Source organism: Kitasatospora sp. NPDC094016 (assembly GCF_040304045.1).
GTDB lineage: Bacteria > Actinomycetota > Actinomycetes > Streptomycetales > Streptomycetaceae > Kitasatospora.
Window position 1 is genome coordinate 114,609 of the sequence record NZ_JBEOUK010000001.1, and the last position, 111,868, is coordinate 226,476.

100 protein-coding genes (1 of these 100 running past the window's edge) are annotated in these 111,868 nt (G+C 73.8%); 57 read left to right on the top strand and 43 right to left on the bottom strand.

The features are described 5' to 3' along the window. On the bottom strand, positions 1–577 hold the 5' portion of the coding sequence (locus ABT015_RS00465; protein ID WP_350875103.1) for a class I SAM-dependent methyltransferase. It extends 239 nt beyond the left edge of the window; only the first 577 of its 816 coding nucleotides appear in the window; the start codon lies at positions 575–577; its stop codon lies off the left edge, out of view. Positions 578–775: 198 nt separating this feature from the next. Here ABT015_RS00465 and ABT015_RS00470 point away from each other — a divergent pair, with 198 nt between their 5' ends. The 8 genes from ABT015_RS00470 (at position 776) to paaE (ending at position 9,323) form a co-directional block, all read left to right on the top strand. Next, positions 776–2,137, top strand: a complete 1,362-nt coding sequence (locus ABT015_RS00470) for a sensor histidine kinase (protein ID WP_350875106.1) — start codon at positions 776–778, stop codon at positions 2,135–2,137. Continuing rightward, positions 2,134–2,793, top strand: a complete 660-nt coding sequence (locus ABT015_RS00475) for a response regulator (RefSeq protein WP_350875108.1) — start codon at positions 2,134–2,136, stop codon at positions 2,791–2,793. The genes ABT015_RS00470 and ABT015_RS00475 overlap by 4 nt, the downstream gene beginning before the upstream one ends. Before the next feature lie 1,060 nt (positions 2,794–3,853). Continuing rightward, positions 3,854–4,918 carry a M20/M25/M40 family metallo-hydrolase gene (locus ABT015_RS00480; RefSeq protein ID WP_350875110.1) on the top strand — a complete coding sequence of 355 codons (1,065 nt, stop codon included), beginning with the start codon at positions 3,854–3,856 and terminating at the stop codon, positions 4,916–4,918. A gap of 320 nt (positions 4,919–5,238) precedes the next feature. Further along, the gene (gene paaA / locus ABT015_RS00485) at positions 5,239–6,294 is read left to right on the top strand and encodes a 1,2-phenylacetyl-CoA epoxidase subunit PaaA (protein ID WP_502897245.1); all 1,056 of its coding nucleotides are present in this window, start codon (positions 5,239–5,241) and stop codon (positions 6,292–6,294) included. Next, entirely contained in the window at positions 6,291–6,584 is a 294-nt protein-coding gene (gene paaB / locus ABT015_RS00490; protein ID WP_030056311.1) for a 1,2-phenylacetyl-CoA epoxidase subunit PaaB, read from the top strand. The genes paaA and paaB overlap by 4 nt, the downstream gene beginning before the upstream one ends. A 13-nt stretch (positions 6,585–6,597) precedes the next feature. Beyond that, positions 6,598–7,521 carry a 1,2-phenylacetyl-CoA epoxidase subunit PaaC gene (paaC, locus tag ABT015_RS00495; RefSeq protein WP_350875115.1) on the top strand — a complete coding sequence of 308 codons (924 nt, stop codon included), beginning with the start codon at positions 6,598–6,600 and terminating at the stop codon, positions 7,519–7,521. Next, positions 7,515–8,105 (top strand): 1,2-phenylacetyl-CoA epoxidase subunit PaaD, encoded by a 591-nt coding sequence (paaD, locus tag ABT015_RS00500; protein ID WP_350875117.1) that lies wholly within the window; start codon positions 7,515–7,517, stop codon positions 8,103–8,105. Before paaC ends, paaD begins: the two co-directional genes overlap by 7 nt. Then, entirely contained in the window at positions 8,106–9,323 is a 1,218-nt protein-coding gene (paaE, locus tag ABT015_RS00505) for a 1,2-phenylacetyl-CoA epoxidase subunit PaaE (protein WP_350875119.1), read from the top strand. A gap of 37 nt (positions 9,324–9,360) precedes the next feature. Here the strand turns inward: paaE and ABT015_RS00510 are convergent, their stop codons facing one another. Then, positions 9,361–10,449: an NAD(P)-binding domain-containing protein gene (locus ABT015_RS00510; protein ID WP_350875663.1), complete on the bottom strand. Its 1,089-nt coding sequence runs from the start codon at positions 10,447–10,449 to the stop codon at positions 9,361–9,363. Between the two features lie 156 nt (positions 10,450–10,605). Next, on the bottom strand, positions 10,606–10,977 hold the full coding sequence (locus ABT015_RS00515) for a YbjQ family protein (protein WP_350875121.1): 372 nt from the start codon (positions 10,975–10,977) through the stop codon (positions 10,606–10,608). A gap of 122 nt (positions 10,978–11,099) precedes the next feature. Between ABT015_RS00515 and ABT015_RS00520 the strand changes: the two genes are divergently transcribed. From ABT015_RS00520 to ABT015_RS00530, 3 genes are all read left to right on the top strand, one after another. Then, positions 11,100–12,032, top strand: coding sequence for a hypothetical protein (locus tag ABT015_RS00520; RefSeq protein WP_350875123.1), 933 nt, complete (start codon positions 11,100–11,102; stop codon positions 12,030–12,032). Positions 12,033–12,144: 112 nt separating this feature from the next. Further along, positions 12,145–12,639 (top strand): hypothetical protein, encoded by a 495-nt coding sequence (locus ABT015_RS00525; RefSeq protein WP_350875125.1) that lies wholly within the window; start codon positions 12,145–12,147, stop codon positions 12,637–12,639. A 111-nt stretch (positions 12,640–12,750) separates the two neighbouring features. Then, positions 12,751–13,533: a peptidyl-tRNA hydrolase gene (locus tag ABT015_RS00530; RefSeq protein WP_350875127.1), complete on the top strand. Its 783-nt coding sequence runs from the start codon at positions 12,751–12,753 to the stop codon at positions 13,531–13,533. A 349-nt stretch (positions 13,534–13,882) separates the two neighbouring features. On the opposite strand, the gene ABT015_RS00535 is transcribed toward ABT015_RS00530, so the two are convergent. After that, the gene (locus tag ABT015_RS00535) at positions 13,883–14,878 is read right to left on the bottom strand and encodes a LysR family transcriptional regulator (RefSeq protein ID WP_350875129.1); all 996 of its coding nucleotides are present in this window, start codon (positions 14,876–14,878) and stop codon (positions 13,883–13,885) included. 187 nt (positions 14,879–15,065) lie between these two features. On the opposite strand from ABT015_RS00535, the gene ABT015_RS00540 reads away from it, so the two are divergent. Both ABT015_RS00540 and ABT015_RS00545 read left to right on the top strand, forming a co-directional pair. Next, entirely contained in the window at positions 15,066–15,779 is a 714-nt protein-coding gene (locus ABT015_RS00540; protein WP_350875131.1) for a class II aldolase/adducin family protein, read from the top strand. Positions 15,780–15,817: 38 nt separating this feature from the next. Continuing rightward, positions 15,818–17,083, top strand: a complete 1,266-nt coding sequence (locus tag ABT015_RS00545; RefSeq protein WP_350875133.1) for an MFS transporter — start codon at positions 15,818–15,820, stop codon at positions 17,081–17,083. Positions 17,084–17,509: 426 nt separating this feature from the next. On the opposite strand, the gene ABT015_RS00550 is transcribed toward ABT015_RS00545, so the two are convergent. Both ABT015_RS00550 and ABT015_RS00555 read right to left on the bottom strand, forming a co-directional pair. Beyond that, a complete protein-coding gene (locus tag ABT015_RS00550; protein WP_350875135.1) occupies positions 17,510–18,091 on the bottom strand; it encodes a DUF2269 domain-containing protein in 582 nt (193 codons plus the stop codon). A 98-nt stretch (positions 18,092–18,189) separates the two neighbouring features. Next, positions 18,190–18,963, bottom strand: a complete 774-nt coding sequence (locus tag ABT015_RS00555; protein WP_350875137.1) for an SDR family NAD(P)-dependent oxidoreductase — start codon at positions 18,961–18,963, stop codon at positions 18,190–18,192. Between the two features lie 187 nt (positions 18,964–19,150). On the opposite strand from ABT015_RS00555, the gene ABT015_RS00560 reads away from it, so the two are divergent. From ABT015_RS00560 to ABT015_RS00570, 3 genes are read left to right on the top strand one after another with little or no spacing between them, the layout of a single operon-like run. Next, positions 19,151–19,390, top strand: coding sequence for a hypothetical protein (locus tag ABT015_RS00560; protein ID WP_350875139.1), 240 nt, complete (start codon positions 19,151–19,153; stop codon positions 19,388–19,390). Positions 19,391–19,399: 9 nt separating this feature from the next. Then, positions 19,400–20,578: a sensor histidine kinase gene (locus ABT015_RS00565; RefSeq protein ID WP_350875142.1), complete on the top strand. Its 1,179-nt coding sequence runs from the start codon at positions 19,400–19,402 to the stop codon at positions 20,576–20,578. Continuing rightward, positions 20,575–21,237 (top strand): response regulator, encoded by a 663-nt coding sequence (locus ABT015_RS00570; protein WP_350875144.1) that lies wholly within the window; start codon positions 20,575–20,577, stop codon positions 21,235–21,237. Before ABT015_RS00565 ends, ABT015_RS00570 begins: the two co-directional genes overlap by 4 nt. A 156-nt stretch (positions 21,238–21,393) precedes the next feature. Here the strand turns inward: ABT015_RS00570 and ABT015_RS00575 are convergent, their stop codons facing one another. The 3 genes from ABT015_RS00575 to ABT015_RS00585 are packed head-to-tail and all read right to left on the bottom strand — an operon-like array spanning position 21,394 to position 23,854. Next, entirely contained in the window at positions 21,394–22,140 is a 747-nt protein-coding gene (locus ABT015_RS00575) for a hypothetical protein (protein ID WP_350875147.1), read from the bottom strand. A 23-nt stretch (positions 22,141–22,163) separates the two neighbouring features. Next, complete coding sequence (locus ABT015_RS00580; protein ID WP_350875150.1) at positions 22,164–22,919, bottom strand: ABC transporter permease; 756 nt, start codon at positions 22,917–22,919, stop codon at positions 22,164–22,166. Beyond that, a complete protein-coding gene (locus tag ABT015_RS00585) occupies positions 22,916–23,854 on the bottom strand; it encodes an ABC transporter ATP-binding protein (protein ID WP_350875153.1) in 939 nt (312 codons plus the stop codon). The genes ABT015_RS00580 and ABT015_RS00585 overlap by 4 nt, the downstream gene beginning before the upstream one ends. 179 nt (positions 23,855–24,033) lie before the next feature. On the opposite strand from ABT015_RS00585, the gene ABT015_RS00590 reads away from it, so the two are divergent. Then, positions 24,034–25,236 carry a sensor histidine kinase gene (locus tag ABT015_RS00590; RefSeq protein ID WP_350875156.1) on the top strand — a complete coding sequence of 401 codons (1,203 nt, stop codon included), beginning with the start codon at positions 24,034–24,036 and terminating at the stop codon, positions 25,234–25,236. 44 nt (positions 25,237–25,280) lie between these two features. After that, the gene (locus tag ABT015_RS00595) at positions 25,281–25,940 is read left to right on the top strand and encodes a response regulator transcription factor (protein ID WP_350875158.1); all 660 of its coding nucleotides are present in this window, start codon (positions 25,281–25,283) and stop codon (positions 25,938–25,940) included. A 113-nt stretch (positions 25,941–26,053) separates the two neighbouring features. Here the strand turns inward: ABT015_RS00595 and ABT015_RS00600 are convergent, their stop codons facing one another. The 3 genes from ABT015_RS00600 to modA all read right to left on the bottom strand — a co-directional run bounded on the left by ABT015_RS00600 (position 26,054) and on the right by modA (position 29,005). Further along, a complete protein-coding gene (locus ABT015_RS00600; protein WP_350875160.1) occupies positions 26,054–27,190 on the bottom strand; it encodes an ABC transporter ATP-binding protein in 1,137 nt (378 codons plus the stop codon). A 64-nt stretch (positions 27,191–27,254) separates the two neighbouring features. Then, a complete protein-coding gene (locus tag ABT015_RS00605) occupies positions 27,255–28,076 on the bottom strand; it encodes an ABC transporter permease (protein WP_350875665.1) in 822 nt (273 codons plus the stop codon). Between the two features lie 74 nt (positions 28,077–28,150). After that, positions 28,151–29,005: a molybdate ABC transporter substrate-binding protein gene (gene modA / locus ABT015_RS00610; RefSeq protein WP_350875162.1), complete on the bottom strand. Its 855-nt coding sequence runs from the start codon at positions 29,003–29,005 to the stop codon at positions 28,151–28,153. A 383-nt stretch (positions 29,006–29,388) separates the two neighbouring features. Between modA and ABT015_RS00615 the strand changes: the two genes are divergently transcribed. Beyond that, positions 29,389–30,774, top strand: a complete 1,386-nt coding sequence (locus ABT015_RS00615) for a cytochrome P450 (protein ID WP_350875164.1) — start codon at positions 29,389–29,391, stop codon at positions 30,772–30,774. Between the two features lie 161 nt (positions 30,775–30,935). On the opposite strand, the gene ABT015_RS00620 is transcribed toward ABT015_RS00615, so the two are convergent. Further along, entirely contained in the window at positions 30,936–31,316 is a 381-nt protein-coding gene (locus tag ABT015_RS00620) for a hypothetical protein (RefSeq protein ID WP_350875166.1), read from the bottom strand. Between the two features lie 154 nt (positions 31,317–31,470). Between ABT015_RS00620 and ABT015_RS00625 the strand changes: the two genes are divergently transcribed. Next, the gene (locus ABT015_RS00625) at positions 31,471–32,289 is read left to right on the top strand and encodes an RNA polymerase sigma factor (protein ID WP_350875168.1); all 819 of its coding nucleotides are present in this window, start codon (positions 31,471–31,473) and stop codon (positions 32,287–32,289) included. A 45-nt stretch (positions 32,290–32,334) separates the two neighbouring features. Next, positions 32,335–33,300 carry a hypothetical protein gene (locus ABT015_RS00630; protein WP_350875170.1) on the top strand — a complete coding sequence of 322 codons (966 nt, stop codon included), beginning with the start codon at positions 32,335–32,337 and terminating at the stop codon, positions 33,298–33,300. A gap of 157 nt (positions 33,301–33,457) precedes the next feature. On the opposite strand, the gene ABT015_RS00635 is transcribed toward ABT015_RS00630, so the two are convergent. Beyond that, positions 33,458–34,861: a cation:dicarboxylate symporter family transporter gene (locus ABT015_RS00635; RefSeq protein ID WP_350875172.1), complete on the bottom strand. Its 1,404-nt coding sequence runs from the start codon at positions 34,859–34,861 to the stop codon at positions 33,458–33,460. A gap of 241 nt (positions 34,862–35,102) precedes the next feature. Between ABT015_RS00635 and ABT015_RS00640 the strand changes: the two genes are divergently transcribed. The 4 genes from ABT015_RS00640 to ABT015_RS00655 all read left to right on the top strand — a co-directional run bounded on the left by ABT015_RS00640 (position 35,103) and on the right by ABT015_RS00655 (position 40,962). Then, positions 35,103–36,947, top strand: coding sequence for an ATP-binding protein (locus ABT015_RS00640; RefSeq protein WP_350875174.1), 1,845 nt, complete (start codon positions 35,103–35,105; stop codon positions 36,945–36,947). Beyond that, positions 36,944–37,684: a response regulator gene (locus ABT015_RS00645; protein WP_350875178.1), complete on the top strand. Its 741-nt coding sequence runs from the start codon at positions 36,944–36,946 to the stop codon at positions 37,682–37,684. The genes ABT015_RS00640 and ABT015_RS00645 overlap by 4 nt, the downstream gene beginning before the upstream one ends. 282 nt (positions 37,685–37,966) lie before the next feature. Continuing rightward, positions 37,967–39,331, top strand: coding sequence for a diaminobutyrate--2-oxoglutarate transaminase (locus ABT015_RS00650; protein ID WP_350875667.1), 1,365 nt, complete (start codon positions 37,967–37,969; stop codon positions 39,329–39,331). A 167-nt stretch (positions 39,332–39,498) separates the two neighbouring features. After that, complete coding sequence (locus tag ABT015_RS00655; RefSeq protein ID WP_350875180.1) at positions 39,499–40,962, top strand: pyridoxal phosphate-dependent decarboxylase family protein; 1,464 nt, start codon at positions 39,499–39,501, stop codon at positions 40,960–40,962. A gap of 22 nt (positions 40,963–40,984) precedes the next feature. On the opposite strand, the gene ABT015_RS00660 is transcribed toward ABT015_RS00655, so the two are convergent. The 10 genes from ABT015_RS00660 to ABT015_RS00705 all read right to left on the bottom strand — a co-directional run bounded on the left by ABT015_RS00660 (position 40,985) and on the right by ABT015_RS00705 (position 53,203). Further along, complete coding sequence (locus ABT015_RS00660) at positions 40,985–41,782, bottom strand: inositol monophosphatase family protein (RefSeq protein ID WP_350875669.1); 798 nt, start codon at positions 41,780–41,782, stop codon at positions 40,985–40,987. 249 nt (positions 41,783–42,031) lie between these two features. Beyond that, a complete protein-coding gene (locus ABT015_RS00665; RefSeq protein WP_350875182.1) occupies positions 42,032–43,252 on the bottom strand; it encodes a type III PLP-dependent enzyme in 1,221 nt (406 codons plus the stop codon). Then, complete coding sequence (locus ABT015_RS00670; RefSeq protein WP_350875671.1) at positions 43,249–45,003, bottom strand: IucA/IucC family protein; 1,755 nt, start codon at positions 45,001–45,003, stop codon at positions 43,249–43,251. Before ABT015_RS00670 ends, ABT015_RS00665 begins: the two co-directional genes overlap by 4 nt. Before the next feature lie 11 nt (positions 45,004–45,014). Beyond that, the gene (locus tag ABT015_RS00675) at positions 45,015–46,235 is read right to left on the bottom strand and encodes an MFS transporter (protein ID WP_350875184.1); all 1,221 of its coding nucleotides are present in this window, start codon (positions 46,233–46,235) and stop codon (positions 45,015–45,017) included. After that, positions 46,232–47,944: an IucA/IucC family protein gene (locus ABT015_RS00680; protein WP_350875186.1), complete on the bottom strand. Its 1,713-nt coding sequence runs from the start codon at positions 47,942–47,944 to the stop codon at positions 46,232–46,234. The genes ABT015_RS00675 and ABT015_RS00680 overlap by 4 nt, the downstream gene beginning before the upstream one ends. After that, a complete protein-coding gene (locus tag ABT015_RS00685) occupies positions 47,941–49,149 on the bottom strand; it encodes an ATP-grasp domain-containing protein (protein WP_350875188.1) in 1,209 nt (402 codons plus the stop codon). Before ABT015_RS00685 ends, ABT015_RS00680 begins: the two co-directional genes overlap by 4 nt. A gap of 134 nt (positions 49,150–49,283) precedes the next feature. Beyond that, positions 49,284–50,273: an ABC transporter substrate-binding protein gene (locus tag ABT015_RS00690; RefSeq protein ID WP_350875190.1), complete on the bottom strand. Its 990-nt coding sequence runs from the start codon at positions 50,271–50,273 to the stop codon at positions 49,284–49,286. 91 nt (positions 50,274–50,364) lie between these two features. After that, positions 50,365–51,207 carry an ABC transporter ATP-binding protein gene (locus tag ABT015_RS00695; protein WP_350875192.1) on the bottom strand — a complete coding sequence of 281 codons (843 nt, stop codon included), beginning with the start codon at positions 51,205–51,207 and terminating at the stop codon, positions 50,365–50,367. Continuing rightward, complete coding sequence (locus tag ABT015_RS00700) at positions 51,207–52,241, bottom strand: FecCD family ABC transporter permease (RefSeq protein ID WP_502897247.1); 1,035 nt, start codon at positions 52,239–52,241, stop codon at positions 51,207–51,209. Before ABT015_RS00700 ends, ABT015_RS00695 begins: the two co-directional genes overlap by 1 nt. Continuing rightward, positions 52,238–53,203 carry a FecCD family ABC transporter permease gene (locus tag ABT015_RS00705; RefSeq protein ID WP_350875675.1) on the bottom strand — a complete coding sequence of 322 codons (966 nt, stop codon included), beginning with the start codon at positions 53,201–53,203 and terminating at the stop codon, positions 52,238–52,240. The genes ABT015_RS00700 and ABT015_RS00705 overlap by 4 nt, the downstream gene beginning before the upstream one ends. A 268-nt stretch (positions 53,204–53,471) precedes the next feature. Between ABT015_RS00705 and ABT015_RS00710 the strand changes: the two genes are divergently transcribed. Both ABT015_RS00710 and ABT015_RS00715 read left to right on the top strand, forming a co-directional pair. Beyond that, positions 53,472–54,272, top strand: a complete 801-nt coding sequence (locus tag ABT015_RS00710) for a (2Fe-2S)-binding protein (RefSeq protein ID WP_350875194.1) — start codon at positions 53,472–53,474, stop codon at positions 54,270–54,272. A gap of 118 nt (positions 54,273–54,390) precedes the next feature. Further along, positions 54,391–54,792, top strand: a complete 402-nt coding sequence (locus ABT015_RS00715) for a VOC family protein (RefSeq protein WP_350875196.1) — start codon at positions 54,391–54,393, stop codon at positions 54,790–54,792. Here ABT015_RS00715 and ABT015_RS00720 read toward each other — a convergent pair. Next, a complete protein-coding gene (locus ABT015_RS00720; protein ID WP_350875198.1) occupies positions 54,753–55,127 on the bottom strand; it encodes a DUF6191 domain-containing protein in 375 nt (124 codons plus the stop codon). The two genes, ABT015_RS00715 and ABT015_RS00720, sit on opposite strands and share 40 nt — an antisense overlap. 105 nt (positions 55,128–55,232) lie before the next feature. Between ABT015_RS00720 and ABT015_RS00725 the strand changes: the two genes are divergently transcribed. The 5 genes from ABT015_RS00725 (at position 55,233) to ABT015_RS00745 (ending at position 61,075) form a co-directional block, all read left to right on the top strand. Continuing rightward, complete coding sequence (locus ABT015_RS00725; RefSeq protein WP_350875200.1) at positions 55,233–55,991, top strand: dienelactone hydrolase family protein; 759 nt, start codon at positions 55,233–55,235, stop codon at positions 55,989–55,991. 451 nt (positions 55,992–56,442) lie between these two features. After that, positions 56,443–57,321 (top strand): alpha/beta fold hydrolase, encoded by an 879-nt coding sequence (locus ABT015_RS00730; protein ID WP_350875202.1) that lies wholly within the window; start codon positions 56,443–56,445, stop codon positions 57,319–57,321. 114 nt (positions 57,322–57,435) lie between these two features. Beyond that, a complete protein-coding gene (locus ABT015_RS00735) occupies positions 57,436–58,314 on the top strand; it encodes a protein kinase family protein (RefSeq protein ID WP_350875204.1) in 879 nt (292 codons plus the stop codon). Continuing rightward, positions 58,311–58,613, top strand: a complete 303-nt coding sequence (locus ABT015_RS00740; protein ID WP_350875206.1) for a glutaredoxin domain-containing protein — start codon at positions 58,311–58,313, stop codon at positions 58,611–58,613. Before ABT015_RS00735 ends, ABT015_RS00740 begins: the two co-directional genes overlap by 4 nt. Before the next feature lie 824 nt (positions 58,614–59,437). Continuing rightward, entirely contained in the window at positions 59,438–61,075 is a 1,638-nt protein-coding gene (locus ABT015_RS00745) for a M4 family metallopeptidase (RefSeq protein ID WP_350875208.1), read from the top strand. Between the two features lie 94 nt (positions 61,076–61,169). Here ABT015_RS00745 and ABT015_RS00750 read toward each other — a convergent pair whose 3' ends face one another. The 3 genes from ABT015_RS00750 to ABT015_RS00760 all read right to left on the bottom strand — a co-directional run bounded on the left by ABT015_RS00750 (position 61,170) and on the right by ABT015_RS00760 (position 64,593). Further along, a complete protein-coding gene (locus tag ABT015_RS00750) occupies positions 61,170–62,483 on the bottom strand; it encodes an MFS transporter (protein ID WP_350875210.1) in 1,314 nt (437 codons plus the stop codon). Positions 62,484–62,758: 275 nt separating this feature from the next. Continuing rightward, a complete protein-coding gene (locus tag ABT015_RS00755; protein ID WP_350875212.1) occupies positions 62,759–63,745 on the bottom strand; it encodes an ABC transporter substrate-binding protein in 987 nt (328 codons plus the stop codon). A 59-nt stretch (positions 63,746–63,804) separates the two neighbouring features. Next, complete coding sequence (locus tag ABT015_RS00760) at positions 63,805–64,593, bottom strand: MerR family transcriptional regulator (protein WP_350875214.1); 789 nt, start codon at positions 64,591–64,593, stop codon at positions 63,805–63,807. Positions 64,594–65,024: 431 nt separating this feature from the next. Here ABT015_RS00760 and ABT015_RS00765 point away from each other — a divergent pair, with 431 nt between their 5' ends. The 3 genes from ABT015_RS00765 to ABT015_RS00775 are packed head-to-tail and all read left to right on the top strand — an operon-like array spanning position 65,025 to position 68,514. Continuing rightward, positions 65,025–66,587, top strand: a complete 1,563-nt coding sequence (locus ABT015_RS00765; protein ID WP_350875216.1) for a flavin-containing monooxygenase — start codon at positions 65,025–65,027, stop codon at positions 66,585–66,587. After that, on the top strand, positions 66,584–67,612 hold the full coding sequence (locus tag ABT015_RS00770) for an alpha/beta fold hydrolase (RefSeq protein ID WP_350875218.1): 1,029 nt from the start codon (positions 66,584–66,586) through the stop codon (positions 67,610–67,612). The genes ABT015_RS00765 and ABT015_RS00770 overlap by 4 nt, the downstream gene beginning before the upstream one ends. Continuing rightward, positions 67,609–68,514, top strand: a complete 906-nt coding sequence (locus tag ABT015_RS00775) for an SDR family oxidoreductase (RefSeq protein WP_350875220.1) — start codon at positions 67,609–67,611, stop codon at positions 68,512–68,514. The genes ABT015_RS00770 and ABT015_RS00775 overlap by 4 nt, the downstream gene beginning before the upstream one ends. A gap of 123 nt (positions 68,515–68,637) precedes the next feature. Here the strand turns inward: ABT015_RS00775 and ABT015_RS00780 are convergent, their stop codons facing one another. Further along, positions 68,638–70,077, bottom strand: a complete 1,440-nt coding sequence (locus ABT015_RS00780) for an aminotransferase-like domain-containing protein (protein WP_350875222.1) — start codon at positions 70,075–70,077, stop codon at positions 68,638–68,640. A gap of 203 nt (positions 70,078–70,280) precedes the next feature. Between ABT015_RS00780 and ABT015_RS00785 the strand changes: the two genes are divergently transcribed. Continuing rightward, positions 70,281–70,877, top strand: a complete 597-nt coding sequence (locus tag ABT015_RS00785) for a LysE family translocator (RefSeq protein WP_350875677.1) — start codon at positions 70,281–70,283, stop codon at positions 70,875–70,877. 75 nt (positions 70,878–70,952) lie between these two features. Here the strand turns inward: ABT015_RS00785 and ABT015_RS00790 are convergent, their stop codons facing one another. From ABT015_RS00790 to ABT015_RS00805, 4 genes are all read right to left on the bottom strand, one after another. Further along, positions 70,953–71,972 carry a serine hydrolase domain-containing protein gene (locus ABT015_RS00790; RefSeq protein WP_350875224.1) on the bottom strand — a complete coding sequence of 340 codons (1,020 nt, stop codon included), beginning with the start codon at positions 71,970–71,972 and terminating at the stop codon, positions 70,953–70,955. Beyond that, on the bottom strand, positions 71,969–72,901 hold the full coding sequence (locus tag ABT015_RS00795; protein ID WP_350875226.1) for a DUF6895 family protein: 933 nt from the start codon (positions 72,899–72,901) through the stop codon (positions 71,969–71,971). Before ABT015_RS00795 ends, ABT015_RS00790 begins: the two co-directional genes overlap by 4 nt. Continuing rightward, positions 72,898–73,698, bottom strand: a complete 801-nt coding sequence (locus tag ABT015_RS00800; RefSeq protein WP_350875228.1) for a hypothetical protein — start codon at positions 73,696–73,698, stop codon at positions 72,898–72,900. The genes ABT015_RS00795 and ABT015_RS00800 overlap by 4 nt, the downstream gene beginning before the upstream one ends. Before the next feature lie 182 nt (positions 73,699–73,880). Then, complete coding sequence (locus tag ABT015_RS00805; RefSeq protein WP_350875230.1) at positions 73,881–74,081, bottom strand: hypothetical protein; 201 nt, start codon at positions 74,079–74,081, stop codon at positions 73,881–73,883. Between the two features lie 156 nt (positions 74,082–74,237). Between ABT015_RS00805 and ABT015_RS00810 the strand changes: the two genes are divergently transcribed. Together ABT015_RS00810 and ABT015_RS00815 are read left to right on the top strand one after the other, a co-directional pair. Continuing rightward, a complete protein-coding gene (locus tag ABT015_RS00810; protein WP_350875232.1) occupies positions 74,238–75,011 on the top strand; it encodes an SDR family NAD(P)-dependent oxidoreductase in 774 nt (257 codons plus the stop codon). A gap of 154 nt (positions 75,012–75,165) precedes the next feature. Beyond that, complete coding sequence (locus ABT015_RS00815) at positions 75,166–77,007, top strand: ABC transporter ATP-binding protein (protein ID WP_350875234.1); 1,842 nt, start codon at positions 75,166–75,168, stop codon at positions 77,005–77,007. 106 nt (positions 77,008–77,113) lie between these two features. Here the strand turns inward: ABT015_RS00815 and ABT015_RS00820 are convergent, their stop codons facing one another. Continuing rightward, positions 77,114–77,782 (bottom strand): lysophospholipid acyltransferase family protein, encoded by a 669-nt coding sequence (locus ABT015_RS00820; protein ID WP_350875236.1) that lies wholly within the window; start codon positions 77,780–77,782, stop codon positions 77,114–77,116. A 174-nt stretch (positions 77,783–77,956) separates the two neighbouring features. Between ABT015_RS00820 and ABT015_RS00825 the strand changes: the two genes are divergently transcribed. Continuing rightward, positions 77,957–78,169 (top strand): EF-hand domain-containing protein, encoded by a 213-nt coding sequence (locus ABT015_RS00825; RefSeq protein ID WP_063349969.1) that lies wholly within the window; start codon positions 77,957–77,959, stop codon positions 78,167–78,169. A gap of 127 nt (positions 78,170–78,296) precedes the next feature. On the opposite strand, the gene ABT015_RS00830 is transcribed toward ABT015_RS00825, so the two are convergent. Further along, positions 78,297–80,501: a bifunctional glycosyltransferase/CDP-glycerol:glycerophosphate glycerophosphotransferase gene (locus tag ABT015_RS00830; protein ID WP_350875239.1), complete on the bottom strand. Its 2,205-nt coding sequence runs from the start codon at positions 80,499–80,501 to the stop codon at positions 78,297–78,299. A 797-nt stretch (positions 80,502–81,298) separates the two neighbouring features. Here ABT015_RS00830 and ABT015_RS00835 point away from each other — a divergent pair. Both ABT015_RS00835 and ABT015_RS00840 read left to right on the top strand, forming a co-directional pair. Further along, positions 81,299–81,565 carry a hypothetical protein gene (locus ABT015_RS00835; RefSeq protein WP_063349971.1) on the top strand — a complete coding sequence of 89 codons (267 nt, stop codon included), beginning with the start codon at positions 81,299–81,301 and terminating at the stop codon, positions 81,563–81,565. A 241-nt stretch (positions 81,566–81,806) separates the two neighbouring features. Next, entirely contained in the window at positions 81,807–82,253 is a 447-nt protein-coding gene (locus ABT015_RS00840; RefSeq protein ID WP_350875241.1) for a YjbQ family protein, read from the top strand. 102 nt (positions 82,254–82,355) lie between these two features. Here ABT015_RS00840 and ABT015_RS00845 read toward each other — a convergent pair whose 3' ends face one another. Next, positions 82,356–82,961, bottom strand: coding sequence for a DUF1990 domain-containing protein (locus ABT015_RS00845; protein ID WP_350875243.1), 606 nt, complete (start codon positions 82,959–82,961; stop codon positions 82,356–82,358). A 133-nt stretch (positions 82,962–83,094) separates the two neighbouring features. On the opposite strand from ABT015_RS00845, the gene ABT015_RS00850 reads away from it, so the two are divergent. Then, entirely contained in the window at positions 83,095–83,313 is a 219-nt protein-coding gene (locus ABT015_RS00850; protein ID WP_350875245.1) for a hypothetical protein, read from the top strand. A gap of 132 nt (positions 83,314–83,445) precedes the next feature. On the opposite strand, the gene ABT015_RS00855 is transcribed toward ABT015_RS00850, so the two are convergent. Next, on the bottom strand, positions 83,446–86,499 hold the full coding sequence (locus tag ABT015_RS00855) for an AAA family ATPase (protein ID WP_350875247.1): 3,054 nt from the start codon (positions 86,497–86,499) through the stop codon (positions 83,446–83,448). Further along, complete coding sequence (locus tag ABT015_RS00860) at positions 86,496–87,665, bottom strand: exonuclease SbcCD subunit D (RefSeq protein ID WP_350875249.1); 1,170 nt, start codon at positions 87,663–87,665, stop codon at positions 86,496–86,498. Before ABT015_RS00860 ends, ABT015_RS00855 begins: the two co-directional genes overlap by 4 nt. A 188-nt stretch (positions 87,666–87,853) precedes the next feature. Between ABT015_RS00860 and ABT015_RS00865 the strand changes: the two genes are divergently transcribed. The 3 genes from ABT015_RS00865 (at position 87,854) to ABT015_RS00875 (ending at position 91,195) form a co-directional block, all read left to right on the top strand. Next, positions 87,854–89,044, top strand: coding sequence for a DUF8829 domain-containing protein (locus ABT015_RS00865; RefSeq protein ID WP_502897248.1), 1,191 nt, complete (start codon positions 87,854–87,856; stop codon positions 89,042–89,044). A gap of 206 nt (positions 89,045–89,250) precedes the next feature. Beyond that, the gene (locus ABT015_RS00870; protein ID WP_350875253.1) at positions 89,251–89,949 is read left to right on the top strand and encodes a hypothetical protein; all 699 of its coding nucleotides are present in this window, start codon (positions 89,251–89,253) and stop codon (positions 89,947–89,949) included. Between the two features lie 448 nt (positions 89,950–90,397). Further along, positions 90,398–91,195, top strand: a complete 798-nt coding sequence (locus tag ABT015_RS00875; protein WP_402446953.1) for an SGNH/GDSL hydrolase family protein — start codon at positions 90,398–90,400, stop codon at positions 91,193–91,195. A gap of 179 nt (positions 91,196–91,374) precedes the next feature. On the opposite strand, the gene ABT015_RS00880 is transcribed toward ABT015_RS00875, so the two are convergent. Then, a complete protein-coding gene (locus tag ABT015_RS00880) occupies positions 91,375–92,265 on the bottom strand; it encodes a nitroreductase/quinone reductase family protein (protein WP_350875255.1) in 891 nt (296 codons plus the stop codon). Between the two features lie 342 nt (positions 92,266–92,607). Between ABT015_RS00880 and ABT015_RS00885 the strand changes: the two genes are divergently transcribed. Then, entirely contained in the window at positions 92,608–92,982 is a 375-nt protein-coding gene (locus tag ABT015_RS00885) for a hypothetical protein (protein WP_350875257.1), read from the top strand. Between the two features lie 81 nt (positions 92,983–93,063). Here ABT015_RS00885 and ABT015_RS00890 read toward each other — a convergent pair whose 3' ends face one another. Next, complete coding sequence (locus tag ABT015_RS00890; RefSeq protein WP_350875681.1) at positions 93,064–94,257, bottom strand: polysaccharide deacetylase family protein; 1,194 nt, start codon at positions 94,255–94,257, stop codon at positions 93,064–93,066. A gap of 258 nt (positions 94,258–94,515) precedes the next feature. Further along, positions 94,516–96,381 (bottom strand): AMP-dependent synthetase/ligase, encoded by a 1,866-nt coding sequence (locus ABT015_RS00895; RefSeq protein ID WP_350875259.1) that lies wholly within the window; start codon positions 96,379–96,381, stop codon positions 94,516–94,518. A 559-nt stretch (positions 96,382–96,940) separates the two neighbouring features. On the opposite strand from ABT015_RS00895, the gene ABT015_RS00900 reads away from it, so the two are divergent. From ABT015_RS00900 to ABT015_RS00920, 5 genes are all read left to right on the top strand, one after another. Next, positions 96,941–99,847, top strand: coding sequence for a sensor histidine kinase (locus tag ABT015_RS00900; RefSeq protein ID WP_350875261.1), 2,907 nt, complete (start codon positions 96,941–96,943; stop codon positions 99,845–99,847). Next, positions 99,844–100,263, top strand: coding sequence for a roadblock/LC7 domain-containing protein (locus ABT015_RS00905; protein ID WP_063349983.1), 420 nt, complete (start codon positions 99,844–99,846; stop codon positions 100,261–100,263). The genes ABT015_RS00900 and ABT015_RS00905 overlap by 4 nt, the downstream gene beginning before the upstream one ends. A gap of 134 nt (positions 100,264–100,397) precedes the next feature. After that, positions 100,398–100,829 carry a DUF742 domain-containing protein gene (locus ABT015_RS00910; RefSeq protein WP_350875264.1) on the top strand — a complete coding sequence of 144 codons (432 nt, stop codon included), beginning with the start codon at positions 100,398–100,400 and terminating at the stop codon, positions 100,827–100,829. Between the two features lie 139 nt (positions 100,830–100,968). After that, positions 100,969–101,517 carry a GTP-binding protein gene (locus ABT015_RS00915; protein ID WP_350875683.1) on the top strand — a complete coding sequence of 183 codons (549 nt, stop codon included), beginning with the start codon at positions 100,969–100,971 and terminating at the stop codon, positions 101,515–101,517. Positions 101,518–102,447: 930 nt separating this feature from the next. Further along, positions 102,448–103,281, top strand: a complete 834-nt coding sequence (locus ABT015_RS00920; protein WP_350875266.1) for a winged helix-turn-helix domain-containing protein — start codon at positions 102,448–102,450, stop codon at positions 103,279–103,281. Positions 103,282–103,362: 81 nt separating this feature from the next. Here ABT015_RS00920 and ABT015_RS00925 read toward each other — a convergent pair whose 3' ends face one another. After that, a complete protein-coding gene (locus tag ABT015_RS00925) occupies positions 103,363–104,145 on the bottom strand; it encodes an IclR family transcriptional regulator (RefSeq protein ID WP_350875268.1) in 783 nt (260 codons plus the stop codon). Between the two features lie 494 nt (positions 104,146–104,639). Here ABT015_RS00925 and ABT015_RS00930 point away from each other — a divergent pair, with 494 nt between their 5' ends. The 6 genes from ABT015_RS00930 (at position 104,640) to ABT015_RS00955 (ending at position 110,473) form a co-directional block, all read left to right on the top strand. Continuing rightward, a complete protein-coding gene (locus ABT015_RS00930; protein WP_350875271.1) occupies positions 104,640–105,662 on the top strand; it encodes an ABC transporter substrate-binding protein in 1,023 nt (340 codons plus the stop codon). Positions 105,663–105,774: 112 nt separating this feature from the next. Beyond that, on the top strand, positions 105,775–106,803 hold the full coding sequence (locus ABT015_RS00935; protein WP_350875273.1) for an NrtA/SsuA/CpmA family ABC transporter substrate-binding protein: 1,029 nt from the start codon (positions 105,775–105,777) through the stop codon (positions 106,801–106,803). After that, positions 106,800–107,666: an ABC transporter permease gene (locus ABT015_RS00940; RefSeq protein ID WP_350875275.1), complete on the top strand. Its 867-nt coding sequence runs from the start codon at positions 106,800–106,802 to the stop codon at positions 107,664–107,666. The genes ABT015_RS00935 and ABT015_RS00940 overlap by 4 nt, the downstream gene beginning before the upstream one ends. Then, positions 107,663–108,427 carry an ABC transporter ATP-binding protein gene (locus ABT015_RS00945; RefSeq protein ID WP_350875277.1) on the top strand — a complete coding sequence of 255 codons (765 nt, stop codon included), beginning with the start codon at positions 107,663–107,665 and terminating at the stop codon, positions 108,425–108,427. The genes ABT015_RS00940 and ABT015_RS00945 overlap by 4 nt, the downstream gene beginning before the upstream one ends. A gap of 63 nt (positions 108,428–108,490) precedes the next feature. Next, a complete protein-coding gene (locus ABT015_RS00950; protein ID WP_350875279.1) occupies positions 108,491–109,396 on the top strand; it encodes an ABC transporter substrate-binding protein in 906 nt (301 codons plus the stop codon). A gap of 3 nt (positions 109,397–109,399) precedes the next feature. Then, the gene (locus ABT015_RS00955) at positions 109,400–110,473 is read left to right on the top strand and encodes an LLM class flavin-dependent oxidoreductase (protein WP_350875281.1); all 1,074 of its coding nucleotides are present in this window, start codon (positions 109,400–109,402) and stop codon (positions 110,471–110,473) included. A gap of 109 nt (positions 110,474–110,582) precedes the next feature. On the opposite strand, the gene ABT015_RS00960 is transcribed toward ABT015_RS00955, so the two are convergent. After that, entirely contained in the window at positions 110,583–111,572 is a 990-nt protein-coding gene (locus tag ABT015_RS00960; RefSeq protein ID WP_350875283.1) for an aldo/keto reductase, read from the bottom strand. Between the last annotated feature and the right edge of the window lie 296 nt (positions 111,573–111,868).

Consider the following 111,868-nt stretch of genomic DNA (forward strand, 5'->3'; position numbering starts at 1 on the left):
TCTGCCGGGGCCCCGAGGACAGGGTGCGGGCCGTCGTCGTACCGAGGTAGCCGAAGTACGTCAGCTCGCCCCCGGGCAGCAACAGCCGCAGGTAGAGGTCGAGGAGGTGGCGCACCTGGGCCGGCTCGAAGTTGGTGAAGGGCAGGCCCGATACGATCACGTCGTACCGCTCGTCCTTCTGGTCCTGGGTCAGTTCCTCCACCCGGCAGGCCGACAGCCGCAGGGCGACTCCCGGGCGTCGTGCGGCCAGCACCGGGTCCTCGCGCAGCTGGTCGGCGAAGCGCGGGTTCGCCTCGACGACGTGCAGCCGGTCGCCCGGGAGCAGTACTTGGGCCAGCCGGCGGGTCACCACGCCCGTCCCGGCGCCGACTTCCAGCACCGAGATCGGCCGATTCGGGCGGCTGGTGGCCGGAACCACCAGGGCGTTCACCAGGTCCTCGCCGCTCGGGGCCAGCGCTCCGGTGTCGTGGAAGGTGCGCAGGGCCTCGGCGAGGAACAGCAGGTGGTCCCCGGCGGACCGCGAACTGCGCTGCGGGGCGGAGAAGTCGGGGCGCGGGCTGAGCTGTTCGGTGGTCATGCCGTCGACGCTAGGCAGCCCCGCCGCACCCCGAATCGGCCGACGAGCGACCCGCACCCCCGACGAAAGTCGAGGGTGCGGGTACCCGGGAGAAGGGGGCACCCGCCCGCCGCCCGCCCGTAGCATCGAGCCGGACGGACGGACGGACGGACAGGCAGACGGACGACGGGCGGACGGAGCGAGCACGGAGGGAGCCCGATGCGAGAGGACGGGAGCGGCCCGATGCGCGCGGGCCTGTTGGGCTGGTACGGCCCGGGCCGCCGGCTGTGGGGCGAAACCCTGCTACTGCTCGGCATCCTCGCGCTGACCGCCGAGGAGGGCCTCTCCCAGTGGGTCCACGCCGACGAGCCGTTGCGGCTGCCCCGGACCGTCGTGGCTTCCCTCGCCCCGCTCTCCCTGCTGTTCGCCCGCCGCTACCCGATGGCCTCCGCCGTCCTGCCGGTGCTCACCGGCGGTCTGTTCAACCGCGCCTTTCCCGGGCTGTTCAGCGTCTACTACCTCGCCTCCCTCGGCCGGACCGGCCCTGCGGCGGCCGGCGGCGCCCTCATCGCGGGGGTGAGCGCGACCCGAGCCGACTCGCTGGTCGGCTGGGCGGGCACCACCGGATCCCAACTCCTCGTCCAGGCGGCGGCCTTGTCCTTCGGCCTGTGGCTGCACGGCCGCCGGGTGCTGATCCGCACCCTGCACGAGCAGGTGGACACGCTGCGCCGGGAGCGCGAGTTGCGCGCCGAACGGGCCCGGGCCGCCGAACGGGCCCGGATCGCCCGGGAGATGCACGACGTGCTCGCCCACCGGCTCAGCCTGCTGGTGCTGCACGCCGGGGTGCTGCGCGACCAGGCCCTCGCCGGCACCGTCGCCGCCGACCCGGACCGGCTCACCCACCGCCTCGAACTGCTGCGCACCACCGCCGCCCACTCGCTCGACGACCTGCGCGACGTCCTCGGCGCCCTGCGGGCCGACCCGCCGACAGCACCGGCCGCCGAGGAGGTGCCGGCCGCAGCGTCCCGGGCGGTGTGCGTCCCGGTGCCTGCTCCGGCGCCCGTCCCGGCGCCCGCGTTGCGCGACCTCACCGAACTCGTCGGCGAGGCCACGTCGGCCGGGCAGCAGGTCGAACTGGCCCTCTCCGGCGACCCGGAGACCGTCCCCACCACCCACCGACTGGCCGTGCACCGCCTGGTCCAGGAGGCGCTGACCAACGCCCGCAAGTACGCGCACGCCGCGCCCGTCACCGTCCGGGTCCGCTACGGCGCCCCGGCCACCACCGTCGAGGTCCGCAACGGCCCAGGGGAGGCGTCGCCGAACGGGCCGGGCACCGGCGGCGGGTACGGTCTGGTGGGGCTCACCGAACGGGTCGACGCGCTCGGCGGCCACCTCGACGCGGGACCGGACGGCGGTGGCGGCTTCCGGCTCGCAGCCCGCCTGCCCGCACCGGAGCGCCCGCCGCAGACCGTGTCAGGGTCCGTGCCAGGACCGGGTCCAGGACCGGGACACGGCCTCGGATCCGGGCCTTCCCCGACCCTCGCCCCCTCCCCGACCCCGCAGCCGAAGGACGCCTCATGATCCGCACGATGGTGGTCGACGACGACGCGCTGGTGCGGCTCGGCCTCGTCGACCTGCTGGCCCAGGACCCGGCCCTCACCGTGGTCGCTGAGGCCATCGACGGGCTGCAGGCCGTCGAACTGGCCCGCAGCCGGCGGATCGACGTGGCGCTCATGGACATCCGGATGCCCCGGCTCGACGGCATCGCCGCCACCAGGCGCCTGCGCGAACTGCCCGAGGCCCCGCGGGTGATCGCGCTCACCACCTTCGACCTCGACGAGTACGTGTACCAGGCGCTCGCCGCCGGGGCCGACGGCTTCCTGCTCAAGGACACCCCGCCCGCCGAGATCGCCCGGGCCGTCCACGTCGTCGCCGGCGGCCAGGGGATGCTGCACCCGGCGGCTGCGAGGCGACTGATCGACCGCTACCACCGCACCGGTGCGCCCCGGTCGGTCGCCGCCCGCAACCGGGTCGCCGGGCTGACCCCGCGCGAGACCGACGTGCTGCGCGAACTCGCCGACGGGCTCTCCAACGCGGAGATCGCGGGCGTCCTCGGGATGCGCGAGAGCACTGTGAAGGCGCACGTCAGCCGGATCCTGACCGGGCTGGGCGTCGGCAACCGGGTCCAGGCCGCGTTGCTCGCGCGCGATGCCGGGCTGGTCGGAGACGGCGCCTGAGCCGGCGCCGGGCGTTGTGGGACGCTGCGGGGCGGTGCGGGGCGTGCCGTCGTGGCTCGCGTGGTCGCTGGTCCTGCCGATGCCCGACGCTCGGTGGTGCGCACGGTGGTGGGTGGGGCGTCGTGTCGTCCGGTGTTCACGCGAGTGTTCCCGGGGCGTCGGACCGGGCTCCCCCTGAGCCGGTGGCGTGCTCCCGGTTCGTACCGCGCGCTGAGCCGTTGTCACCCATCCGGCGTGGAAATCCCGCGCCTTGGCGGTTTGCGCTGCCGAACCCGGGCGGCGGGTCCATGGTGGAGATGGGCGCGATCCGGCGACCGCGCCCGCGCGCCGATCCAGGCCCGCGCGCCGCGCGCCCGCCGCTGTTCTCCGACGGGTGTCCGAGGCTGAGGGCCCGGTCCCGGCACGCTGGGAGCAGGGCCACCTCGCAGGAAGCCGAACGGTTCTTCTAGGCTCACATCTCGGCTTCCCTGCGGCGGTCCGGCCCGTTGCGCCCGCCGTCAGGAAGCCGCCGTCCACGGGGCCCCGGGCGGACCGGGGCCACCGGATCGAGCGAGGAGGACGCAATGCCAAGCACGCCGCCCAGCCGTTCCACCGCACTTGGGCCAGACGGTCCGTTCCGAAGGGCCGGGCACCATCCCGGTCGATCGGCACGGTCCGGCCGGGCCTGGCAGCCGGGTTGGGGTGGTCGGCCGGTCCGGCCGCTGAATACCGGCAGCGGCCGCGGAGGCGAACGTTGAGTCCCCAGATCGTCGGGTCGCCCGCCGCGCCGAGTGCCGCCGCCCCCGACGGTGACTCCGCCCCCGCGCCCGCCCCTGCCTCGGACCGCGCCCCCGTCGCCCTCCCGGCTGCTGCTGACGGCGCGGCCCTCACCGCTACCGCTACCGCTACCACTACCGCTCATGCCACGGCCACGGTCACTGTCACGGCCTCGGCCGCCGCTGCCGCGACCGCCGCGCTCCCCGGTCTGCCGCAGGCCCTCAGTACCCGCGCCCGTACGCTGGCCGGGGCCGTCCGGCGCCGGTGCACAGACCTGGCCCGGATCGAGTCGCCCAGCGGAGACATGCCCCGACTCGACGCTCTCGCCGAGGAGTTGAGCGCCGGGTTCAGAGCCACCGGTGCCACCGCGCGGCGCGAGCCCGGGCCGGCCGGCGACCACCTGGTCCTGGAGTGGGAGGGGCAGGACGAGACCCTGCCGCACCTGTTGATCGTCGGCCACCACGACACCGTCTGGCCGGTCGGCACCCTCGCCGACTGGCCGGTCACCGAGCAGGACGGTCTGCTCAGCGGCCCCGGCGTCGTCGACATGAAGGGCGGACTCGCCATCCTGGAAGGCGCGTTCGCCCTGCTCGCCGACCTCGGGCAGCGGCCGCACCGCGCCGTCCGACTGGTCGTCGTCTCCGACGAGGAGGTCGGCAGTCCGGACGGACGGCGCCTGGTCGAGCGCCAGTTGCGCGGCGCGGCCGCAGTCATAGGGCTCGAACCTCCGCACCCCGACGGCCGGTTGAAGACAGCCCGGCGCGGCAGCACCCGGGTCCGGCTCACCGTCACCGGGCGTGAGGCCCACGCGGGCAACGACGCCCACGACGGGGTGTCGGCGGTCGACGAACTCGTCGATCAGCTCGTCGTCGTCCGCGGCCTCGCGGGGCAGCCGGGGACGGAGCTCAACGCCGGTCGGATCAGCGGCGGTTCGCGGGCCAACGTGGTCGCGGGCCGGGCCGAGGCCGAGCTCGGCCTGCGGTTCTCCACCGTCGAGGCGCAGCGCCGTACGCTCGACAACCTGGCTCGGCTCACCGCGCTGCGCCCGGGGGCCAGGGTCCGGACCGAGGTGCTGTCCAGCCGTCCGGCGTGGCCTGAGCGCACCGGCAACCCGCTGCTGCGGCACGTTCGTTCACTCGCCGCGGTGCTCGGGCAGCAGTTGGACGGCGGTCCGGCGGGTGGCGCGGGGGACACCAACCTGCCGGGCTCGCGCGGGCTGCCGACGCTGGACGGCTTCGGCGCGGTCGGTGCCGGCGCTCATGCCCGGCACGAGCACATCCGGCTCGACCAGCTGGCACCCCGGATCGCCCTGCTGGCCGCGCTCCTCGCCGTACCGCTGCCGAGGCTGCGCGACCGCACGGAGGGTTGAGCGGGCCGCCGACGGCCGGGGGCTGTCGGCGAGCAGAGAGTAGAGAGCAGAGAGCAGAGCGCAAGAGCACAGGGTGACAGAGAACAGAAGACGGATGACAAGTAACTGCTGACAGATAACAGCTAACAGATAGTGAAATCTGTTAGCTGTTATCTGTTTGTCGACCGTCCGCCGCCGCCCACTCCCGGCGCTCACTGCCCGAAACCCCGCCCCTCACCCGCGTCCCTTGCCATCCCTCCACCTCGCCGCGCAGAATGGTACCGACCGAACGGTCAGTCGGTTGGCGTCGTGGGCGCCGGCGCGGGACACGAGAGGTGATCGTGGTGACAGCAGAGGTGGCCGAGGCGGTCCCCGCGCAGGCGCAGGAGGACCGGTTCGAGGCGGTCGTCGCCGCCGAGCAGCGGATCGAGCCCAGGGACTGGATGCCCGACGCCTACCGGGCCACGTTGGTCCGCCAGATCGCCCAGCACGCGCACTCCGAGATCATCGGCATGCAGCCCGAGGGCAACTGGCTCACCCGCGCCCCCTCGCTGCGCCGCAAGGCGATCCTGCTCGCCAAGGCCCAGGACGAGGCCGGCCACGGCCTCTACCTCTACGCCGCCGCCGAGACCCTGGGTGTCGACCGCGCCGAGCTGACCGAGAAGCTGATCTCCGGCCGGCAGAAGTACTCCTCCATCTTCAACTACCCGACCCTCACCTTCGCCGACGTCGGCGTGATCGGCTGGCTGGTCGACGGCGCCGCGATCTGCAACCAGGTCCCGCTGTGCCGCTGCAGCTACGGTCCGTACGCCCGCGCGATGGTGCGGATCTGCAAGGAGGAGTCGTTCCACCAGCGTCAGGGCTACGAGCTGCTGATGACACTGATGCGCGGCACCGAGGCGCAGCGCCGGATGGTCCAGGACGCGGTGGACCGCTGGTGGTGGCCGTCTCTGATGATGTTCGGGCCCCCGGACGCCGACTCGCCGAACACCGCCCGCTCGATGGCCTGGCGGATCAAGCGGCACACCAACGACGAGTTGCGCCGGCGCTTCGTCGACATGACCGTCCCGCAGGCCGAGCACCTCGGCGTCACGCTCCCGGATCCCGAGCTGCGCCGGAACGAGGAACGCGGCGGCTGGGACTTCGGCGAGCCGGACTGGTCCGAGCTGACCAGGGTCATCCACGGCCAGGGCCCGTGCAACGCCCAGCGGGTCGAACGCCGCCGGACGGCGCACGAGGACGGTGCCTGGGTCCGTGAGGCGGCCGTCGCCTACGCGGCCAAGCGCCGCGCCGAACAGTGCGCCGAACCCGGGCAGCCCACCGGATCCGAGCAGTCAGCCGAACCCGGGCAGCCCGGGCGTACGGGCGAGTCCACGGAACAGGAGAACGGAAAGTGACCGAGTCCAAGGCCGGCTGGCCGCTGTACGAGGTGTTCGTGCGCCCCCGACGCGGGCTGAACCACGTCCACGTCGGTTCGCTGCACGCGGCCGACGACCGGATGGCCCTGCTCGCCGCCCGCGACCTCTACACCCGCCGCAACGAGGGCGTCAGCCTCTGGGTGGTCCGCTCGGACGCGATCACCGCCTCCACCCCGGACGAGCGCGACCCGTTCTTCGAGCCCAGCGGGGACAAGGTCTACCGCCACCCGACCTTCTACGACATCCCCGAGGATGTCCCGCACATCTGACGGGGGACCCGCCATGCAGGACCACAGCACGCAGGCCGGCGCCGGCGCCGACGTCGACGCCGACGACCACGTCTACCTCGGCCTCGCCGAAGCCACGCCCGGCCCCGAGGGCGAGGGCCGCTGGGCGTACGGGACGGGCTTCGCCGACCCGCTGCTCGGCGTCGACACCGCCGTGCCCGCCGGTATGGACGGCGCGGACCTCGCCGCCTACTGCCTGATGCTCGGCGACGACGCCCTGATCCTCTCCCAGCGCCTGATCGAATGGTGCACCCGGGCGCCCGAGCTGGAGGAGGAGGTCGCGCTCGCCAACCTGGGCCTCGACCTGCTCGGCCAGGCCCGGCTGCTGCTCACCCGGGCCGGCCAGGCGGACGGCTCCGGCCGCACCGAGGACGACCTGGCGTACTGGCGGGAGGACCACGAGTTCCGCAACGTCCGGCTGGTCGAGGTCCCGAACGGCGACTTCGCCCACTCGATCGCCCGGCTGCTGCTGTTCGCCACCGCGCGCTGCGCCCTGTACGAGGCGCTGAGCGCGCACCCGGACCCGGTGCTGGCGGCGGTCGCCGCCCGGGGCGTGAAGGAGTTGGCGTACCACCGCGAGTACGCCACCGCCTGGACGCTTCGGCTCGGCGACGGCACGCCGTACTCCTCGGCGCGGATGCAGGCCGGGCTGGACGCGCTCTGGCCGCTGCTGGAGGAACTGTTCACGGCCCACCCGGTGGAGCTGCGGACGGGCGCCGATCCGGCGGCGCTGCGCGAACCGGTGCTGCGCTCGCTCGGCGCCGTCCTCGCCGAGGCCGGGCTGACCGTACCGGACGTGCAGCCGCTGGCCACCGTGCTCGGCCGGGCCGGCCGGGACGGCGTGCACACCGAGGCGCTCGGTCCGCTGCTCGCCGAATTCCAGGTGCTGGCCCGCGCGCACCCGGGGGCGACGTGGTGAGCGCGGCGCTGACGGAGCGCGGGACGGCCTGGGAGGTCGCGGCGGCCGTGCCGGACCCGGAGCTGCCCATGCTGACCCTGGCCGACCTGGGCGTGCTGGCCGAGGTGGCGGTGGACGACGGCGCGGTGACCGCCTGGCTGACCCCGACCTACTCGGGCTGCCCCGCCGTGGCCGAGATGGCCGCCGACGTGGATCGCCGGCTGCGCGCGGCCGGGTACCGGGACGTCCGGGTCCGGTTGCGGCTCGATCCGCCGTGGTCGACCGATCTGATCACCACCGAGGGCCGCCGCAAACTCGCCGAGGCGGGAATCGCCCCGCCGCGTCCGACCTCCGCCGCCGGCGTGGCCGGCCCGGTCGCGCTCGCGCTCGGTCCCACCCGCACCGCTGCTCCCACCGCCGCTTCCACCGTCGCTCCGGCGGGCACCTCCGCTGCCGCTTTCGCTTCCGCAGTCGCTCCCGTGCCCTGCCCACGCTGCGGCGGCGCGGACACGGAGGAGCTGTCCCGCTTCGGTTCCACCGCCTGCAAGGCGCTCTGGCGCTGCCGCGCCTGCCGGGAGCCGTTCGAACGCGTCAAGGAGATCTGAATGCCCGCCGCCTCGCCCGCCGCGTCCCAGGCCGACGCGTCCCAGCCTGCCGTCTCCCAGCCCACCGCGCCCCAGGCCGATGCTTCCGTTGCCGCGCACGCCGACACCCCCGCTGAGGCCGCGGTGTCCACGCTGCGCCCGGCCCGTCGCCCGACCTTCCACCGGCTGCGGATCGAGCGGGTCGAGCGGCTCTGCGACGACGCCGTGGCGGTCGCCTTCGCGGTGCCGGACGGGCTCGCGGCGGACTTCGCCTTCCGGCCGGGGCAGACCCTGACGCTGCGCAAGGTGGTGGACGGCGTCGACGAGCGCCGCTCGTACTCGATCTGCGCCCCCGCCGGCGGGCCGCTGCGGATCGCCGTCCGGGAGGTGCCCGGCGGGCTGTTCTCCCGGTGGCTGGTGCGGGACGCGGGGCCGGGCGAGGAGGTGGAGGTGCTGACGCCGTCGGGCCTGTTCACCCCCGACCTCGGCGTTCCGGCCGAGCACGTGCTGCTCGCGGCCGGTTCCGGCATCACCCCGATGCTGTCGATCGCCGCGTCCGTCCTGGCCGCCGACCGCAGCTCCACCGTCACCCTGCTGTACGGCAACCGGCGCAGCGACACCGTGATGTTCGCGGACGAGCTGGCCGACCTGAAGGACCGCTACCTCGGCCGCTTCCAACTGGTCCACGTCCTGTCCCGGGAGACCCGTGACGCCGAACTGCTCAGCGGGCGGCTGGACCCGGAGCGGGTGCGGGCGCTGCTGGCGGCGCTGGTGGATGTCGGGAGCGTCGGGCACTGGTGGCTGTGCGGCCCGTTCGGGATGGTCGCCGGGGCGAAGGAACTGCTCGCCGGGCTGGGCGTGCCGGGCGAGCGCGTGCACCAGGAGCTGTTCCACGCCGAGGACGAGCCGGTGTCCGAGCGACCGGAGGACCGGGACGGCGCGGCGGGAGCGGCCGACGGCCCGCACAGCGAGGTCACCGTCGTCCTGGACGGGCGCGGCAGCACACTCTCCCTGCCGTGCGACCGCTCGATCCTGGACGGCGCCCAGCGCTCCCGCCCCGACCTGCCGTTCGCCTGCAAGGGCGGGGTCTGCGGCACCTGCCGCGCGCTGGTCACCGAGGGCGAGGTCGAGATGCGCCGCAACTTCGCGCTGGAGGAGAAGGAACTGGCCGCCGGCTACGTCCTCACCTGCCAGGCCCGCCCGGTCACCGACCGGGTGACGGTCGACTACGACCGCTGAACGGCCGGCCGCCCCACCCTTGCCCCTCCCGACTGCTTCAGACCACGGCCGGGGCGGGCAGCCTGGCCGGGTCGCCGAGCAGGCGGACGAGGTCGCCGACGGCCGCGCGACCGGCCCGGTTGGCACCGACGGTGCTGGCGGACGGGCCGTAGCCGACCAGGTGGACGCGCGGATCGGCGGTGGCGCGGGTGCCGGTGAGCGCGATGCCGCCGCCGGGGGAGCGCAGCCCGAGCGGGGCCAGGTGTCCGACCTCCGGGCGGAAGCCGGTGGCCCACACGATCGCGTCCACCGCCAGCTCCTGCTCCCCCCAGGCGACGCCGCGCTCGGTGAGCCGGTCGAACATCGGGCGGCGGTGCAGCGCGCCCAGCTCCTCGGCCCGTCGGTAGGCGACGGACGGGCCGAGCCCGGTGACGCTCACCACGCTGCGCACCGGCAGGCCCTGCCGGACCCGTTCCTCGACCTTGGCGACCACCGCGCGCCCGTACTCGGGGGTGAACGGCCCCTCGTGGTAGACGGGCGGGGTCCGGGTGACCCAGACCGTCTCGCCGACCGCCGCGACCTCGGACAGCACCTGGATCGCCGAAGCGCCCCCGCCCACCACCAGGACGCGCCGGCCGGCGAACTCCCCGGGGCCGCGGTAGTCGGCGTAGTGCAGTTGGCGACCGGCGAAGTGGCCCGGGTAGTGGGGCAGGAACGGGCGGGTCCAGGTGCCGGTGGCGTTGATCAGCGCGCGGGTGGACCAGGTGCCGTGGTCGGTCTCGACCAGCAGCCGGGAGTCCGGGCGGTCCGACTCGGCGCGCACCGAGCGAACGGCGACGGGGCGTACGACCGGGAGCGCGTGCCGGGCCTCGTACGCCGCGAAGTACCCCGGCACGACCTCGCGCGCCGGGGCCTCGGGGTCGGGCGCGGGGAGTTCGGCGTCCGGGAGGTCGTGGAAACCGTGCACGGTGGCCATCCGCAGGGACGGTGAGCGGTGCGCCCAGGCGCCGCCCGGCGCGGGGTTGGCGTCGAGCACGACGAAGCCGCCGTCGGCGTCCGCCCGGTAGGGGGCGAAGCCGCGGCGGCCGAGGTGGTAGGCGGCGGACAGTCCCGCCTGTCCGGCGCCCACCACCAGGACGTCCACCATCTGGACGCCCACGTGCCGCTGCCCGCCATTGGTTGCACCGTAAACAGTCACGCCGGTGAAACATCGGGGGTGTGGCGGGTGTTCCCGCCTCTGCGGGTGCTTGCCGTCCCGCCGCGCGGCGCCCCGCGCGGGCGACGGGTCAGCGCGGGCGACGGGTCAGACGACCGGGGAGATCACCGCGGCCGTGCCGTAGGCGCAGACCTCGGTGCCGACGTCCGCCGCCTCCGTCACGTCGAAGCGCATCATCAGCACCGCGTTCCCGCCGCGCGCCTTGGTCTGCTCGATCAGCCGCTGCATCGCCTCGTTGCGGCTCTCGACCAGGGTCTTCGTCAGGCCCCGCAGCTCGCCGCCGATCAGCGACTTCAGTCCGGCACCGATCTGGCTGCCGAGGTGGCGGCTGCGCACGGTCAGCCCGAAGACCTCGCCGATCACATGATCGACCCGGAAGCCGGGGATGTCGTTGGTGGTCACGACCAGGACGTCGGCGTTCGGGCCCTGCCCGCCGCCGTACTCGTTGATGTCAGCCATGGGTCCATCCTGCCTTGTCGTACGTCCGAGTGATCGAGGCGGGGCCGGGTGATGGCCGAGAAGGGGTCCAGAAGCTGGTTCAGACCGGTGATCGGGCGGCCGAAAGGCCGTACCGTAGCCCCATGGGCGAGCGAAGCGATCATCCACAGGGGCCGGGCGCGGCGGAGGACTCCGGCGCGCAGGAGATCGAGGCGACGGTGGTGCTGGGCCTGCGGATCACCGACTGGCCGGCGCTGCGCGCTGCCGCGATCAGGGCTGTCGAGGAGCTGGTGTTCGAGGGCGTCGACCCGGCCGGCCAGCGCCGCGAGCTGCTGCGCGAGGTCTCCGAGGACGCCAACGCGGCGCTCGGCGCACTGCTGCACCCGGACCGGCTGGTGGCCGCGATCCCCGGGGTCGAGGCGATCGGCGGCACGCTGGAGATCAGCGTCACCGAGGACTTCGCGCCGGACTTCGCCGAGCTGTTCCCGCTGGAGGGCGACGAGGACGAGGACGGCGGCGCCGGCGCGGACTGGACCCTCACCCCGCGCACCGCCTGCCTCCTGCACGCCCAGCTGATCGGCCTGGCCGACGCCGCCTACGACGACTTCGACGAGCACGGTGACGACCCGGTGGTCGACGGCGAGGACGCCGACTGGGCGGTCTACGCCCGCCTGCCCCAGCGCACCTGGCGGCTGCACCGCAACTGGCGCCGCGCCATGGCCCGGGCCTTCGACGACCTGGCCGACGACCTCGCGCTCGGCGAATGGCCGCTGCCGCGATGTCTGGCCGAGGACATCGGGCTGCGGATGGCCCTGGTGGACGCCCGGGCCCTGCTCGGCGCGCAGCCCGAGTCGGTGGCCGACATGATGGGCGACCTGCCGGCCGACCTGTACGACTACGACTGGGACGGCTGTCACGACGAACTGTTCGGCGTCTACGGGCCGGACGACGGCGACCCGGAACTGGGCGCCGAGCAGCGCACCGAGGTGCTGCTGGCGGCCACGCACCCGGAGGGCTGGTTCCTGACGTACGAGGACGCGGAGGCGCGGGACCCGCAGCGCGGCTACCGGCGCTGACCGGCCGCCGGGCTGGTCCGGTCCGGGGTCGGCCCGGGTTGGTTCGAGCTGCTCCGGATCGGTTCGAAAAGCTTTTCGGGCGCCGCGACGGGTGGGCGACTAGGCTGCGGGCATGTCCGATACGTCTGATGTGCGTGCGGGTCCGGCAGGCCGGGACGATCAGGTGCTCACCCGGATCGCGCTCGGACTGGACGGTGTGCAGGCCGCCCAGCGCGGGCGGACGGCCGAGGCGCGGGCCAGCTTCGAGGCGCTCTGGGCAGCGCTCGGCGAGCGGGGCGACGTCTTCCACCGCTGCGTCCTCGCCCACTACCTGGCCGATCTGCAGGACGATCCGCAGGACGAGCTGGAGTGGGACCGGCGGGCGCTGGCCGCCGCCGACTCGCTGACCGCCGAGCGCGCCCAGACTTACGAGTCCGCCCTCCAGGTGCGCGCGTTCTACCCCTCGCTGCACCTCAACCTGGCCTCGGACCACCTCAAGCTCGGCGAGCCCGACCTCGCGCGCGAGCAGCTGGAACGCGCCGTGCGCAGCCTGGATGCGCTCCCCGAGGACGCCTACAGCGCGAGCATCCGGTCGGCCGTCGACGAGCTGCGGCAGCGGCTGCGCTGAGCGGTGGTGCGCAGGGGCGTGGTGTGCGAGGGCAGGGGTTGGCAGGGGTGGGGTCTGCGGGCTCCCGGTACCGCGTGATCACCGGGGTGGCGGGGCTGGCATGCTGGACGGGTGACTTCTCCGTTCGACACCCCTGCTCCTGCTCCCGTTTCCGATTCCGCGCCGGCCCCCGTTTCCGCTGCCGACGACGCCCCGGCCCCGGCGGACCGTGACGCGCGGCCGCAGTACGTGCTGCCGCTGCTCGTCCGGCTGGAGAAGGCCACGCCGCCCGGGCGGACCGACGCGCTGGAGACCTCGGCCCGGGCGGTGCTCACCCTGCTGTCCGACGCGCGGGTGACCGACGCGGACGGCGAGTGGGCGGAGCGGGTCGAGGCCTGGGAGGACGCCCGGATCCGCAAGGTGGTCCGGCGGGCCCGGGGCGGGGAGTGGCGCCGGGCGAGCGAGCTGCCGGGGATCACGGTGAGTGGACGGGAAGCCGAGGTGCGGGTGTTTCCGCCGGTTCCACTGGACGGCTGGCCCAAGGACCTCGCCAAGCTCCAGGTCTCCGGGACGGACTTGGAGGAGACCGCCGAGGTCGGAGCTCCTGAGCCCGGGTTGCCGGTGCTGTGGCTCAACCCGGAGCTGGAGATGAGCGCGGGCAAGACGATGGCCCAGACCGGCCACGCCGCCCAGCTGGCCTGGTGGCGGCTGGACGAGGCGCAGCGCAAGGAGTGGGCCGAGGCCGGATTCCCGCTCGCGGTGCGGACGGCCACGGCGGAGGCGTGGGAGGGGCTGGTCGCCAGCGGTCTGCCGCTGGTCCGGGATGCGGGCTTCACCGAGATCGCCCCCGGGCCGACTGTTGCACTCGAAGGCGGCACGCGCTACTGCCCCACCCCGCGTCTACGACGCCCGTGACGCATCACCAGGCCCCCAACACGGCAACGTGGCAGGTCAGGTGTGCGCGTCCCGGGCGGTCGCGTGTCTCCGGCCGGTCTTCCGATGCTCGCCTTGTGCGAGGAGGTGCCGTTGCTCGTGACGGGAGTCCAGTGGCCAGACGGCGTTGCCGATGAGATGACGAACGCGTCTCGGGAGCGCAGATCACAGATGCTCTGCATGTGTTGACGTCGTATCGGACGGGGCTATCCGCCGGAGAAGACCTACCTGGTTTTCCAGGATGGGTACGACATCGGCGAATTGGTGCTGCTGTTGGGCCGGGAGGGCTTTGAGGCGGGGCGTAGCTCTGTATGAAAGGTGGATCCCGGGTTCACGGGCATGTGCCGCGTTGTACCGGGTGAGCACCTTCCTGCGCAGGGACACGCCTCGGAGTCGACGATCCGGCCCCATGGCGTCCAGCGGGTCGGCCGGCTGCTTCGCGGATGCGGGTGAGCAGCCACTGGTGGGACGGGTCGTTCTCCCGGCGGGGGTGCCACAGGAGACTGATGCGTAGCGGCTTCAGGTCCAACGGCACGGGAAAGAGGGCTAGTTGGAGTTGGTCCGCCAGGTTGCGCGCCAGGGCGGCCGGCGCGATCCCGACGAGGTCGCTGGTGGCGATCAGGCGCAGCGCCGTCGTGAAGTCGGGCACGGAGGCTGCCACGGTGCGCCGCACTCCTTCGGCCTCCAGCAGTCTGTCGGTCGCGGTGTGCAGTCGGCCGTGGCGGGAGACCACGATGTGCTCCCATGCCGCGAAGCGGGCTGCCGTGACGTGGCCGTGGCTCAGCGGGTGACCGGCGCGGACCACGCCGAGTAGCGGCTCGCGGACCAGTCCCTCGGAGCGGAGGTCGGCTTCCTTGGGGGTGTTGACGCTGATCGCGATGTCGGCGGCGCCCTCTCGTACTGTCGCGCCCTCGTCAGCCGCCCGTCCCTCGCTGAGAAGGCGCAGTTGGACGCCGGGGGCTTCGGCCCGCATACGGGTCAGCAGGTCCGAGCCGAAGCACCCGATCAGGTCCTCTGGAGCCAGGACGGCGAAGGCGCGGCGCAGTGTGGCCACGGTGTCTTCCTCTGCGGGCCCCAGCAGGTTCTGCGCGTCCTCGACCAGGGCACGGACCCGCGGACGCAGCGCCAGCGCGTGGGCTGTCGGCTTCATGCCGCGGCTGGAGCGCACCAGCAGGGGATCGGCGAAGGCGGTTCGCAGCCGTCCCAGGGCCCGGCTGGCGGCGGGCACCGACAGATTCAGTCGGTGGGCTGCCGCGGTGACGCTGCCCTCCTCCAGTACGGCGTCGAGGACGATGAGGAGGTTGAGGTCGAGGGATGTCACTTTCACCAGGTGAAAATACCACTTGCGCTTTTTTCACTGGTCGCAATCCTTGGTCGGTCCTAGGGTCGGGAGCAGAGCCGCAGGAGGTGGCCCCGAGGCCCGGGTGCGCGGCCGGCGATGGCTGCCGACGCGGCGGTCCCGTTACGCGGTGGCCCGATGACGGGCCTGGATATGACATCAAGGAGCACGATCCATGACGGATGACAGGGGCGACGACCCGGTCGCGCTGGTCGCGTTGGGCAGCCGGGTCCTGGCCGCGGCCGGGCAGGGTGACATGGTGTGGGGACACCTGGCGGTCCGCGATCCGGATGGGCGCGGCGTGTGGATGAAGTCGGCCGGCTGGGGCCTGGAAGAGATCACGTCCGACCGCGTCCTGCTCGTCTCGTGGACCGGTGAGCTGTTGGAGGGGAGCGGACGGGTCCACCTCGAACACCACATCCACACCGGGATCATGCGGGCCCGGCCCGATGTGCACGTCAGCGTCCACACCCACTCCCTGACGGTCAACGCCTTCAGCGCGCTCGGCGAGCCACTGCACGCGCTCAGCCACGACGCCGTCGCCTTCGCAGAACACGGCCTGCCCCGGTTCACTGCCACCGACAACCTCGTCCGCACCCCTGAACTGGGGCGTGCCCTCGCGACGGACCTCGGTGACGCCCGCGCCTGCCTGATGCCCGGACACGGCCTGGCGACGGTCGGCCGCGACACCGCCCACGCGGTCATGTACGCGATCCTGCTCGAACGCGCCTGCCGCACCCAGCTCACCGCCCTGGCCGCAGGCGAAGTCCGCCACCGAACCAGCCACCAGGAATGCCTGGAGAAGGACGCGGTGGCCTGGCCCGACAGCCAGATCGATGCCGGATGGCGGTACTGGCAACGCCGTGTCGCACTCGGCCAGTCCCTCTGACCTCCCTGGGGAAAGCCCACCTGAAAGGAGTCCAGCCCGTGAAAGCCCGCACGGACCCGCTACCCTCGTCACCGACTCCGCCCGCCCTGGCCAGGACCGCCGCTGGTCCAAAGGAGGGCGTCCTCACCGGCAGACGGCGGATCGGCACCTGGGCCGTCGCAGGGGCCTTCTGGTCCGTCACAGCCGGGACGACGGTGCCCACGCCCCTCTACCCGCTGTACGAGCGTGCCTTCGGCTTCTCACCGCTGGCCGTGACCGTGGCCTTCGCGGTCTACGCTCTGGCCGTGGTCGTGGGGCTGCTGACGCTCGGGGGGCTCTCCGACCGGCACGGTCGCCGCCCGGTTGCCGCCACCGCCCTGCTCACCGCCCTGGCCGCCACCGCCGTGTTCCTGCTCGCCGAGAACCTGACGGCCCTGCTGATCGGCCGGGTGCTGTCCGGGCTGGCCGCCGCGCTCATCACCGGAACCGCCACCGCCCACCTGACGGAACTGGCGTCCACTGGCAGCCGGCTCCGTGCCGGGCGGCTGGCGCTGATCGCGAACATGGGCGGTCTGGCCTGTGGCCCGCTGCTTGCCGCCCTGCTGGCCGACACCACTCGCTGGCCGCTGCGGGCGGCGTGGGCGGTAACCGCGACCCTGCTGCTGGCAGCCCTGGCCGCGCTCGTGGTGGTCCCCGAGACCGTGACGCCGAGGGAGCGGGGAACCGGCCCGGCGTTCCGCGCGCCCCGGGTGTCCACCGTTATCCGCACGGAGTTCTGGCGCGCCGCACTCGCCGCTGGCGCGGGATTCGCCGTACTGGGCGTGCTCACCGCAGTGACCGGATTGTTCCTGGCCGAAGTCGCGCACATCCACAGCCTCCTGGCCACGGCGGCAACCGTCTCCCTCGCCTTCGCCTGTACGGGCACGGGCCAACTCCTGGCGGGACGACTGGATCGCGCCGCCCTCCCCATGGCGTGCACGGGGCTGGTCGTTGCGGCCGCGCTGATCGCCGCGGCCGTGGCCACCGCCTCACTCCTGCCCCTGCTCGGCGCAGCGCTGATGGTCGGCCTGGCAACCGGCGTCGCCGTCGGCCACGGGATCACGCTCATCGGCACGCGGACCCCACCCGAGACCCGTAGCCGTACCGTCTCGGCCTTCTTCGCCGTCCTCTACACCATGCTGGCCCTGCCCGCCGTGGGCGTCGGCGCGCTCATCGACGCCGTCGGACTGCGTACCGCCGCCACCGTCTTCGCCGCCGTGGTCGCCGCCCTGGCCGCCACCATCCTCCTGACCCAGCGGGTCTCTGCTACCCGCAACGATCCCTGAGTGAGCGGTTTCCAACCTGAAGTCGCTGGTCACGGGAGTGACATGGGGCGAAGGTGGGGTGCTCGGGCTGCTCGCGATCGTGATCGCTGGCAGGTGGTCATCCGTCAGCGGCTGACCTCGGCGTTCGTCAGCACGGAAGGGCCGACGCCCCGCGGCGGCGCTGGGGGAAGGATTGTCAGCCCCGCGCCCGCGGGGGACTGCCGAGGTCTGAGGTCTGAGGTCTGAGGTCTGACGTCTGACGTCCGGGAGCCGACGGCTGGCGTCTGGCGTCTGGCGTTTGGCGGCAAACGGATGACAGCGAACAGCCGGCAGATTTCGAAATCTGCCAGCTGTTCGCTGTTTGTTGTTCGCTGCCCGCCGTCAGCCGGCTGCCTGCTTGTACCTTCGGTGGACCGCGGCATCCAGCGAGCTCGGTCATGCCTCGGCTCACCCGCCGGCGGGCCGCGACCGGGCATGGCGGCGTCCCGACGGTTTGACGACGGAGAGCACGACGTTGGCGACGTACACCGACAGCGCGACGATCGGGATGATCACCAGGTTGTAGCGGGTGAATCCGAGGTGCATGTCCGCGATGGTGCCGGTGGGGTGCTGGTCCACCAGGTGGGCCGCTTCGTGCAGCCGGGCGGTGAGTTCGAAGATCGAGGCGGCGGTGGCGGCCAGGGTGAGCCAGAACTTGACGGCAACCCAGCGGTACCTGAACAGGCGCCAGGGGGTTCCGAGTGAGAGGAGCAGACCGGTCAGCAGGGAGAGCAGGCTCAGCGGGATGACCAGCGCGTCGCCGAGGAGCGGCATCATCCGGTAGGCGCTGCGCAGGGTCTCCGCGCTGTCCGTCAGCAGCCCTGCCGCGCCGAGTGTGAGCAGGCAGAGCATCAGGCCCAGCCAGCTGACCGAGCTGATGACGTGCACGACCACCGCGCCCTTGCGGGCAGTCGGTGAGAGGCGGAAGTTCTTGGGCTGCCGGGTGCCCGGACGGGGCGTTGCCGCGGAGGGCGCGGCAGGGGTGGTCATACGGGGTCCTTAGGGAGACGGCGGGGGAGGGGGCCTGCGTCAGGCTCTCGTGGCGAGCGCCGTGGTTGCCGGCCGGTGGCTGCGGCCGGCCACCGGCGTCAGAGCATGATGCGCCCGCCGGCCACGTCGATCGTCAGGCCGGTCAGCCAGGACGACGACTCGGACGCGAGGAAGAGCGCGGCGTGAGCGACATCGGTGGGCACTCCTGCGCGGCCCAGCGGGAACTGCCTGACGATCAGCGGGAGCTTTTCGGCGGGTATGCGCTCCTGTTGGCTCTCCGTCATGATCAGGGAAGGGGCGAGGCAGTTGACCCGCACTCCGTACCGTCCCACCTCCTGTGCGACCTGGCGGGTGAGCATCAGCACGCCTGCCTTGGCCGCCGCGTAGGAGGCGGCGGCACCGCCGGGAAGCCGCCCGGCGGTGGACGCCATGGTGATGATCGAACCGCCGCCGCGCTCGATCATGCCGGGCAGGAAGGTCTGCACGGCCAGGAAGGTGGCGGTCAGGTTCAGGTCGACCACCGAGTGCCAGTGCGCCAGGCTCATCTGCTCGATCGGCACCGGGTCGCCGCCTCCGCCGACGAACGCGCAGAGCACGTCGATCGGACCGACGGACTGCTCGGCCTGTGCGCGCAGCCGTACGAGGTCGGCGGGATCGGTGCAGTCGGCCGTCATCGCGACCGCCGTTCCGCCTGCCGCGCGGATCTCGCCGACCGTCCGGTCGACGGCACTGCGGTCGCGGCCGACGACGGCCGCCTTGACACCGTTGGCGGCCAGGGCCTTTGCCGTCTCGGCTCCGATGCCCCGGGAACCTCCGGTGACGAGGGCGGCCTTACCCGCGAGATCGGGATAGGTGGGCAGTGGTGTGGTCATCAGTGTGGCTCCGTGGATCCTCGGTTGCCGGTGAGTCGGTCGGCGGACGCCGTGGTGCCGCCCGTGCCGACCCCAGGAATCCTCGTCGCCGTGCCCGCACGCCGTCGTCGCCCGAGCGGCGGCCGTCGGGATACTCCTGCCGACGTAGCGTCGCGTCCCGGCGGTACGACGCTGGGAGAAGGTCGAAGTGCCCGACACAGAGCAGTTGTTGGCGCAGAACAACGACGGTGCTCTCCTGGTCGCCGAGCCGGCCGCGCTGCTGATCCCGGTCGGACGTTACGTCGGCTTCCTCTGGTTCGTCGTGGTGAGCCGGACGCTGTGGCGTCGGGACGGCGGCGCCCCCCTCCACGGGCCGGTCGCGTACTACGGCGGGAGTAGCCGCACCCGCACCCGCGAGCTGATGCCCGGGTGCGGCGCGCCGCACTAGCCTTCCGGCATGAACGAGTTACGCCCGTCGTGGAAGCCGCCGTGGAACCGATCCGGCCGGGCGGGCCTGCCCGTGCTCTCGTCGGTGGCCGTCGCCTGCTTCCAGGTGGCGGGCACGGTCGGCGCAGGACACCGGCAGCCCGACCGCGTCCAGCTCGACGCCCTCGGCTACGTGCTGCTCCTGCTCGGCCCCGCCGCGCTGCTGCTGCGCCGCCGCCACCCGGCGGCGGTCATGGTCGGCACCACGGCGGTCACCATCGGCTACCTGTTCGCCGGGTACCCGTACGGCCCGGTCCTCGTCAGCCTCGGTGTGGCGTTCTTCGTCGCGGTCCAGTGCGGGCAACGGCGGGTGGCCTGGGCGTGCGGCGGCGCCTTCTACGTCGGTCAGCTGCTGATGAGCTACGCGATTCCGCACGACTGGCTGCGGGCCGAGAGCTGGCAGGCCAACGCCTGGCAGGAGTCGGGTGTCATGGCGGTGCTGCTGCTCATCGCGACCGGTGCGGAACTGGCCCGGGTCCGCCGCGAGCAGTTCGCCGCCGCCAGAGCCGCCGCGGAGGAGGCACAGCGGCGCCGCGTCGACGAGGAGCGCCTGCGGATGGCCCGCGAGCTGCACGACATCCTGGCGCACAGCATCTCGTTGATCCACGTCCAGGCCGGGGTGGCGCTCGAACTCATCGACACCCGCCCGGAACAGGCCAGAAGCGCCCTGGCGACGATCAAGGCCGCCAGCAAGGAGTCCCTGGGCGAGGTCCGGCAGGTCCTCGGCACGCTGCGCGGACCGGGGGCCACCGCGCCGCGCACCCCCGCCCCTGGCCTGGACCGGTTGGACGAACTGGTCGACCAGGCCGGCCGGGCAGGCCTGACCGTCAGCGTCCGTTCCGAGGGCGTCCCCGGGGAGGAGTCGGCCGCCGTCCAGCGGGCCGCCTTCCGGATCGTCCAGGAAGCCCTGACCAATGTGATCCGCCACTCCGCGGCCCGGACGGCCACCGTGCTGCTCTCCCGGACGGCCGACGGCCTCACCGTGCAGATCGACGACCCGGGCCCGGTGGGCGGCGGCGACGCGGGCGGCTCGGGAGCCGGACTGATCGGGATGCGGGAGCGGGTCGCCGCCTTCGGGGGCACCCTGGAGGCGGGCCCGTGCGACGCGGGCTTCCGAGTCCGGGCCCGCTTGACGAGGGGTGACCGGTGATCAGGGTGCTGCTGGTGGACGACCAGATGCTGGTCAGGGCCGGGTTCCGGGCGTTGCTCGACGCCCAGCCCGACGTCGAGGTGGTCGGCGAGGCCGCCGACGGCGAGCAGGCCCTGTGCCTCGCCGTCGAGCTGCGTCCCGACGTGGTGCTGATGGACATCCGGATGCCCCGCCTCGACGGCCTGGAGGCCACCCGGCGGATCGGGGCCGACCCGGAGCTCGGCGGTGTGCGGGTGGTCGTGCTGACCACCTTCGAGCTCGACGAGTACGTCTTCGAGGCGCTGCGGTCCGGCGCGGCGGGGTTCCTCGTCAAGGACGCCGAGCCGGCCGAACTGCTCCGGGCGGTCCGGGTTGCTGCCGCAGGCGACGCGCTGCTCTCGCCGGGCGTCACCCGGCGCCTGATCGGAGAGTTCGCCGCCCGCTCGAAGGAGCCGCGGGCGGTCGACCTCGAGATGCTGACCGAACGCGAACGCGAGGTGCTTGCCCTGGTCGGGCTCGGGCTCTCCAACGAGGACATCGCCCGCCGCCTGGCGGTCAGCCCGCTGACCGCCAAGACGCATGTCAGCCGCGCCATGGTCAAGCTCGGCGCCCGCGACCGCGCCCAACTGGTCGTCCTCGCCTACGAATCCGGCCTGGTCCGCCCCGGCTGGCTCGGGTGACGGGCGACGGGCGACGGGCGACGGGCGACGGGTGACGGGCGAGAGATGACAGCTAACAGATAACAGATTTCGAAATCTGTTATCTGTTAGCTGTTACTTGTTTGCTGTCATCTGTTTGTTGTCAGCGGCTGCCGGCCCGCCGCCCGCCGTCGGGTGCTACTCGCCGGACGCCTGGTGCCGCCGGATCGCCCGCAGCCCGCCGTAGGCGGCCGCGGCCGTCCAGAGGGCCATGATCAGCAGTCCGGTCCAGTGACCGTAGTGGACGCCGGCCTCGGTCCGGGTGTGCATCGCGTACAGGCCGGCCCGGTCGGGCAGGAACTGGCCGACCTCGCGGACGCCGGGGATGGCCGCCAGCCAGGTGGTGCCGAGGAACACCATCGGGCCGAGCAGGCCGAGCGCGGCGCTGAAGTTGCCCAGCATCGTGGTCAGTCCGAGGCAGAGCAGTACCAGCAGCGGGTGGTAGAGCACGCCGGCCACGAAGCTGCGGGCCAGACCGGGGGTTGACCAGTCCAGTCCGACGGTGGCGTCGACGGCCAGGAACGAGCCCGCCGTCGACGCCAGCCCGAGCAGCAGGCCCAGCCCGGCGCCGAGCGTGAGCTTGGCGCCGTACAGTCGGGCGCGCCGGGGGACGGCGATGAACGAGGTGCTGATCATGCGGGTGTTGAACTCCTGCCCGATCAGCAGGATCCCGAGGCAGGCCACCGCCACGTGCCCGAAGAGCAGCCCGTAGTAGATCCCGTTGGCCGGATCCGTTCCGGGGGCCACGGTCTTGGGGTCGGAGGCGGCGCTGACGGCCGCGGTGACCCCGACGGTCAGGACCAGGGCGACCAGCGGGGCCGCCCACTGGGAGGGCAGGGTGGTGAACTTGATCCGTTCGGCGCGCAGGGCGTGGGCCGCGCTCATTGTCGTCTTCCCTTCGTTCGTGGTCACTTGGCGCGCCGCAGGGCGAGCAGGCCGCCGCAGGCCGCGGCGCCGGCCCACAGGGCCATGATCAGCAGTCCGGTCCAGTGCCCGTACGAGACCTGCGGGTCGTCGGCGTAGTGCAGTGCGTACTGGCCGGCCCGGTCGGGCAGGAACTGGGCCACCTGCCGCACCCCGGCCACGCCGCCCAGCAGTGGCGAGAGCAGGAAGACGACCGGTACCAGCAGTCCCATGGCGGCGGTGAGGTTGCCGAGCAGCGCGGTCGCCCCGAGGCAGAACACCACCAGCAGCACCGGGTAGAGCACGCCGGCGGTGGCGCTGCGGACGAAGGCGGGGCCGTCCCAGCCGCCGGGGACGGTGGCCGCGTACCCGGCGAAGGCGCCCGCCGTGCCCGCCGCGCCGACGCCGAGGCCGACCAGCGCGCTGAGCGTCAGCTTGGCGCCGTACAGCAGTCCTCGCCGGGGGACGGCGGTGAGCGAGACGTCGATCATGCGGGTGTTGAACTCCTGGCCGATCAGCAGGACCGCGAAGCAGACCAGCGCGGCCTGGCCGAAGTTGAGCCCGTAGAAGACGCCCGCACCGGGGTCGTCGGTGAGGTTGTGCTCCGAGCCGCCGAGGGCCGCGCCGATCGCCGTGGTGGTGCCCACGGTGAGCGCGAAGGCGAGCAGCGGGGTGATCCAGAGCGAGTGGAGCGTGGTGAGCTTGATCCGTTCGGCGTTGAAGGCGCACAGGTGGTGCCGGAGGGTTGAGCCGGGGCTCATGCGGTGGCCTCGGCGCGGTACTCGACGCTGTCGGCGGTCATCCGCATGAACGCCTCCTCCAGCGAGTCCTGTTGGACCGCGATCTCGTACAGGACCACGCCGTGCGCGGCGGCGAGCGCGGCGATCTGCTCGGGTTCGGCGCCGGTCACCTCCCAGGCACCGTCGTCGACCTCGGTCGCGGTGAGGTTGCCGGCGGCGTCCGACTGCTGGAGCAGGTCGCCGCCGAACAGGGCGGCGAGCTTGGCCGAGTTGACGGCCCGGACGCGGATCCTGGTCCGGCCGTGCTGGTCGATGAACTCGGCGGTGGCGGCGTCCGCGAGCAGCCGACCACGACCGATGACCACCAAGTGGTCGGCGGTGAGCGCCATTTCGGTCATCAGGTGGGACGACACCAGCACCGACCTGCCCTCGGCGGCCAGTTCGCGCAACAGGGTGCGGATCCAGCGGATGCCCTCCGGGTCGAGACCGTTGACCGGTTCGTCCAGGAGCAGCACCGGCGGGTCGCCGAGCAGCGCGGCGGCCACCCCGAGCCGCTGGCGCATGCCGAGGGAGAAGCCGCGGATCCGCCGTCCGGCGGCGTCCGTCAGGCCGACCTGGGCGAGCACCGCGTCCACCCGGCGCGGCGCCAGGCCGTTGCTCGCCGCGAGCCAGCGCAGGTGGCCGGCGGCGGTGCGGCCGCCGTGCAGGGCGTGGGCGTCCAGCAGGGCGCCCACCTGCCGCAGCGGCTGGGCGAGTTCGGCGTACCGGCGGCCGCCGACCAGGGCGCTTCCGGCGGTGGGGCGGTCCAGTCCGAGGATCAGGCGCATGGTGGTGCTCTTACCGGCGCCGTTCGGGCCGAGGAAGCCCGTCACCAGGCCGGGCCGGACCTCGAAGGACAGGTCGTCGACGACGCGCCGACCGTCGTACTCCTTGGTGAGGCCCTGGATCTCGATCACGGCCGCGCTCCCCTCTCGGTGCTCCGGTGCCGGGTCGTCCGGCTGGTGGTCACATTCGACCGGAGCGGGCCGTGCCGGCGGATCCCGCCGGGGTCGGGAGCCGCCTCCCTCCCGGGAGGGAGGCGGTGGCAGGCCGGCGGGGGATCCCTGGCCGACCGCCGAGCTGGCAGGATGGCGGAATGCCCAGGATCCTCGCGCCGCTGCTGGCCGGCGCCACGTACGCGCGCCTGCTGCACCTGCTGGTCGGGTGGATCTTCGCGGGCGTCGTCCTGATGGTCTACCCGGGGACGTACCACAAGAGCCTGGGCGAGATCGTGGTCGCGGGCGCCGCGGTGGACACCGCCCTGCTCGCCCTGGTCGCCCTCGTCCCCGCGACGCGGCGCGCCGAGGGGGTGCAGGCGCGACTGCTGCTGCTGCCCGACCGCGAGGAGGACATCGCCGCCGAGTCCTCCCGCACCTGGGCGGACCGGCGGCGCACCGCCGGCTGGCTGATCGGGCGGGTCCTGCTCGGCTCGGTGGTCGGGTTCGCGACGGCCTTCGGCCTCACCAGCGGCTACGACCTGCTGACCGGCCCGGACTCGTTCTGGTACCTCCCGCTCGCCCCGGTGCTGGTGCTCGGCTACGGCTGGCTGGTGGTGTCCGCCGGGCGCCTCCAACTCGCCATGGCCGTAAGGCTGCTGGGGCCGTCCCCGGCGGAGCGGCTGGCGGAGGCCGAGCTGCGCGCCGAACGGCTGCTGGAACGCAACAGGTTGGCCCGCGAGCTGCACGATTCCATCGGCCACGCACTGACGGTGACGGTCCTTCAGGCGGGTGCCGCACGGGAGGTCGGGGACCAGGCGTTCACCGCCAAGGCGCTCGAAGTCATCGAGGAGACCGGCCGCCGGGCCATGGAGGACCTGGAGCGCACCCTCGTCCTGCTCCGCGAGACGCCGGAGGGAGCGGCCGGCAACGGAACGGCCACCGAACAGCCCGGCCTCGACCAGTTGCCCGCACTCTTCGACACCGCCCGGTCGGCGGGGAGCCCGGTCGAGGCGCGGATCGAGGTGTCGGCGGGGGCGCTGCCCGGGGTGCTCTCCCGCGAGTCCTACCGGATCGTCCAGGAGGGTGTCACCAACGCGCTCAAGTACGCGCCCGGCGAGCCGGTCAGCGTCCGGATCGCCGTCCAGGGCGGGCAGTTGGAGCTGCACTGCGCCAATCGCCCGCCGGTCGGCGGCGTTCCGGCGCGTCCGGCCGGCGGCGCGGCGGGCAAGGGCGGCAAGGGGCTGCGCGGCATCCGGGAGCGCGCCACGCTGCTCGGCGGGGAGGCCACCGCCGGGGTGTCGGGCGACGGGGGCGGGGAGTGGGTGCTCGCCGTCCGGCTGCCCCTACGCTTGGGCTCGTGACGAACGATCTTGTAGGCGACGGACCCGCGAGGGGCTCCACCCGGATGATCGACATCCTGCTCGCCGACGACGAGGAACTGGTCCGGGCCGGGATGCGGGCCGTCCTGGAGGCGCAGGGGGACCTGCGGGTGGTCGGTGAGGCCGCCGACGGCGCCGACGCGGTGGCGCTGGCCCGCACGCTGCGCCCGCACGTCGTCCTGATGGACGTCCGGATGCCGGTGCTGGACGGCCTGGCGGCGACCCGAGAGCTCCTGCGCCCCGGCGCGCCGGGGGAGCAGCCACCGAAGATCCTGGTCGTCACCACCTTCGAGAACGACGACTACGTCTACCAGGTGCTGCGCGCGGGTGCCGACGGCTTCCTGCTGAAGCGCTCCCGAGCGGCCGAGATCGCGCACGCGGTACGGCTGGTGGCGGCGGGCGAGTCACTGCTGTTCCCGGCCACGATCCGCCGCCTCGCGGCCGGCCACGGCAATCCCGCCGCCCGCGCGACCATGGAGCGGGCGGCGTTGACCGAGCGCGAGGCGGAGGTGCTGCGGCTGGTCGCGCGCGGCCTCAGCAACGGGGAGATCGCCGAGCTGCTGTTCCTCGGCGTGCAGACGGTGAAGACCCACGTCAGCAGTGTGCTGGCGAAGCTCGGGGCGCGGGACCGCACCCAGGCGGTGATCGCCGCGTACGAGTCGGGCTTCGTCGAGCCGTCGGAGTAGCGCACAGGGCGGCGGGCAGGAGTGGCGCGCCGGGCCGGAGCGGCCCGCCGAACAGGAGCGGCGCACCGGCGGTGGCTCGGCGAGGGCGCGGGCGGCCCGGCGCGGTGTCGGGGTCAGGCCGGGTAGGCGTGGGTCTGGGTGGCCTTGACGGAGGCCCAGACCTCGGATCCGGGCGCCAGCCCCAGCTCGGCGACGGCGGCCGGGGTGAGGTCGGCGGCCATCGGGAGTTCGCCCGCGAGGTCGGCACGCACCTGGTCGCCGTGCAGGTCCAGGCCGGTGACCTCGGCCTTCCACACGTTGCGCGCGCTGGACTGGGGCCGTTCGCGGTGCAGGGTCACGGCGGACGGCGGGAAGGCGACGAAGGCCGGGCCGGACAGCTCCTCGGTGGTGGCCAGGACCGTGCCGGCCGTGAGCGTGACCTGGTGGCCCTCGGCCACGCCCTGGTACAGGTTCAGTCCGACCAGGCGCGCGATGTAGTCGGTGCGCGGCCGCCGGGCGACCTCCGCCGGGCTGCCGGACTGCACCTCGCGCCCGCCCTCGATCACCACCAGCCGGTCGGCGAGCACCATCGCGTCCAGCGGGTCGTGCGTCACCAGCACCGCCACGGCCTCGAACTCGGCCAGGTGGCGCCGTAGTTGGGAGCGAACGTCGAGCCGGGTACGGGCGTCCAGAGCGGCCAGCGGCTCGTCCAGCAGCAGCAGCCGGGGGCGGACGGCCAGCGCCCGGGCCAGCGCCACCCGCTGTGCCTGGCCGCCGGAGAGGCTCCCGGGTCGTACGGAGGCGTGGTCGGCCAGGCCCATCCGCTCCAGCCAACCGGCCGCCTCGGCCCGGGCGGCACGCTTGGGGCGGCCCTGGCAGCGCGGACCGAAGGCGACGTTGTCGAGCGCGCTGAGGTGCGGGAAGAGCAGGTAGTCCTGGAACACCACGCCGACGGGACGCTCCTCGGCGGGGGTGTGCACGCGCTGCCCGGGCTCCTCCAACAGCCGTCCGTCCAGGCGCAGGTGGCCGCCGGTGAGCGGGAGCAGCCCGGCGAGGGCGCGCAGGGCGGTGGACTTGCCGGCGCCGTTCGGGCCGAGCAGCGCGATCACCTCGCCGGGTGCGGCGGTGAGGGCGAGGTCGAGGGTGAACGTGGCGCGCTCCACCCGCAGCCGGGCGTCCAGGGCGGCGTGTGCAGGTACAGCCTCGGTGGCTGTGGAGGCGGGGTCGGCCGAGTGGGCGGGGTCGGTGGGGTCGGTGGGGTCGGTGCTCATCGGGGCGGCGTCCAGGGGGTCGGGGCAGCGGTGGCCGGGCTCCGGCCCGGGGCTCGCAGGGCCGTCACGGGGTCGACATCCAGCGGTCACGCAGGCCGACCAGGACCGCGACGGAGACCACCAGCAGGACCAGCGACAGCGCGATCGCCGCCTCGGGGTCCGATTCCATGGCGAGGTAGACGGCCAGTGGCATGGTCTGGGTGCGGCCCGGGAAGTTGCCCGCGAAGGTGATCGTGGCGCCGAACTCGCCGAGCGCTCGGGCCCAGGCGAGGACCGCCCCGGCCGCGATCCCCGGGGCGATCAGCGGCAGGGTCACCCGGCGGAACGCCGTCAGTCGGGAGGCGCCCAGGGTCGCGGCCGCCTCCTCGTAGCGGGGGTCGGCGGCGCGCAGCGCGCCCTCCACGCTGATCACCAGGAACGGCATCGCCACGAACGCCTCGGCGATGACCACCCCGGTCGTGGTGAACGGCAGCGTGATGCCGAAGGCCGAGTCCAGCCAGGAACCGACGATGCCGCGCCGCCCGAGGACCAGCAGCAGTGCCACGCCGCCGACCACCGGTGGCAGCACCAGCGGCAGGGTGACCAGGGCCCGGATCACCCGTCGGCCCGGCAGTTCGGTGCGGGCGAGCAGCCAGGCCAGCGGGACGCCGAGGACCAGCGAGACCGCCGTGGCGGCCGTCGCGCAGATCAGCGACAGACGCAGGGCGTCCCAGACGGCGGCGCTGGTGAGCTGCTCGGACAGGCCGCTCCAGGGCGCCCGGACGAGCAGGCCGACCAGCGGCAGGATCAGGAACGCCAGCCCGAGCAGCGCCGGGAGCAGCAGCGTGACCGGGACGCGGTGGGTGCGCCGGCGCCGGCGTGGCAGGGCTTTCGCCGTTCCTGCCACGCCGGGTCGCCCGGTGCCGGTGGCTCGCTCGGTGGTGCGCCCGGTGCCGGTGGTGCGCTTGGTGGTGCGGTCGCTCACGGCGCCTGAAAGCCCGCCGCGGTGAGCACCTGCTCGGCCTCGGGCGACTGGATGTACGCGACGAAGGCGGCGGCGCCGTCCTTGTTCGGGGCCTTGGCCAGGGCGGCGATCGGGTAGTCGTTCACGGCCTTGTCGGCCTCGGGGAAGTCCACGCTGTCGATCTTCCCGGCATCCGCCTTCACGTCGGTCTTGTACACGAGCGAGGCGTCGACCTCGCCGAGCTCGACCTTGGTCAGCGCGCCCTTGACGTCCTGCTCCAGGGTGACCGGGGTGAGGTTGACGTTGGCGGCCTTGAGCGCGGTCAGGGCGGCGGCGCCGCACGGCACCTCCTTTGCGCACAGCGCGACCTTCACACCGGAGGCGGTGAGGTCGTTCAGGCCCGCGACGTGCTTGGGGTTGCCCTTGGGCACGGCGATGGTGAGCGTGTTCCTGACGAAGGTCTTCGGGTCGCCGCTGGCGCCGCCCGCGTCGGTCACGGTCTTCATGGTGGCCGGACTGGCGGCGGCGAACACGTCCGCCGGGGCACCCGAGTTGATGCTGGTGGCGAGGCTGGAGCTGCCGCCGAAGTTGAACTTGACCTTGGCGCCCGGGTTCGCGGCCTCGAACTTCTTGCCGAGGTCGGTGAACGTCTCCTTGAGCGAGGCGGCGGCGAAGACGGTGATGTCGCCGGTGGCCTTCGGGACGCTGCCGCCGCCGGCCGCCGACGAGGCCGAGGAGCCCGCCGCCGAAGCGGCCGAGGAGCTGCCGGACTTGCCACCGCCGTCGCTGCCGCAGGCGGTGGCCCCGAGGCTGAGGACGAGGGCCGCCGCGGCGGCGACGGCGAGTCTGCGGGTGGTCGTACGGGTGCTCATCGGGGCTTCCCCTCCAGGGCCGCGCCGGAAGAGGCGCGGAGTGAGGCCGCAGGTGCGGCCATTACAGCGATCATAGTGCCGCAAATGCGAGTGATAAGTCCTCTGTCGCTTCGCACAGGCGGGGAGTGGCTGCGGTCTCCGCCCGGCTGTGCGAAGGCTCAAACGTGCACGGACGGCGCCGGAGCGGGAGTGCTGCGGGGCCGTCCGACCCGGAGACCGTGCCGGCCTTCGCCCTCCCGCGCCCTCCCGCTCCCTCCTTCGCCCTCCCGCGCCCTCCCACTCCTCCCTGCGCCCTCCCGCGCCCTCCCGTGCGCTTTCGCGCCTTTCGGTGCTGATGATTCGTCAGTTACGTTGGTGGGTCGCCTGCGGAGAATGGAGTGCCGATGACCAGCGCCACCGCCCTCATCCCCGGGCCGGCCGGAAACCCCCTGGTCGGATCGTTGTTCGACCTCACCCGCCGCCCGCTGCGCACCTACCTCGCCGCCCACCGCGACCACGGGGACGTGGTCCGGTTCCGGGTCGGGCCGCCCGGGCTGCGGGTCGAGTTCTACGGGGTGTTCTCCCCGGAGGGCGTCCAGCAGGTGCTGGGCAGCGAGGCCGCCAACTTCCGCAAGGAGAACGCCTTCTACGACGAGCTGCGCAGCAGCGTCGGCAATGGCCTGCTGACCAGCCAGGACGGCGACTACCAGCGCCAGCGCCGACTGGTCCAGCCGCTGTTCACCCGCCGCCGGGTGGACGGCTACGCGGGCGCCGTCGCCCAGGAGGCGCGGGCGCTCACCGAGCGGTGGAACGCGATCCCGGTCGGGGTCGTGGACGCGGCGGAGGAGATGTCCCGGTTCGCGTTGCGAGCCGTCGCCCGGATCCTGTTCGGCGCGGACGTCGACGAGGCGGTGGCGGTGGTGGACCGCAACTTCCCGGTGCTCGGCGAGTACGTCTGGGAGCGGGGCTTCGCGGCGATCCGCACCCCGCGCAGCTGGCCGACCCCCTCGAACCGGCGCGGCGCCGAGGCCCGGCGCGCCCTGTACGCGGTCTGCGACCGGATCGTCGCCGAGCGGGCCGCGCGCGGCGACCTGGACGAGGACGCGGACGACCTGCTCACGCTGCTCGGGCGGGCCCGCGGCGAGGACGGGGAGCAGCTCGACCCGGCCGAACTGCGGGACCAGGTGCTGGTCTTCCTGCTCGCCGGGCACGAGACCACGGCCACCTCGCTGGCCTTCGCGCTGCACCTGCTCGCCAAGCACCCCGAGCAGCGCAAGCTCGCCCAGCGGGAGGCGGAAACCGTGCTGGCCGGCCGGGAGCCGAACGCGGCGGACCTGGAGTCGCTGCCGTACATCACCCGGGTGCTGAAGGAGGCGATGCGGCTCTACCCGGCGGCGGCCCTGGTCGGGCGGCGGGCGGTCGCCGAGACGGTCATCGACGGGTACGTGATCCCGGCGGGTGCCCAGGTCGTCGTCTCGCCGCTGGTCACCCACCGGCACCCGGCGCACTGGCCGGACCCGGAGCGCTTCGACCCCGACCGCTTCCTGCCCGAACAGGAGAGGGGCCGGCACCGCTACGCCTGGTACCCGTTCGGCGGCGGTCCGCGGGCGTGCATCGGGCAGCACTTCGCGATGCTGGAATCGGTGCTGAGCCTGGGCGTGCTGCTGCGGGACTTCGAGATGGAGGCGGTGGACGAGCGGGTGGCGCTCGCCCAGGGCATCACGCTCCGCGCGGCGAGCCCGATGCGGATCCGGGTGACGGCGCGGGGGGCCGCGGGGCTCGCCGGGTAGCGGCTGACAGTCTTCAGTCTTCAGCGTTCAGATTTCAGATGACAGATAACAGAAGATGAAATCTGTCATCTGTTTGTCGTCATCTGTTCGCTGCCTCTCCGGGCATGCGGCGGGGGCGCCGCCCTGGCGGGACGGCACCCCCGATCGGTTCTGCCGGTGCGTCAGCCCCGGCTCTGGAAAACGATCTTGGTCCAGCTGGAGCCCGGGCAGTTGCCCCAGACGTCCCAGGCCTGGGGTCGGGCGCCGATCCGCAGGCCGGTGGTGCTCGTGCCGTTGGCACAGTAGGTGATGGTGCGCAGCTGGCCCGAGTAGACGTTGCAGTAGCCCTCCCAGCGCCACCCGTAGTCCGCGGTGATGACGCAGTGGTAGGAGGCGGCGGCCACCTCGGGTGAGGCTCCGATGGTGCCGGCGGTGATGGTCTGGTCGGCGGCGGCGACGGTGGGCGCGGCGGCGGCGGGCAGGGTGGTGGTCCCGAGCACGCCGAGGGTGGCCGCAGCGGCCATCCCGAACGTGGCGATCTTCCTGGCGAAGCGACCTCGCATGGCAGTTTCTCCTCGCTCAACGGGTGCGGATCGGGCGGTGCGTCCCCGGCCGTCCGGATCTGCGGGGTGGGTGAATTCCGGCTTCCCGTCCGGCTGATGACGTATTGCGCACGAATGACTGCGGACAGTGAGGCGACGGCCTATGATGTGACCTGTGTCACAACCTTTCTCGACGGGTCGTGACCTGCCCAACTGGGCTTTCGGGGTGCCGATTTCCGGGGAGGGCGGCATGGCGGAATGCGGCGGCCGGTGTGCCGGCGGACGCGGGGGCGGCGGCGGGAAGGACTTCGGTCCGAGGCCCGCCGATCGTCAATCGGACGATTTCAACCGGGTGTTCACGGAAATGCTGCCGAGGCTCCACCGGGCGGCCGCGTCGCTCACCGGCGGGCTCGCCGCCGGGGACGTGGTGCATGACGCGTATCTGCGGATCGCCCGCAGGCCGGAGCGGTTCCTGAGCCATCCGCAGCCCTACGCCTACGTGTTCACCACGATGGCGAACATCCTGCGCGACCAGTGGCGCCGGGAGCGGCGCAGGGTCGTGCTGCCCGATCCGTCCGAGGCGGCCGAGCGGGAGCGGGGCCAGCCGCCGGTCGAGTCGCCGTCCGGCGGGATGGTCGAGCTGCAGGCGCGCTGGGAGGTGCTCCGACTGCTGGGCTGCCTGACCGCGAAGCAGGCCCGCGTGGTGGTGCTGGTGGACCTCGACGGCTACACCGTCGACGAGGCCGCCGACCTGCTGGGCCTGCATCGCAGCACGCTGGCCGTCACCCGTCGCCGCGCCCATGGGAGGCTGCGCGCGGTCCTTGCGCGGGAACGGGAACACGAGCGGGAGGGTGGGCGGGACCATCGGCCAGGGCCCGCCCCCGCGGCGGCGCCCGACATGGCGCCCGGCACGGAGCCCGGCGCGGGGTCCGATGCGGGGCCCGGAGCGAGCCCTGGGGCGGCGTCCGAAGCGGCACCCGACGCACCGAGCTGACGCTAAGTCAGCTGATGCGCCGCCCCGGCCCGTACGCTGAAAATCGTGATCACGTACGAGGACCACCGCCTCCGCGCCCTGGCTGACGACGGCCGCTGGCCCGAACTGCTGACCGCCTACCGGCAGGGTCGGGCGGCAGCCGTGGAGCGTGCCGGGGAGGAGCCCGCAGCGGCGCTGACCGCGCCGCTCGGCCACCTGATCGCCTACTCGGCGCCGCCGGAGCTGGCCGTCCGGCTGTTCGACCGGGACGGCGGCCCGGGGACGGTCGCCGGGGTCGCCGACCATGACGCCGGTCCGCTCTGGGAGGTGCTGGCGACCCGGCATTCCTGGCTGCGGCTGGCCCCGCTGCTCGTCCCGGCCCCGGTGCGCCGACTGGTCGCGCAGACCCGGGTGCTGCTCGGTGAGGACCTCTCGTACGGGGCCGAACCCGACCCGGAGGGCGTGCCGCTGCTGCTGGCGCCGTGGGAGACGGCCGGATGGGACGAGGGGGCGCGGGTGCGCCAGTACCTGCCCTGCGGGGGCGCGCGCAGTGCGCTGCTGACCCTGCCGGCCAGCCGGGAGGGCCTGGGTGGGGTGACGCTGCCCGCTTCGGGCGTACGGCTGGGCGGGCAGCGGGCGACCCGGGCGCTGGCCGCGCTGGCGGACTGGGCGGAGGTGGTCTGCGTCCGGGGTCCGGCGCCGCAGGCGGCCGCCCAACTGGCCCGTAGTTCCCGCGTCACCGGCGGGTACCTGCCGTTCGCGCTGGTTTATCCGGCGCTGGTACAGGCCGCCGTCGTGGACCGCGGGCGGGGCTCGGCGCACGGACGGCTGGCGCTCTGGCGGGCGCTGGTCGCGATGGCCGGCGCGGAGGGTACGGACGGGTCGGACCGGGCGGAGGTCGACGCGCTGGTGGCCCGGATGCGCTGCTTCATCTGGCACGAGCCGGCCGCCGGGCTGCGCCATCTGCACGTCGCGCTGGAGGACCCGGCCTGTGGCCTGGCCTGGGCGGTGAGCGGCTCCGAGGACCTGTGAGGGCGGGAGGACCTGGAGACACCGTCAGGACCTGCGGGGACCCGCGAGAACCGGTGAGGACCTGTGGCGAAGGCCCGTCGGGCATGCGGAACCCCCGGTCCGGCGCCGTTTCCGGGGGAGGTGGTGGCGCCGGACCGGGGGCGTATGAGGGGGCCGCTCAGGCGGCCGCGGCCGCGCCGCTCCGGGTGGGGACGGCTTCCGGAGTCGCCGGGACGGCCTCGGGGGCCGCGGCCGGTCCGCCGTGCGCGTCGACCAGGGTCCGCTCGTCGAACGGCTCCTCGCCGGCCAGCACCCGCTGGGCGCGGTCCGCGTCCAGTTCGCCGGTCCAGTGGCCGATCAGGACGGTGGCGACGGCGTTGCCCGCGAAGTTGGTGAGCGCACGGGCCTCGGACATGAAGCGGTCGATGCCGACGATCAGGCCGACTCCGTCCACCAGCGCGGGCTTGTGCGACTGCAGCCCGCCGGCCAGGGTGGCCAGCCCGGCGCCGGTGACCCCGGCCGCGCCCTTGCTCGCGATCACCATGAACACCAGCAGCGAGAGCTGCTCGCCGATCGACATCGGCTTGTCCATCGCCTCGGAGATGAAGATCGACGACATGGTGAGGTAGATCGCGGTGCCGTCGAGGTTGAAGCTGTAGCCGGTCGGCACGGTGATGCCGACGACCGGGCGGCTCACACCGAGGTGCTCCATCTTGGCGATCAGGCGGGGCAGCGCGCTCTCGGAGGAGGAGGTGGAGAGGATCAGCAGGAACTCGCGGCCCAGGTAGCGCAGCAGCGCGAACACGTTGACCCCGGCGACCAGTCGCAGCAGCGCGCCCAGGACGACGACGACGAACAGCACACAGGTCGCGTAGAAGCCGAGCATGATGACCGCGAGGCTCTTCAGCGCGGCCGTGCCGGTCGCCCCGACGACGGCGGCCATCGCCCCGAAGGCGCCGATCGGCGCGACCCACATGATCATCGACATGATCCGGAAGACCAGCCGCTGCACGTGCTCGATCCCGCGCAGCACCGGGGCGCCGGCCGGGCCCATCGCCTGGAGGGCGAAGCCGGCGAGCAGTGCGACCAGCAGGGTCTGCAGCACCTTGCCCTCGGTGAGGGCCGAGAACGTGGTGGTGGGGATCATCCCGAGCAGGAAGTCGGTCGTCGACTGGGCGCCGCCGGCGACGGCCTGGGCGTGGCCGGACTTCGCGAGCGCGGCGGTCAGGTGCAGGCCGCCGCCGGGCTCCAGCAGGTTGCCGACGGCCAGGCCGATGGCCAGTGCGACGGTCGACATGACGAGGAAGTAGCCGAGGGCGAGGCCGCCGACCTTGCCGACCTTGGCGGCCTTGGTCACCGAGCCGATGCCCAGCACGATGGTGCAGAAGATCACCGGGCTGATCATCATCTTGATCAGGTTGACGAAGCCGGTGCCGACCGGCTTCAACTCCACGGCGAAACCGGGGGCGGCCAGCCCGACCACGATGCCCGCGATCACGGCGGCGATGACGGCGAGGTAGAGGTAGTGGGTCCGGTCCCTGCGTCTGGATCCCCCCGCCGGTGCGGCTCCAACGATCGACATCTGCGGCTCCTTCGCCGTGCGGTCCTGGCGGCCCCGGGTGGTGGGCCGCTCTGACTATCGGGCCTGGGCGTGACGGAGGTCACGTTTGCGTTCATAGAGTTCACGACCGGGTGCCGCCGGGCCGTGGGGAGCGGCGGGGCTGGGGGGCGTTCGTCGAGAGGCCGTCGAGAGGCCGTCGGCAGGTCGTCGACCGATCGCGGGCCCCTGGGGGACCCCGGGCGCGTGGTGCACACTGGCAGGCATGTCCGTGCGCACCGCCCCCACGCCCTCGCGTCGACGGCTCCCGGCGCCCCGCGGGCTGGTCCGCAGCCTGGCCGGGCAGCTCTTCGTCGTCCAGGTGGTCATCGTCGCCGCCGTGGTGGCGGGCGGTGCGGTGCTCGCGTACCTCTTCACCGCCGACCGGGCCGAGGACGCGGCCCGTCGCCAGGTCACCACTGTCGCCCACGCCGTCGCCGACTCGCCGTCCGTGCGGGCCGCCGTCACCGCGCCGGACCCGACCGCGGTGCTCCAGCCGTACGTCGAGCAGGTGCGGGTGGACACCGGCGTCTCCTTCATCACCGTCATGGACACCGAGGGCGTGCGCTGGACCCACCCGCTGCCCGAGCAGATCGGCAAGCGCTTCCTCGGGCACATCGACTGGGCACTCGCGGGGGAGACCCGCAGCGAGACCTACACCGGCACGCTCGGACCGTCCGTGCGGGTGGTCACGCCGGTGCTGGACGACCGGCACCAGGTGATCGCGCTGGTCAGTGCGGGCCTCACGGTGGAGTCCATCTCCGCGCAGCTGAGCGGCCCGCTGCTCGCGCTGGTCGGGGTGGCGGTGGCCGCGCTCGGGGTCGGCGGCGTGGGCACCTACCTCGCCAACTCCCGGCTGCGGAGGCACACTCATGGCATGGGGCCGGCCGAACTCAGCCACCTCTACGAGTACCACCAGGCGACCCTGCGCTCGGTGCGCGAGGGGCTCGTCCTACTGGACCGCGCGCACCGGGTGGTCCTCTGCAACGACGCAGCCCGCGAACTGCTCGGACTGGGCGGCAACTTGGAGGGACGCCTGATCGTGGAGCTGGGGCTGCCGCGGGCGCTGGTCGCGGCCGTGCTCGGCGACGAGCCGGTCCGGGACGAGGTGCACCTGACCGCCGAGCGGGTGGTGGTGCTCAACACCTCCACCATCGGCACCGGCCTCGGGCGGGTCGTCACCCTGCGCGACCACACCGAACTTCAGTCGCTCAGCGGGGAGTTGGACTCCGTTCGAGGCTTCACCGAAGCCCTCGGGGCGCAGGCGCACGAGGCGGCCAACCGGCTGCACGCCGTCGTCTCCCTGATTGAACTCGGCCGCCACGAACAGGCGGTGGAGTTCGCCACCGCCGAACTCGCGCTCGCCCAGCAGCTCACCGACCGGGTGGTCGCGGCGGTCGGCGAACCGGTGCTGGCCGCGCTGCTGCTCGGCAAGGCGGCCCAAGCGGCCGAACGGGGAGTGGACTTGACTCTCACCGACGACAGCCGGATCGACGACGGGCTGCTGCCGCCCGGGCTCTCCGCACGGGACCTGATCACCGTCCTCGGCAACCTGATCGACAACGCCGTGGACGCCGCCATCGCCGGAGCCGCGCAGAGCGCGGTGCCCCCGGAGGTCACCGTCACCGTACGGATCGACGCGGGTGGTGGCGATGCGGCCGGCGGTGGTGGTGGCGGCTCGGGGGGCGGTGGCGTGGCGGGCGGCGACGCGGCTCCGGGTGGCGGTGATTGCCTGCTGCTGCGCGTCGCCGACACCGGGGCGGGGATCGACCCGGCCGCCGTCGAGGACGTGTTCCGGCGCGGCTGGAGCACCAAGCAGGACGTGCGCGGGCACGGTCTCGGGCTGGCGCTGGTGGCCCAGGCCGCCCGGCGCAACGGCGGCAGCGTCGAGGTCGGGCGCGACCGGGGCGCGGTGCTCACCGTCCGGCTGCCGCTTGCCGGGCTGCCGACGCGATCCGGTGAGCGGCAGCCGGGGCGGGCTGGGCAGCCGGGGCAACTCGGGAGCCCGGAGCAACTCGGCCGGGCAGGACAGCCGGGGCAGCCGGGTCGGCGGGAAGGGGCGTCGCGATGACCGAGGTGACCGCCGGGCCGGGGATCTCCGTGCTGGTCGTCGAGGACGACCCCGTGGCCGCGGCCGCGCATACCCTCTACGTCGAGCGCGAACCCGGCTTCCACGCCGCCGGGACGGTGCACAGCTGCGCCGACGCGCTGCGCTTCCTGGATCGCGCCCGCACTGCCGGGAGGCCCGTCGACCTGACCCTGCTCGACCTCTACCTGCCGGACGGCCACGGCCTCCAGCTCTGCCGTTCGCTGCGGGCCGCAGGCCACACCACCGACGTCATCGCGGTGACCTCGGCCCGCGACCTGGCGATGGTGCGGCAGGCCGTGTCGGCGGGCGTGGTCCAGTACCTGCTGAAACCGTTCAGCGCCGCCGCCCTGCACGATCGCCTGGAGCGCTACGCCCGCTACCGGGACAGTCTCGGGCGCACCGGCGAGGCGACCGGACAGGACGAGGTCGACCAGGCGTTCGCCCTGCTCCGCACGCCCGAGCGCAGCAGCCTCCCCAAGGGGCTGAGCGCGCCCACCCTGGACACCGTCGCCTCCGTGCTGCGAGAGACGGCGACGGGCCTGTCCGCCGCCGCCGCGGGCGCCGCCGCCGGGGTCTCCCGGATCACCGCGCGCCGCTACCTCGAACACCTCGTCGACACCGGGCGGGCGGTGCGGGAGCCACAGTACGGGAGCGTGGGGCGGCCGGAACTCTGCTACCGGTGGAAGGGCGGCGGGGCGGCTCCGGGTCGGCGGGGGTGAGGGCCGTGACCTTTTCGCCGGTCGCTCGTTGGCAGGACCGGGGGTGGTTCACTCACTCGGGTGGTTCTGGGGGCCCCGGGATATCCCGCCAGGTCAGGGGCAGTAAAGTTAGGCTTACCTAACTTCTTCTGGGGGTTTGCCTTGTCGCTCGCCGCCGTTCCCGCCCAGGCCCCGGCCTCCTCCTCCGGAACTGTCGGAGCCGCCGGAGCCGTCGGAGGTGTCGAAGCCGCCGGTGTCGCCGGTGTCGCCGGAGCCGCCGGTGCCCCGGCCTCCGGCGAGGCCATCCTGCGCCGCCAGCGCGTACGCGAGTCCGCCGCCCGTACGTACGCCCGGTCCTTCCCGATCGTCCCGGTACGGGCCCACGGCATGACCGTCGAGGGCGCCGACGGGCGGCGCTACCTGGACTGCCTCTCCGGCGCCGGGACGCTCGCCCTCGGGCACAACCACCCGGTGGTGCTGGAGGCGATCCGCCGCACCCTCGACAGCGGCGCCCCGCTGCACCTGCTCGACCTCGCCACCGCCGAGAAGGACGACTTCACCAGCGCCCTCTTCGAGAGCCTGCCCGCCGACTTCGCCGCCGGCGCCCGGATCCACTTCTGCGGGCCCGCCGGCACCGACGCCGTCGAGGCCGCGCTCAAACTGATGCAGACCGCCACCGGCCGGTCCGGGGCGCTCGCCTTCACCGGCGCCTACCACGGCATGACCGCCGGAGCCCTGGCGCTCACCGGCAACGTCGCCGTCAAGGAACCGCTGCCGAGCGGCGGCGAGGTCGTCCGGCTGCCCTACCCGTACGGCTACCGCTGCCCGTTCGGCGTCGGCGGCGAGGCCGGCGCCGACCTCGCCGCGACCTACGTCGAACGGCTGCTCGACGACCCCTCGGGCGGGGTCGTCCCGCCCGCCGCGATGATCCTCGAAGCCGTCCAGGGCGAGGGCGGCGTCGTCCCCGCGCCCGACGGCTGGCTGCGCGAGATGCGCCGGATCACCGCCGAACGCGGCATCCCGCTGATCGTCGACGAGGTGCAGACCGGCGTCGGGCGCACCGGGGCGATGTGGGCCGTCGAGCACAGCGGCATCGTCCCGGACGCCATGGTGCTCTCCAAGGCCATCGGCGGCAGCCTGCCGCTCGCCGTCGTCGTCTACCGGGAGGACTACGACGGCTGGCGCCCCGGCGCCCACACCGGCACCTTCCGCGGCAACACCCTCGCCATGGCCGCCGGCGCCGCCACCCTGCGCCACGTCGCCGCCCACGGGTTGACCGAGCGCGCCGCCGTCGTCGGCGAGCGGATGGCCGCCCGGCTGCGCGGGCTCGCCGCCGAACTGCCGGTGATCGGCGACGTGCGCGGGCGCGGCCTGATGCTCGGCGTCGAACTCGTCGACCCCGCCGCCGAACCGGACGCCTGCGGGGCCCGGCCGGCCGACCCGGCGCTCGCCCGCCGGGTCCGGGAGGCCTGCCTGGCGCGCGGGCTGATCGTCGAACTCGGCGGACGCCACGACGCGGTGCTGCGACTGCTGCCGCCGCTCACCATCACCGACGAGCAGGTCGCCGCGGTGCTCGACCGGCTCGCCGACGCGATCGCGGCCGCGGCGGCCGTCGATCCCGCCGCTGCGGCGGGTGCCGCGACTCCCGTGGTCCGGGGCGCCGAATGAGCGCTGGGCGAGGGGGCGGTGGCGGTTCAGGGGAAGGCTCGGAAGGCGGCTCGGGCGCCCGAGCCGGGGCCGGTGGTGACTCCGGAGACGGGGCCGGGGGTGGTTCCGGAGACGGGGCCGGGGGCGGTTCCGGCGCCGCCGCCGGACTGCCCGGCGGGTCCGTCCCGTTGGACGCCCTCGCGGGCGGCGTCGGCGGGCCCGGCGCGCTCGGACCGTTGCTGGCCACCGTCCTCGACGCGCTCGACCACGGCATCGCCCTGCGCGGCGGGCCGCTGCCCGCAGGCAGTCCGGCCGAACTCGGTGCGCTGGTCGCCGACGGCCTGGCCGGCGCCCACGGGCCCGGCGCGCTCGCCCGCCTCACCGAACTCCTCGCCTACGGCGCCGCCGACCCCGCCGACCCGGCCTGCGCCGCCCACCTGCACTGCCCGCCGCTCGCCGTGGCCGCCGCCGCCGACCTCGTGGTCAGTGCCCTCAACCCCTCCCAGGACTCCTGGGACCAGGCCCCCGCCGCCACCGCCCTGGAGACCGCCCTCCTCGCCGAACTCGCCGCCCTGGTCGGCTACGACCCGGCCCGCGCCGCCGGCGTCCTCACCTCCGGCGGCACCGAGTCCAACCTCATGGGACTGATGCTGGCACGGGACCAGAAGCTGGACGGCATCGTCGAGCTGGACGGCATCCCGGGCGGCGTCCGGCCGTGCATCGTCGCCTCCGAGGCCGCGCACTTCTCCGTCCAGCGCGCCGCCGCCCTGCTCGGGCTCGGCGAGCGCGCCGTCACCACCGTCCCCGTCGACCGGCAACTCCGGATGGAACCGAAGGAGTTGGAGCGGACCCTGGCCGAGGCCAGCTGGGCCGGACGCACCCCGATCGCCATCGTCGCCACCGCCGGCACCACCGACACCGGAGGCATCGACCCGCTGCCCGTCGCCGCCGACCTGGCCGGCCGCTACGGCGCCTGGCTGCACGTCGACGCCGCGTACGGCGGCGGCGCGCTGCTCTCCGACCGGCTCGCCCCGCTCCTCGACGGCATCGACCGTGCCGACTCCGTCTCCCTCGACTGGCACAAACTCGGCTGGCAGCCCGCCGCCGCGGGCGTCTTCCTGGTCCGCCGCACCGAGACCTACGTCTCGCTCGCCCGCCGCGCCGAGTACCTCAACCCCGTCGACGACGAGCAGGCCGGCTACCCCAGCCTGCTCGGCCGCTCGCTGCGCACCACCCGGCGGGCCGACGCCTTCAAACTCGCCGTCACCCTGCGCACCCTCGGCCGCGACGGGCTCGGGCGACTCGTCGACGCCTGCCACGAACTCGCCCGGTCCGCCGCCGAGGCCGTCCGCGCCGAACCGTCGCTCGAACTCCACGTCGAACCCGCGCTGACCGTCGTGCTGTTCCGCTACCGGCCGCCGGGCCTGACCGACGAAGCTGCCGTCGACGAACTGAACGGCAACCTGCGCAGGTTGCTGCTGCGCACCGGGCGGGCGGTGGTCGGGCGGACCGAACTCCCGGGCGAGGGGCCGGGCCGGGTGCGGCTCAAGCTCACCCTGCTCAACCCGCACGCCACGGCGGGGGAGGTCCGTGCACTGCTGCGCGAGGTGGTGAGCGCCGGACGGAAGGCCGACGGGGACCGGGCCGGCTAGGCGCGTGCTGTGGGGGAGTCGGTCAGTCGCTCAGGAGGGTGGTGCGGGTGAGCTCCCAGGTCTCCGGGTCGGCGGCGACCAGCAGGCCGTTCTCGCAGCCGGGGGCCTCGGGGCGGTAGGGGGTGCCGTCCAGCCGGGCGGACATGCCACCGGCCTCGGTGACGAGGAGGGAGCCGGGGGCGTGGTCCCAGGGGAGGGTGCGCCAGTAGAGGAGGAAGTCGAAGCGGCCCTCGACGACGTCCGGGTACTCGATTCCGGCGGCGTGCCGACCGGGGGAGACCTCGCCGAAGGCCGACTCGTTGGCCTGTAGGAGCCGGCGGTGTTCCGGGTCGAGGTAGCGGCTCTTCACGGATCCGCGCAGCTTCGCGGCGTCGCGCGGTGCCGGCGGCCGGGTCAGGCGCACGCCGTCGCGCCAGGCCCCGGAGCCCAGTTCGGCACAGTAGGCGGTGGCGGTGGCGGGCTGCCAGATCCAGGAGGCGACGGTCTCCCCGCCGCGGACGAGCGAGCACATCACGGCGTACTCGGGGCGGCCGGCGACGAAGTTGGCGGTGCCGTCGACCGGGTCGACCAGCCAGGCGGCGGGCTCGTTGTGGAGGGCCTGGGCGAGCTCGGGGTCGGCGGAGACCGCCTCCTCGCCGACCACGGGGACGGGCAGCAGTTCGCGCAGACGGCGGGCGATGATCACCTCGGCCTCGCGGTCGGCGACCGTCACGATCTCGCCGGGCGCCTTCTCCATCACCTCGCCGGCGGCCAGCGCCCGGAAGCGCGGCTCCACCACCTCGGCCGACGCCTCGGCGAGTATCTCCGCCACCTTGTCCATCAGCACGTTCGCGCTCCCTTCGCTGCCTACCACTGTCGCACGAGTGTGCGGAGGCGACCTGCGGCGACCCCTGGGGCGGACGGGGCCCGCGGGTGGGGTCCGGCGCGCGGACGGGCGGGCGGCGGGGTGCGAACAGGGAGCGGCGAACAGATAACAGATAACAGCTGACAGGTAACAGATAACAGATTTCGAAATCTGTTATCTGTCGGCTGTCATCTGTTACCTGCCGGCCGTCGTTCGGGGGTGCCCTCAGCCGCCCAGGTAGTGGAACCCCGGGTGCGGGTGCATCAGGAACTCGTGGTGCGAGATGTTCCAGGCGTACGCGCCGGCCATCGCGAACAGCACCCGGTCGGCTGCCCGCAGGCCGTCGGCGTCGGCCCGGGCGAGGACGTCCTTCGGGGTGCAGAGCTGGCCGGCCAGGGTGGCGCGGCCGGTGGCGACGGCGGGGCGCGGCCACGGATGCGGCCAGGCGTCGACCGGGAGCACCTCGAAGGGCTGGGAGTGCCCCCGGGTGGCGGGGGTGCGCAGGTGGTGGGTGCCGCCGCGGACCACCGCGAAGTCCTCGCCGTGGCTCTGCTTCACGTCCAGCACCTCGGTCGCGTACCAGCCGCAGTGGGCGGTCAGGGCCCGGCCGGGTTCGATCCGCAGGGTCAGACCGGGATGGGCGTCCAGCAGCTTGGCCAGCCCTTCGCCGAAGGCCGTCCAGTCGAAGTGGTTCGCCGGGTCGTCGTAGTCCACGGCCATTCCGCCGCCGACGTTGACCTCCGCCAGCGGGAAGCCGTGCCGCTCGGCCAGTTCGGCAGACCAGGCCACGATCCGTTCGGCGACGGCCAGTTGCTCCGCCGCCGCGAGCCCGCTGGCCAGATGCGCGTGCACGCCGCGCAGGCGCAGCTGCCGCCCGAGCGGGCCGCCGCCGGCGCCAGCGCCGGGTCCGTCGCCGATGAGCTGGCGCACGCACTCCTCGGCGCGGTCCGGATCGAGCCCGAACGGCGTCGGCCGCCCACCCATCGCGAGTGCCACCCCGTCGAGCGCACCGGTGGCGACCGGCAGGTTGACCCGTAGCAGCACGTCGACCACCGTGCCCGGCCGGTCCGCGAGGGCGGCGTCGAGCCGGTGCAGTTCCTGCTCGCTCTCGATGTGCCAGCGGTGCACCCCGGCGTCCACGGCGGCGGCGATCTCGGCGGGCGTCTTGCCAGGGCCGCCGAAGGCCAGCGGCGCGTCCGGAACGGCCGCCCGCACGTGCGCCAACTCACCTCCGCTGGAGACCTCGTAGCCGTCGACCGCGTCGCGCAGCGCGGCCAGCAGCGGCGCCTCCGGATTGGCCTTGGCGGCGTAGTACAGCTCGACCCGCGCGGGCAGCGCGGCCCGGACGGCGGCGGCGTGCACGCGCAGCGCCGCCAGGTCGTAGACGTAGGCGGGCAGGGCGTCGGACGCGAGGCCGGCGACGTGCCGGCGGACGATCTCGGTCATCGGGCGGCGCTCCCGAGGGAGAGGGGGGCGCAGGCGCGGGTGGCCTGGGCGAGGACGGATCCGGCGAGCGGTGAGGGCAGGCGGACGTAGCCGGCCTGCCGGTCAGCCTTGCGCTCCCAGCGGGTGAGCAGGTTGGCCTTGGCCGGCAGCGGCACGCCCGCGAGCAGTGCCCGCAGCCGGGGCGGGCGGCCGTGGCCTGCCGCGTACTGCTCCAGGGTGTCCCGGACCGCCTGCCACAGGGCGCCCTCCAGTTCGGGGTGGCGGTCGGCGAGGGCGGCGAGCAGTTCGGCGACGTGGTTGACCAGCAGGCAGTAGACCACCCGGTCCCAGCCGCGTTCGGCGTCGTACGTCATCGGCCCGGCGACCTCGGGCGGGAGGGCGGCCAGGATGTCGGCGTTGTGCTCGGGGACGAGCTTGGTGCCCTCCAGGTCGCGGAAGAGTACCTGGGTGGGCTGCCCGGTGGCGTCGACGCCGATGAGCACGTTCTGCAGGTGCGGCTCCAGTGCCACGCCGTGGTCGAAGTAGGCGGCGAGCACGGGCGGGATGAGCAGTCCCAGATAGGCCCGCCACCAGTCCAGGGCCCGGGAGGCATCCGAACTCCCTTCCAGTAGGCGGGAGATGTGGGCGGAGCTGGTCGGGTGCTCGTCGGCGACGGCGGCGGCCAGCAGCGGGGTGACGTCGGGTCGCAGTACGCCGCCGAAGCCCTCGCGGACGATCAGGCCGAAGCCCTCGTAGAGCGCCTGGTCGGGTCGGCTGTCGGCACCGGGCAGGGCGAGGGTGCGGAACGCGGGCTCGCGCAGCATTGCCGCGTCGGGGAACCGCCGGGCGAGGTCGGCGAGGGCTGGGGCGAGCAGCCGGGTGAGCTCGACGGCGCCCGTGAGCTCGTAAGCGGCGTTCTTGCGCAGGCAGTTGGTGATGCGCACGTTGAGGCTGAACTTGAGGAAGGCGTCCGCGCCGTGGAGGGTGCGCACCGAGGCGGTGGCGGCGAACTCCTCGCCGCGCGGCCCGAGGTCGAGGACGTCCCCGCGGTCCAGGGCGTCGCGCAACAGCTGGTGGTCGCCGATGAGTTGGTACTGCCAGGGGTGGGCGGGCAGCAGGCGGTAGCCGTCCGGGACGTCGCCGAGGCCGTCCAGCAGGGCGCTCGCGCTCTCGTCCAGGGACTGTTCGGCGAGCAGCTCGGTGCGGACGGCGAGGTGGCGCAGGGGGAACGCCGCACGGGATTCCGGGGCGTACCCGCGCCAGTCCCCCCGGGCGGCGGAGCGGGACTTGGGCGCGGGGTGGAAGCGGTGGCCGAACAGCAGGGCCTGCTCGGACTCCAGGTAGCGGTCCGGTCCGGAGGCCGGGCGGCCGCTCAGGCTCTGCCGGAGGCCGTCGTGGCTGGAGGTGACCTGGCCGAGGAACTCCTCGTTCACCGTGCCGGTGCGCAGCTCCAGTTCGTCCTGTAGATGTTCCGCCAGCTCGCGCCAGTCCAACTCCGCCCAGCTGTCGCCTCGTTCGATCTCGACCGGGCCGGTGAAACGGTGCGCGCCGAGCAGCGAGGTGCGGCGCAGGGCGATCCGCAGCAGGGCGCCGCGCCGGGGCAGGCGCAGCAGCAGGCGGTCGTCGGCCACGGCGGTCTGGTGCTCGGGGGCGGAGACCTCGCGCAGCAGGCAGTTCAGCAGGGTGTGGGCCACCGCGTCGTCGGCGGTGGGCAGTTCGTGGCTGACCGACTTGTGGCTGATCGGCTCGGGTGTGATCGGCTCGGGGGTCATCGGCTTGGGGGTCATCGGCGACTCCAGCGCTGGTGGAGGGGCGGGAGGGATAATGCGGTGGCCGCGACGGCGGCCAGCAGGGCGGCGGCGGTGCCGGCCACCACGGGCGCGGCGGCGCCGAACTGCCCGTTGGCCAGCGCTGCGACGGCGCCGGCGGCGACGGCGCCGCCCTTGGAGACGAGTTCGAGCGTGCCGAACATCCGCCCGGGCGCGCGCCCTTGGGCCGCGCCGGCGGCGAGCACGGCGAGGCAGACCAGGCCGAGCGTGAGCCCGGCGCCGAGCAGCAGCCGGACGGCGACGAAGACCGGGAGCGAGTACGCGACGGCGTGCCCGGCCAGGCCGAGCGCGACGAGGCCGAAGCCGAGCGCGATGCCGGTGTGCGGGCGGGCGTGGAACAGCGTGTGGATCCGCGCGGCGAACAGCAGGTAGCACAGGTGCGGCAGGGCGAACAGCACGCCGGTGGTGGTGCCGGAGACGCCGGGAAGCCGCTGCTCGGCGAACGAGACGAGATAGGGGAAGGAGATGACGGTGGCGAAGACGAAGACGAACTCGAAGACGTAGAGCGGGAGGAGCGGGGCGGCGGGTGCCCGCTCGGCGCGGCTCTTTGACGCGGGGGCGGCCGCCGGGCGGTCCGGCTCGGGTAGCAGGGACAGCAGCAGTGCGGCAGCGAGCGGGAGGACGGCCATCACCAGGTACTGGCGGTGCGGGTCGATCCACGGGGACAGCGCACCGACCAGGATCGGTGCGGCCACCAGGGCCGCCCGGGCGCTGCCCTGCATCAGGGTGAGTGCGCGGGAAAGCCGCGGTCCGTCGAGGGCGGCGGCGAGGTAGCCGTTGGTGGCGGCGAAGGTGCCGCCGAGGAAGCCCTGGAGGACCAGCGCGAGGGTGAACGCGGGCAGGCTGCCGGCGGCTCCGGCCAGCAGGAAGGAGACGGTGAGCCCGAGTTGGGCGCGCAGCAGAAGCCGCTTGCGGCCGAAGCGGTCGGCGAGCCGGCCCCACAGCGGTGCGCCGAGCGCGCTGAAGACCGTCGGGACGATGTAGAGCACGCCGGCCCACCGGGCCTGCGGATCGCCGAGCGCGGGCAGGATCGCGGTCAGGTACGGCGGCAGGCCCAGTGCGGCGAAGGAGGCGACGAAGTAGCAGGCGGCGACGGCGCGCACCTGGCGGCGGCCGAGTCCGCCGGAGTGGTCCGTCCGGTGGCCGGACCGCTGCGGGACGGTCTCCACGCTCAACGGGCGATCCCTTTCGCCAGCAGGTAGTTGGGGCCGCTGGTGTAGTGCTTGTTGATGTCGGCGGCACCCGAGCGCTGCTTGCTGAGCAGGGTCCCGGCGCTGACCATGGCCTTGACCGGCAGGCGTTCGGCCTCCAGCAGGTCCGTCCGCAGCGGCTCGCCGGCCGGCCCGATCCGGTCCACCGCCTCGGCCAGGCGCTTTCGCAACAGCGCGACCGCGTCGGTGAGTTCGGCGCGCCGGTGCTCGGCGAGGCCGAACGCGAGCGCGCCGGTGCACAGGTGGCCGGTGATGGTGGTGAACAGGTCGGTGAGCACCCGGTCGTCGTCGCCGAAGATCCGGGCGTCGTCGAAGTCGGCTCGGGTCGGGGCGAGTTCGCCGAGGCGGGTGGTCATCCGGGCGGTGTGCACGCGCGGGCCGTCGTCGTCCTTGTAGAGCAGGCGCAGTCCGTCGCCGTCGAGCACCAGGGAGGTGTTCTGCTGGTGCGACTCCAGCGCGATGCCGTAGTCGAACAGCGTGGTCTGCCAGTCCAGCAGCAGTTCCAGCAGGGAGTCGTAGAAGGCGAGTTGGTCGCCGCCGTGGAAGCGGTCGGCGAGGTGGTCGAGCACCAGGCGACCGCCGGGCGCGGGGGCCAGCAGGGCGGCCAGCGGGACGGTGACGGCGCGCTCCAGCCCGGTGGGGTAGCGGCGCAGCAGGACGGCCAGCAGTTCGTGACCGGCGTGTGCCCAGGTCTGCTCGTCGGCGTGCAGGACGCGACCGGCGAAGCGCGGCTCGCGGGCCAGCACGGCCTCGATCAGACGCTGGCCGGCGGCGCCGTCGAGCAGGGTCCCGGGCTTGATGGTGCGGCGGTTGAGCCGGCCCAGCGTGGCGGTGGCGAGCGGGAGTTTGAGGTGGCAGGAGGGGTCGTCGGCGACGGCGACGGTGCGCATGGAGAGCGTCGGCACGACGGTCAGGTAGGGCCGTTCGGCGAGCACCGTGCGGCCGGCCAGACCGGCCGCCTCCAGTGCCTCGTCCAGCGGGGCGCCGACGGTGAGGGGGTGGACCGGCAGGGTGGTCCAGCCGTCGCCGGGGCAGGCGTCCGCGAGGCCCAGCCAGGCCGGAGTGGGCCACCAGCTCGGGAGCGGGCGCCCGTGGGTGGTGAGGGCGTCGCTCGGGACGGCCAGCCAGCGCAGCTCGAACGCGGGGTGGAACTCCGGTGCGTAGGAGGTCAGGTGGAGTTCGGTGAGACCGGCCCGGCCGCGTGCGGTCGGGTAGACGGGGTGGTCGAGGTAGGCGGCCAGGGTGTCGTGGCCGAGGGCGGCGGCCGGGCCGGTCCAGTCGGCCGGGTCCTCGCCGTACAGGTCGGTGAGCCGGGCGTGCACCTCGGGCCGAGCGCGCTCGTGCAGTTCCATGGTGGCGAGGGTCTGGCGGCACTCCTCGGCGAAAGCGGCCCAGCCGGGCCGGTCCTCGGCCTCGGCCAGGTCGGCCAGGGCCGCCACGACGGCGTCCAGGCCGGTGAGCCGGCGCCCGGCCAGCTCCAGCAGGGGCAGCCGGGCGGCGTACTCGCACTGGAAGCCCTCGGGGGCGACGGGCAGGGCGAGTTCGGCGTCCGGGACGGTGATCCAGGCGCCGTCCGCGCGCTCCTCGACGGCGCCGCGGGTGCGCAGGCCGAGGACGTCCTCGCGCAGCAGGGCGGAGAGCACCCGCAGGGTGAGCTGCTCGTCGGCGGTCACGGGGTGATCTCCCAGCGGTTGGCGGCGCGGAACCGGGCGACGGCGGCGTCCACGGCCTCCTGGTCGGCGCCGACGGCCCAGATCACGCCCAGGTAGTCGCGGTTGGTGCGGTAGTGCTCGTGCCGCTCGCCGAGCCGGCGCAGCGGGCGGTAGGCGAGCCGGACGCCGTCGCGCTCCTCGTCGTACGGGCCGGGGGCGGCGGTGAGGAGGCCGGCCCGGTCGGCGCAGACCGGCTCGTTGCGGGCCCGGCGCGGGGTCGCGGCGCACTGCGCGCCGAGGTCCGCGGGGAGTTCCCGGCCGAGGTGGGCGGCGAGGATGTGCTCGAAGAGCGGGACGCCGAGGATCTCGGCGAGCATCAGGTCGCACTGGTCGCCGATGGCGCGGTAGTTGACCTCGATGATCCGGGCGCGGCCGTCGGGCTGCACGACGAACTCGGTGTGGCAGGCGCCGAGTCCGATGCCGAGCGCGTCGAGTTGGGCGAGCACCTGCGCGACCACCTCGGCGGGGTGGGCGGGGACGAACTCCAGCACCTCCTCGATGAAGTCCGGCGGCGGGGAGAGCTGCGTGCGGAAGCCGCCGAGGACGTGCCGGCGGCGGCCGTCGCCGAGCGTCTCCAGGGTGCACAGCGGGCCGTCCAGGAACTCCTCGACGACCAGCGTCGCGCCGGCCCGCCGGTGCTGGATCTCCCGGCAGCGGCGCGCGAGTTCGGCGGCGTCGGCGACCAGTGTGACGTCCTCGCTGGCCACTCCCTCGCGAGGTTTGACCACGCACGGGAACGGCGGCTCCAGCTCGGCCGGGTCCTGCCCGGAGGCCAACTCGGCGGACCAGACGGCGTCCTGGCCGGTCAGGGCGAGGTGGCGGCGCAGCTGGCCCTTGTCCTTGGCCCGCAGCGCGGCTTTCCAGTCCTTGGCGGGGAGGCCGAAGTACACGGCGGCCAGGGCGGTCTCGGTCTGCAGGTGGTCGCTGTTGCTGAACACCGCGTCGGGCGCGTGGTGGCGGGAGACCAGGCTGATCACGGCGCGGAAGTCCCGGACGTCGCACTCCAGCACCTCGGGTGCGGCGAACGGGAGGCCGGCGTAGGCCTTCTGGTGGGGTTCGGCGTGGTCGGTCAGGACGGTGACGTCGAGCCCGAGCCGGGCGGCGGCGGGCAGGAAGCCGGCGGTGACCGAGTCGGTGGGGTTGAGGGCGAGCAGGTAGAGCCGCATGGGGTGCTGGTCCTTGAGGGTGCTGGTCCTTGAGGGTGGTACGGAGGAGGGTGGTGACGGACGAGGGTGACGGCGGGCGGTGGCGGTGGCGGCCACAGCGGCAGCCGCCTCCGCCCGCCGTCGTCCGTCGGCGGTTACTTGGGCGCGTCCACGCCGGTGGCCTTGGCGATGTCGCCGAGCATGGCGTCGGCGGCCTGGACGCCGATGCCGGACATCCAGGTCTCGTCCGGGACGTTGAAGACCTTGCTGTTCTTGACGGCGTTCAGGCCCTGCCAGACCGGGGTCTGCTGGACCTCGCTCTCCTTGGTCTTGGACGGGTCGTCGGCGGTGGTGACGAACACCAGGTCGGCGTCGGCCTGGTTGATCTGCTCGGCGCTCACTTCGAGGATGTTCTTGTCGACGTCCTGGGCGGCCGGGCGGGCCAGACCGACGTCCTTCAGCACCACGCCGCTGTAGGAGGCCTTGGCGTAGAGGCGGGTCGGTCCGGCCACGAAGCGGACCACCGAGGCGGTCGGCATGGCGCCGCCGTTCTTCGCCTTGATCGCCTCACCGAGCTTGGCGGCCCGCGCCTCGTAGGCGGCGAGCGCCTTCTTGGCCTCGTCCTCCTTGCCGAGCGCCTGCGCGTAGAGGGCGAGGTTCTCCTTCCACGGGAACCCGGTGGTCTCGGCGAGCACGGTCGGCGCGATGGCGTTCAGCTGGTCGTAGACCTTGGCGTGGCGGACCTTGGAGGAGAGGATCAGGTCGGGCTTGAGGGAGGCGATCAGCTCCAGGTTCGGCTCGTTCATCGGGCCGACGTCCTTGGTGTCCTTGATCTTGTCCTTGAGGTAGTTCGGGAACCCGCCCTCGGTCTTCATGTGCGGCGACACCGCGCCGACCGGCGTGATGCCGAGCAGGGTGACGTCGTCCAGCTCGCCGCTGTCCAGCACCACGACGCGCTTGGGCTGGGCCTTGATCTGGGCCGTTCCGGCGGCGTGGGTGACGGTGCGCGGGAAGCCGGCGGAGGCGCCGGCGCTCGCGGAGGAGGCGTCCCCGCTCTGCTTGGTCCCTCCGTCGCTGCCGCAGGCGGCGAGCAGCGTGGTGGACAGGGCGACGGCGAGGGCGGCGACGGGGAGGCGGCGGTTCATGGGGGTCCTTGGATGGGGTCGAGCGGGTGTCGGGTTGCGGGGCGTCAGGGTGAGGAGCGTCGGGGGGTGACGAACGGGTGGCGGTCGGCGGTCAGCGGTCGGCGGCGCGTGGCCGGGTCCGCGCGCGGGGGACGACCAGCGGTGTGCCGGTCTCCGGGTCGGGCACCACCCGGCACGGCACCTGGAACACGGCCTCGACCAGGTCGGCGGTGAGGACCTCGGCGGGCGGCCCGGCGGCGGCGAGCCGCCCGTCCTTGAGCACCACCAGGTGGTCGGCGTACCGGGCGGCCTGCCCGAGGTCGTGCAGCACCATGACGACGGTGCGTCCGGCCTCGGCGTGCAGGTCGGCGACCAGGTCGAGGACGTCGAGCTGATGGCGCAGGTCGAGGAAGGTGGTCGGCTCGTCGAGCAGCAGCAGTTCGGTGTCCTGGGCCAGGGCGAGCGCGATCCAGGCGCGTTGGCGCTGCCCGCCGGAGAGCCGGTCGACCTGCTGCTCGCGCAGTTCGGCGGTGCCGGTCCGGGCGAGGGCGTCCTCGACGGCGGCCTGGTCGGCCTTGGACCACGGGCTGAGCATCCGCTGGTGCGGGTACCGGCCGAGCCGTACCAGCGCCTCGACGGTGATCGCCTCGGGGGTGACCGGCTGCTGCGGCAGCAGGCCCATCCGCTTGGCGAGGGTCCGGGCGGACATCCGGTGGATGTCGGAGCCGTCCAGGGTGACGGTGCCGGCGGCGGGGTCGAGCAGCCGGACCAGTCCGCGCAGCAGGGTCGACTTGCCGCAGGCGTTGGGCCCGACGATGGCGGTGACGGCGCCGCCGGGCAGTTCGAGGTCGAGCCCGTCGACGATCGTGCGGTCGCCGTAGCGCAGGTGAAGGCCGTGCGCGGCGAGCCGGTTGGGGGTGGTGGTGACGGACCCGACGGTCGTCGTGGGCGTCATCAGTTGCTCCTCTGGGGAGGCCGGCCCTGGCGGATCATCAGCGCCAGGAGCCAGGGCGCGCCGAGCGTGGCGGTGACGGCACCGACCGGCAGGCCGTGGACGGGGATCACGTGGAGCACGAGGAGGTCGGCGGACAGCAGCAGGACGGCGCCGGTGAGCGCGGTGAGTCCGAGCGTGCCGAGGGTGGGCGGCCCGGCGAGCAGCCGGACCAGGTGCGGGACGGCGAGCGCGACGAACGCGACCGGGCCGGTGAGGGCGGCGGCCAGCGAGGCGAGGGTGATGCCGAGCAGCAGCAGCCAGAGCCGGTCCCGGCCGGGATCGAGGCCGAGGCCGCCGGCCGAGTCGTCGCCGAGGTCGAGGACCGCGATCCGGCGCTGGCAGAGCAGCACGGCCAGGGCGGTCAGCGCGATGGCGGTGCCGCCGATCCACACCTCGGTCCAGTTGCGGCCGTAGAGCGAGCCGGTGGTCCACTGCATCGCGGAGGAGGCCAGCTCCGCCGGGAACCGTACGATCATCAGGTTCACGGCGGCGGCGAGGCCCTGCTGCACCGCCAGGCCGACCAGCACCAGCCGGGTGACGGCCATCTTCGACCGCCAGGCGAGGCCGCCGAGCAGCAACGCCGCCAGCAGTCCGCCGCCGAGCGCGGCCAGCGGGATCAGCTGCTGGGAGGCGCCGGTGGCGAGCATCAGCACCGCGCCGAAGGACGCGCCGCCGGTGACACCGATGGTGTCGGGGGAGGCCAGCGGGTTGCGGAAGAGCCGCTGGAGCATCGAGCCGGCCATCGCCAGCCCGGCCCCGGCGATCAGCGCCGACACCACCCGGGGCGCCCGGAACTGCTGCACCACCAGGACGTTCCCGGGCTCGCCCTGCCCGACCAGGGCGCGCAGCGCGTCCCATCCGGACAGGCTCACCTGTCCGGTGCCGAGCGCGACGCCCGTCAGCACCACCAGGACGGCGGCGGCCAGTGCCGACCACGCGGCGGTGCGGGCCCGGCGGCGGGCGAGCGTGCCGACGGGCGCGGCGAGCGCGGTCACCGGGCCACCTTCCGGGCCAGTACGGCGAGCAGTGGCGCGCCGAGGAAGGCGGTCACGATGCCGACCTCGATCTCGGAGGGGCGCACCACGAGCCGTCCGAGCACGTCGGCGGCGAGCAGCAACAGCGGACCGGCGATCAGGCAGCCCGGCAGCAGCCAGCGGTGGTCGTTGCCGAGCAGCGGGCGGACCAGGTGCGGTGCGGCCAGTCCGATGAACGCCACCGGCCCGGCGACGGCCACCGCGCTGCCCGCGAGCAGGACGACGGCCAGCCCTGCGGCCAGTCGGATCCGGGCCACCGGCACGCCGAGCGACTGGGCGGTCTCGTCGCCGAGGGCCAGCGCGTTGAGGGCGGGCGAGATCGCGAACGCGCCCAGCAGGCCGAGCACCAGGAACGGCAGCACGGGGGTGAGGGTGTCCAGCTGCCGCCCGCCGATCGAGCCGGCCAACCAGAACCGGGCCTCGTCCAGGGTGCGGTGACTGGCCAGCATCAGCGCGGAGGTCCAGGAGGTGAGCACCACGGTGAGCACGGTGCCGCCGAGCGCGAGCCGGACCGGGTCGAGGTCGCCGCCGCGCCGGGACATCGCGTACGCGGCGACCGCGGCGACGGCCGCCCCGGCGAAGGCGAACCAGACGTACTCGACGGGCCGGGTGAGGTCCAGCGCGTAGATCGCGGCGACCACGGCGAGGCTCGCGCCGGCGTTGACGCCGAGGGTGACCGGGGAGGCGAGCGGGTTGCGGGTGACGCCCTGGGCGACCGCCCCGGCGACGCCGAGCGCGGCCCCGACGGCCAGTCCGATCACCGTTCGCGGCAGGCGAAGGCCCGTCACCACGTCGGCGTCGCCGCCGTGGGCGGCCCCGGTGAGGGCGTCGGCCACGGTGGACAGCGGGATGGAACGGGAGCCGAGCGCGAGGCTCAGCGCGGCACACAGCACGAGCGCGCCCACACCGGCGACCAGCAGCAGGGGCCGCTGGACCGTCGACGATCGAGGCGTCGCCGGGACTGTGGTGGCCGGCGGGTCGGTTCTCAACACGAGTCGAGATCTTAAGTTAGGTTTGCCTAAGTTCGTCAATCTCGGGTCGCCCGGTCCGATGCCGGGCCGTTCGCCGCGGCGTCGCCCCGCCCGGGTGTCGCGGGTGTCGCGCCGCCCGTCCTGGGCGGTGCACTTCCTGAGACGTTGTAAGGTGAGCCTCACCTTATTCGATCATGCGGAGTCGATCCACGGAGCGCCGATGATCCCCGGAACACCCCTGCCCGTCGCGCCGACGTCCACCCTGTCCGGCGACTACCGGCGCCTGCGCGAGCTCTGCCCGGTGCTGGAGCTGCGCCTGCTCGGCGCCGACGAACCCGACCCCCGTGCCGCCGACGGCTGGTACTCGGGGGCCGAACTCGCCACCGACGAACGGGCCCTGGCCGCCGTCCTGACCGGCGAGGAGGAGCGCATCGCCGCCGAGCACGGCCGCGCCCCCCGCCCGCACGTCACCGCCTCCAGACTGCTGCACCACTACGTCTGGTCCGCGTGCCTGCTCATCGCGGGCCCCTGGCACCTCGCCCGGAAAGTCCCCCTCGTCGACCCCGCCGACCTCTGGCTGCACGCTCCCACCGGGGGCCTCGCGCTGCGCCCGCGCGGCCACGTCACCCTCCCGGGTGACGACGAACTCCGCGCCGAACTGCGGGCCGCCGTGGTCGCCCACGTCGAACCGGTGCTCGCCGCCTTCGCCGCCCCCAGCCGGCGCCGCGACCGCGCGCTCTGGGGCATGGTGACGGACGACCTCGCCTCGGCCGTCTGGTACCTCGGCCGGATGCTCGGTGAAGAGGACGCGGGGGTCGTCGCCGCCGAGGCGGTGCTGCCCGGCGGCACCCTCCCGCTGCCCGGCGCCGCCGACTTCCGCCGCCTGCACACCCCCGACGGGCGCGGCCACCACACCCGTACCCGGCTCGGCTGCTGCCTCTACTACGCCGTCAAGCCCGAGGCCGCCGCCTGCCTGACCTGCCCGCGCACCAGCGACGAGGAACGGCTGCGCCGGTTCTGAGGGGTCCGTCCGCGGATCGTCGTCGGGGGATCGTCGACGGGGGATCGTCGACGGGATTGCGGGTGGGGGGATCGTCGTGGACGGCTCATTGTCAGTGGTATCGGCTAGGGTCGCGGCCATGATCGATTCGACGACGCGGATTCGCATCGCCCGGCCCTCGCGCGACCTCGCGGCGGCCGAGCGCTTCTACGTCGGCGGCCTCGGCCTCGACGTGCTGTGGCGCACCACCGAGCGGGTGTCCGGCGAGCACGACCTGCTGATGGTCGGCCCGCCCGGTGGAGCCTGGCACTTCGAACTCACCCACGACCCGGAGAACCCGCTGGAGCCCACCCCGACGGTCGACGACCTGTTCGTCGTCTACCTCGGCGCGCCGGTGGACGACGCCCTGGTCGCCCGGCTGGAGGCCGCCGGCGGCACCCCGGTCCGGGCCCACAACCCCTACTGGGAGGAGTTCGGCGTGACGATATCCGACCCGGACGGCTACCGACTGGTGCTCTGCTCCCGTGGCTGGGGAGCCTGACCGCCTGTCCGACCCCGTTCGGTCTCGCCGCCCGCCCCGCCCCCGCCGTGCAGCACCGCCACGCCCCGGTCCAGGTCCACGCCGAAGTGTGGCGGCGCTCCGACCTGGGCGTCGTCCCGCAGCGTCAGCTGTTCCCGCCGCTGTTCGACCTGCACCCGCTTGCCCGGGCTGAACAGCGCCTGCAACTCCTCCAGCCCGCCGCCCAGGCCCACCCCGCCGCTCCCGCCGCCGCGCCGCCAACGCTCCGACGACTCGCCCCGGATCTGCCATGCGATCAGGAGCACCAGCCCGATCACCGCCGCCGCCACGCACGCCACATCTACGATGACACCCATGTACGCCCAACGCCGGGCGGTCGCACCCGCGTTCCCCGAGGGCGCCGCGCCGACGGCGGCGTCCACCGGCTACCCTGCCGCGCGAACCGAAGGAGACCCCTCACCATGACCGTGCGCGGAACCACCGTGGACATCCCGACGGCGGACGGCACCGCCGACGCCTACCTCGCCCATCCCGACGACGGGCGGGCCCACCCCGGCGTCATCCTCTACATGGACGCCTTCGGGCTCCGGCCCCAGCTGAAGGACATGGCCGACCGGCTCGCCCAGGCCGGGTACGCCGTGCTGGTCCCCAACGCCTACTACCGGAAGGGCCGCGCGCCGGTCGTCGAACTGCCACCGCTGATCGACCTGGAGAAGGACCCGACGATCTTCGAGCGGATCGGCCCGCTGCTCGCCACCCTCACCCCCGAGGTGATCGCCCGCGACGCGGACGCCTACCTGCGCTGGCTCGCCGAGTCCCCGCTCGTCGAGGACGGCCCGGTCGGCCTCACCGGCTACTGCCGCGGCGCCATGCTCGCCCTGCGGACGGCCGCCAGCCACCCCGACCGGATCGCGGCCATGGCCGGGTTCCACGGCGGCGGCCTCGCCACCGAGGCGCCGGACAGCCCGCACCTGGGCGCCCCCCGGATCACCGCCGAGGTGTACTTCGGCCACGCCGACGACGATCCGTCCATGCCCGCCGAGCAGATCGAACGGCTCGCCGGGGCCCTCACCGCCGCCGGTGTCCGGCACCGGGAGGAGGTCTACCAGGGCGCCCCGCACGGCTACACCCAGGCCGACACCACCCGCTACGACGCCGACGCCGACGCGCGCCACTGGGAGGCGGTGCTCGACCTGTTCAAGCGGAACCTGTCGGCCTGAGCCGCCGGACAGCCGGACAGCCGGGGCGGCGGCCGCGGTGTGGCCACCGCGATGCCGCCCCGGCCGGGGTCGTGCAGGCGCGGGCCGGTGACGGCCTCGCGCCACAGCACCTCCTCTTCGTCCTCCGGTCACGCAACGGAGGCGAGGTGTTCGGGTCAACGTGGAGCCGGGCGGCCATGGTCCGGTGCCTGACAGCGAGTCCGGGCCCGACCGATGGCCGACCCGCCGGGCGTCGGGGAGGCGCCCGGGACTCGTGGCAGTGGTGAGCAACGAACCCGCCTCACCCGGCACCACAGGCCGGGGCGGGGCGGACGGATCCAGGGGGGAACCGAACGTGCAGAAGACGGAGAAGAGGCGGAACGCGCGGGAACCGTGGGGCACGTGGGACGCGCAGGGCATGGGGGGAGTACAGGTAGGACGGGGCACACCGGACACGCAGGGCACGCGGGCCATGCGGGACGTGCAGGACGCCATCGCGCAGGTGCTGGCCGAGCGTGTCCCCGGCGGGGTGCGGCAGGGCGAACTCGACCGTGGCGGGCGGGCATTGCGCTGGGTGGAGGCGGGGCACGGCGGCCCGCCGGTGGTCCTGCTCGCGGGCTGCGGCACCTCGTCGCTGACCTGGGCGCCGGTGCTGCCCGAACTGGCCGCGCACAGCCGGGTCGTGGCGTACGACCGGGCCGGGCTCGGTGCCAGTGACCCCGCTCGCGTCCCCGGTCCGTCGCTGGAGTCCCCGACCGGGGACCTGGCTGCCCTGGTGGAGCACCTCGGCGCCGGCCCGGCCATCCTGGTCGGGCACAGCTGGGGCGGCCAGCTGGCCCAACTCCTCGCCTGGCGGCGCCCGGAACTGGTGGCCGGCCTGGTCCTGGTGGATCCGGCGCACGAGGAGTTCCAGCCACCGGCCATCCGCGCGGCCGAGGCCGTCCTGTTGCGGGTGGGGCTGCTCCGGGCGGCCATGACGCCCGCCGCCCGCCGGGCCGAGGGAGCCGTCGCGAGGGCCGAGGCGGCCGTCGAGGCACACCGCCACCAGCGGCGGACCGTCCTCGACGAGAACCGGCTGACGGTCCTCGCGGTCTCCGAGCTCCGGCGGCGGCGCGCGGCGGCTCGGCTGCCCGACGTGCCGGTGACCGTGCTGAGCGCGACCGACGGCCTGCCGGGAGCGATGCGCGCCCGCTGGACCGTCCTCCAGTCACACGTCGTCGCCGGCGCGGCCAAGGGGTCGCACATCGTGGTGCGCGGCGCGGGCCACCACGTCCACGCCGACCACCCGCAGGCCGTCGCCGCCGCGGTCCTGGAGGTGGTCGGGCACGCCCGGCAGGGTCGGGACAGCTGACGCGGCGGCCCTCAACCCCTGGCCGGACAGCGCCTGCTGACCGTTCGACCCCCTCTGGCACACTGGGGGCCGAACGGCCCGCTGGGGAGGGTCATGACACATGGGGGCGGGAGTATGAGGGGTCCGGGCGCCGTGCTCGGCGGGCGGTACACGCTGGTCGAGCGGATCGGCGGCGGGGGGATGGGTACGGTCTGGCGGGCCGACGACACGGTGCTGGCGCGGCCGGTGGCCGTCAAGATCCTGCACTCGGCGCTGTTCGAGGACGACACCTTCATCCAGCGCTTCCGCCGGGAGGCCCAACTGGTCGCCGCGATCGACCACCCCGCCGTCGTGGACGTCCACGACTACGGTGAGAGCGGCGGTGCCGAGGGCCGGGAGGGCGGCTTCGTCGGCGGGGCTTCGGGCGGCCGGTCCGACCAGTCCGGCGGCGGGGGCGGCACCGCCAACCAGCCCGCCAACCCCAATCCCAACCCGCAGCCCCCGGCCCAGAACGCGGCCGGTGGCTCCCCCGCCGGGGGAGGCTCCCCGTCCGGCGGCGGTTCGCCCTCGGGTGGCGGCAACCCGCCGGCCCCGCAGACCCCCACCCGGCCGCCGTCGTGCGGCGGCACCTCCTGGACCACCATCGTCAACGTGAAGGACGGCCGCCCGATCGGGATGGCCCGCGACGAACTGAGCGGCGACAACCCGATCGTGGTCGGCGGCGCGTCCCAGTACGGCTGGGTGCGGGCGACCGACCCCGGCTCCTGGATCAGTTTCAACGCTTGCAACAGCGGCGGGCCGCTGCTCGTCCAGACCATGGACGGCAAGGTCACCCTGAGCGGAGGTTTCAGCTTCCTGACCAACTGGACGGTGCGCAGTGGGTCCGCCCAGGGCTCCTACACGCTGGCCGACTACCAGAATCAGCGTTGCATGACCGACAACGGCTCGGGGAACGCGGTCACCATGGTGACCTGCACCCCCGGCAACACGGCCCAGGAATGGCGGTTCCAGTGACATCGACCGGCGGAGCCGACGACGGTGTGGTCCTCTACTGGCGGCCGCTGTGCACGTTCTGCATGAACCTGCGCCTGGCGCTGCTCTTCACCCGCCTGCGCTACAGCCGGCGGTTCACCATGGTGAACATCTGGAAGGATCCGGACGCCGCCGCCTTCGTCCGCTCGGTCGCGGACGGCAACGAGACCGTGCCGACCGTCACCGTGGCCGGGCGACCGATGGTGAACCCGTCGATCCGCCAACTACTGGCCGCAGTACGGGAGTACGCGCCGGGCGTGCTCCCGGGGAAGCCTCGCTGACCGGTCCGGTCGAGGAGCGGCGCCCCTTCGCTCTCCCGGTCCGGATCCCGATCCCGCCGCCGCTTCCGGCCCCGACTCCGCTGCCGCTTCCGTGACCGGACAGGCCCGGTGTCGGCGGCGGTTGAGCGCGTGTGCCGCCAGGCTCGGGTGCCCGTACGGGCAGGGCACCCGGGGGCCGGGGCGGGCGAGCGGGGCGCCGGGGGAGCCGGGCGCCATCGTAGATGCCGGTGGAGGAGGGGCAGTTGTGGGACACGGGCCCTCCCCGTCTCCGGCGCGCCCCCGGGCCCCGCGCTCAACTCGCCGACTGCGCTGAGGAGTCGGGTGAACACGAGGTCCGGTGGCGCTAGCAGATGACCCGACGTCGGGCAAGGGTGGCCGGTGGCGGGACCTCGCCAAGCGGATGTCAAGATTCCGTATGGGAAGTTCTACAGGCATGTAAAAGTCGATTCCGGCCCGCTCGGCTCGGCGCGCCGAATCGGCGTTCGATAGTCGATCGGGCATCGGTGCAGGCGGTCGGCCGTGGTTCGGGTGGGAACCCACTGCAGGGCGCGGTGAATTGCCCCGCTTTGCCCACCGCTTGAGAGCCCTGGCGAGCTGGCGGGACCTGGCCAATCACTGAGGTAGACCTGTCAATTCACCTGCTGGATTGTCATGCTTCTGGACAGCCCCGGCGGTAGCCCCCACCCCCACCCCTTGGTGGCTCGCCGCTCGACCGCCCGGGGTTTCAGCACGTCAGCGCCCATTTCCGCCCCACAGGTGCCGACCCCGGCCCCCGGAACGCGGCGCGACCGCGTCCACACGCGGTTTCCCGGAAGGACTCGCACGTGAAGCGAAAGCTCGCAGCTGTCGCCGTACTGTCGGCCACCGCCCTGCTGACCGGTGTGATCCAGGTGAGCACCGCCGCCCAGGCCAGCCCCGTAGCGGGCGTCCAGGCCCAGGCCGACCACCAGCACGCGGCCGTGCTCGCCCTGGCCGGCGGCCAGTCCGGCCGGCTCGCCAAGGCCCTCGCCCTCGGCGAGAAGGAGCGGCTCGTCGCCAAGGACGCCGTGGTGGACAAGGACGGCACCCGGCACCTGCGCTTCGAGCGCACCTACGCCGGCCTGCCGGTGCTCGGCGGCGACCTGGTCGTCCACCAGAAGGCCAACGGCTCGGTCAAGTCGGTCGACAAGGCGGTCTCCGCCAAGCTCGCGCTGCCGAGTCTGACCCCGCAGATCCCGGCCGACCAGGCCGCCGCGCAGGCCACCGGCGCCGTCCAGGCCACCGTCGGCGTCGCTGCGGACAAGGACGAGTCCCCGCTCGCCGACGTGCACCAGACCGGCAAGGCCGAACTGGTCGTCTGGGCGAGCGACGGCAACCCGCGCCTGGCGTACCGGACCACCGTCGAGGGCGTGCGCGCCGACGGCACCCCGAGCAACCAGGTGCTGGTCACCGACGCCGCCACCGGCCAGGTGCTGTCCACCCACGAGAAGATCGAGACCGCCGCCGGCACCGGCAAGGGCGTCTTCGTCGGCCAGGTGCCGCTCACCACCGCGCAGAGCGGCTCCAGCTACTCGCTGAAGGACGACACCCGCGGCGGCCAGTCCACCACCGACATGAACAACGGAACCGCCGGCAACGGCTCGCTGTTCGCCAACACCTCCAACAACTTCGGCGACGGCACCGCCTCCAACCGCGAATCCGCCGCCGTGGACGCCCAGTTCGGCGCGGCCACCACGTGGGACTTCTACAAGAACACCTTCGGCCGCAACGGCATCCGCAACGACGGTGTCGGCGCCGCGAGCCGCGTCCACTACGGCTCCAACTACGTCAACGCCTTCTGGGACGACAGCTGCTTCTGCATGTCCTACGGTGACGGCAACGGCGACGCCGCCCCGCTCACCGAGATCGACGTGGCCGGCCACGAGATGAGCCACGGCGTCACCGCCGCCACGGCGAACCTCAACTACGCGGGCGAGTCCGGCGGCCTCAACGAGGCCACCTCCGACATCATGGGCACGATGGTCGAGTGGTACGCCAACCTGCCCTCCAACCCGCCGAACTACTGGATCGGCGAGCTGATCAACCTGAACGGCAACGGCACCCCGCTGCGCTACATGGACCAGCCCAGCAAGGACGGCCAGTCCGCCGACTCCTGGTCCGCCGGCGTGGGCAACCTCGACGTGCACTACTCGTCGGGCGTGGCGAACCACTTCTTCTACCTGCTGTCGGAGGGCAGCGGCGCGAAGAGCATCAACGGGTTCAACTACAACAGCCCGACGGCCGACGGCTCCTCGCTCGCGGGCATCGGCCGGGACAAGGCCGCGCAGATCTGGTACCGCGCGCTGACCGTCTACTTCACCTCCACCACCGACTACGCGGGCGCCCGGGCGGGCACCCTCAGCGCGGCGGCCGACCTGTACGGCAACGGCAGCGCCGAGTACAACGCGGTCGCGGCCACCTGGACGGCGGTCAACGTCAACTGACGACCGCCTGAGTGGGCCCTGCCGAACCACGGGTGCCGGCGGGCAGGGCCGCACGGTGGGGGCGACGGTGTGCGGACCACCGTCGCCCCCGCCGTCATGTGCGCGGGGCGCGGCGCGCGGGCGCGGCGATGCGGGGTCGGACGCCGGAACCGTCAGGCCGACCGTCGGTCCCACCGTCGGTCCCACCGCCGGTCGGAGCGGTCGGAGCGGTCGGAGTGCGGCGACGGTAGCGCTGTTCGGTCGCGGTGCACGCGGCGAGCAGCAGGGCGGCCGCCGCCGCGGCCGCGGTGATCGCGAACGGCGCGGCGGGCGCGAAGTGCGTGGTCGCCCAGCCGCCCAGGAAGGTGCCTGCCGACTGGGCCAGGATCAGCGCGCTGACCAGCGCCGCCATCGCCTCGCCCAGCCGGACGGCCGGCACCGTCCGCTCGACCAGGCCGAACATCGTGATCATCTGCGGTGCGACCGCCACCCCGAGGAGGCCCACGGCGGCGGTCAGGCTCCACAGGCTCCCGGCGGAGACGAGCAGGACGCAGGAGGCGGCGAACAGCAGCACCGTGCCCGCCCGCAGCCGGGACGCCAACTCCCACCGGGCGGGCAGGCCCGCGGCGGCGATCCCGGCCAGGGAACTGGTGAACCCGATGAAGCCGTACAACAGCCCGGCGGCGCCCGGCCGGCCCAGTGCCTCCGTGGTGGCGGTCACCCCGACCTGCACCGAGCCGAAACACGCGCCCAGCAGCGCCATCCCGGCCAGCAGCAGGGCGTAGGGCACGGTGAGCAGCCGCTCGGCGGAGCGGGCCGGGGACTTCGGGATGCCGGGGGAGGCCGTCGGGTGCAGCGCGAACAGGGTCGCGCAGACGCCGGACAGCGCGGCCGCCACGAGCAGGCCGACGGCGGGGGAGGAGACGGTGGCGAGGACCCCGACCAGTGCCGGCCCGGCGGTGAAGCCGACCTCGTCGACGATCCCGTCCAGCGACAGCATGACGGAGGTCAACTCCCTTTTGCCGGAGGTCAACCGGACCCACCGGCTGCGCGACAGCGGGCCGACCAGCGGGACGGACAGGCCGACCACGGCGGCGGGTGCGAGCTGCCAGCCGAGGGCCGAACCGCGTTGCGAGGCGGCCACCAGCGCCACCAGTGCCGTCGCGTTGACCAGCGCGGCGACCAGCCCGACCGCCCGCTGCCCGCGTCGGTCGGCCAGCCGACCCACCAACGGGCCGCCGGCCGCCTGGCCGACCGCCAGCGCACCGGCTACCAGGGAACCGCGCCACACGCTGTCGGTGTTCCGGCTCACCAGCAGCAGGGTGCCGATCGGGCTCATCGCGTTCGGCAACCGACCGAGCAGCGACCACAGCAGCACCCGGCCGCCGGTCAGTTGCGCCGCCGTACGGAACTTCACGACCACGGACATCGGTACGCCCCCACACGGAGCCGGCGCGGGCGCCCGCCTCCCGTCACCGGCCCGACCAGGCGACAGCGACCTGCGGGTGAGTCTCGACGGTAGGGGTGCGGTCGGGGGGTGGGTAATCGGTCGATCGACCAGTGGCGTCGGGGGCGGGGGAGGGGCGGGGTTGGAGGAGTGGACAACGGGTGGGGCGTGCGCGGGTGCGGCCGTCCGCCGCCAGAGGGCCGTCCGCCGCCATCGGGCCGTGCGTCGCCATCGGTCCGTGCGCTGCCGGGGGGCGCTCAGGGCGCGAGGTCCTTCCGGATCTGGTCCAGGATCAGGCCGGCACCGGTGTAGCCGATCCCGAGCATCCACAGGTTGTCGTCGACCCGGAACACCCGGCCGGTGCGGACGGCGTCCAGGCTCTTCCACAGCGCGCCATCGGTGATCCTGCCCTGGTCGGACTTGGCCGCGTCCCCGTAGACCGAGTAGAAGATGACGTCGGCCGCCGCCTGGTCCACCTGCTCGGGGCTGATCTCGACCGAGAACCCGGGCTTGTCCTGGTTGGCGGGCCGGCCGAGCCCGAGGTCCTTGAACAGCGAGCCGACGAAGGTGTCGTTGAGGTACAGCCTGGTCGGTGCGCCCGCGAGGAAGCGGGCCATCTCGACCCGGGTGGCGGCGGCCTTGGCCGGGCCACCGAGTGCGGTGACCAGGTCCCGCGCCTTCGTCCGGTACGCCGCGTCCACCGCTTCGGCTTCGGCCTGGCGGCCCATCGCCTCGGCGTGTAGCCGGACGTTCTCCTTCCAGGTGGGCCCGGTGGTCTTGGACAGCACCGTCGGCGCGATCTTCGCCAGCTCGTCGTACCGCTTGTCGTCGCGCACCTGGTTGCTCAGGATGAGGTCCGGCCGCAGCGCCGCGATCGCCTCCAGGCTGGGCTGCCCGATGGCGCCGACGGCCTTCGTCGCGGCCAGCCGTTCGGCGGGCAGGTAGGCGGGGAAGGGGGCGCCTTCGGTGACGGTGGTCGCGCCGACCGGCGTGAGCCCGAGGGTGACCACCGAGTCCAGCGCGTCGGTGTCCAGCGCCACCACCCGGGCGGCCCGGGCCGGTACGGTGCTCTCGCCGCGAGCGTGCCGGACGGTCCGGGGGCCTGACCCGCTGGCCACGCCCGGCTCGCCTGTCGAACTGGCGCTTGGGGCTGAGGAGTTGGGGCCGCAGGCGGCGAGCGCGAGGCCCGGGGTGAGCCCGGCGGCGAGGCCGAGCGCGGCGCGGCGACTGAGGGGTCTGGGCATCGGCGGTTCCTCCAACGGGTGGGCAGGGCGCGGGAATCCCTGCCCTCCCGCCGGAGGGGTTACGCCTCGGTGTCGTTCTCCCGTCGCTGGCGCAGCAGTTCGTCGTACTCGGCGGGCACCCGCCGGTCCATCGCGAGGGCGAACTGAGCGTCGACGACCGTACGGGCCAGCGGCCGTACCCGCAGGATGCGTTCGGTGAGCCGGGTCGCCTCGCCGGGCGGCAGCGGGGCGTCGGCGGCGAGGGCGCCGAGCAGGTGCTCGCCGACCACGTCGATGAAGATCTCGGCGATGGCTTCCACGTGCTCCTGGGTGCGCCGGCTGGCGTCCAGCACCACGGAGAGCGGTACGCCCTCGGCGACGAGTGCGGTGGTGGCGTCCATCAGGCGGCGGCTGATGTGGGTGATCCCGTCGTCGTCGATCGTGATGTAGCCCTGGGCGATCGACTCGGCGGTGTTCTCCTCGGTGAGCTGGTCGTCGAAGACGGTCCTGAGCTCGTCCCAGTCCAGGCGCACCGGGGTCTCGTCCGACCAGGGGGCGACGATCGCGGCCTCCAGCCCGATCAGCTCGGCGACGTCCCGCCCGCTCTCGCCGGCGCCGATCAGTTCGGCGATGCCGCCCAGGGTGTGGCCGCGGTCCAGCAGTTCGCCGATCATCCGCAGCCGGGCCAGGTGCTCTTCGCCGTACCAGGCGATCCGGCCCTCCTTGCGGGGCGGCTGGAGCAGTTTGCGCTCGCGGTAGAAGCGCAGCGTCCGGCTGGTGATGCCGGCCGCCTCGGCCAGTTCCTCCACCCGGTACTCGCGTTTTCCGTCACCCGCAGCAGCTCTGACCTTGTCCACGGCGATCAGCATAGGTCCGTCACCTCCGAAGGCTCCCGGAATCCGGGTGGTCGCGCTTCTTCCATCCGGTGTCAGCAAGGGCTACCCTGCCAATCATGCCAGTGATTACTGGCGCGATTGGCGAGGCCTCGATGCCGGTCGTCGGGGAGCCCTCCCGGCAGTACGGCACGGCAACACGGCAGGGAAGTGCGGCAAGGCGGCGCACAGGGCAGTACGGCAAGGCAGTGCGCCGAGCATCATGCAGAGCAGTACCAGAGCGACACCGCGGCTTCACCCGGGCGCAGGGCAGCATCAGGGCAGCGCCAGGGCGGTACGGGAGCAGTCGAGCACGGCACGAGCACAGCACGAGCACGGCGTCGTCGGCGCGCCAGGAGGCGCGGCACGAGCGGGCGCCACGGTACGGCAGCGCGAAGATCATCGCCCCACCCTCAGGAGGAGGCCGCATGGCATCCAGCAGCAAGCGCCCCCGCTCCGGCACGTCCGGTGCCCCCGCGGCGGACGAGGCCGTCCCGCACGTGCGGGTGGCGGTGATCGGCTCCGGCTTCGGCGGTCTCGGCGCCGCGGTCCGGCTGCGCCGCGCCGGGATCACCGACTTCGTCGTCCTGGAGCGGGCGGACTCGGTCGGCGGCACCTGGCGCGACAACAGCTACCCCGGCTGCGCCTGCGACGTGCCCTCGCACCTCTACTCCTTCTCCTTCGCGCCCAACCCCGCGTGGCCGCGCAGCTTCTCCGGCCAGCCGGACATCCGCGCCTACCTGGAGAAGGTCGCCACCGTCTTCGGCCTCCGCCCGCACCTTCGGTTCAACACCGAAGTGCTGGAGGCGCGTTGGGAGGCCGAACAGGTCCGCTGGCGGATCACCACCTCGGCCGGCCAGTGGACCGCGGACGCGGTGGTCTCCGCCGCCGGACCGCTGGCCGACCCGCAGATCCCCGACCTGCCGGGGCTCGGCGCCTTCCCCGGCAAGGTGTTCCACTCCTCCCGCTGGGACCACGACTACGACCTGACCGGCAAGCGGGTCGCGATCGTCGGCACCGGGGCCTCCGCCGCCCAGATCATCCCGTCGATCCAGCCGAACGTCGGCAGGCTGACGGTCTTCCAGCGCACGCCCGCCTGGGTCCTGCCGCGCCGGGACCGCGAGATCAGCCAGTTGGAGAAGTGGCTGCACGACCGCGTACCGGTCACCGGGAAGATCCGCCGCGGCACCCTGTTCGCTCTCCGGGAGCTCCAGGTGGACGCCTTCGTACGCCGCCCGGGCATGCTGCGCGTGGTCCAGCAACTCGCCGAACGCCACCTCGCCCAGGGTGTTCCCGACCCGGCCCTGCGCGCCAAGCTCACCCCGGACTACCGGATCGGCTGCAAGCGCATCCTGCTCAGCAACACCTACTACCCGGCGCTCGCCGCGGCCAACACCGAGGTCGTCGCCTCCGGCCTGCGCGAACTGCGCGGCTCCACCCTGGTCGCCGCCGACGGCAGCGAGCGCGAAGTCGACGCCATCGTCTTCGGCACCGGCTTCCACGTCACCGACATGCCCATCGGGGCCCGGGTGTTCGGTGCCAACGGCACCAGCCTGGCGGAGGAGTGGAAGGACGGCATGGAGGCGCTGCGCGGCTCGGCCGTGCACGGCTTCCCGAACCTGTTCTTCGTGATCGGCCCCAACACCGGCCTCGGCAACAGCTCGATGATCCTGATGATCGAGTCCCAACTGAACTACCTGATCGACGCGTTGACCACGCTCAAGTCGATCGGCGCCACCGCGATGCAGCCCACCGCCCGGGCCCAGCGGCAGTGGAACCTCGAACTCCAGCACCGGATGGACCGCACCGTCTGGACCACCGGCGGTTGCCGCAGCTGGTACCTGGATCCGAACGGCAAGAACACCGTGCTGTGGCCCGGCTCCACCACCGCGTTCCGCCGTGCCACCCGCAAGGTCGACCTCGGCGAGTACGAACTGATCATGCGCGCCGGCCAGGACGCCGCCCGTACCGCGCAGGAGGTGTCCGCATGAGCGCCGCCGAGCTACCCGCCGAGTACGTCCCGCCGCTGCCCGTCGAGGAGTTGAGCATCCGATCGGCGGACGGGATCCGGCTGCACGTCGAGGTGCACGGCCAGCCCGGGGCGCCGACCGTCGTGCTCGCCCACGGCTGGACCTGCTCAACCGCCTTCTGGGCTCCGGTGATTCGCCAACTCGCCGACCGCTACCGGGTGGTGGCGTACGACCAGCGCGGCCACGGGCACAGCGAGATCCCGCCGAGCCGGGTCCGCTACTCCACCCGGGCGCTGGCCGAGGACCTCTCCGCCGTCCTCGCCCGGACCGTCCCGGCGGGGGAGAAGGCCGTGCTCGCCGGGCACAGCATGGGCGGGATGACCATCATGGCCGCCGGCGGCCGACCCGAGATCGCCGACCGCACCGCCGCCGCCGTCCTGGTCTCCACCGGGCCGGGGGAGCTGGTGGACGAACTCACCGTGCTGCCCGAGGGGGTGCGTTCTCCGGGGCTGCGCCGCTTCCTGAACCGCCTGCTGCTGCGCTCCCGGCTGCCGCTCGGTCCGGTCTCGCCGGTCAGCCGGGTCGCGCTCAAGTACGCCACCATGGGCCCGGGTTCGTCCGCCGGGCAGGTGGAGGCGACGGCCCGGATCGTGCACGCCTGCCCGACCGCCGTCCGCGCCAACTGGGCGGCCGTCCTCGACCGCCTGGACGTCCACTCCGGACTCGCCCGGCTCGCCGCACCGACCGCCGTCGTGGTCGGCACCGCGGACCGGCTGACTCCGCCGGTGCACGCACACCGGATCGTTGCCGAACTCACCGACCCGCAGGGGCTGTTGCTGCTTCCGGGGGTCGGGCACATGGCCCCGCTGGAGCGGCCGGTGGAGGTCGCGGCCGAGATCCACCGCTTGGCCGCCGCGTACCTGTCCGCCGCACCCGCTTCCGTCTCCGCTCCTACCTCCTCCACCGCTACCTCCTCCACCGCTGCCTCCTCCGCCTCTGTCTCCTCCGCCTCCGCGCCCGTTTCCGAGAGGACCGCCGCCGCATGAACGCCATCCCGCCGTTGTCCGCACAGGTCGTCGTCGTCACCGGGGCCGCCCGCGGGGTCGGGGCTGCGCTCGCTCGCACGCTCGCCCGGCGCGGGGCCAAGGTCGCCCTCCTGGGGCTGGAGCCGGACGAGCTCAAGGCCGTCGCGGCGCAGTGCGGCGCGGCCGCGACCAGCTGGGAGGTGGACGTCACCGACCTCGACGCGCTCGGCGACGCCGCCCGTCGGATCAAGGAGCACTACGGCCGGATCGACACCGTGGTCGCCAACGCCGGCATCGCCATCGGCGGGCCGGTGGTGGACAGCGACCACCGGGCGTTCAGCCGGGTGATCGAGGTCAACCTGCTCGGCAGCGTCGCCACGGCCAGGGCCTTCCTGCCCGCCCTCGCCGAGAGCCGGGGTTACCTGCTGCAGATCGCCTCGCTCGCCGCGCTCACTCCCGCGCCGCTGATGAGCGCGTACTGCGCCAGCAAGTCCGGGGTGGAGGCCTTCGCCCACTCGCTCCGCGCCGAGGTCGCCTACCAGGGAGTCAAGGTCGGTGTGGGATACCTGAGTTGGACCGACACCGACATGGTGCGCGGCGCCGACGAGGACACCGTGCTCAAGCAGATGCGGACCAGGCTGCCGTGGCCGGCCAACAAGACGTACCCGCTGGAACCCGCAGTGGAGCGGATCGTCGCCGGCATCGCCCGGAGGTCCGCCCACGTCTACGCGCAGGCCTGGCTGCGCGGCATGCAGCCGGTCCGGTGGCTGCTGCCGAGCCTGATCGCGGCGGTCGGCTCCCGCGACGTCGCCCGGATCGCGCCCCAGCTCGCCGCCACCGCCGCCTCCCGGTTGCGCGCCGTCGGGGCCGGCGGAGCTGCGGACACGGCGGTGCGAGGCGGCCGGAGCGGCGCCGGCGGCTGACGGGCGCTGACTTGCACAGCTGACGGCTGACAGAATTCAACTGACAGATAACAGATAACAGATTTCAACAGCTGTCATCTGTTATCTGTCAGTTGTTCGTCTGCCCGGCCGCCCGGCCGCCCGTCACTCCATCCACTCCTCCGCCGTCCCCCGCGCGATCCGCGCGAGCGTCTCCAGCGCTCGCGCCAGCACGGGCAGTGGCGGCGAGGCCAGGGCGACCCGGACGGCGGACGGGGAGCGCCGGGGGTCGGCGGCGAACGCCGCCGCGGGTGTGACGGCGATGCTCGCCCGCGCCGCCGCCGCGACGAACGTCTCCGCCCGCCAGGCCGCCGGCAGCTCCCACCACAGGTAGTACGAGCAGGGGTCGGCCCGGACGCGCTGCCCCGCCAGCACCTCGCGCGCCAGCAGCTGACGCGCGACGGCGTCGGCGCGCTTGGCCGCCGCGATCTCGGCCACGGTGCCGTCTCCGATCCAGCGCACGGCCGCCTCCAGGGCGAACCCGCTGGGCGTCCAGCCGCCCGAGCGCAGTGCGCCCGCGATCCGCTCGCGCATCGCGGCGGGGACGACCGCGAACCCGGTGGTCAGTCCGGGCGCGAGCCGCTTGGAGAGGCTGTCGACGAGGACGGTGCGTTCCGGTGCGAGGCCGGCGAGGGCGGTCAGCTCCGGGCGGAGGAAGGACCAGATCGCGTCCTCGACGACCGGCAGGTCGAGGCGGCGCAGCTCCCCGGCGAGGGCGGCCGTCCGCTCGTACGGCAGGCTCCCGCCGAGCGGGTTCTGCAGCCTCGGCTGGACGTAGACGGCGCGCAGCGGCGCGGTCCGGTGGGCGGTGGCCACGGCGTCGGGCAGCAGCCCGTGCTCGTCGACGGCCAGTGGCACGAGTGTGATGCCCAGCCGCTGGGCGACGGCCTTGACCACCGGGTAGGTCAGCGCCTCCACCCCCAGCCGGTGGCCGGGTGGCACCAGCGCGGACAGCGCCGCAGCGACGGCTTGCCGTCCGTTGCCCGCGAACAGCAACTCCTCCCCGGCGATCTCCGGGGTGACCTCCCGATCCCCGCCCGACCGATCCCCGCCCGACCGATCCCCGCCCGACCGGTCGCCGTCCATCCGGCCACCGCCCGTCCGACGTTCGTCCGACAGCAGTGCCGCGAACGCCTGCCGGGCCGCGCCCGTCCCGGCCGCACCCACCGGTGCGAGTGCGGCACCCAGCGCGTCCGCCCGGAGCAGCGGCGCCAGTCCGGCGGCCAGCAGTCCGGCCTGCTCCGGGACGGTGGGGTAGTTGAGTTCCAGGTCCACCGGCGCGCCGGCCGGTTCGGCGAGTGCCACCTGCCCGCCGGTCGCCCCGCCGCCGGCCCCCTGCCTGGCCCGGACGAAGGTGCCGCGCCCGACCTCCCCGGTGGTCAGTCCGCGCCGGGCCAGTTCCCGGTAGACGCGCCCCGCCGTGGAGTTGGCGATGCCCCGGCTGCGGGCGAAGGCGCGCTGGGTGGGCAGTTGCCGACCCGGTCGCAGCCGCCCGCCGGTGATGGCGTCGGCGATCTCGTCGGCGATCAGTCGGTAGTCGTCCATCGGCGGGACCTCTCCACGCAAGGTGACGGCATTGCGCGGCATCGCACCGCATTGCACCGAGGGCAAAGTCATCATTGCATTGAGATCGACGCCGGGCCTAGCCTCCTCGCATGGAAGCACCGACCCCCGCCGCTCCCGCCGCATCCGCCCTGTCCGCCGTGGGTGGGCACGCCGTACTCGGGATCGCCGCCGTGGCGCTCGGGATGGTGCTGACACCGGGGCCCAACATGATCTACCTGGTCTCCCGGTCGATCGCCCAGGGCTGCCGCGCCGGGCTGCTGTCGCTGGTCGGGGTCGCGGCCGGCTTCATGGTCTACCTGGCCGCGGTGACGGCGGGCGTCGCCGCCGTGTTCTCGGTGGTGCCCGCCCTCTACACCGCGATCAAGCTGGCCGGTGCCGGCTACCTGCTGTGGCTGGCCTGGAAGGCCGTCCGTCCGGGTGGTACGGCGGTGTTTGCCCCGCAGCAGCTGCCGCCGGACCCGCCGCGCCGGCTGTTCGCGATGGGCTTCCTGACCTGCCTGCTCAACCCCAAGATCGCCATCATGTACATCTCGCTGCTGCCCCAGTTCGTGGCGCCCGAGCGCGGTCACGTCGCGGTGCAGAGCCTGGTGCTGGGGCTGATCCAGATCGTGGTGGCGGTCACCGTCAACGGATTGATCGCGGTGAGCGCGGGAGGCATCGCGTCCTTCCTCGACCGCCGTCCCGCCTGGCTGAGGGTCCAGCGGTATGCGATGGGGACGGTCCTCGGCGGCCTCGCCGTCCACATCGCCGCCGACCGCGCCAAAGCCGTGGCAGCCTAGGCCCGTCGCCACCCGCCACCCGCCACCCGCCACCCGTGCCGCAATCGGGCAGCGCCGCACCCCTCAGGTCGGGTCCTAAGCCGCCCGCAACACCTCGTACGCCGCCCGGAGGAACCGCCCGTCCAGCGACGGCCCGGTGTTGGCCAGGGCCGCCACCGCGGTCGACGCCTGGGGTGAGAAACCGACGAAGGCGGTGAACCCCCGGGTCGCCCCGGCGTGGAAGTACAGGTCGCGCCCGCCCGGGCGGCGGTGGTTCCACACCAGGCACAGCTGGTCCGTCGAGCGCGGCAGCCGCAGCCGCAGCCGCGGCCGCTGGACCTCGCGCAGCGCGGACGCCAACTCGCCGTGGCCACCGTCGAGATGCGCCCTGAGGTAGCGCAACAGGTCGGCCCCGCTGGCCCGGAGCGCGCCGGCCCCCGGCAGTCCGGGGATGTGCCAGGGCGGCAGTTCCTGTCCGCGCCGGTACCCGACCGCCCGCCCCGGCGGGTCCGCCGTACAGGTGGTGGCACCGAGGCCCAGCGGCCGGAGGACCCGTTCGGCGAGCAGTTCCCCGTAGGGCGACCCGCCCGTCTCGGCGAGCACCCGGCCGAGCAGCGCGACGCCGTAGTTGGAGTACCGGTACCGGCTGCCGGGCCTGCACCGTACGGTGGTTCGGGCCACGCCGGACCTCAACTGTTCGTCCCCGAACGCGACGTACGGATTGGTGAACCAGGTCGGCACGGCGCGCGCGGCCAGTCCGGGCGGCAGCCGGGGCAGGCCCGAGGTGTGGGTGGCCAGGTGCAGCAGCCGGATCGGCTCGGGGGAGCGAACGGTCACCGGGCGCCAGAGGCGCGGCAGGCGGCGTTCCACCGTGTCGTCCAGGGAGACGTCTTTGTGCGCGGCCATCTGTGCCAGCAGCAGTGCGGTGAAGGTCTTGCTGACCGAACCGAGTTCGAAGACGGTGTCCGGCGAACACGCGGCTGTCCGCCCGTGCCCGAGCCGCCCGTGGCAGTGCACCTCGTCCGCGTTCCCGCGCGCGACGGCGACCGTGACGGCGCTGGCGTACGGTCCGGCCGCGCGCACCACCTCCGCGACCGCCGGACCCAGCCCGTTCACGCGACCGCCGCAGTGGCCCCGAGCGCCCGGGCGAGCGTGATGCCACCGGCCACCACCGCGACGACGGCGGTGTGCCGGTGGTCCTGGAACGCCCGCTCGCGGTCCTCGTCGACCGGGTCGGCGTCGCGCGGCAGCAGGCCGTCCTCGTGCTGGACGGCGGCCAGCGCGTCCCAGCCCTGCCGCCCGGTGGCCGGCTCACCGATGCACGCGTCGACCGCGAGGAGTTCGGCGGCGAGGTCCCACTGGCCGATCTCCAGCCAGATGTCGAGCCAGGCCGGCAGCCAGTCGCGCACGTGGTCGCGCATCGGCTCCGGCAGGCCGTCCGGGCGGGCGCCCCAGTCCGTGAGGTGGAAGACGGTGTGGGTGATGTCGTAGCCGGTCGTCCAGTTGACGGCCCACGGCTCGGGCGTGGCGCCCAGCCAGGTGCCGGCGGCGAGTGCGGCCCAGTCCGGCTGGTGGGCGAGCCCGATGACCCGTCGGGCGTTGGCGACCCCCAGGCGCCGGTTGGGGTGGATCTCCTCGGCGTGCGCGGCCCGCAACCGGCTGAGCGAGTCGAGCAGTTCCTCCAGCGCCGGGTGGCGGTAGCCGGCCCGGGCGAAGTGGGCGTAGGTCTCCAGCGGGTCGGTCATGGTGAAGTGGCGCAGCTGCCGTTCGTACAGCAGGTCGCCCTCGCGCAGTTGCGCCCAGGCGTGGTCGAGCAGCTTGCGTGCGGTGCGGGCCTCGGTGGGCCCGGTGACGCCGTCGCGCAGGATCAGCGAAGCGGCCAGCGCGATCTCGCCGAGCGGCTTGTAGGCGTCGTCGGGGTCGGAGAGGTCGACCACGGTGTTGTCCGGGATCAGGCCGAGGCCGTCGGCGTGGGAGGCGTGCAGCCAGGCCAGCGCTCGGGAGGCGAGCCGCTGCGCGGTGGCGAGGACGTGGGTGTCGGTCATCGGACCCGGCTCCGTCGGTCGGTCGGCGGGCGGGAGGAGCGGTCGAGCAACCGACGGGCGACGGCCAGCTCAAGTCCGGTGCGGGCACTGCCGTTACCGGCCAGCCGGATGCGTTCCAGGACGGGCTCGACCTCCAGCCGCAGCGGCCGGCCCTCGGCGCCGGCCCAGGCGAGCCAGCGGGCGAGCCGGGCGGCGGTGGGGAGGTCGCGGCGGAGCATCGAGCGGACGACGCCGCGGGCGAGGGCGAGGGTGTGCGCGCGGGCGGTGTCGTGCACCGGACCGTCGAGCCCGGGCAGTGCCAGGACGGACAGCTGGGCCATCCGTACCGACCAGGTCTGCCAGCCGACGGCCTCCGGGCCCGGAGGCGGCACGGGCGGCACGGTCGGCGGGGCGCCGGTTCCGTACGGCGTGCGGGCGAGCACCTGCCCGGCCGCCCAGTCCTGCCATGCGATCACCAGCGCGGCGTCGGCCGAGTCCGACACCGAGTCCGACACCGAGTCCGACACCGAGTCCGATACCGAGTCCGACACCGAGGCCGGTGCCGGAAAGGCCTGCCGCGCCTCGGCCAGCAGCGCGGCGGTGGGCCCGTCGGGCGCGGCTCCGGTGAGGAGTTGCGGGGCGAAGAGGTCCGCGCCGAGCACCCGCAGCGCGGCCAGCGTCGGGCGCGGTACGGCTCCGTCCGGGTCCGCGAGCGCGGCTGCGCCCCCGTCGCCCCGGAGGGCGTCGAGAGTCCGGCGCGCCACCCGTTCGACGGCTGCGGCGTACGCGTCGCGCAGTGGCGTCTCGGCGAAGGGCATCGGTGGTGTTCCTCCTGGTCGGGGAGCCCTCGGCGGGCGGCCTCGCGGGCCGTGGGTTCGCGGGCGCCGGTTTGCGCAGGCCCGCCGAGGAGCCGGGGAAGGGGTGGGCCGGTCCACGCCGGTGGACCGGCCCCGCGATCGGGCCGCCCGGTTGGCGGGTCGGTGATCGGGTCGCCCGGTTGCTAGCGGGTCGACTTCTCCTTCGGCGGCTTCGGCGACAGCAACAGCGCCAGCAGCAGGAGTCCGAGGGCTTCGGGCGAGTACGTGGGCGCGTCGGACACGACGGCCTCGTCCTCCACCATCAGGCTCGCGAGTGTGTCCGTCTCGACGCGCGTCGAGGTCGGCGTGGTCGTGGTCTCGTGGGCGCGGCAGTGAGTAAGCATCAGAAGTGCCTCCTCAGTTGAGCGTCACCACCCGGTCGGGCGATGCCCCCGTCCGAACGGTACGGGCGCGGTCCGGTACCTGCATCCGCAGATGGCCGGGCAGGGATAGTCCATTCGGAGTGGGCGCGGCCGCGGTGAGTCGGTACCGTCGGGGGCATGACCACAGCCTTGATCACCGGCGCGACCGCCGGCATCGGAGCCGCGTTCGCCCGCCGGCTCGCCCGCAGCGGCTACCAGCTCGTCCTGGTGGCCCGGGACACCGGGCGCCTGGAGCGTGCGAGCGCCGACCTGCACGCCGAGTACGGAGTCGAGGTGGAGGTGTTGACCGCGGACCTCGCCACCGACGAGGGCATCGCGGCCGTCGAGGCCCGGCTCGCCGACTCCGCCCGCCCGGTGGACCTGCTCGTCAACAACGCCGGTTTCGGCAACAAGGGCGCGTTCGGGACCGTCCCGCTCCAGGACGAGCTGGACATGCTGAAGGTGCACATCGAGGCGATCCTGCGGCTGACCACGGCGGCCCTGCCGGGGATGCGCGAGCGCGGTCGCGGCGCGGTCGTGAACGTCGCCTCGGTGGCGGCGTTCCTGCCGCGCGGCACGTACGGGGCGAGCAAGGCGTGGGTGGTGAGTTTCACCCAGGGCGTGCTGCGCGACCTCGGCGGCACCGGGGTGCGGATGATGGCGCTCTGCCCGGGCTTCACCCGCACGGAGTTCCACCAGCGGGCCGGCATGGGCACCGGCAACATCCCGGCCTGGTCCTGGCTCTCGGCCGAGCGGGTGGTGGCGGAGGCGATGCGCGACCTGGCCCGGGGCCGGTCGGTGTCCGTGCCGGGCAAGCGTTACAAGGCGGTGGTGGCCCTCGCCCGCCTGCTGCCCTCCGGCCGGCTGGGCGGTCTGTCCTCGAAGGCGGCGCGCAGCTACCGGACGAACTGACGCGGTCGGGGCGGTCCGAGGGGCCGGGCGGCCGGGCGGCCGGAGGGGCGGTCGCCGTGGGAATAGATCCAGCCTCACTATTAGCTTGTCTAACTATGAGCTATTCTCGCTATGCTGGCGGCCGTCCGACCGCCCCACCCACGGAGGTTTGCCCTTGAGACCGACCACCATCAACTGGACCCCGCCCGAACGCGCCCAGGGCGAGCCCCGCCCGCCGGCCCAGTGGCGGCGCATCCTCGCCCTCTTCCGCCCGTACACGGGCCGCCTCACCGTCGTCGGGCTGCTGGTGGCCGCCTCCGCCGTGGTGTCGGTGGTCTCGCCGTTCCTGCTCAAGGCGGTCCTGGACACCGCGATCCCGCAGGGCCGCACCGGGCTGCTCAGCCTGCTCGCGCTCGGCATGGTTCTCGCGGCCGTGGTGAACAGCATCTTCAACGTCCTGCAGACGCTGATCTCCACCACCGTCGGCCAGCGCGTCATGCACGACCTGCGCACCACCGTGTACAGCCACCTGCAACGGCAGTCGCTGGCGTTCTTCACCCGCACCCGCACCGGCGAGGTGCAGTCCCGGATCGCCAACGACATCGGCGGCATGCAGTCCACCGTGACGTCCACCGCGACCAGCCTGGTCTCCAACTTCACCGCGGTGATCGCCTCCGTGGTCGCCATGGTCGCGCTCGACTGGCGCCTCACCGTCGTCTCGCTGCTGCTGCTCCCGCTGTTCGTCTGGATCAGCCGGCGGGTCGGCAACGAGCGCAAGAAGATCACCACCGAGCGGCAGAAGCAGCTGGCCGCGATGAGTTCGGCGGTCCAGGAGTCGCTGTCGGTCAGCGGCATCCTGCTCGGCCGCACGATGGGCCGCTCCGACTCGCTCGCCCGTGAGTTCACCGGGCAGTCCGACCAGTTGGCCGACCTCGAAGTGCGGGCCAGCATGGCCGGGCGCTGGCGGATGAACACCATCCAGATCGTCATGGCCGCGATGCCCGCGGTCATCTACTGGGCGGCGGGGCTGTCCGCGGCGGGCGGCGCACCGATCGTCTCGGTCGGCACCCTGGTCGCCTTCGTCACCCTCCAGCAGGGTCTGTTCCGCCCGACCGTCAGCCTGCTCTCCACCGGCGTGGACGTGCAGACCTCGCTCGCGCTCTTCCAGCGCATCTTCGAGTACCTCGACCTGCCGGTGGAGATCGCCGAGCCGCCGAAGCCGCGGAACCTGACCGACATCCGCGGCGAGGTCCGCTTCGAGGACGTCGACTTCCGCTACGACCCCGCGCAGGAGCGGCCGACGCTCTCCGGGATCGAACTCAAGGTCCCGGCCGGGAGCTCGCTGGCCGTGGTCGGTGAGACGGGCTCCGGCAAGACCACGCTCAGCTACCTCGTCCCGCGGCTGTACGACGTCACCGGCGGCCGGGTCACCATCGACGGCGTGGACGTGCGCGAACTGTCCTTCGACACGCTGGCCCGCGCGGTCGGCGTGGTCTCCCAGGAGACCTACCTCTTCCACGCCTCGGTCGCCGAGAACCTGCGCTTCGCCAAACCGGAGGCCACCGACGCCGAACTGGTCGAGGCCGCCCGGGCCGCGCAGGTCCACGAGACCATCGCCGCCCTGCCGGACGGCTACGACACCCTGGTGGGCGAGCGCGGCTACCGCTTCTCCGGCGGCGAGAAGCAGCGCCTCGCGCTCGCCCGGACGATCCTGCGCAACCCGCCGGTGCTGATCCTCGACGAGGCCACCAGCGCGCTCGACAACCGCACCGAACAGGCCGTCCAGCAGGCCGTGGACACCCTGGCCGCCGGCCGCACCACCATCACCATCGCGCACCGGCTCTCCACCGTCCGGGCCGCCGACCAGATCGCCGTCCTCGACCGCGGTGAGGTGGTCGAACTCGGCACCCACGAGGAGCTGGTGGAGCTGGACGGCCGCTACGCGGCACTGCTGCGCCGGGAGGCGCCGGAGCCGGCCGCCGTCGTACCGGAGCCGGCCGCGCTCGGACACGTGTGAGCACTCGACCGGGCGCGGCGCGACGTGATGTGGCGAGGTGTGATGCGGCGGGGCGGGCGAGGCGAGGCGTGGCGTGGTGTGATGCGGCGCGGCGCGCGGCCGGGGCCTACGCGGCCTTCGGCGCCTCGTTGTAGGTCTCCGCGACCTCCTGGCCGGAGAGCCGCTGGATGGCCGCCATCACCTCGTCGGTCACCTGCCGACGGGCCTTCAGCGAGCGGGCCTGCCCGTGCAGCTCGTCGAAGTGCAGCGGCTCGCCGAACCGGACGGTCACCTTCTTGACCCGCGGGACCCGCTTGCCGACCGGCAGGATCTGCTCCGGCCCCTCCAGCGCCACCGGCACCACCGGCACGCCCGCGGTCAGCGCCAGCCAGGCGACGCCCGTCTTGCCCCGGTAGAGCCGGCCGTCCAGCGACCGGGTGCCCTCGGGGTAGATGCCGAAGGCCTTGCCGTCCTCCAGGATCTCCAGCGCCGACTCCAGCGAGGCCTGAGCGGAACGGTAGGTGCCGCGCTCGACCGGCACCGCGCCGATCGCCTCGAAGAAGTCCTTGGACAGCCGGCCCTTGAGCCCCGTCCCGGTGAAGTACTCGGCCTTGGCGAGGAAGTGGACCCGGCGCGGGGCGGTGAGCGGGATCACCACGCTGTCGATGAAGGACAGGTGGTTGCTGGCCAGGATGACCCCGCCCTTGCGCGGCACGTTCTCGATGCCCTCGATGGTCGGCCGCCAGATGCCGCGTGAGACGGGTTTCAGCACCAGCCTGGTGGCGAGATCGAGCATGGTCCCTCCCTGGACGAACGATCGCCCGGGGGGAGCCCGGGCCTGCAATCAGATCCGCAGACTACGACAACCACCCCCGCGGCCGTCCACTCCCGGCGACCGTGGCGCGCGCCACGGCCGGGTAGGGTACGCCCGTCCGAACAGAGCACAACCCCGCAGTACCAGGAGGGCACGATGGAGACCACCGAGGCGATCAAGGCCATGTTCGACCGTTTCGACAAGAACGGCGACGGCAAGATCACTCCGGCCGAATACGCGCTGGTCGCGAACGAGATGGGCGACCACGCCGTGACCCTGTCGATGGCCGAGGCCCTGATCCACGCCATGGACACCCGCCACCAGGGCTTCCTGACCTTCGACGAGTTCCTGGCCGCCCGCCAGCGCTGAGCGTGCCGCCGGGCCCGGTCGCCGTACCGGCGGCGCCGGGCCCGGCGCCACACGGCTCCTCAGGGCACTGGGAACGCCGCGGAACGCCTCAGGACTCCACCGGGCACCCGGGGCGCAGCGGAACGCCTCAGGACTCCACCGGGAACACCCGGCGCACCACCCGCTCCGCCGCCCCGCCGTCGTCCCACGGGCAGAACCGCGCCCGGAAGCGCGCCCGCGCAGCCGGCTCCGGATCGCCCGCCAGCAGCGCCTTCGCCAGCCCGTCCGGGTCCACCGTGACGGCCCCCGGCGGCTGCTCGAACAGGTCGAAGTAGACGCCGCGCACCCGCTGGTACTCCTCCCAGTCCGGCGCGAAGATCACGACCGGCCGGTCCAGCACCGCGTAGTCGAACATCATCGACGAGTAGTCCGTCACCAGCGTGTCCGCCGCGAGGTAGAGGTCCTCCACGGTCGGGTGCGCCGAGACGTCGACGATCGCGGCCGAACCCTCGCCCGCCGCCAGGTCGCCCGGGCCGCCGGTGTGGAAGTAGTGCGTGCGCACCAGCAGGGTGAAGTCCGGGCCGAGCCGCCGGGCCAGCTCCCGGACGTCCAGCAGCGGCACGTAGCCGCCCTGGTCGCCGCGGTGGGTCGGGGCGTACAGCACGGCCGTGGTGTCCGGCCGCAGCCCGAACCGCTCGCGTATGGCCCGCACTTCGTCCGGTGTGGCGTCGGCCAGCCGGTCGTTGCGCGGGTAGCCGGTGTCCAGCATCTCGTACCGGCCGGGGAAGGCGCGGGTGAAGTGCTCGCTGGTGTGCGGGTTGGAGGACACCAGGAAGTCCCAGCGGTCGACGGCCTCCTGGAGCCGCTCGAAGTCCATCCCCTCGGCGGCTTCGGGGCGTTCGCGCAGGTCCATGCCCATCGCCTTGAGCGGGGTGCCGTGTTGGGTCTGCACGTGCACGGTGCCCGCCCGCTTCGCCATCGTGCGCGGGAAGTTGACGTTGTTGACGAAGTACTTGGCGGTCGCCATCGCCTTGAGGTAGGCCGGGGTGTTGACGATCACGTACGGCACGCCGGGCGGCATGGCCGCGGCCTGCGTGCGGTTCTCCACCACCCACACGCCCCGGATCTGCGGCGCCAGCTCCCTGGCCTTCTCGTAGATCGCCGCCGGGCTGCACGCGTAACCCCGGTGCCAGTACGCCGCGTAGACCGCCAGGTGTTCGTCCAGCGGCAGCCGGCGGAAGGCGTTGTACGCGGTGAACCGGGCGCCGCTGCGCACGCCCTTCTTCACGGCCGGGGCCACCGCCCGTGCCCCGCGCTTGAGTTCGCGCGGCAGCTGCCCGGTGCGGCGCAGCTCCGCGTACGCGATCCGGGCGCCGCGCGCGGCCAGCCGGTACTGCACGCCGCGCACGCCGCCGGGGTAGCGGTAACCGGTCGGGCGGTGCCGGGCGAAGTGCCGGGCGATCTGGCGGAAGAAGTCCTTGCGCCGGTCGACGGGGACCAGGCCGGGGGTGTCGTAGACGTTCAGCGCCTGCCGGACGGTCCGGTCGAAGACCAGGGTGCGCAGCGCGTCGGTGACGGGCCGGCCGGGGCGGTCCGGGCGGTCCAGGAAGGCGAAGATCGCGTCGTACTGGGCGAACACGTCGGCGTGCTTGGGGGAGGCGGTGGCGGTGATCGCGCCGTCCCGGCCGCGCCGGTAGAAGTAGCAGGGGCGGTCGAGGTAGCGCAGCCGCTCGGCGGCCAGCAGCGCCGGGTAGGTGACCGAGATGTCCTCGTAGTAACCGCGGCCGAAGGAGACGCCGAGGCCCTCCAGGAAGGCGCGGCGGAACACCTTGTTCCAGACCGACATCACGGTCTGGAACAGCGCCGGGTGCTCGGCCAGCGTGCACCCCTCGACCAGCGGGGAGTCGGCCAGCACGTGGCGCCAGGGGTTCGGCTCGGTCCCGCCGTCCGGGTAGACGTGGGTGAAGCCGGTGAGCAGGACGTCGACGGGCGCGCCGGTCCCGCGCTCCCGCTCCTGCTCCAGTTCATCCAGGATCGCGCCCACCGTCCGCTCGGGCAGCCAGTCGTCGCTGTCCACGAACCAGACGTACTCGCCGCGCACCTGCGCCAGGGCGGCGGTGCGGGCGCCGCCGAGGCCCTGGTTCTCGGTGAGGTGCAGGACCCGAAGCCGGGGGTCGCGGGCCGCGTAGGCGTCCAGGATCGCGCCGGAGCCGTCGGGGGAGAGGTCGTCGACCGCGATCACCTCGAAACGGGACTCCGTGGCGGGGGCGTCGCCGAGGATCGAGTCGAGGCAGCGCGGCAGGAACCGCTCCACGCCGTGGACCGGGAGCACGATGCTGAGGAGGAGGGGCACGCTGGCCGAGTCTACCGATCCACCGGGTGCGACCTGCGGGGACGTCCGGCCGGGGTGATCGGCCGAGGTGGCGGGCCGGGTTGACCGGCTGCCGTGGAGTCGTGGCCACGGTCGCCCCTGGGCCCGGAACCGCCGGTGCCGGGCCCTGAACGGGGCGGCACCGGCAGCCTGGCGGCGGCCCGGCCGACCCTCTACGGCCGGCCGCCTTTCCGGGCACCTCGCGAGCCTGGCCACCGCAGCGTCGAGGCGGCCGGGCAGTGGCTCGCGGGAGCCGGAGTTCTTCATCACTCGAACACACGCCCGGGTGCGATGCGGGCGCGCACGGGTTCTCATAGATATTGCTTGGAGGATTGCCGGGAGTCAATCCCTCGGATGTGTTCACTTCATGAAGCCTGGAGGTGTCGACCGGTCGCTTTGTCGACGGCCCCGGCTGTCCCCTATATCCACCGCGGCCTCCGCGTCGTGTCCACCGCCGCGTCCACCGCCGCGTCCCTCGCGGCTCTCGGGCCGCCTGCCGGACCGCCCGCAGGGACACTGCGGGACGCGTGTGGGGTTGCGTGCGCCCGGCGCGCGCCGCGCGGCCGGGCGCCGGATCCGTGTCCCGGGTACTGCTGACAGATGGCCGGTCGTGCACCATCATTGATGCCTAGTCGTGATCGCCCTGGTGGCCCCTGGTGCATCGTCAGTTGACGCCGCACGGTACGGTGGCACAACACCAAGGACGGTTGCGCGAAGGCCGTCCATCGCGGATAGTCTTCGCCTCACGGCCCTGGCGCCTCGTAGGGGTGGGAAAACTGATGGAACACATGCAAGTGCGGACTCGGCCCCGCGTGCCGGCGATCCAGTGCGGTGTCGGCACGACCGGCCGTCGGATCGACCGACACCTGGCCGTGCTCGGCGCGCCCGCGCTCCCGGCGGTGGACACCGCCGAGGCGCTCGGGTTGATAAGGGAGCTGACGCCGCGCGGCGCGGACGCCCCGACGGCCAAGCGTCGTCACGCGCGGATCTCGCTGCTGACGCCACTGCGCCGGCTGCGGCGAAGCCTCTTCGGCGGGCGCGGCTAGCGCCCGTCGGCCCGGGGCCCACGGCTCCGCGGCCCGGAGCCTCCCGGGCCACCCGATGCGGATCGGGACCCCGACCCGGCGGACCACACGGACCGTCGGGTCTTCGGCGTACCCGGCTCCGGGACCGCCCCGGCAGGGCCGATGTGGTCTAAACCTCTCACCCTAGTGCACGCCGCCGCCCCCACAGGCGGAGTCGGCGAGGTGCTGCGCGAGGCCCGCCGAGGTGGGTCAGGATGGCGCCATGGCGGACAACATCCACTCCACCCACCAGGGCCTCTTCCAGACCACCACCTTCGAGATCACCACCGGCAGCCGAGAGGTCGCGCTCGACATCACCGACCGCTGTGCCGCGTTCCTCACCGAACGGGCCGCCGGCCGCGACGGCCTGCTCAACGTCTTCGTCCCGCACGCCACCGCCGGAATCGCCGTCCTGGAGACCGGCTCCGGCAGCGACGACGACTTCCTCGCCACCCTGCGCGAACTGCTCCCCGCCGACGACCGCTGGCGCCACCGGCACGGCAGCCCCGGCCACGGGCGGGACCACGTGGTGCCCGGCCTGGTCGCCCCGCACGCCACCCTGCCGGTGATCGGCGGCCAGCTGGCGCTCGGCATCTGGCAGTCCGTGGTGCTGATCGACACCAACGGTGACAATCCACGCCGGACCGTGCGGCTGTCCTTCTTCGGCTGATCCGGCTCCTCCGGCCGCGGCTCCTCCGGCCGAGGCTCTTTCAGCCGGGAGTCCTCAGGCCGACACTTCTCGGGCCGACACTCCTTCGGCTGACTCGACGCCCTACTCGACGGCGGGATCGGCCAGGCCCGCGGGCCCGGCCGGTTCGGCCAGGTCGGCCACGGCGACGGCGGCGGCCACCGCGGCCAGGTAGCGCTCGATCGCGAGGTACTGGCAGAGCAGCGCGACCGGTCGGCCCAGCCGCGCGTACCAGGCGGTCAGCCGGGAGAACGCCGACACCTCGAACCACACCTCGCCGGCGGCGTCCATGGACACCAGGAACGCCTCCTCGCCGCACTCGGGGTGCCCGGGGAGCGTGCCGTACGCGAAGCCGATCCGGTCCGGCTCCTCGACCGTCCACACCACCCGGCACGGGATCACCAGCCGGGGCCACCGGCCGCCCGGCAGGCTCAGCCGCAGCAGCACCGTCGACCCCGACTCGGCCGGCGCGTGCGGGTACACGGCAAAACCGGTGCCCAGCTGGCTGCCCCAGCCGAGCACGTACCGTCCGGCCCGGGCCAGCACCTGCGGCCCGCGGCCCAGGTGCACCCGCCGCCGCAGGTGCGCGTAGCCGTCCGGCAGCGGGCCGCCGCGGGTGGCGCCGACCTCGGGGTAGGAGGGCGCGGTGGCGTGGGCGGCGAGCAGGCGCCGTTGTAGGTCCGTGGCCATGCGGTCACCGTAGCCGGGCGTCGCGGGCCCGCCGGCGGCGGGTCGCCCGGGGGCGCGGGCGGAGCGGCGCTCAGGGCGGGTTCGGGTCGGCGGCGCCTTGCGGCGGGGGCCGGGGGCGGAGTAGGAAGGCGGCATGAGTGACAGCGCGAGGAACGAGGACGCGGCGGTCTGCGAGTTCGCCCCCGACGGTGGGGCGCAGGCGGCGCTGGTGCGCGATCCGGCGTCGACCGGGCCGCGGGCCGACTGCGTCCTGTGCGGGGAACCGACCGAACTGCCCGCCGACCACCCCGGCAGCACGCTCTGCCCGGTCTGCGCCTGGCAGCAGGCCCAACGGGTGGCCTGTTCGGGCTGATACGACGCAGCGCGCCGTAGCCGCGATGCCGTCGGCCCGACAGCGCCCGCAAGCCGTTGACCTGCGGCGATGTCAGGCCCAAAAGTCCCCGGAAGGCCGCCTCACACCGCTGGCGGTGTCCCTGAGTGGTCCCTAGGCGTCCTCCCGCCCGGCCAGGGCCAGGGTCGAGCCGCGTCGTCCCTTGCGGACCAGGAGCTGGGCGGGGATGCGGGTGCGCAGGTCGGCGACGTGGCTGACGATGCCGACCGCCCGGTCGCGTTCGCGCAGGCCGTCGAGGACGTCCATCACCTCCTCCAGGGACTGCTCGTCGAGCGTGCCGAAGCCCTCGTCGATGAACAGGGTGTCCAGCGGCATGCCGCCGGTCTCGTCGGTGACCACGTCGGCCAGGCCCAGGGCCAGGGCGAGGGAGGCGAAGAAGCTCTCGCCCCCGGAGAGCGTCGCGGTGTCCCGCTCGGTGCCCGTCCAGGCGTCGACCACCCGCAGGGCCAGGCCCGAGCGCTTGTTGCCGGTGCCCCGGTCGTCGCTGTGCACCAGGGTGTAGCGGCCGCCGGACATCCGGACCAGCCGGTCGCTGGCCGCCGCCGCGACCTGCTCCAGCCGGGCCGCCAGGACGTAGGACTCCAGGCGCATCCGGAGCCGGTTCTCGGTGGAGGTGCCGGCGGCCAGCGCCGCGAGCCGGTTGACCCGCCCGTATCGGGCCAGCGCCGGGGCCGACTCGGCTGCGAGGTCGGCCAGTTGTCGACCGATCGAGGCCAGTGCCGCGCACCGTTCGGCAGCCGCCGAGCGGGCGGCGTGGGCCCGGCCCAGCCGGTCGGTGGCGGCACCGAGCGCGGCCGCGGCGGCGGACAGGTCGACCGGCGGACGGGCCGCGGCCTCGGCCAGATCGGGCAGCGCGAGTTCGTGCCGGACGGCGGCGGACTCCGTTCGGTGCCGTTCCAGCCGGGCCGCCAGCCGCTCGCGCTCCGCGCGGGGGAGCAGCACGGCCAAGGCCTCCTCGGGGCTCGGGAAGCCCGCTGCGGCGGCGGCCTCGGCGAGCTCGCCCTCGGCGTCCCCGAGCCGGGCCAGCGTCTGCGCGCAGGCCCGCGAGGCCTCGGCCACGGCGGCGACCCGCTCGACCAGTCGCTCCAGCGCGGCCGTCCGTGCGGCGACGGAGGCCGCCTCGCCCCGGGCCGCGGCCACCCGCGCGGCGAGCTCGCGCTGTTCGTGCTGGAGCGCCTGGAGCCGGTCGGTGCGGATGGCGGCGCGCTCCCGGGCCTCGTGCAGCTCGGCGAGCCGGCGGGCCTGGTCGGCCGACAAGCGGGCGATCTCCCGCTCGACCCGGCCGAGCGCCTCCGCCGAGTGCAGCGCCTCGCGGTGCTCGCGGTCCAGCTCGGCGAGGGCCTGCGCGAGCGCGTCGGCACCTTCCGGCCCGGCCGCGCCGGTGGCGGTCGCCTCGCGGACCCGCAGCGCGGTGAGAGCCTGGTCCGCTGCCGTCCAGGCCTGTTCGGCGACGGCCTGGGCCCGGCGGGCACGCTCCTCGTCGTCGGCGCCGACCCGGCCGTCGGCAGTCTCGGCGGGTGCCGGGTGTTCGGGTGAGCCGCAGACCCGGCACGCCTCGCCCGTGCGCAGTTGCTCGGCCAGTTCGGCGGCCATGCCCGCCAGCCGCCGCTCGCGCAGGGCGAGGCCGTACTCGCGGGCGTCCAGTGCGGCGGTGCGCAGGGCGGCAGCGCGCGGCTCGGCGGCGGCGATCTCGGCCCGCAGGCCGTCGCGCTCCCGGGCGGCGTCCAGCCGGGTGCTCAACTCGACCCGTCGGCCGTCGAGCTGCTCGACCAGCGCGCCCGCCGCCCGGGCCCGGGCCTGCTCCTCCTGGAGGCCGCCGAGCCGCTCGTCGTACTCGGCCAGCCAGTCCTCGGCCTCCTCGGCGAGCTCGTCGGCCCGCCGCCGCTCCTCGTCCAGGCTCCGCTGCTCGCGGGCGAGTTCGGCGCAGCGCCGCTCCTCCACCCCGGCGGCCTCCAGTCGGACCAGCCCGGCTCGCAGGCCCCGTTCGGCCTCGGCCAGCTCGGTGGCCCCCGCTTCGGCCAGCGCCGGGCCCCCGGCGGCCGCGCCGCCCGCGCCGCCGTCGCCGGCCAGCACCTCGCGGTGCCGGCGCTCGGCCTCCCGGGCCCGCCGGTGCGCCTCGGCCGCGCCCTCGTGCAGCCGCAGCGCGGACTCCACCCCGACGGCCGCCTGCGCCGCCGCCAGCCGCCGGCCGTCCCGGGCCGCCTCGGGCTCGAACGCGGCCAGCCGGTCGGCCTGGAGCAGCGCCTGCCGGTGGCGGTGCTGCCGCCCGGCCAGCTCCTCGGCGGCCGCGCGCTCGCCCTGGGCGGCGCGCTGCGCCTCCTCGGCGCCCGCCAGCGCGGCCCCGGCGACGGTGAACTGTTCGGCTGCGCCGCTGCGCAGGATCGCCGCCCAGCCGAGTACCCCGGCGGTCAGGTCGGCGGCGTCCTCCTCGGCCGGCACCCAGCCCTCGGCCGGCTCGGCGCCGGGGCCGGCCGCCTGCTCGGCCTTGCTGGCGAGATCCCGCAGACGGCGACGGCCGGCCTGGACGGCGGCCTCCTGGACGCGCCGCTGCTCCGCGAGCCACCCCTCGACGTGCTGGAACCGCTCGGTGTCGAACAGTCGCCGCAGCAGCTTGCCGCGCTCCTCCGAGTCGCCCTTGAGGAAGCGGGCGAAGTCGCCCTGCGGCAGCAGCACCACCTGGCAGAACTGCTCCCGGTTCATGCCGATCAGCCGGTGGATCTCCTCCCCGGCCTCCTGGTGCGACTTGCTCACCGCCCGCCAGCCGGGCGTGCCGTCCCCCGCGTCGGCGGCCCACTCGCGCAGCAGGGTCTGCGGCCGCTCGACGGTGGTGCCGGTGCCGACCTTCTTCGGCCGCCGCTGCTCCGGCAGCCGGGTGATCTGCAGCCGCCGCCCGCCGAGCGTCAGCTCCAGCCGGACCTCGGTCAGCCTGCGCGCCTCGGCGTGGTCGCTGCGCAGCCGGTTGGCCCGCCGGGTGCCGGGGACGTCGCCGTAGAGGGCGAAGCAGACCGCGTCCAGCACGCTGCTCTTGCCCGCGCCGGTGGCGCCGCGCAGCAGGAACAGGCCGCCGGCGGCGAGCGCGTCGAAGTCGACGCTCTCGCTGCCCGCGAACGGGCCGAACGCGCTGACGGTGAGCCGGTGCAGCCTCATCGGGGCAGGTCCGCCTTCCGGTCGGTGGTCTCCCGGACGCTCTCGAAGCCGGCGCGCAGCCAGCCCAGCTCGTCCGGCTCCGGCTCGGCACCCGGGCGCACGTGCCGCAGGAAGCCCTCCGCGATCTCCAGGTCGGCCCGGCCGCTGACCCGGGCCGCGTACGACCGGGAGGGCTCGGCCTCGCTCTCCGCGGGGTCGAAGAGCAACTGGAGGGTGTGCGGGAAGCGGCGGCGCAGCTTCTCCATCGGCTCGCTCGGGCGGGCCGCGTCGGTGAGCGTCGCCTGCACCCAGGCCTGCTCGTACGGCGCGTACTCGTCCTTGGTGAGCATTGCGTCGAGGCTGTCGCGCAGGGTGGCGAGCGGGCGCGGGCGCGGGCAGTCGACGCGCTCGGCGGCGACCGAGCCGTCGGCCGCGAGGTCGACCAGCCACATGGTCTTGCGCTGGTCCACCTCGGAGAAGGAGTAGGCGAGCGGCGAGCCGCTGTAGCGCAGGTGCGGGGCCAGGGTCTGACAGCCGTGCAGGTGGCCGAGCGCGGCGTAGTGCACGCCGTCGAAGACGGAGGCGGGCACCGAGGCGACGCCGCCGACCGCGATGTCCCGCTCGCTGTCGCTCGCCGTGCCGCCGGTGACGAAGGCGTGCGCCAGCACCACCGCGCGGGTGCCGGCCGGGCGGGCCGCGAGATCGGCCCGGACCAGGTCCATCGCCGCGCCGAGCACTGCCGCGTGCCCGCCGCGCTCCAGCCCGAACCGCTCGCGCACCAGCGTCGGCTCCAGGTACGGCAGCCCGTAGACCGCCACCGGCCCGTGCTCGTCCGCCAGCAGCACCGGGGCGGCGCACTCGCCCGGGTCGGTGCGCAGGTGGATGCCGGCCCGGCCGATCAGTCCGGCGCCGACGCCGAGGCGGCGGGCCGAGTCGTGGTTGCCGCTGATGAACACCGTCGGCACGCCCAGCCCGGCCAGCCGGTGCAGCACGTCGTCGAACAGGGCGACCGCGTCCAGGCCCGGCAGCGCCCGGTCGTACACGTCCCCGGCGACGAGCACGGCGTCCACGCGCTCGGCCCGGACCACGTCCACCAGGTGGTCCAGGAAGGCGCGCTGGGCGTCGTGCAGGCTCTCCCGGTGGAAGGAGCGGCCCAGATGCCAGTCGGAGGTATGCAGCAGTCGCATGGTTCCCGACCTTAACGTCCGGTACTGACAGTCCCGTCCGGATCGGGAGACCCGGGGGGCCCGGGACGCGCGTGTTCGATTACTCGGGGTGGATTGTCAGTGGCTCTGTGTATGTTCCTCGACGTCGGCGGTTCCGGGGTCGGGGCCGTCGGCGGTGTCCGGTGCTGGGCCAGTCGGTGGGAGGAACCATGCGGGTGTGGTCGTTGGGTCGTGAGGGCTCCGGGGTGGCGGAGTGTTGTGCGGGGCGTTGCGGTGGCCCCAGGGGTTCCGGGTGTTCCGGGGCCGTGGATGTCTTCAGGCGGTCGCGGGTCCGTCGGCGGGTGCTGCTGCGCGCCGGGCGGCGGGCCGGGGCGGACGGCGGGCCGGGTGCTCCCGGTGGCGGCCGGTCGTCCGGTGGTGACCGGCCGCCGGGAGGGCGAGCGGGCGGGGCCGGTGCGCGGGGGCGGCGCGGTGGGCGGGCCCGGGGCGCTCCGCCGGCGCAGCCGGTGGCGGTCGCGGTGGCGGCGGCTGCGGCCGACTTCGCCGGCCTCGCGCGGTACGGGCTGTTCGGCCGGCTCGCCCACCAGGAGTACCTGCGGCGCTCGGAGGAGCAGCTGAGGGCCCTGCACGCGCAGGGCCTGGAGGTGCACCTGCGGGTCCTGGAGGCGGGTGACTACGAGGACTACTGCACGGCGCTCGGCCTCGACCCCCGGACGCCCGCCGCCAGGGTCGCGTACGCGGGCGATCCGGAGCTGGCCGGGGAGCCCTTCGTCTACGCGGGGGAGCGGCTGGCCGAACTGCTCCCGGTCCTGCTGGACGACCACCGGGCGCGGGTGCGGATGTCCGTCGCGGGCGTGGCCCTGCTGGAGGCGGTCGGCGACGACCCGGACGGGCAAGGGCGGCTGGCGGCGGTGATGGGGTACGTGACGTCGGCCTACCTCGCGCTGGCCGAGGGCGCGGGGGAGGGCTGTCACCTGCTGACGCTGCGTTGCCACGGCCCGGAGGACGGCGAGCAGCTCAGCTCGGCGGTGGAGGTCTGCGTGGAGGCGGGCGGCCTCTACCCCGCCGGGCGGGACACCGAGGCGTTCTGCGTCACGCTGGCGGCGGGGGTCGCCGGTGGTGGGGCGGGGGCGCTGCTGCTGCACGGCGATCCGGGCGTCCCGGCGCCCGGGGCCTCGGACGGGCCGTGGGCGCGCGGTTGGGCGCTGGCCGGCGGGCGGTTGCGGCCGATGACGGTGCACGAGGTGTTCGACGAGCTGGCCGACGACGCCGCGCGCGGGCTGCCGTTCCCGCCCGGGGTGGTCCCGCGACCGGGCTTCCCGCTGCCGGGCTTCCCGCTGCCGGGCTTCCCGGAGCCCGGTTCGGCGGCGCCGAGGGAGGGGGGTGGGCCGCTGGGGTGATCAGGGGGTTTCCACCCCTCCCCATCCACCATGCGGCGCTGGGGACTGTTCATCGACCGCCTGTTCGGGGAAGATTCGGAGAAGATCAACAGCAGGAGCGCGCGGTGCCCCACGCCGCCGTTCCGGCCGCTCCGCTCCGTACCGTGCTCCGCAGGTCCGTCCCGCGCACTGCCGGTCCGGCGAGCCCGACAGCGAGAGGGGGACGCATGAGCCGGATCGAGTACAGCGCGGAGATCGCCGAGCTGCTCGGCAGGGTGCGCCGGCGTCCCACGGCGGGGTGGCCGTGGCGGCCGGGCGAGCAGGTGCCCGAGGGGCTGCCGGTGAAGCAGTCCTGGGGGTGGCTGTTCGCTCCGGACGGGCGGGTGCTGACCCTGGTCAACCCCAGGGACGGGATCTGCTCGCTCCCCGGCGGATCGCTGGAGCCGGAGGACGCCGGGGATCCGGCCTCCGCACTGGCCCGGGAGGCGGCCGAGGAGGCCCAGGCCGTGATCGGCCGACCGTACTACCTCGGTTACCTCTACGACCGGGTCGGCTCGGCCAACGGCGGGCACGAATGCGCGCGGGTCCGGATGGCGGCGGCGCTGCGCGCGGTCGGCCCGAGCACGGCCGACCCGGCCTCCGGCCGGCACTACCGGCGGCTGCTGGTCGCGCCCGGACTCGCCGTCGAACTGCTCGGCTGGGGCGCGCCCGGGCTGCGCCAGGCCCGGGTGGCGGTCGCCACGGCCGCCCGTCGGCTCGGCGTGCCGGTCGCCGCGAACGAGGCGATCGAGGAGCTGCCGGTGGAGGGCTGCGTGGTGTTCCCCGGCGCCGTCTATCCGGACGCGGTGTGTTCGGACGCCGGTTACCCGGATGCCGTCCACTCGGATGCGGCGCGCCCGAGCGAGCCTCACCCGGGCCTCGCGTAGCCCGAGGAGGGGCTGCCGGGTGACGGCGCCGTCCGCCTGATCTGCGGTCAGGGTTCCGAGCCGGAGTCGCGTGCGCTGATGCCCCTGAGCGCGGAGCCGGGTCGCGTCACGCCGGTTCGCGCCGCGCACGGGGGCGAGTCGGACGGCGCCGCGTCCGCGACGGGTCGTACGGCGGGGTGGCCCGGCGATGGCCGGGTCGTAACGGTGTCCTGGCCTTGCCCTGACTACCAACTGACCACTCGCTGACTTTTTCACCGACCACTGTCTACGCGCGATGACCGACGCCGGTCGGCGTACACCGGCGCTGACCAGCGCCAACTCACGCCCTGTGGCCGATGGTTCACTTCTGCGTTGTCGGACAGCCCGTCAATGTCCTTGGCATGACCGCTTCCCGGTTCACCTACCGCCTGGTATCACTTCTGTGACCCATACCACACCAGGAGGTGCCATGCTCCGTCCAGCGCGCGCCATGTCCGTTGCCGCGATAGCGGCTCTGCTCACTCTGACCACGTTGTTCACCGCTTCATCCGCGAATGCGGCGAGCGTCAACTACGTCGCCCTCGGGGACTCCTACTCCGCCGGTGTCGGTGCCGGCAGCTACCTGAGCGACAGCGGCAACTGCAAGCGAAGCACCAACGCCTACCCGTACCTGTGGAAGAACGCGCACTCGCCGTCGTCCTTCTCGTTCGTCGCGTGTTCCGGTGCCAGAACCGGAGACGTCCTCAGCAACCAGATCTCCGCGCTGAGCTCCAGCACCACGCTGGTCAGCCTGTCGGTCGGCGGCAACGACGCCGGCTTCGCCGACACCATGAAGACCTGCGTGCTGGAGTCGGACAGCACCTGCCTCAGCGCCGTCAGCGCGGCCCAGAACTACGCCCGCAACACCCTGCCCGCCCAGCTGGACAAGGTGTACTCGACGATCCACACCAAGGCGCCGAACGCCCACGTGGTGGTGCTGGGTTACCCGCACCTCTACAAGATCGGCGGCAGCTGCATCCTCGGCATCAGTGACACCAAGCGCGCCGCGATCAACGGCGCCGCCGACACGCTGGACGAGGTCATCGCCAAGCGGGTCGCCAACGCCGGCTTCAGCTTCGGCGACGTGCGCGGCATCTTCACCGAGCACGAGATCTGCGGCTCGCAGACCACCTGGCTCAACAGTGCCACCCTGCCGGTCGACGAGAGCTACCACCCGAAGGCCGCCGGCCAGTCCGGTGGCTACCTCCCGGTCTTCAGCCAGTCGTAACGGCTTCGCACCGGTAGGCCGTCACGTCGGCAGGCCCGTCGTATCAGCAGGCCCGTCGTATCAGCGGGCCCGTCGCATCGGTAGGCCGTCGCTTCAGGACGCCGCCGAACCGGCACGCGGGCCGTCGGCCCCTCTCCCCGAGCGTGGGGAGAGGGGCCGACGGCATTCGCGCGTCCGTCTCAGTCCCGGGTCGGCCCGGGTCGCAGCGGTGGGAACGGGATCCCGGCGAGCGTCGGCAGCAGTTCCGCTTCCTCGTAGTCGAGGTGCGCCTCCAGCTCGGCCGACATCCGGTCCAACTCGGCCCGGAGCCGGTCCGGTTCGGTGACCTCGACCCCGGCGAGCAGGGCCGCCAGCTCCTCCTTGATCCGCCCGATCGCCAGGTGCTGTTCGCCCAGTTGTTCCAGCACCCCGGCCAGTTCCGGGTGGTTGCGCGCGAGCGCGGGGAAGATCGCGGCGTCCTCGCCGGTGTGGTGGTGCGTCAGCCCCTCGCAGAAGGCGAGGCAGTGCTGGCGCAGTTGGAGCCCGAGCCCGGCCGGTCGGCCCGCGACGTGCGAGCGCGCCTCCTGCCGGACGTGGCGCAGTTGCGCACGCAGCCAGGTGTGCGCCTCCAACAGCTTGTCGGCGAGGCTGCGCACCTCGCGCACGGGTGTCTCGGGCCGTTCCAGGACGACCACCGGCAGTTCCCGGTCGGTGGTCGCCTGGTAGTCGCCGTACCCGGGCGCCTGCCGGGCGACGGCCGCGAACAGCCGCTCCCGTCGGGCGCCTTCGGCGGGTACGGCGATCACGTCGAACGCCTCGGAGCCGAGTTCGACCCGGACCACCGGCCGGGCGAGCAGGTTGCGGTACCACTGCGGGTGGTCCGGCGCTCCGGCGGCGGAGGCGACGACCAGGAGCAGCCCTTCGGCGCGGACGTACCCGAGCGGCACGGTGTGCGGGTTGCCCGAGCGGGCCCCGGCCGTGGTGAGCAGCAGCAGGTCGCCGCCCTCGAACGGGCCGCCGACCCGCCCGCCGTTGGCCCGGAACTCCTCGATGACGCCCTGGTTGAACTGGTTGACATGGTTCGTGGACATGGGTGTGGGTGAAGTCTCCTACGGGGGTTGGGAGTCACGGCCACACGCGGTGCATGGGCGCGCACGCGGACACCGCGGTGACCGCCTACGTCAGATCAGGGCAGCGGAGAAAGTACTCATCGCGCATCGTCCCTCGGATAAAGGTGCTCGCTCGGCTGCCGGCCGGCCCACTACTCTGTGGCCGGCGCCACGCTGCACGCCCCCATTAGAGCCACGCCGCGGACGCCCTGTCAACGAGCAGGATCGCCGACGAAAGCTCCCTGACGCGGGACCGTCGACGCGGACTCGCCGGCGCGGACTCGCCGGCGCGGGATCGTCGGCGCGAGGGGAGTGAACGCCGTCGTGGAGCGCATCGTCGACCTCGACCACGCCGCCGAGCGGATCGCCGCCCGGGCCGTACGCTGGCGGGCCGCCGGTCTGACGGTCGGCGCGCTCACCTGGCGTGACGCCCTGGCCCATTGGCCGTATCCGCTGGAGACGGACCGCGCCCGCGTCACGGACCCGGACTCCGTCGGCGTCCAGGTCGCGGACCCGCTGTCCGGCGGCGAGCTGCACGTGGTGCTGTTCCGTGGCGGCTGGGCCGACGTCGAGTACCTCGCCGCCGGTTGGGAGGAGCGGGAGGACGCCGAGGTCGGCGTGATCCCGGCCAACGACTTCACCGGCGCCACCGACTTCGACGAGCGCCTGCGCGGCTGGATGGCGCACGTCTTCGGCTGAGCCCGGCCGCCGGTGGACGGGAGCCCCGTGCGTGGGTGCCCCGTCGGCGGGCTCCCTGATGAGCCCGCCGACGGCGGCGCGTCAGCGCAGGTAGTCGACCAGGCCGGCCGGCTTGAGCCCGGCCGCGTCGGCGGCGGCGAGGGCGCGCTGGAGATCGGTGGCGAGGGTGTCGGTCCAGTGCATCAGGACGACGTCGCCCGGCTGCAACAGGCCCGGGTGCCAGATGTTGGACGCGCCCCAGCTGAAGTCCGCGTCGGCGGTGAGCACGGTGCGGATGCCGCAGTTGGCGGCGGCCTGGAGGGTGTCGGCGTTCCAGGCGAAGTACGGCGGGCGGAAGGCCACCGGCGTGGTGCCGAACTGGCGGGTCATGGCGTCGCGGGCGTCGCAGATCTCGATCTGCTGCTGTTCCAGCGGCAGTTTGCTGAGGTCGGAGTGGGAGACGCTGTGGTCCTGGATGGAGGAGCCGGGCACGGCCGTGACGCGCCGGAAGAAGTCGGGGTCGGTTTCGGCCGGCATCGGTAGCGGGAAGGCGGTGATCGGCAGCCGGTGGTCGGTGATGACCTTCTCCGCCTCGGGGGTGCGCTGCCAGCCGTCGTCGACGGTGAAGAAGACGACCTTGTCGCTGGTCGGCACGGATCCGGCGGCCGCGGCCGGGGCGGGCGCGGGGCCGTCCACCCGGACGTCGTCGACCGAGAACGGGCCCTGCTGGTACCAGCCGTGGACGTAGAGCCGGACGCTGTGCGCGTTCGGGCCGGTGGTGAACCGGGTGGTGAGCTGCTGCCAGCCGCCGCCGGTGGTCTCGGTCCAGGCCGGGGCGACGTCCCTGCCGGTACCGGTGGCGCCCAGGTAGACGAAGGCGCCGCGGACCCAGGCCGAGGCGGTGTAGGTGGTGTTGGGCTGGACGGCCACGGTCTGCGCGCACTCGCCGGTGGAGTCGGCGGTGGCCGGGGTGACGGTGAGCGCGGAGGCGCCGGAGTGCGCGGCGGTGGTGGTGACGGCGGCCTCGGCCGGGCCGCCGGTGCAGTTCCAGCCGGGGACGGCGCCCCAGTCGGAGAGGTCGGGGGCGGGGATTTCGAAGCCGGGGTTGGTGGCCAGGTTGACGGTCGGGCCGCTCGGGGTGCTCGGGGCGCCGGCCGGGGCGGGCCCGGGGGTGGCGGAGGCCGCCGGGGCGGCGAAGGCGGTGATCAGCGCGACGGAGGCGGCCAGCGCGGACAGACGGGTGGACAGACGTGCGGACTGGCACGCGGACAGGCGTGCGGACAGGCGCGTGGACATCGACACGAGAGGACTCCTGCATGTGGGGGACACGCCCGTGGGGAGGGCGTGGCGGAATCGGAACCCTGGAACCGGGGCCTTGGGTCGGGCCCCTGGAACCGGGCTCGCGGAACCTGGGTGCTCCCGGAGGGGCGGGAGCGGATGGTGCGCCGCACTCGGACCGAGGAGAAACAATGGACTGGACCAATCAGCCCGTCAAGGGAACGGCCGGTGAACCGGAGTCCACCGCACCTGCCGCACAGGGGACGAGACGATCCGTCAGGGGACGTACAACTCCGCGATGTCATCGGCGTAGTACTCGGCGATCGCCGCCCGGCGCAGCTTCAGGGAGGGTGTCAGCAGCCCCTGGTCCTGGCTGAACTCGCGGGGCAGCAGCCGGAACGCGCGGATCGACTCGGCCCGCGACACCGCCGTGTTCGCCGCCGCCACCGCGCGCTGGACCTCGGTGTGCAGCTGCTCGTCCGCGAGCACCGCCCACGGGTCCAGCTGCTCCAGCCCGTGCGTCTTCAACCAGTGTGCCAGCGCCGCCGGGTCGAGCGTGATCAGGGCGGCCACGTACGGCCGGTCGTCGCCCACCACCAGGCACTGGGAGACCAGCGGATGCGCGGCCACCCGCTCCTCCAGCGCCGACGGGGCCAGGTTCTTGCCGCTGCTGGTGACGATCAGGTCCTTCTTGCGGCCGGTGATGGTCAGGTAGCCGTCCTCGTCCAGCCGTCCCAGGTCGCCCGTCCCGAACCAGCCGTCGATCAGGGACTCCGCCGTGCACTGCGGGTGGTTGAGGTAGCCGCCGAAGACCGAGCCGCCGCGCACCCACACCTCGCCGTCGTCGGCGAGGGCCACCGACGAGCCCGGCAGCGGGTGCCCGACCGTGCCCCGCTTCTGCCGCCCGATCGGGTTGGCGGTGATCGCGGCGGACGTCTCGGTCAGCCCGTAGCCCTCGTACAGGTGCAGGCCGGCGCCGGTGAAGAAGAGGCCGAGTTCGCGGCGCAGCGTGGAGCCGCCGCACATCACGCTGCGCACCCGGCCGCCGAGGACGGCCCGCAGCCGCTGGTAGACGGTCCGCTCGTAGGCGAGGTGGCGCAGCCGCAGTCCGGGGCTGGGCCCGGGTCCGCGCCCGAACGCCTTCCGCTCCCGGGCGGCGGCCCAGTCGACGGCCACCTGCCGGGCCTGTTCGAAGAGTTCGCCGCGCCCGGCGTCCTCGGCGGCCCGCCGGGCCTGCCGGAAGATCTTCTCGAAGACGTACGGGACGACGTGCAGGAAGGTCGGCCGGAAGGACTCCATCGCGGGTAGCAGGACGTCCGTGGAGACCTCGGGGACGTGCCCGATCCGGAAGCCGCCGCGGATCGCCGCGACCTGCACGGCCCGCCCGTAGACGTGTGCCAGCGGCAGGAACAGCAGAGTGGACGGCTGTCCGCCGCCGGTGTCGTGGAAGGCCTCCCGCCAGCCGCCGAGCAGTGCGTCGGCCTCGGCGGCCAGGTTGGCGTGGGTGATCAGGCAGCCCTTGGGGCGGCCGGTGGTGCCCGAGGTGTAGACGACGGTGGCGACGTTCCCGGCCGTGACGCCGAGCCGCTGGCGGTGGACGAGCGAGTCGGGCACGTCACGGCCGTCCTCGGTGATCGCGGCGACGCAGTCGCGGTCCAGCTGCCAGATGCCGGTGAGGTCGGGCAGCGCGTCGCAGACCGCGCCGACCGTCATCGCGGCGTCCTCGTCCTCGACCAGGCAGGCCACCGCCTGGGTCTCGGCGAGGATCCAGCGCACCTGCTCGGCCGCCGCCGTGGGGTAGACCGGGACGGTGATCGCACCGATCGACCAGAGCGCGTAGTCGAACAGCGTCCACTCGTAGCGGGTACGGGACATCAGGGCGACCCGGTCGCCGTAGCGCACGCCCCGGGTGAGCAGGCCCTTGGCGAGGGCGAGCACCTCGTCGCGGAACTCCCGCGCGGTGACGCCCCGCCACTCGTCCCGGTGCTCGGCGGGACCTGTGGAGTCGGCGGGGCCCGGCGGGCCGACCCGGCGGGCCAGCTGCACCAGGTCCGGTGTGCGTTCGGCGGTGTCGTACAGCGAGTCGGCGAGTCCTCCGGTGGCCTCGGGCCCGGCCACGGCGGGGGTGGTGAACTCGCGCACATTCCCCCCGTTGGCGTCTCGCGGCGGCACTGCCCGCGCCGGTACCGGTGTCGGCGCCGGAGGCCGTGGTGGCGGTGCCGGGCCGCGCAGGTGCAGCGAAACTATCGGATCGGCCTGTCACTGCCCAGGGTTGTGACCGTGACGCGACGAGATCGGCACCGGTCCCTGCGGAAGGTGTCGCCGCCGGGGAGGAACCGCGTGCGTTCGGTGATCGGGCAAACGGGGTGGCGGCGGATGAACCGGACGCGAGCCCGCGGTGACCGGGAGTCGATCCTGACGTGTGCGGGGCAAGCCGGGGAAGTGGACCGGTACGACCCTCGAACGAGTGGTCAGGGCGTAGTAGGCTCTCGCAGACCTGCGGCCGGGGCCTCCCGGCCAGGCCCGATCCGATGACGCACCATCCACGCCGACCAGCCCCGAAGCCGATCTCCGAAGCCCGCACCCGAAGTCCTTTCCCAAGTCCTTTCCGAAGCCCTTTCCCAAGCCTTTTCCGGCCGAGCCCCGCGGCTCCTCCGAACCGCTCCCCGTCCGCGCCTGGCACTTCCCGACCGAGGACTCCATGCGTCTGCGCAGCAGCTCGATCCGCGCGAAGATCATCGCGCTGCTCCTGGTGCCCATCGTCGCGCTCACCGCGCTCTGGGTGTACGCGACCTTCGCCACCACCGGAGACGTCTGGGGCCAGCTGGAGATCAGCCGTACGTACAAGGAGTTCGGGACCCCGGTCGACGAGTACGCCGACGATCTGCAGAACGAGCGCCGCGCGGCCGTCCAGCGACTGGCCGTCCCGAACTCGCAGGTCGCCGCGGACGCCTACGAACACGCCAAGGCCGCCACCGACCGCAGCCTCGACGTCCTGCGGCAGAAGAAGGACCACGCGGGCGGCAAGCTCTCCAGCTCCCAGCGCGGCCGCTTCCTGCAGATCATCGCCGCCGCCGACCAGATCGGACCGCTGCGCGCGCAGGTCGGCCGCTCCGCGCTCAACTGGGAGTTCGCGCTGGGGCAGTACAGCGACCTGGTCAAGCCGGTGTTCGGCTTCCGGTCCGCCTACGTCGCCCGGCAGACCGGCCAACTCCCGCGCCAGGGGACCATCCTGATCGAGCTGGTGCGCGCCCGAGAGTACCTCGCGCAGGAGGACGCGGCGATGGAGGGCCTGCGCGGCGGCGCCGCCAAGCCCACCGCCGAGCAGTACCAGGTGGCCCTGGACGCCCTGCACAACCAGCAGGCCCTGTTCACCGTCTACATCGCCGAACTCGAACCCGCCGACCAGTCCGACTACATCGCCCTGCGCGGTGGCGAGGCCTGGGCCGCGCTGGCCCGCGCCGAAGCGGACTTCGTCGGCGCGGGCGGCCCCGAGCGGGTCGCCCAGGCGATCAACGGCGACTCCTGGCGGGAGACCGCCGACCGGGCGCTCGGCGACCTCACCTCGATCAACGCCCGGATCGCCAACGGGATCGGCGAGCGTGAGCGGTCCGCCGCGATCGGGCTGCTCTGGCGCGGCGGCATCGCCGGTGCGATCGGCCTGGTCGCGGTCGTTCTGTCGGTGCTGATCTCCTTCCGGATCGGGCGCGGCCTCGCCCGCGAACTGATCGGACTGCGCAACGCGGCCAACGAACTGGCCGGCACCCGGCTGCCCTCCGTCATGCTGCGGCTGCGCCGGGGCGAGGCGGTGGACGTCGCGGCCGAGGCACCCGAACTGCGCTTCGGGGCGGCCGAGATAGGCCAGGTCGGCCAGGCCTTCAACGCCGTCCAGCGGGCCGCGGTCGAGGCCGCCGTCGAACAGGCCGAACTGCGGCGCGGCGTCTCGGCGGTGTTCGTCAACCTGGCCCGGCGCAGCCAGGTGCTGTTGCACCGCCAGCTCACCCTGCTCGACACCATGGAGCGCCGCACCGAGAACCCGACCGAGCTGGCCGACCTCTTCAAGGTCGACCACCTCACCACGCGCATGCGGCGGCACGCCGAGGGCCTGATCATCCTCGCCGGCGGCTCGCCCGGGCGCGCCTGGCGCAAGCCGGTCCGGATGGTGGACGTGGTCCGCGCGGCGGTCGGCGAGGTCGAGGACTACGCCCGGGTGATCGTCCGGCCGTTCCCCGGCACCGGCCTGCTCGGCAGCGCCGTCGCGGACGTCACCCACCTGATCGCCGAACTCGTCGAGAACGCCGCGGTGTTCTCCCCGCCGACCACCCAAGTCACCGTCCAGGGTGAGGTGGTGGCGCACGGATTCGCGCTGGAGATCGACGACCGCGGGCTCGGGCTGAGCGATCAACTCCTCGCCGACATCAACGAACGCCTCGCCGTGGAGCAGGAGTTCGACCTCGCCGACACCGACCGGCTGGGCCTGTTCGTGGTCAGCCGGCTGGCCCGGCGGCACGGCATCCGGGTCCACCTGCGCCCGTCCCCGTACGGCGGGACGACGGCGGTCGTGCTGATCCCGCGCGAACTGCTCGCCGAGGCGCCGGACGGCCTGCCCGAGCCGCCGCCCACCGGACAGCGCTCCGCCCCGGTCCGGCGCGGACAGCGCGACCTGGTCGCCGTGCCCGCGCTCGGCGGTGGCGGTGGCGGTGGTGGTCGCAGTACGGCGGAGGGCGTGGCTCGGGCCGCTGCCGGTTCCGGCGTCGGTGCCGGGTTCGGGTCCGGTGCCGGGTCTGGGGCCAGTTCCGTTGCGGGGGAGGACGAGCGGCACCGCGGCAGCGGCGGTCCCCGGCCGTCCACGTCCGAGCCGGCCCGGACGCCGGGCGGGCTGCCGCGACGGGCCTCGCGGACCAGGGGCGGGCCGGTGCTGGTGCCCGCGCCGCCCAGGGACACCGAGGACGCTGCGGGGACGGGGCGCCACCGTCGGGACGAGCCGACCACGGCCGCTCCCGTCGTCGACGGGCCCGCGGACCCGCCGTCGGTCGCAGGCCCGCGGACCGAGGGCGGGCTGCCCCGGCGGGTCCGGCAGGCGAACCTCGCGCCGCAGCTCAAGGAGCAGCTGAAGGAGCGCCTCCGGGACCGGACCGACCACGGGTCCGAGGACGAGGCCGCCCTCGCCGCCCGCCGGGCCCGGGAGGCCCAGGAGGCCGAGCGGGCGCGCGAGCGCTCACCCGAGGAGGCGCGGGCCACCTTCGCCTCGTTCCAGCGCGGCTTCACCCGGGGGCGCGGCGCCACGTCCGGGTCGGCCCCGGCGAGTGCCCGGCCCGCCGCCATACCCGTCTGGCAGCCGCCGGACCCCGCCCGGCGGGCGATCAGTCCGGCACCCGCCCCGGCGGCGCTGCCCGCGCCGTCGGATGCTGCCCGGGCGCCGCTCGCCCGTCGGGTGCCGCCCGGCCCGCCCGTCCGGCGGAACCCGGTGCCCGCACCCATGGCACGACCCGTGCCACCTGTATCAAGGGCAACACCTGGTCCACGGGCAACACCCGCTCCATCGGCAGCACCTGTACCGACAGCACCACCTGCACCACCCGCTCCATCGGAAGGAACTGATTCATGACCACTTCGACGCAGCCGTCCGGGGACCTCAACTGGCTCCTGGACGACCTGGTGGGGCGCGTCGCGGCCCTGCGGCACGCCGTGATCCTCTCCAGCGACGGCCTGGCCACCGGCGCCTCCCGCGACCTCGACCGCGAGGACGCCGAGCACCTGGCGGCCGTCGCGGCCGGGTTCCACAGCCTGGCCAAGGGCGCCGGCGGGCACTTCAAGGTCGGCGGGGTCCGCCAGACGATGGTGGAACTGGACGAGGCGTTCCTGTTCATCACGGCGGCCGGGGACGGCAGCTGCCTGGCCGTGCTGAGCGAGGCCGAGGCCGACATCGGCCAGATCGCCTACGAGATGGCGCTGCTGGTCAAGCGGGTCGGCGAGCACCTGGCCGCCGAGCCGCGCACCGAAGCCGCGCCGCCGGGGAGATGAGCGGTCCGATGGCGGATCCGAGGGCTGAGGCGGCGGGGCCGCCCGAGCCAAACGGCTCGGCCGCGTCGGCCGCGTCGGCAGGGACGGCCGCGTCGGCAGGGACGACTGGGACGGCAGGGGAGGTGGCGGAGCAGATGGGCCAGGACGGGGCCGAGTCCGACCTGCTCCACCCGCCCGCCCCCGCCGACGACCGCTGGTTCGACGACGAGGCCGGCCCGGTCGTGCGGCTCTACTCGATGACCCGCGGCCGTACCCGGCCGGTCGAGGACGGTCTCTTCGACCTGATCTCGCTGATCACCGCCGCCGAGCCCGGGCCGAACGCGGGGGCCGTGCCCGCGCACGTCCTCGACCCGGAGCACCAGACCCTCCTGGCCTGGTGCCGCCGCGAGCCGCTGTCCGTCGCCGAACTCGGCTCCTACACCGACCTGCCGGTCAGCGTCGTCCGGGTGCTGCTCGGCGACCTCTACGACGCCGAGCTGATCAGCGTCACCCGACCCGTTCCGCTCGCCGAGCTGCCGGACGAGCGCCTGCTGCGAGACGTGATCAATGGACTCCGTGCGCTCTGACCACGACGGCCGCGCCGCTGTCGGCGATACCTCTGGTGGCGCCGATCCCGGCGCCCCGGGCGGCCACGGCACCCCCGTCGGCCACGGCTCCGGCGGTCGCGCCAACGACCCGCGCTGGCGCGGCGGCCCGGCCGTCGCGGTGAAGATCCTCGTCGCGGGCGGCTTCGGCGCGGGCAAGACCACGCTGGTCGGCTCGGTGAGCGAGATCCGGCCGCTGCGCACCGAGGAGGAGCTCAGCGAGCTGGGCCGCCCGGTGGACGACACCTCGGGCGTGGAGGCGAAGCGCACCACCACCGTGGCGATGGACTTCGGCCGGATCGACCTGCGGCCCGGACTCGCGCTGTACCTGTTCGGCACGCCCGGGCAGGACCGGTTCTGGTTCGTCTGGGACGAGTTGGCGCGCGGCGCGCTCGGCGCACTGGTGCTCGCGGACACCCGGCGGCTGGCCGACTGCTTCCCCTCGGTCGACTTCTTCGAGCAGCGCGGCATTCCGTTCGTGGTCGCGGTGAACTGCTTCGACGGCACCGAGCGGTTCTCCCCGGACGAGGTCCGCGACGCGCTCGACCTCGACCCGGACATTCCCGTGCTGCTGTGTGACGCACGCCTGCGGGAGGACGGGAAGGAACTCCTGGTCGCGCTCGTCGAACACGCCGCCGCCCGTCGCCACCGCGCCCCGGCCCGGACCTGACGCCGCCGCACCCTGGACCCGGTGCTGCCGCGACCCGGTCCGACGACACCGAGCCCGGGCCTGACGACACCGCGTTCCCGGTCTGACGACACCGCCCCATCGGTCCGGCACTGCACCCGCACAGAGGCTTCACAGAGCCTCCGAGCCGCCCGACGTCTCATTCGGTTGTCCGCATCCCGGACGTTCGGTGTGCCGAAGGTTGCCTAGACCGGCCCGGCGTGGAAGGCTCTGGGCACGAAAGCCGCCCGGCCATGCCGTCGGGAGGGCCGGAAACGTTCCGTTCACGAAGGCGCGCATCGACGACGACGCGCCGTCGTGCAGAGCAAGGGGGAGGGCAGCAGGATGACCGTCGGCCAGCGACGCGCCACGACCGATCCCGCCCCCGTCACGCCGGTGCTCACCGTCCGCCGCTACATCGACCAGGCGCTGATCTGCAGCGCCTGTTGTCGGTGACCGGCCGGCCCCTTCCCGGTACGTCCCCGACGCTCCCGGCCCACCAGGCCGCCGTCTGACGCACCGCCAATCCCGTCGACCAGGCCGTAGCGGACCCGCCCCATCCGGCGTGCCCGCGACCGCCGATCCGGCCCCGCCTCGCGGAGAGACCACCAGTGAACATCGCCTGCACCAGCCCCGCCCCCGGCATCGCCGGCCGTCCCCGCTCGACCGGGGCGGCCTCCGCGATGTGCGACGGCGGACCGGCCGGGCGGTGGAACGGGCGCGCGAACCGCGCCGGGGACAGCCGGCAGGGTCACCTCGACCTTGAGCCGTTCTGGCCGTCCCGGCAGCCGCACCTGTTCGATCAGACGTGTCCGGGCTCGCCCAGCGCGTCCCGGCCCTCCGCAGGCTGATTCCGGATCAGCCCGGCAGTACGCCCGGTCGACGCGCAGACGACTCCACCCCGTCCGTCACGCGCGAAATGAGCGGCACACCATGTCTTCTTCATCCACGGCCACCCTGCCCCTGCCTTCCGCGACCCCGCACCTGCGCGCGGTCCGCTCCGTCCCCGGCGTCGTCCCGGCCGGGTCCGGCGTCCCCGGCGCGCCGGGCTCCTCCGCCTCCCCGCTCTCGCACGGCTCGCCGGCCGCCGAGCGATGGCCCGGGGGAGCGGTCCGGTCCTCCCATGCGGCTCCGTCCCGTTCAGCGGGCGCGGGCGTCGTACCCCAGCCGGGCGCGGTCCTCCCGGCCGCACCGGCTGCCCTGCTCGCCGCGCTGCCCGAGGGCGCGACCGTCGTCGCCGCCCTGCCGCAGGGCGCGCTGCCGCAGGGTCTGCTCGCCCAGTACGGCCCGCAGTTCGGCGCCGGTACCGGGAACCCGATGGTCGGGTACCTGGTGCTCGTACCGGCCGACAGCCCGGTGGCGGCGGTGCCCGCCGGCGCGTCCCTCGGCGGGCCCTCGGGTGCGCAGCACGCCGGTGCGCACGCCGGTGCGCCCGTGAGTGTGCCCGCGCAGACCGGTGTCCGTCCGGTCCGACCGGCCGGGCGCGGCATCGCCGTCGACGCCGAGCGGCGCAACGCCTACGTGGACGGGCGCCTGCTCGACCTCACCTACCTGGAGTTCGAGCTGCTCGCCCACCTCACCGAGCACCCGCAGCGGGTGCACACCCGGGACCACCTGGTCTCGGCGGTCTGGGGGTACGGCCACGTCGGCGACGGCCGCACGGTCGACGTGCACGTCGCCCGGCTGCGCCGCAAGCTCGGACCGGGCTACCGCGACACGATCGTGACGGTCCGTCGGGTCGGCTACAAGTACACCCCGGCCAGCTGATCGGCCACTGAACGTCCTGCCGTGGCGGGTTGCCCGTGCCCTCGTGGAACGGGCCACCCGCTGCGGCATCATGACGTGACGTCAGGCGCGCTGATCGGGCGGCAGCAGCAGGACGGCGAGCGCGTCGGCGCAGGTGCGGGTGTGGCCCAGGAACCAGTCCAGGCGGTCGTCGGTCAGGTGCGCCGGGGTCGAGCGGACGGCCAGCGCGAACCGGGCCTGCCCGGTGCCGTCCAGGACGGGCACGGCCACCGTCCGCACCCCGGCGGCCGACTCTCCGTCGTTGAGCGCGTACCCGGAGCTCCGGACCTTCGCCAACTCATCGTCCAGCAGCGCCGGTTCGGTGATCGTCCGGTCGGTGAACGACGGCAGCGGGCCGAGCGCCGACACCGCCGGCTCGCCCGGGCGCGGCCAGGCCAGCAGCACCTTGCCGAGCGCCGTGGAGTGCAGCGGCCGGCGCAGCCCGAGGCCGGTGTCCGGGCGGACGGAGGCCCCCACCAGGATGACCGCGTGCGGACCGCTGCGGATCGCGAGGTCCGCGGTCGCACCGGTGCGTCGGGACAGCAGGTCCAACTCGGGTGCGGCCAGGTGCAGTCCGCGCTGGTGGAAGGTGAGTTGGCCGAGTTCGGCGACCGCCGGGCCGAGCCGGTAGCGCGCGGTCTGCTCGTCCTGTTCCAGGAAGCCGGCGCTGACCAGCGTTCGGGCCAGCCGGTGCGCGGTGGAGACCGAGAGGTCCATCCGGCGGGCCAGGTCGGAGGCGCTCAGGTCGGGGCCGTTGTCGTGGAAGCAGTGCAGCAGCCCCAGCGCACGCTGGACGGCCTGCGCACCGGCCGGCGGGCCCTGGACGGCGGTGGCGGCCTCGGCCATGGCACCTCGCGTTTCGGTTCGGGAATCCGGCTGGATCACCGGGAGGAGTCTCAGCGTAGGGCAGCGAGTGCTGCGGGATTGTGTCGACGACGTTGCAATGGAATGGCGTTGATGAACAAGTGATCCCACCATGTGGCAAAACCTTGCTTCCGGCTCGATCGTCGTGGAACGCTCCTCACATCGCGCCGGACGCCCGCCGCCCGGCGTACCACCCGCAACCCCGACCCGCAGGAAGGAGCGACGCCGTGACGATCCACCGGTGCCCCGCCTCCTGCGCGTGTTGTCGCTGACGCTCCCCTCGCGCCGCACCGTCCGGCGTTCCCCGCCTCGCGCGAATCCCGGCCTCGCCCGACATGTCGGTCTCACCGGAAACGCCGACTCACCATCTCGTACAACTCCCCGACGCCTCGGGCCCCGTGGCCCGCGCGGCGGGCCCAGAACCGCAGCCTTCCGGCGCCAGCCGAACCCGCCCCCTCAGCAGAGGACCACACCCCGTGCCCAGTCCTTCCCCCAGTGCCCCCGACACCCTCTGGTTCACCCGTTGCCCGGTGCCCACCGCCACCGGGATCGCCGCCGACCAGGGTTGGCTCGCGCGCGAGTTCGCCGCCGACGGGATCGCCGTCCGCTCGCTCCAGGACGCCCCGCCGGAGGTGGCCGCGGACCACCACTACACCCACGCGCTCACCGGGCTGTTCCGCGAGGGGGGCAACGTCCCGGCGTTGTGGGCCCGTTCGCGCGGCGAGCGGACCCGGCTGATCGGCCTCACCTGGATCGAGGAGCGCCAGGTGGTCCTGGTCCGGGCCGGCAGCGGCATCACCGGCCCCGGCGACCTGCGCGGGGTGCGGCTGGCGGTCCCACATCATGGCATCGGCATCGACTTCTGGCGGGCGATGGCCCTGGCCGGTTTCCGTGGCGCCCTCGGCCTCGCCGGGCTCACGCTGGAGGACGCCGAACTGGTCGACGTCCCGGGCCTGCCCGGCGGCGGGCAGTGGGCCGGCGAGCTGGCCGCGCTGCGGGACGGTGTGGTGGACGCCGTGTACGTGAAGGGGGCGCTCGCCGTCGAGGCGGCCCGCCGGGTCGGGGCGGAGGTGGCCGTGGAACTGGACGCGGTGCCGGACCGCCGGGCCCGGGTCAACAACGGGACGCCCCGGCCGGTCACCGTCCACCAGCAACTGCTGGACGAGCAGCCGGAGCTGGTCGCCCGCTTCCTCGCCGTTCTGCTGGAGGCCGCCGACTGGGCGGCCGAGCACCCGGCGGAGGTGGTGCGGATCCTGCGGGCCGAGACCGGCGCGGGCGCCGAGGGCGTGGCCGGGGCGTATGCGCCGGGCAGCCACCGCACCCTGCACCTGGACCTCTCGGCCGAGCGCCTGGAGCTGCTGGCGCAGCAGGAACGTTTCCTCGGGAACCGGGGATTCCTCGCGTCCCCGGTCGACATCCCCGGTTGGGCAGACCCGGAACCCCTGCGCGCCGCCCACGAGCTGCTGCGCCAACGGCGCCGCGCCGCGGTGGGCGACTGAGCGCCGTCGGCCGCCGGCTGACAGATCACAACTAACATATTTCAGCAGACAGATTTCAGATAACAGATTTCGAAAGTTGTCACTTGTCGGCTGTCCCTCGTTTGGAGACCCCGTGAAGACCCCCCGCCTCGCCCTCGCCGCCACCGCGCTGCTCGCCTCCACCGCACTGGCCGCCTGCGGCTCGTCCGCCGACGGGGCCAAGGCCTCCGCCGACGGCGGGGCCGGCGGCAAGGCCGACGTGGTGCTCCGCCTGCCCGATCCCGGAAACAACGGGTTCCTCGCCCGGGGCAAGAAGGACGGCTCGCTGGACAAGGCCCTGGCCGCCGTCCACGCCAAGGTCGCCTGGACCGGCAGCGCGGGCCCGTTCGCCCCGGCCGCACAGGCCCTGTCCGCCGACCAACTGGACGTCGCCCAGGGCTCGATCACCTCGGCCGTCGCCGCGCTCGCCCAGAAGCCCGGATTCAAGCTGTTCGCCCAGACCGCGCCCGACGGCGTCGGCGAGGGGATCCTGGTGAAGAACGACTCGCCCATCAAGTCCGTCCAGGATCTGGCCGGCCGCAAGGTCGCCGTCTCCCAGGGCGGCACCAGCGAGTACCTGCTGCTCAAGGCGCTGGAGAAGAACGGCGTCCCGGCCGACAAGGTCGAACGGGTCTACCTGCGCGCCGACCAGACGGCCGGCGTCTTCAACTCCGGCCAGGTGGACGCCTGGGCGACCTGGAACACCTTCTCCACACCCACCATCGCCAACGCCGGGGCGCACTTCCTGGCCAACGGCGAGCAGGTCGGCTCCGACAACTACGCCGTCTGGGCCGTCCGCAACGGCTTCGCCGACAAGCACCCCGAGGTGGTCAAGACCTTCTACACCTACCTGCGCGAGAACGGCCTCAAGGAGAAGGCGGACCCGGCCGCCTACCTCAACGTCTTCACCGACTCCGGCCCGACCGCCGTCACCCCCGCGGAGAAGGACATCGCGGTGAACGTCAGCGGGCAGGGCGCCGCCGCGGAGGCCATCTCCGACGCCGACACCGCCCGCTTCGGCACCGTCGCCCGGTTCTTCGCCGACCAGAAGGTCACCAAGCAACTCGTGGACGTCAAGCCGTACCTGATCGACATCAACAAGCTCGGGGACGGTGCCAAGTGACCGCCGCCGCCCCCGAACGCACCACCGACGAGACCCGAGCCGCCCTCGACGCCGGACTCGTCACCCCGCACACCAGGCGGCAGCGCCCCCGCCCGCGCGCCCTCGCCGTGATCCTGCGCACCCTGGGCCCGCTCGCCCTGCTCGGCAGCTGGGCGCTCGCCTCCGCCACCGGCGCGCTCACCCAGGACGTCCTCGCCTCACCCGCCCAGGTCGCCGAAGCCGTCGGCGAGTTGTGGGGCAACGGCCAGCTCACCGATGCGCTCGGGGTCTCTCTCACCCGGGCCGGCCTCGGCCTGCTGTTCGGCGCGGCCACCGGTCTGGTGCTCGGGGTGGTCACCGGCTTCACCCGGCTCGGCGAGGAACTGCTCGACTCCGCGATCCAGGTGCTGCGCACCGTCCCGTTCCTGGCGCTGGTCCCGCTGTTCATGGTCTGGTTCGGTATCACCGAGACCGCGAAGGTCGCCCTGATCGGCGTCGCCACCAGCTTCCCGATGTACGTGTCCGCCTCCGGCGGCGTCCGCAACACCGACCGCAAGCTGGTCGAGGCGATGCGCAGCTTCGGGCTCGGCCGCTGGGCCATCGTGCGCACCGTCGTCCTGCCCGGCGCGCTGCCCGCCCTGCTGTCCGGTCTGCGGCTGTCGATGACGCTCAGCGTGATCGCCCTGATCGCCGCCGAGGAGATCAACTCCACCGAGGGGATCGGATACTTGATGGCCCAGGCGCAGAACTACTCGCGCACCGACATCCTCGCCGTCTGCATCCTGATCTACGGGCTGCTCGGCCTCACCGCCGACGCGGTCGTCCGGGGCCTGGAGCGCCTCCTGATGCCGTGGCGCCAGGCCGTCCAGGGGGCAGCCCGATGAGCGCCGCGACCTCCGCCACCTCCGTGCCCGCCACCTCCACCCCCGCCACCTCCGCGTCCGCGACGGCCGCTCCGGCCGTCCATCTGCGAGGCCTGCGCCGGGTGTTCGGCACCCGGGCCGTCCTCGACGGCATCGATCTGTCCATCGCCCGGGGCGAGTTCGTCGCGCTGCTGGGCGCCAGCGGCACCGGCAAGACCACCCTGCTGCGCATCCTCGGCGCGCTCGACCGGGCCGACGAGGGCACCGTGCTCGTCCCGCCGGTGCGTACGGTGGTCTTCCAGGAGCCCCGACTCGTGCCGTCCAAGCGGGTGTTGGCCAACGTCACGGTCGGCCTGCCGCGCGGAACCGCCACCCGGGAGACCGGACTCAAGGCGCTCGCCGAGGTCGGCCTGGACAAGCACGCCGACGCCTGGCCGGCCACCCTCTCGGGCGGCGAGGCGCAGCGTGTCGCCCTCGCCCGGGCCCTCGTCCGCGAACCCCAACTACTGCTGCTCGACGAGCCGTTCGCCGCGCTGGACGCGCTCACCCGACTGCGCATGCAGGACCTGGTCGGCGACCTCGTCCGCCGCCACCGGCCCGCCGTGCTGCTGGTCACCCACGACGTGGAGGAGGCCGTCCGGCTCGCCGACCGCGTCGCCGTCCTGCGCGACGGCCTGCTCGTGCGCGACGAACCGGTCGCCGTCGACCACCCCCGCGACCCCGCCGACCCGGCCTTCGCCGACCTGCGCCGCCGGCTGCTGGCCGACCTCGGCGTCCACTGACCCGCAAGCGGCCCCACCGAACCGTCCTCAAGAACGCCAGCCCGCACCACCGGAGTTGAACAGATGACCGTGACCCTCGGCGTCCACGCCAGCAACCCCTCGCTCTACTACCTCGCCCGACTGCCCTACCTGGACGAGGAACTGGCCCCGCTCGGCGAGACCGGCGCCTTCCACCACTACGCCGACGGCACCCGCACCGGTGCGCTGCTCGCCGACGGAACCATCGACTTCGGCGGGACGGGCTCGACCCCGCCGGTCACCGCCCAGGCGGCCGGCCACGACCTGGTGTACGCGGCGGTCTCCGCACCCCGGCCCGACCACGGTGCCCTGCTGGTGCTGGACGGCGGCCCGGTCCAGACGGTGGCGGACCTCAAGGGCGGCACCGTCGCGCTGGGCATCGGATCCTGGCAGACTCATCTGCTCGCCAAGGCCCTGCACGCGCAGGGGCTTTCGTACGCCGAGGACGTCACCCCGGTGCGCCCGGCGGCCGGCGAGGACCAGGCCCAGCGGCTGCGCGACGGCGAGATCGCGGGGTGGATCGCCCAGGGCGCCGAACTGGCCGCCGCCCGCCGGAGCGGGGGCTTCCGGGAGCTGATCCGCACCGGCGACGTCATCACCGACCGCTCGGTGTTCTTCACCCGCCGGGACTTCGCGACCGAGCGCCCCGAGGTGGTCGCCGCGATCGCCGCTGCGCTGCGCCGGGCGGACGCCTGGGTGGCCGCCCACCCGGCCGAGGCGGCCGCGATCGCGGCGGAGCGGTTGGGCGGCTCGGCCGTCGACTGGCAGACGGCGCTGGCCGCACTGCCGTGGCAACTGGAGCCCGCCACCGCCGGGTTCATCGCCGAGCAGCAGGAGGCCGCGGACATCTTCCACGGGGTCGGGTTCATCGACCGGGCGCTGACCGTCGCCGACGCCCATCTGCCCGCGCTGGAGGCCCCGGTGGCCGCCGCGCTCGCCAAGGCGGTCTGAACCATGGCCTCCGAAGTCCTCTGGTACATCATCCCGCGCGAGGGCCACTACCCGTGGGAGCCGACCGGCCGTCGCCCGGTGGACCTCCGCTACCTGCAGCAACTGGCGGGAAGCGTCGAGCGGTTGGGCTACACCGGAGCCCTGCTCGCGACCGACCTCTACGACGTGTGGACGCTCGGCAGCGCGCTCGCGGCCGCCACCACCCCGGCGTTCAAGCCGCTGCTGGCCGTCCACCCGGGGCTGGTCTCGCCCACCCTGCTGGCGAAGATGGCGCTCAGCTTCGACCGGATGCACGGCGGCCGACTGCGGTTCAACGTGGTCAACGGCTCGACCGCGCAACTGCGCGAGTACGGGCTGGACGTCGAGCACGACGACCGCTACCGGCTGAGCGCCGAGTACTGGTCGATCGTCAGGCGCCTGACCGCCGGCGAAGTCTTCGACCACAAGGGCGAGTTCTACGAGCTGAAGAACGCGGGCGCGAGCCTGCGGGAGCTGGCGCCGGTCCAGCCCGGCGGCATCCCGCTCTGGTTCGGCGGCAGTTCGGCGGCCGGCATCGAGATGGCGGCCGAGCACGTGGACGTCTACCTGACCTGGGGCGAGCCGCCGCACCTGCTCAAGGAGAAGCTGGACCTGGTCCGGGCGCGGGCCGCCGCCCACGGCCGGACCCTGCGGATCGGGCTGCGGCTGCACCTGATCGTCCGCGACACCGAGGACGAGGCCTGGGCGGCCGCCGACCGCCTGCTCGACGTCACCAGCGAGGCCACGTACGCCCGCCAACTGGGCGGCGCCAAGGGGGAGGACGGGGTCGGCTGGCAGCGGCAGTTCCGCCAGCACGGCGGCAAGGTGCCCGCGCGGGCCCGGGAGCTGGAGGCCTACCCGAACCTCTGGCCGGGAATGAGCCTGTTCCGTCCCGGCCCCGGTACGGCGGTGGTCGGGTCGACGGCCCAGGTGGTCGAGCGGTTGCAGGAGTTCGAGTCGCTGGGCGTCGACACCTTCATCCTCTCCGGCAACCCGCTGCTGGAGGAGGCCCACCGGGTTGCAGAAACGGTACTGCCCGCCCTGGGCATCCGCCGCTGACTGCTGACTGCTGACTGCCGACAACTAACAGCTGACAGATGATGAAATCTGTCAGCTGTTAGTTGTTCGCCCGCTCCGGCGGCAGGCCCCGGCCCGCCCGCCTCCCCGCTCAGAGGCTGATTCGGTCGATCTCCGCCAGCTCCTCCGCGGTCAGCGGACCGCCCGCGAGCGCGTCGATGTTCTGGTCCAGCTGGGCGACGCTGCTCGCCCCGATGATCACCGAGACCACCCGCGGGTCCCGCAGGACCCAGCACAGCGCGAGCTGCGCCAGCGTCTGCCCGCGTCGCTCGGCGACCTTGTTGAGTGCCCGCAGCTGCTCCAGCTTCGGCCCGCTGAGCGCCTCCTCGGTCAGGAACCGCCCGACCGACATCCGCGAACCGGCCGGCACCTCACCCGACAGGTAGCGATCGGTCAGCAGTCCCTGGGCGAGCGGCGAGTAGGCGATGAGGCTGGTCCGGGTCTCGCCCACCGCGTCCAGCACACCCTCCTCCACGTACCGGTTGAGGATCGAGTACGCCGACTGGTTCAGCAGCACCGGCGTGCCCAGCTCGCGCAGGATCGCCACCGCCTCCCGGTGCTGCTCCGCCGGGTAGTTGGAGATCGCCGCGTACAGCGCCTTGCCCGAGCGCACCGCGCTGTCCAGCGCGCCCATCGTCTCCTCGAGCGGGGTGTCCGGGTCGTAGCGGTGGGAGTAGAAGACGTCGACGTAGTCCAGCCCCATCCGGCCCAGCGACTGGTCCAGGCTGGCCAGCAGGTACTTGCGGCTGCCGCCGTTGCCGTACGGGCCGGGCCACATGTCCCAGCCGGCCTTGCTGGCGATGAACAGCTCGTCCCGGTACGGGCGGAAGTCCTGGGCGAACAGGTAGCCGAAGTTGCGCTCGGCGCTGCCGTACGGCGGGCCGTAGTTGTTCGCGAGGTCGAAGTGGGTGATCCCCCGGTCGAAGGCGCGGCGCAGTACCGCCCGCTGGACCTCCAGCGGCTGGGCGTCACCGAAGTTGTGCCAGAGGCCGAGCGATACGGCCGGCAGCTGAACGCCGCTGCGGCCGGCCTTGCGGTAGGTCATCGAGGCATAGCGGTCATCCGCGGCGAGGTAGCTCATGCCGGACATCTTGCCAGTCGTCGCGGGCGGATCAAGCCCTTGCCCCGTTTCTGACCGGTGCCTATGCTCGCGGAGGATCGTACGCGTGCGAGGCGAAGGGGGAGTCGCGATGACCGTCCAGGCTGTGACCGCACCCGCGACCCCGACCCCGACCCCAACTGTGCCCGCAACTGTGACCGCGCCCGCGGCCGCCGCGCCCCGCTGTTGTCGCGGCCGCCGCTGCACCTCGCGCTGACGCCGCCCCAGAGCCGCTCTGCCGCGATCCCCACCCGGTGCCGCCCGCGTGAGCGCAGCCC

Bases quoted from the DNA above. Each gene is read 5' to 3' on its own strand.
- paaC (WP_350875115.1), top strand. From the start codon at position 6,598: ATGCAGGACCACAGCACGCAGGCCGGCGCCGGCGCCGACGTCGACGCC.
- ABT015_RS00540 (WP_350875131.1), top strand. From the start codon at position 15,066: ATGACGGATGACAGGGGCGACGACCCGGTCGCGCTGGTCGCGTTGGGC.
- ABT015_RS00595 (WP_350875158.1), top strand. From the start codon at position 25,281: ATGATCGACATCCTGCTCGCCGACGACGAGGAACTGGTCCGGGCCGGG.
- ABT015_RS00635 (WP_350875172.1), bottom strand. From the start codon at position 34,861: ATGTCGATCGTTGGAGCCGCACCGGCGGGGGGATCCAGACGCAGGGAC.
- ABT015_RS00865 (WP_502897248.1), top strand. From the start codon at position 87,854: ATGCGGGTGTGGTCGTTGGGTCGTGAGGGCTCCGGGGTGGCGGAGTGT.
- ABT015_RS00620 (WP_350875166.1), bottom strand. From the start codon at position 31,316: ATGCGAGGTCGCTTCGCCAGGAAGATCGCCACGTTCGGGATGGCCGCT.
- ABT015_RS00645 (WP_350875178.1), top strand. From the start codon at position 36,944: ATGACCGAGGTGACCGCCGGGCCGGGGATCTCCGTGCTGGTCGTCGAG.
- ABT015_RS00520 (WP_350875123.1), top strand. From the start codon at position 11,100: ATGGGCGAGCGAAGCGATCATCCACAGGGGCCGGGCGCGGCGGAGGAC.
- ABT015_RS00785 (WP_350875677.1), top strand. From the start codon at position 70,281: ATGGTGCTGACACCGGGGCCCAACATGATCTACCTGGTCTCCCGGTCG.
- ABT015_RS00760 (WP_350875214.1), bottom strand. From the start codon at position 64,593: ATGCTGATCGCCGTGGACAAGGTCAGAGCTGCTGCGGGTGACGGAAAA.
- ABT015_RS00730 (WP_350875202.1), top strand. From the start codon at position 56,443: ATGCGGGACGTGCAGGACGCCATCGCGCAGGTGCTGGCCGAGCGTGTC.
- ABT015_RS00515 (WP_350875121.1), bottom strand. From the start codon at position 10,977: ATGGCTGACATCAACGAGTACGGCGGCGGGCAGGGCCCGAACGCCGAC.
- ABT015_RS00905 (WP_063349983.1), top strand. From the start codon at position 99,844: ATGACCACTTCGACGCAGCCGTCCGGGGACCTCAACTGGCTCCTGGAC.
- ABT015_RS00860 (WP_350875249.1), bottom strand. From the start codon at position 87,665: ATGCGACTGCTGCATACCTCCGACTGGCATCTGGGCCGCTCCTTCCAC.
- ABT015_RS00580 (WP_350875150.1), bottom strand. From the start codon at position 22,919: ATGAGCCCCGGCTCAACCCTCCGGCACCACCTGTGCGCCTTCAACGCC.
- ABT015_RS00845 (WP_350875243.1), bottom strand. From the start codon at position 82,961: ATGGCCACGGACCTACAACGGCGCCTGCTCGCCGCCCACGCCACCGCG.
- ABT015_RS00810 (WP_350875232.1), top strand. From the start codon at position 74,238: ATGACCACAGCCTTGATCACCGGCGCGACCGCCGGCATCGGAGCCGCG.
- ABT015_RS00855 (WP_350875247.1), bottom strand. From the start codon at position 86,499: ATGAGGCTGCACCGGCTCACCGTCAGCGCGTTCGGCCCGTTCGCGGGC.
- ABT015_RS00720 (WP_350875198.1), bottom strand. From the start codon at position 55,127: ATGGGTGTCATCGTAGATGTGGCGTGCGTGGCGGCGGCGGTGATCGGG.
- ABT015_RS00480 (WP_350875110.1), top strand. From the start codon at position 3,854: ATGCCCCGACTCGACGCTCTCGCCGAGGAGTTGAGCGCCGGGTTCAGA.
- ABT015_RS00925 (WP_350875268.1), bottom strand. From the start codon at position 104,145: ATGGCCGAGGCCGCCACCGCCGTCCAGGGCCCGCCGGCCGGTGCGCAG.
- ABT015_RS00890 (WP_350875681.1), bottom strand. From the start codon at position 94,257: ATGTCCACGCGCCTGTCCGCACGCCTGTCCGCGTGCCAGTCCGCACGT.
- ABT015_RS00755 (WP_350875212.1), bottom strand. From the start codon at position 63,745: ATGCCCAGACCCCTCAGTCGCCGCGCCGCGCTCGGCCTCGCCGCCGGG.
- ABT015_RS00920 (WP_350875266.1), top strand. From the start codon at position 102,448: ATGTCTTCTTCATCCACGGCCACCCTGCCCCTGCCTTCCGCGACCCCG.
- ABT015_RS00735 (WP_350875204.1), top strand. From the start codon at position 57,436: ATGAGGGGTCCGGGCGCCGTGCTCGGCGGGCGGTACACGCTGGTCGAG.
- ABT015_RS00575 (WP_350875147.1), bottom strand. From the start codon at position 22,140: ATGAGCGCGGCCCACGCCCTGCGCGCCGAACGGATCAAGTTCACCACC.
- ABT015_RS00875 (WP_402446953.1), top strand. From the start codon at position 90,398: ATGCTCCGTCCAGCGCGCGCCATGTCCGTTGCCGCGATAGCGGCTCTG.
- ABT015_RS00615 (WP_350875164.1), top strand. From the start codon at position 29,389: ATGACCAGCGCCACCGCCCTCATCCCCGGGCCGGCCGGAAACCCCCTG.
- ABT015_RS00725 (WP_350875200.1), top strand. From the start codon at position 55,233: ATGACCGTGCGCGGAACCACCGTGGACATCCCGACGGCGGACGGCACC.
- paaE (WP_350875119.1), top strand. From the start codon at position 8,106: ATGCCCGCCGCCTCGCCCGCCGCGTCCCAGGCCGACGCGTCCCAGCCT.
- ABT015_RS00780 (WP_350875222.1), bottom strand. From the start codon at position 70,077: ATGGACGACTACCGACTGATCGCCGACGAGATCGCCGACGCCATCACC.
- ABT015_RS00750 (WP_350875210.1), bottom strand. From the start codon at position 62,483: ATGTCCGTGGTCGTGAAGTTCCGTACGGCGGCGCAACTGACCGGCGGC.
- ABT015_RS00775 (WP_350875220.1), top strand. From the start codon at position 67,609: ATGAACGCCATCCCGCCGTTGTCCGCACAGGTCGTCGTCGTCACCGGG.
- ABT015_RS00470 (WP_350875106.1), top strand. From the start codon at position 776: ATGCGAGAGGACGGGAGCGGCCCGATGCGCGCGGGCCTGTTGGGCTGG.
- ABT015_RS00685 (WP_350875188.1), bottom strand. From the start codon at position 49,149: ATGCGGCTCTACCTGCTCGCCCTCAACCCCACCGACTCGGTCACCGCC.
- ABT015_RS00670 (WP_350875671.1), bottom strand. From the start codon at position 45,003: ATGACCCCCGAGCCGATCACACCCGAGCCGATCAGCCACAAGTCGGTC.
- modA (WP_350875162.1), bottom strand. From the start codon at position 29,005: ATGAGCACCCGTACGACCACCCGCAGACTCGCCGTCGCCGCCGCGGCG.
- ABT015_RS00945 (WP_350875277.1), top strand. From the start codon at position 107,663: ATGAGCGCCGCGACCTCCGCCACCTCCGTGCCCGCCACCTCCACCCCC.
- ABT015_RS00870 (WP_350875253.1), top strand. From the start codon at position 89,251: ATGAGCCGGATCGAGTACAGCGCGGAGATCGCCGAGCTGCTCGGCAGG.
- ABT015_RS00475 (WP_350875108.1), top strand. From the start codon at position 2,134: ATGATCCGCACGATGGTGGTCGACGACGACGCGCTGGTGCGGCTCGGC.
- ABT015_RS00665 (WP_350875182.1), bottom strand. From the start codon at position 43,252: ATGACCGAGATCGTCCGCCGGCACGTCGCCGGCCTCGCGTCCGACGCC.
- ABT015_RS00510 (WP_350875663.1), bottom strand. From the start codon at position 10,449: ATGGTGGACGTCCTGGTGGTGGGCGCCGGACAGGCGGGACTGTCCGCC.
- ABT015_RS00690 (WP_350875190.1), bottom strand. From the start codon at position 50,273: ATGAACCGCCGCCTCCCCGTCGCCGCCCTCGCCGTCGCCCTGTCCACC.
- ABT015_RS00710 (WP_350875194.1), top strand. From the start codon at position 53,472: ATGATCCCCGGAACACCCCTGCCCGTCGCGCCGACGTCCACCCTGTCC.
- ABT015_RS00660 (WP_350875669.1), bottom strand. From the start codon at position 41,782: ATGGACAAGGTGGCGGAGATACTCGCCGAGGCGTCGGCCGAGGTGGTG.
- ABT015_RS00950 (WP_350875279.1), top strand. From the start codon at position 108,491: ATGACCGTGACCCTCGGCGTCCACGCCAGCAACCCCTCGCTCTACTAC.
- ABT015_RS00820 (WP_350875236.1), bottom strand. From the start codon at position 77,782: ATGCTCGATCTCGCCACCAGGCTGGTGCTGAAACCCGTCTCACGCGGC.
- ABT015_RS00715 (WP_350875196.1), top strand. From the start codon at position 54,391: ATGATCGATTCGACGACGCGGATTCGCATCGCCCGGCCCTCGCGCGAC.
- ABT015_RS00795 (WP_350875226.1), bottom strand. From the start codon at position 72,901: ATGACCGACACCCACGTCCTCGCCACCGCGCAGCGGCTCGCCTCCCGA.
- ABT015_RS00850 (WP_350875245.1), top strand. From the start codon at position 83,095: ATGAGTGACAGCGCGAGGAACGAGGACGCGGCGGTCTGCGAGTTCGCC.
- ABT015_RS00800 (WP_350875228.1), bottom strand. From the start codon at position 73,698: ATGCCCTTCGCCGAGACGCCACTGCGCGACGCGTACGCCGCAGCCGTC.
- ABT015_RS00835 (WP_063349971.1), top strand. From the start codon at position 81,299: ATGGAACACATGCAAGTGCGGACTCGGCCCCGCGTGCCGGCGATCCAG.
- ABT015_RS00765 (WP_350875216.1), top strand. From the start codon at position 65,025: ATGGCATCCAGCAGCAAGCGCCCCCGCTCCGGCACGTCCGGTGCCCCC.
- ABT015_RS00600 (WP_350875160.1), bottom strand. From the start codon at position 27,190: ATGAGCACCGACCCCACCGACCCCACCGACCCCGCCCACTCGGCCGAC.
- ABT015_RS00960 (WP_350875283.1), bottom strand. From the start codon at position 111,572: ATGAGCTACCTCGCCGCGGATGACCGCTATGCCTCGATGACCTACCGC.
- ABT015_RS00805 (WP_350875230.1), bottom strand. From the start codon at position 74,081: ATGCTTACTCACTGCCGCGCCCACGAGACCACGACCACGCCGACCTCG.
- ABT015_RS00550 (WP_350875135.1), bottom strand. From the start codon at position 18,091: ATGACCACCCCTGCCGCGCCCTCCGCGGCAACGCCCCGTCCGGGCACC.
- ABT015_RS00555 (WP_350875137.1), bottom strand. From the start codon at position 18,963: ATGACCACACCACTGCCCACCTATCCCGATCTCGCGGGTAAGGCCGCC.
- ABT015_RS00880 (WP_350875255.1), bottom strand. From the start codon at position 92,265: ATGTCCACGAACCATGTCAACCAGTTCAACCAGGGCGTCATCGAGGAG.
- ABT015_RS00900 (WP_350875261.1), top strand. From the start codon at position 96,941: ATGCGTCTGCGCAGCAGCTCGATCCGCGCGAAGATCATCGCGCTGCTC.
- ABT015_RS00590 (WP_350875156.1), top strand. From the start codon at position 24,034: ATGCCCAGGATCCTCGCGCCGCTGCTGGCCGGCGCCACGTACGCGCGC.
- ABT015_RS00525 (WP_350875125.1), top strand. From the start codon at position 12,145: ATGTCCGATACGTCTGATGTGCGTGCGGGTCCGGCAGGCCGGGACGAT.
- ABT015_RS00565 (WP_350875142.1), top strand. From the start codon at position 19,400: ATGAACGAGTTACGCCCGTCGTGGAAGCCGCCGTGGAACCGATCCGGC.
- ABT015_RS00770 (WP_350875218.1), top strand. From the start codon at position 66,584: ATGAGCGCCGCCGAGCTACCCGCCGAGTACGTCCCGCCGCTGCCCGTC.
- ABT015_RS00910 (WP_350875264.1), top strand. From the start codon at position 100,398: ATGGGCCAGGACGGGGCCGAGTCCGACCTGCTCCACCCGCCCGCCCCC.
- ABT015_RS00840 (WP_350875241.1), top strand. From the start codon at position 81,807: ATGGCGGACAACATCCACTCCACCCACCAGGGCCTCTTCCAGACCACC.
- ABT015_RS00695 (WP_350875192.1), bottom strand. From the start codon at position 51,207: ATGACGCCCACGACGACCGTCGGGTCCGTCACCACCACCCCCAACCGG.
- ABT015_RS00825 (WP_063349969.1), top strand. From the start codon at position 77,957: ATGGAGACCACCGAGGCGATCAAGGCCATGTTCGACCGTTTCGACAAG.
- ABT015_RS00955 (WP_350875281.1), top strand. From the start codon at position 109,400: ATGGCCTCCGAAGTCCTCTGGTACATCATCCCGCGCGAGGGCCACTAC.
- ABT015_RS00640 (WP_350875174.1), top strand. From the start codon at position 35,103: ATGTCCGTGCGCACCGCCCCCACGCCCTCGCGTCGACGGCTCCCGGCG.